Consider the following 115,343-nt stretch of genomic DNA (forward strand, 5'->3'; position numbering starts at 1 on the left):
CCTATGGTACACCCCACGCGCCATACCACACTGCCCCGTTGGAATATAGGAACCGATTTGATCCGGAAAAGATCCAACTCCGAAGAAATGTACCCGATAGTCTTAAGGAACGGGCAAAAAAGGATCTGGCAGGTTATTATGCTCATATAGCGGCACTGGATGATATGATAGGCAAGGTGATAAAAAATCTAAAGGATTCCGGTCAATTTGATAATACCATCATAGTATTTACTGCAGATCATGGGGATCTACTGGGCTCCCATGGAGCCTATAAAAAGCAACAACCTTACGAGGAATCCGCAAAGGTGCCTATGCTGTACTATATTCCTGAAAAATTGAAAATCGCTGCAGGAGAACGGGAGGCTTTAATGAATTCCGAAGACATCATGCCCACCCTTTTAAGTCTCTGCGATATTTCCATCCCCAACACTGTGGAAGGATTGGACTATAGGCCTTATATGGAAGGGAAAGAGGAAATAGGACATGCTACCTTGCTCACCTGTGTACAACCCTTTGGGCAATGGAACAAGGTACAACATGGGGCAAGGGAGTACAGGGCCATAAAGACCCTACAGTATACCTATGCCCGCGATTTGAATGGCCCGTGGCTGCTGTTCGATAACATCAATGACCCATACCAATTGTTCAACCTTGTGGGCAATGAGGGCTATACCACCCTTCAGGACGAATTGGAAAAACAGCTATCCCAACGCTTGAAAGAAACCGGAGATGAATTTCTTCCGGGAATGGATTACATAAAAAAGTGGGGCTATCCGGTTGATGAAACTGGTACAGTGCCTTATACTAACTAGCTAATTTCTGGTGGTATGTCATAAACGGTTTAAATTTAAAAAATGCGTGTCACGGGACACGCATTTTTTAATTGAATAATAAAGTAGTACTATCAGATTGGAGTGCAGAAGAGTTGACCAAAATTAATATTCAATATTTATTATTTTACAAGTAAATTACTTGGCATTAACTATGACCTCAATTTGATATGTACGGTTGGCAACTTCAGCAATAGTTATATAATGTTAAATTTCCTATATGAAAATTATAAAGACGCTCTTTTCACTTTTAGCCCTTTTACTAATTCTAGGGTCTTGTAATTCCAAAAAGAAGGTTGAAACTAATATAATTCATGAAAGGCCCAACGTATTGTTTATCGCCGTAGATGACCTTAATGATTGGATTGGGGTTCTTGGAGGTCACCCCCAAGCCAAAACCCCCCATATGGATCGGTTGGCTCAGCGTGGCGTTCTTTTTAGTAATGCGCATTGCCAGGCTCCAGTTTGCAATCCCAGTAGGGCAAGTGTTATGACCTCCTTATATCCCAGTACCTCTGGTATTTACTTTTTAAATCCAGATATTACAGAATCTCCTGTGGCAAGTAAAAATATAGTGATGCCAAAACGGTTTCAGAAGGAGGGTTATAATGTTTTTGCTGCGGGTAAAATCTTCCACAATGGGAAAGGAATCAACGAAACCCATATTCCAAATTATGCAGGGCAATTTGGCGGGTTTGGGCCCATGCCCGAAAAAAAAATAAGTACATATCCGGGCCATCCATTGTGGGACTGGGGGGTCTATCCTGAAAGTGATGAACAAATGCCCGACTATCAAATTGCAAGTTGGGCCGAAAAAAGATTGGCGAAAAAACAAGAACAACCTTTTTGGATGGGCGTTGGTTTCTATCGTCCACACGTGCCTCAATTCGCACCGCAAAAATGGTTTGACTTGTATCCATTGGAATCTCTACAGCTACCTAGCACCAAGACGGAAGATCTGAATGATGTTTCTTCCTACGGTATCGATATCACCCGCTTAAATCATGTGTCGCCAACTTTTGAATGGGTGACCGGGAATAAGGAATGGAAAACTTTGGTACAGTCCTATCTGGCCTGTGTAAGTTTTGTGGATGATCAAGTTGGTCGGGTGATTACTGCACTGGACAATGGGGACTATGGCAAAAACACTTATGTGGTATTATTTAGTGATCATGGTTTCCACCTGGGCGAAAAGGAACGCTTCGCCAAACGGAGCCTATGGGAAGATGGGGCACGAGTACCATTGATAATTATTGGACCCGGTATTCCTAAGGGAAAAGTTATTAATAAGCCAGTTCAATTATTGGATATCTACCCTACGTTGCTTGAATTGACCAATCTTAAACCAGATTCTAAACACGAAGTAAATTCTTTGGTGCCATTATTAATGAATAGGGAAACTGAATGGTCACATTATGCCAGAACTTGTTTTGGACCTGGCAACTACACCATCATATCGGAACGTTATCGTTATATACAATATAATGATGGGTCTGAAGAATTTTATGACCATGAAAAGGACCCACAGGAATGGTACAACTCCATTAGCAATGTGGATTATGCCGATATAATTGCCCAGCACAGATTGCAGGTGCCTCAAGAGCGTTATAAAATTCTAGGGCAGGGATCTACCGGGCATGAATCTTATGAGGCTACCGAAAAAAAGAAAACTCGATTAGATTGAATGACGGATATAATAATTGAAAATATAATTTTTTCGATACTCAATTTATTTTACTGAGCATTATTTATGGTCAATGTTAAACATAAGAATGTGAAAATAGTTAGTAGGAAATACATTAAAATGAATTAATCACCAATTTTATCTCATGTTTACCAGGCTCCAACCTAACCGAACCAAAGGCCGATGCCACTTTCTTCCCGTTGTGCATTAGTTCTTTTCCAGCTGAAGTAGCAATTTCAAATTCGGCAACCATATTGGCAGGAATTTCAACGGTATACAATTGTAATCTAGGGCCTTTGGAGGTGTAGCGGGCCTTTATTGTTCCTTTAATAGTAGGCACTTCGATAGTACTATTCTTTAAATCCCCCAACTGCGGTTTAATGGTAGCAATGCCAAAACCTGGGGTTTTTGGCTGAATCCCCCATAGTCCGCGTGGAATGGCATTAGCCGGTACAGCTCCCCATGCATGGTTCCAATCCAAATTATTTTTATACTTTAAATCCCACGCTTCCAAGGTGATGGTAGATCCTATACGGATCATATTGTACCAACTTCTGTCACTTGTGTCCGTTAACAAATCCAGGGCATAATCTGCCGCGCCCGCATTGTATAGGCCGTCCATCAAATATTGGGAACCATATACACTACAGGCCATTCCCCTCGATTTTACAAATTCAACCACCGATCCAATATGTTCCTCGGGTACCATATTGAATGCCAAAGGCATCATATTGGCATGTAAGGATGCATGGTCTGTTCCAATTCCGTCTATGTAGATGCCCCTCTTAGGGTCGAACATTTTTTCATTGAAGGCCTTCTTCGCTTTTATTGCTCTCAATTTAAAATCCATGGCTTCATCGGTTTTACCCAAAGCCTTCGCGAATTCAGACATGATTTTCATGTTCTGGTAATAAAATGCATTGACAACGGTATTATAATCCTTAAAAACATAACCATCACGTTCGCCTTTGTTCGTAGGATCTCCACCCCAGCCTGCAGAGGGCCAGTCAACAATATCCCTAAAGGTTTCCTTTAGATCTTTTGAAAATCCAAGATTGGCCATCAATTCTGGAGTCATTTTGGTAGAGGTTATTAAGCCGTCTTCATTTGACAGCTCATATAGGGTTTTATACTTTAGTTGGTCGTAGTATTTTTGGATAAGCTCAGTATTGCCTGTGTACATATAGTCGGCATAAAACATAAGTGCTACGTGTTGCTGCCATTCGGTAGGCCATGTAGGGTGTTTCATAAAATATTCAATGGTCTGCCTAGCCATTGCATATTCGCGATCAGTTGTATAATGGCTCAATTGGTTTAAATAGGCGTCGGCTTCATAAGGAATCCGCTCACGGTCCCCATCTACGTATAACCCGTTAAAAGTTGTGGCTTTAATAGAGTATTTACACAAATCCCAAATTTGATTCAAAATATCATCTGTACTCGTGAAACTACTGCTGTCATCTTCCCAGTAACTGTGATACGCTAGTTGCGTGAAATTCTCAGCAGTCAAGGGCTCTTTGGCCCCGTCAACCTCGGCATATCGAAAAGGCAATAGAACCGGAAAACCTTCTGGTAGCGGAAGGGCTTTGCCAGGCAGGGTGTTTCTTTTGTCCGGTTTGATCTGAAGTTGATATTTGGTTTGATTGGGGGTAACTGGGACTTCAATTTCTTGGTACCTGATATGGCTCTTTTTAAAAGGTGTCCTATTGATACCTTTACCTTCTAACTGTTCCCCGATCCTGAAAGTAAGGGTATGAGCGGTTTTGGCATTGTAGGTAAAATCAATGGTTGCGAAGGCCGCTTTCCCAAAATCGACAAAATACGTATCACCTCTTTTTTCGAATAGGACCGGTTTTATTTTATCTATTTGAAAACTGTTAGGTGTTGTAATGGTTGTTTTGGGACTGCCCATAGTGAACGTCTGGGTATTGGAATATCGTGAAAGACGATTGTCCTGGTCCCAAATGCGCACTTTCCAGAAGTAGGTCTCCCCACTTTTCAACTGCGCCCCTCCATGTTCTATTTCTGTTGAGGTGTTGGATCTTATTTGCCCACTATTCCAGACATCACCTATATTATTATTTATTTTTTCTTCGGAAGAAGCTACCAATATTTGATAGGCCGATTGGGAAACTGCGCCATCCGGTACCACCCATCCATATTCCGGTTTGGAATCAATTATCCTAACCCCAGTGGTGTTTCTTATCCATTCAATAATTAAATTGGACGGTCCTTTGGAATAATCATCCGAAAGTTCAACAATAAGCTTGTCCGTTTTTCCCCGGAAAGATTTAAGCTTTTCAGCATAATTTGAATCTTTCGCTAGGTTATTGATTTCTTTTGGGTCATCTTTTAAGTTATATAGCTCTTCAAAAGACTTATCATTTACATAGCGGAAGTATTTCCAATATTTGGTACGTACACCCTCGCTAGGAGGAATGTTTTCAAACTCCCAAAGATGTTCGATCAAAACGGTATCCCGATCAAAGTTTTTCTTGGAATTATCAGCAATTGGCATCAGACTTTTACCTTGCCAAGTTTCGGGTTGTGCAATGCCGGCTAGGTCGAGAATAGTGGAGGGAACATCTATGTTCAATGCCAAGGCATCGCTGTCTTTTTGTTTTTTTAAGCGTGGGTCAAAAACAATCAAGGGTACCCGAACCGAATTATCATATAATAACCATTTTCCGGCAAGCTGACGCTCACCCAAGAAATAACCATTATCTCCCATCAAAATGATGACCGTATTTTTATCAATTCCCTTTTTCTTCAGCTCTTCCCTGATTGTGGCTATTTCACGGTCAATACCCGAAATCATTCGGTAATAGCCTTTTACACTGTGCTGGTATTTTTCTGGAGTGTCATAACGCCAGGTCCAGCGCAATCTGTTAAAGCCATCCCGTACAAATTTTGGCTGTGCTTCAAAGTATTTTTCTTCCCCCAGGTCGGGTTCTGGAATATCTATGTTCTGAAGCAACCCATCAGACTCCTGTTGCCAGAAGTATTGGTCTTTAGCAGAGTCTTGGGCATGGGGCGCACTAAAGCTCAACGAGAGGCAAAATGGAGTATTGATATTGGCATCCGCAATAAAATCTATAGCCTGTTGACCCGTATATCGGGTGAGGTGTACCGTATCTTTGTCTAGGGTCTTATAATAATATCCCCTCCTATCATTATATCCATTCCGATCATAGGACTCATAAGTATCAAACTGTTTTTCTAGATCATCATACCGAACACCGTATTTACCATAAAAGCCGGTATAGTAACCGTTTTTTTTCAAGATGGATGGATAGGAGTCGGCCATATAGGAATCTCGAATATTTCCCGTCTGGAAATTGAAGTTATGGGTGCGTTCGTATAGCCCGGTCAATATGCTCGCCCTACTAGCCGCACAGATTGGAGTGGTAACCATGGCATTTTTAAAATAGGTGCCTTCTTGGGCCAATTTGTCCATTTCTGGGGTGGAAATGAGTTTGTTGCCAGCATAACCCAAGGCATCAAAACGTTGGTCATCCGTTAAAATAAAGATGATGTTGGGTTTTGTAATTTGCTGTTCTTGTGTTGTTTTTTGTGCTTTTAGAGGAATGGCGCAAACAATAAAGAGTAATACAACAATAATTTTTATTTTCATCTATTGGTGATTTTTGTTTTTAATTGGCAGATGTAATTTGCCTATCATTAGTGGTCCATAAATTAAGAATTGTCAACATCAATTTCAAAATTAAGTTGTTTTCCATGGGACTGGAAGTTATACTTTTATTTATAAAAACAAAGTATTATTGGGATTGAAATAGACTTGATCAAATTTAAGCTTTATATGATCATAACCTGTCCTGTGCTGTCCTGTCATTAAATATACTTTTATTATATACTTGGAGTGGGGGAGTTGACATGCTTTGGGCAATAAAAAAAGGGATGAAAATTTTAATTTTCATCCCTTTTCCTATAGGAAATTTTTCAAGTTATAACAGAAGCCAAGAATTAAAGGTTGGGCTCTAATCTTCTTGAAAAGAAGCTATTGATATCATTATAAATTCTTCAACCTTATATTTCTATATTCAACCTTCATAGGGGGGCCAACATGTACCTGAACCCCCAAATACCCTGCGGATGTCTTGTTAACGTTGTCATCATCGATTACCTCGCTCATTAGAACGCCATTGATGTAATGCTGTAATTTGTTTCCTTTAATGATAAGGTGGGCTTCGTTCCAATCTTCACTCTTGATCTTTGTTTTTAATTCATCCGAGTCTCCAAGTGATTCCAAAATCTCCCTACTCTGCCAGGCATTCTTTGCTACATTGGCTCTTAAGTATCCTGGAGTATCAGGATTTGCCTGAGACGTTATTCTGGCCTTTTCACCTCTATAGGCCAAAGTAGTACGCTTTTTCTCTTCATAGTTCTGCCCGGTATACCTTATTTTTCCATCAATATCGGCTTGATAACCGCGTAACGCAAAAGGAATGGTATCTACTTTTTCACTGCGATAGTTTATACCACTGTTACCGGCTTCCGCAATACGGAATTCGAGTTTCAGTTCAAAATCTGCAGGTTGTCCTCCTTGATAAATAATAAAGGTATTGTTCTTCAATAAAGTAGTGGGGGTTACCTCACCCACAAGATTTCCGTTCTCCACCCTCCAATAGTTGGGGTCTCCTTCCCAGTTATCAAGTGTCTTGCCATCAAAGATTTGTACGAATCCGTCCTTTTCCGTTGTGGTCTCTGTCACTTCCTGGTTTGGTTTATCTTCTTTTTTTTCCTTGCAGGATTGTAAACCAATAATTGCTATCAGTACTAATAATAAGGGCTTAAACGTTCTTTTCAAATTCATTGTTTATTGTTTAATAGGTTCGTTGTAATAAATGTATAGGCCATCCTTTCCGGCCACTATAATATCTTTGTTTCCATTTTTTTTCAAATCAGTAACACTAAAAAAGACTCCGGTTCCTTTTCCCTGACCATATGGACCATAATCAATAACTTGCTTACTGAAACTCTCCCCGTTCCACCTGAAATAATAGAGTCCAAGATCATCGTAACCCCCGGGATCTTTTCCATTATGGGCACGGTAACGCTTACCTGTTACGAGTTCGTTTTCCCCGTCCTGATCAATATCGGTCCATTCCATACTATGGTATTGGGAATTATAGGGGTCAATGGCGTGTTTTATCCATTGGGATTTCTGTTTCTTGGTAGCAATTTTTTGTTCATACCAAAATAAACCGTAATCATGGCCTTGACCAACAATAAGATCTGAAAGTCCATCCTTATTTACATCGGTTACAATTATTGGTACGCATGCCGTGCCCAATTCAAAATCCTGATGAAGTTTCCATTTACCCGCATAGGGATCGTTAGGGGCTTCGAGCCAACCCTTTGGTGTAATAATGTCGTCCAATCCGTCACCATTTATATCACCAAAGCCCAACCCATGTCCTTGTGCACCAGAAATGGCGTGCTTAATGAACTTTCCTGCACCTTTTTTGTTTTTATCCAATTGCAATCTATAAATCACCAAAGAATCATTGGGAGTATTGGGGATTATTTCGATAGTGCCATCGCCATCCAAATCCCAAGAACGGGTGCTTTCAATGTTTCCTGCTTCAGCTATTAAATGTTCCTGCCATTCACCGCCATCACCAGGATTTTGCTTCCATATCAATTGTTTTCCAAACCAGCCGCCGGTAATAAAATCCATATTTCCATCCCCGTTAACGTCTAAAGGAATGGTGGAAAAATCATCATAATATTCGCCGTATCGTTTTGCTGAACCTATATAGTAACGGGTTTGAAATTCTGGTCCCTTATACCAATATGCCCCGGAGACCAGGTCGAGTACGTTGTCGTTGTCTACATCGAACACCCCTACCGTTTCATAGCTTTCGGAAGCAATCTGTTGTTTGGTGAACTTTAAAGGTTTCGATTGTGCAATTATAAAAGAACCCATCAATAAAAAGACAGCGTTTATAAAAAGCGCTGCACCGCCTATGTTAATTACACTTAACATAAACGGTGCAGGTTTTTTTAACCTGAATAGGTCAATTCCTTTAATTGTTTTCGCCATTCTTAATTATTGGCTTCCTTTTCTGAATAAATAGGATTTTCTGGATTTCCTCCAGCTACCAAATAGGCCAATAGGTCTTTCACTTCTTCTTCATTTAGTCTATTGATGGTTCCCGGGGGCATCCAAGAAATGCTGGACAGCTTAGTGTCCACCACTTGATCCTTAGGGATCTCACGGGTTTGATCGGGTGCATAGGGGTTTTGCGAGACAATATAATTTTGCTCGGTCTCGTTCATCAATCGTCCAGCGATTGATTTTCCGTCCTTCAGGGTGTACACCGTGGTATTATATTGGTCCGAAATTACATCGTTCGGTTCAATAATGGCCTTGAGTATATCCTGGGGTGAAAAACGGGTCCCCAATTGCGTAAGGTCCGGCCCAATATTCTCTCCTTCACCTCGCATGGAATGACATGTGATGCAAGTTGTAGCTGCAAACATGCTTTTACCGTACTCGAAATCCCTGCCTTTAAAGCCATCGGCCAATAATGGTTCTATTTCCTCCACTTTCCAATTGTGACGTGGACCTTTGGGCTGTACGGTGGAAACGGCCAAATCGGTGCCTGAGCTTGACAACAGTTCGGCGCCCGACATTTTATCGTAAAACTCAAATTTATCCTTGGGTACATGGGTCAGCGCTTTTTTCCTGGCCTTGTCTATGAAACCGATATAGCTTCTTCCTGCCTTGAAGGAAAAGGCCTTGTTGAACCACTTGAAATACTTTTTACGCAGTTCAGGAGTCCATCCCTTATCAACATCCTCCAGTACCATCCCGTAATAGGTATGCTGGGCGGGAGGCATATTTTTCAAAGTAAGGGCTATATCCATTCCATATTGTGGATTTCTTAAAATAAGATCCGAAGCCTCTGTGGCCGTATTGGCCATGACATCCGAATTTTCCCCTGCTTTCGACTCTAATAGTGCCAATGTTTTGCTTGCCACGGTTGGGTCATCCAAGTAAGCAAGTGTTTTGCTCAGCATTTGGTTCAAGACATCTGTAGTTGCCGGATATTGCGGCGAAAGGTAATCGATGACCTTGTTCTTAACGGATTTCCCCGGTACCCCAAATCGGGACAAAGTTAGCTCAAATGCGCGTAACTGGTCCACTTGTTGTTGGGGTGTAAGCTTGGAGTAATCTACTTCCAAAAGGGCATTTAGCATCTGGTTTTGCTGTGATTTTTTGCCATGTCTGGCAAGGGCTATAATTCCCTGTGCCATGGTAACCGGATCCTTTTCGGAAAGCACTTTGCCCTGCCATTCCTTGACTGGCTGATGCTCCACCGCAATACGTGCCGCATATTGGATAAACCGGTCCGTGTTGTTCAGATACGGCCATGCAAAGTCGATTGCGCCGCTCTTTGGACCTGTATGATATTCTTCCAATTGTCTTCTAATCTTGTTCTCTTCGGTAAGTTCGGATGCCTTGTTGGCAGCTGTTACAGCTTCGTTTCCGGTATAGTGTACCCGGTAAAGATCGGAATCCAATCTACGCCCTCCGGTCATGAAATACATGGCGCCATCAGGACCTATAACCCCATCCGTCAAAGGAAGTGGGATCCCGGATAAAAATTCCTCCCTCTCCCCGTTATAGGAAGATCCATTGGCCTTTAGGTGAATGGCATAAATGATACCAAAACTCCAATCGAAGGCATAAATGCTCTTTTGATATTTTTCTGGAAATTTCGCCCCTCTTCCGTAAACTACATTGGTAGGAGATCCCTGTCCAATATTTACGATGGCAGGAAGGTTGTCTGGATATGCCGGTGACCATTTTCCATTGCCCGTTCTCCAACCAAATTCGCTACCACTGGTAACATGGCAGATACGGGTAGGACGGTACCAAGACATACCCAAATCATATTCCATATCGGAATCGTATACAAACATGTCCCCTTCATCGTTAAAATCCAGATCAAATGGATTTCGAAAACCGGCACTTATCAATTCCCAGGTTTTTCCTTCTGGATCAATTTTAGCAATCCAACCCCCAGGGGCTCCGCGGTCATTGGCATGACCACGGGGATCTTTGATCTGAGGAAACAAGTTGTCGTCTTGCCAAACCATGGGCAAACGATAAGCATCCATTTCTGGAAGATCGGTATGATTTCCTGCTATAACGTAAAGAGACTCACCGTCAGGACTTAAAACAATACTATGTGGGCCGTGCTCACCTGCACCGTTCAATGCTTTTAACTGGGTAATCTTATCATATTGGTCATCGTTATCCGTATCCTGCAAACGATAGAGCCCACTGCTCTTCTCGAATTCATTATTACCGCGATGGTTCACCATTACATATAGACTATTAAAAGCGTAGAGCAATCCCTGGGCATAACCCATTTGAATTATGGAGTCGGCCACGGCCTCCCCTGTCTGTATCCTGAGTTTTTCAATCTTAGGCGTCAATACGTCAGAACCTATGGCAGGAAGCTCCAGGCGATATAAGGCACCGTGTTGATCTGCAGTAATCAGTCGGTCTTTGTGGTCGAAGGCCATGGCAACCCATGAGCCCTGATCGTTATCGGCCGGACTGTACAGGTGTTCCGCCTCAAAGCCGGGCTGTAATTTAAGCTTTGCCAATTTTGGAGGAAGCTCCTGGCCACTTGCGGTTTCCATTTTCTCGGTATTCTCACAGGAAACGGACAAAAGCATTGAAAAAATAAGTACGGCAATTAGTCTGGTCATTATCTTTTAGTTTTTAATTATGTGTCTAATATAATTATTAATTAATTGGTGATTTCATTAAAATTTAGGAATAATCAAAGTGAATTACCAAAGATATAGGAGCCGTTGGATTTAACTGTCCTGTGCTGTACTGCATTTTCCTGATAATTTTTTTTGATCTGATAATTTTCATATTTGTAGGTTATATTTAATACAGAATGGATTGAATTTTTATTGATAATGCTGGTGTTGTACAAAAAGGGGGGTGACCAGTCTTTTGATATATTGAACGGGGGCCTAATGGTATTTATCCCAAATGTTTTTATAACACCCAAAGATGAGTAAAAGGACATTATAACAATGGTTTTTGTGTTTGGAAAAGCATATTTAACTAGTGGGTTTTGAGCTTAAATGTTCGTTGCCTAGGTTGTTGTGCTGTTGGAAAATCGAGAGGGATGGCTTGCGTTACCTTACCCGATGCCGCCCATTCCGTTCCCCGCAAAAAGGAAACAATAAACCCAACATTTTCAAAAGAATCGGTATCGTGGCCCAAAGCGCTATGAAATATACGTCCCTTGCCATATTCAATGGTCATGAGCACAGGTTCTTGACGGTCCGTAGGGGCATTTTCACTTAAATCCTTACCCGTGGCCAATACCGTCATATTTTCGGCAGTGCCACGTAATTTGGCATAACATTCATCAACACCGGTCATCCACACCTTGGGCATACCCTTGGTTATTGGATGATCTATGTGTTGAACGGTAGCTGGAAAATGGTGTCGGTCTCCGTGGGCACCTGCAGTTCCCTCGCTTGTGTCTATCACCTTATTGCCCACGTTGTCATAATAAACATAAGGACCATCCTTTTCGGTCCTATCTCCCCACCCCCCTAAGCCAATCATTTGATTATAGGCCTCCCATTCAGGAAAAGAGTTGTTGGCGGCATGGATACTTACAAATCCGCCTCCATTTTGTATATAGGCTTTGAACGATTTTCGGGTTTCCATGGGCCATGGAGCTGCCTTCCATCCAAAGTTGGATATAACCACATCATATTTTTCAAAAGTAGGACTAAATGCCGGGTCTGTTTTAGGTTGTTCCAATATTTTACTTTTCCCAGTTTTTGCGAGGGGTAAATAATCCACTTCCCGTTCTGCCTTCTAAAGGTACTCGGTACGTTGGATATTAACCTCAAAAAGACCAGTTTCTTCAAGATATTGCTTCATCATAATGGTAGATCTGGGCCAAACAAGATGATTGTTTTGCCCGTCAACGATGAGAACTTTCATTTTACTTTGTGCAGTAATTGATAGTGATAAAATAAGTAGGAGGTAAGTGAGATTTAATTTCATGAATTTATTAATAAATTAAGGTTATTAGACAATGTTTGCTCAACGATCCTTAGAGTTTTCAATAATGTACAACAATATTATATAATATCGTTTGCGGTGTTCGAAGTAACACTGTTGCCTTCCCTCAATAAGAACTATTTGTTATTACGATATCATCAATAATTGGATCCACTTCAACAAGGCTGGGCTTGTTGAGATTTTTCTTTACATATTACTGGCGAGAACTCGGCTGTTTATAATGGGTAAATAAATCATAGAATGGCTCTTTCCTGACCTCATTGAACGGATTGTAATCAGGATTAACCGATGGCCAGTACCTTTCGTCGATATTGATTTTTAGCCAGTTCATTAACTTTTTGAACAAGGCCTCTCGCAAATCCGTTTTTTCGGAAGCCATATCATTTTTTTCAAAGGGGTCTTCCTTAATATTGTACAGGTGAAATCGTCCATACCAATCGAATATTAATTTATAATCTCCGTCCCGAATTGCAGAATGTGGTGTTAGGGCATATGGCTCGTAAGGACTATTGTAAATTACATTAAAAGGGTAGTGCCAATAGTGAGTTTCCTTGCTATACGCCTTCTTACTGTTTTCGGGGTCTGAAAGTAGGGGCAGGACACTTTCCCCATCAAGCTTGTTGGTCTTGGCAATAGTTTTTGCATCATAACCCGTAGCTTCCAAAATTGTGGGATAAATATCGGTGCAATCTACGGGTACGTCTACCCATTGCCCTTCTTTGATCTTTCCTTTCCATCGAAAGACAAGGGGTACGCGGATTCCACCTTCGGTTACGCAGGCCTTTCCTCCTAAAAAAGGGCTATTGTCCGTGCCTTCTCCATTTGGGGTGATTTTAGAATCGATCCCTCCGTTATCAGACATGAATACCACTAGAGTATTTTCGTCCAGGCCGGTTTCTTGAAGTTTTTTTAGAATTTCTCCTACTGATCTATCCAAACTTTTTATCATGGAACCGTAGACCGGATCTTTATGTCCGTTCCATCCTTTGGCAGGCTTGTTCTCAAAATAAGCAACTTCATTTTCTTTTCCCTGATAGGGGGAGTGGATAGCAAAATGTGAAAAATAAAGGAAAAAAGGCTGCTCTTTAAGTTTTGATCTTTTGTCTATGTAATTTAGGGCCTGTACCGTCAAGTCGTCCGTTAGGTAATCCTCATTGGTCTCCTGACCGGAATCGCCTATTTCCGAATATTCCTGTGGCATTTTTGGAAAGCGGGTCTTTTCTTTATTATCCCAGCTTTTTTTCCAATCATAATATACCGAGCCACCAGCGTCGAACCAGGCCAAGGGTTCAAACCCTTGGTCCGCAGGCTGGTATCCCTGGGCGCCGAAACCACCTATGTGCCATTTGCCAATAAAGGCAGAGTGATAGTCCTTTAATGCCTCGGCTATTGAAAGTTCGTCCTTACCTTTATCATAAGAATTTCCGGTAGGTACTGCGGAATTGGAGGTGCCATTGTTCAATGCCTGCTCTATCAAAATATTATCTTTATGTTCCAATACATCATGGACATAATATCCGTCAGGGACCGGTGAATTTTGATTGTAATAGGTTTCACGCGGGGGCATGGCGGTTGTAAAACCAAGTCTACCTGAATATTTTCCCGTCATGATACTTGCCCGGGTCGGAGAACATAACTGGTTGGCATAGGCCTGCGAGAAGGCAGTGCCTTCATGGACCAATCGGTCAATATTTGGCGTTTCGTAGAACATTTCAGAAGCCTCGACCCCAGTAAACTTATGCGCGTAAGCCTGACAGTCCATAATGCCGTAATCATCAGCTAATATTAAAATTATGTTAGGACGATTGGGTGGGGTCTGAGATTTGACTTTTCCTTCATTATTAAATTTGCATCCAAGGAATAAAAAAACCAAGAGAATTAGAATACCTTTTTTAATGATTGACATTTATAGCTTATGGAGTTAAATGGTTTTTAAATAACAATGAAATGAATTCAAGATTTTTTGGTTACAGTACCATTGAGTGTATCTTCAATACCTGGGTGGTGACCAAATTCTTCTTTTCTTGATTCGTCGAAATTTGGATTCATTATGGGCATGGCGGCATCGACATTCTTACGCCAGTTTTGTAGTAGACTAAATAGTTCGTTCGCTTTTTCAGTTTGGAATGACGCTATATTTTTCAATTCGCCAATGTCAGTTTTCAGATTATAAAGTTCTAAATGGTCATCGTCTAAAAAATGAATTAACTTATAATTACCTTTGCGAATGGCACTTGCAGGAACCCCATGATGATAGACAGGGTAATGCCAAAAAATGGCGCGTTCGGTATCGGGTTGTTCACCCAATAACTCAGGAACAATACTTTTACCATCAATCATTTGAGTCTCAGAAAATGTACCCTTGGCCATATCTACAAAGGTGGGAAAGAGATCGATACTGCTTATTATAGATTCAGAGATAGTGCCAGGCTTTGTTTTACCCGGCCATTTTACAATAAATGGTTCTCGAATACCACCTTCAAATAAGGTACCCTTTTCAGCACGCAAAGGCTTGTTCGATGATGCAATATATTGCAAACTATCACTTTTATAATAATGCAATTTATCTTTTGCCAATAAAGGTTTTTTGTCGTAACGACTGACCAATCCACCATTGTCTGAGAAGAAAACAATGATGGTGTCATCCTCTAAATTTAGTTTTTTCAAATTTGTCATAATACGACCTACACTGGAATCAATATTCTCAATCATAGCCGCATAAACGGCGTTGGATGGATAGTTTGAAGCCTTAGGCTTTTTAACATATTTATCGATTAATTCATTCTGTGCGTCTAATTGAACATGAACATCATAATGAGCTAAGAAAAGAAAGAACGGTTTTTTTTGGTTTTTTTCAATAAAATCAAGACCCAAATCGGTTATTGCCTCTGATAGCGACTTGTCTTTTGGAAAATCTGTTTTAGGATACATTTCATCATTAAAATTGAAAAAGCTGCCTCCTCGTTGAACTACACTTGTGTCGTATCCTTGATTCTTAGGATAATGTTTTTCGGTATGGCCCAAATGCCATTTACCAAAATAACCCGTGGCGTAGCCTGATCTTTTCATAGCCTCTCCTATGGTCTCATATGACAAAGGAAGGAATTGCGTTTTGTTAGTGGGTACCTTTAATTTTTCGTAAGGTAGCCAATGGCCTGGTATAAAATCATTTATTCCTATGCGGGCAGGATACTGCCCAGTTTGAATACTGGCCCGTGTAGGCGAACACACCGGATTGGCCGCGTAGGCATTTGTAAACTGCATGCCTTGGCTGGCCAATGTTTCAATATTAGGTGCCTCGTTAAATTCATTCCCATAATTAGGTAAATCTGCCCAACCAAGATCATCTGCCAAAATGAATATGATATTCGGTTGTTTCGTTGGTTCAGTCGTTTCATTTTTGGAATCAGATTTACAACTTGTAAAAGTTGTAACGACCAGAAAAAATATTAAAAGGCGTCTCATACTATAAAATTGTTTTATTCTGAATAATAATAATTAGCCCTTCTGTTAGGGGCATTGTCGCCGGCTTCAAAAAGGTCCTGTATATTTTCTAATTTGGATGGGTTATCAACCCAATGAAAGTTTAAATTAAGCGTGCTATTCAGCATCCATAAACTTTTAGGTACTGCTAACATCAATTGATTTCCTTCATACTTATAAGGTATTTCGGAAATCGTTTTCCATCCTTTTTTTGGATGGAATTTCTTGAAGGTGGTTTGTCCATTCTCGATTATATCGTGGTTAATCAAATAATCGTAACCTTCCCAACCCGTTGTTTTGTTTTGATCAGAATCTATAAACAATAACATCCAATTTTTGTTTTCAGGACTTGAAATATCATCCTTAGTTTTTACATAAAAGTAAACCTGATTGTCATCTCTTGCCACTTTTGATATTAGTATATCATTTCTTCCATTGTTTTTTATATATGGGCCAGCACTACCTTGTTTTTGGCTACTTCTATGTGCAATATCTCCTACATTATCAGAATACGTCGGGGTTACCGTAAACCATTGGTCAAAGCTACCCGAGATATCTATGGTTTTTTTTAATCCTGATTTCATCGGCTTTTCAATTCCCTTAAACTTACGAACATTTGCCATTAGTTGATAGTAGTAATTGTCAGTATGGCCACCTTTCATGGGCTCAATATCACGGCTGTATTCTTGATTGTACTGATCAATAAAATAGACATCGCCTTCTTTGAGTTCTCTTCCTACCTTTCCTAAATGGGCACCCGGATAAAAACTCCATTTTTGAAGTTCCTTGCTGATATCCTTTCCCATTTGCATCCTTCCCGCCGACCACTCGTTCCATCCGGTTACAAAAACAAATTCTGGATCAACCTCAAGTGCCCTATCCCATTGTTCCTGAAAAAAGAGGCCTTTATCTGTATCGGGAGTTATATCAAATTTATTTGTTTCAGGTTGATGGAAATTACGAAAACTCCGACCGATATTTGATAGCGGGTGTTGTGCTACGGCCACGGGTATCATTTCTTTTTCTTTGGGATTTTCATGCCATGCAACAGCCTGTGGAAAATGGTCTACCCAAGGCCACTCATCCTTACCTTCTTGGTCGTACCAAGGTAACGATGTCCATGCCCAGCTTTGCTTTAGATTAAAAAAAGATTCAATTTCTTCTGAGAATTTCATATCATTTATCTTATTACGTTCTGGTATTTCGTGCTGGCCATATAGTAATAAGGGTTTTCCTTTCCATTGAAACCATAGATTTTGGTATAATCCCTTGGAGTAAAATTCCTCCCATAATTTGTTCACGGATATTTCACTTCCTAAAAAAGAAATATACGGAGTCACTTCCCCATCATTTCTCATTTTTGAGAATACTTCACAAATCTTTAAATACGTATCTGGAAAAGTCTTGTTGTTCGTTACATCTAAAATAATGACGTCTACCCCGGCGTCAGCCAATTGATAGGCATGTTTTCGAATGGCCCATTTTTCGTTGTTCAAATAATAGCCTATTTCCGGTTCGCCCCAGTAATGCGTTCCAGTGCCCCATTGTGGATTCTTCGGATTCTTTTCTACGATTTCCGTTACGTTGAAAGGACCGGAACTATTGGGGTCATTGTGTGTTAAGAAATAGAACATACCCACATATCGGTTATCTTTTGGAGGGCCGACTTCGGCATAGTCAGGAAGGCTTCTGCCTAAAGCATCTGAGGCCTGCCAGTTTTGATTAGGGATATTCTTTGACGACACTACTATTTTTTTACCGATTTTAGTTTTATGACGAATCTCGTCCCAACTGTCGATCCCAATCATCGCTTTGTATTGGTCGTACACCTCAATTTCTTTGTCCGTACCAAAGGCTTGGTACACATACCAGACCGGTTTGATACCTGTCGGGTCTTCTTCGTCATCCGGAAATCTTCTTAGACCGATACGTAACCCTCCCTCGTTACGGTTGTCTTGCCAGTTGTGGTATTGAAAGCCATCTATACCGTCTAGATATTTTATTTTTTTCATGGCATAAGCCATACCGGCCGCTTGTTCCTTTAAATCTTGTTGGCTATAAGTAGGTGAGTTGGTACCGTTTTCGGAAAGATAAACAATGCGTTTAGTCTTCCCTTTGTACAATACTTCTGGTTGTTTTACCCAAGCGTCCAAAACCTCTGTATTCTTGAAGGTGATTAACTGGGTGTCAAAATCGAAGCTTACTTTATTGTCTAGCCAAGTCTTGGGTTCCCTCAAAGACTCTGGGTAGGGGTGATGGGCTATAGCCCATTCAAAATCTCCTTCTGCCCTTGAAAATTGTAGCAACTGTTCCAAAAGTTCTTTGGATAGATAGAATTTTGGATTGGAAGTCCAGTTCCAATAATGTGTAAGTGAGATAAATACCTTGGAATTAGGATTGTACTTTCTAGCGATGTTATGTGACATCCGCATCGATTTATGGTATAGATCCATAAAAACCAATGCCGTTTTGTCTCCGGCATTTGTCCACACCCATCCCGCATCGACTTCATTGTGGATGATCCAATGATGTATTCGACCGTATTTTTTATCTGGGCGACTATAGCGTTCTGCCAAGAAATCAAGAACTGCTGCGTAATATTGGACTCCTTCTGGAGAAGTGAGATTAGGCATGCTGTAAATTCCTGCTGGGTCACAATCAGGGTGCTGTAATATGCGCCCAATTTCAGGGTCTTTCGCTTTTGAGGCCTTGTCAACCAAAAGAATGGCTGAGACTTCTATATCACGCTCAACAGTTGTCAACAGGGTTTTGTCATATTTCGCTATTTGTTCTTTATCTACATAATAAGTCTTGCCCATATACTCAAAAGGTATGTTTTGGGGCGAAGGACCTGACCTAAAAAAATGAGTGACCCATATATTTACTGTGGCACTCGTAATTCCTAAATCATCGAGATCGGAAACTGGCGCATCCCGATTGGCATTGTAGCCGCCCAATCCTTTTTTGGTCGAAGGTTTTACAAATGGATAGTTGTATTTTGGAACAATGGAGTCGGCATAGCGAGCATGAGACACGGGAGTAAAGCTATTTCCATCTTTTTTAACAATCATCCATTTCGATAATACCCGGTCTTGTTTAAAACCATGGCGATTTACGAATCGATCTATTGTTACTTTAAAGTTATTTCCATCGAATTTCAACGGGGCCAAGAATTCAAATTTAGTAAGTTCAGTAGCATTCTCATATGGACTTACCTCTGAAATAAACAGATTTTCGTTCTCTCTAATTTTCCCCTCAACATTTACATGATTTTCGGTTACTAAGACCTGTGAAACTTCATTTTGAAATTCCTTATCCAAATAAGATATCAAGTTGGTCTCAAGAATAGCTTCTTCCTTTTTTTGTAATTCCTTCTTGGCTTTCAATTCGGCTTCACGGGCTGTTTGTGGTCGTAGAACCAAATTTTTTGTTTGAATTTTTAATGCGGGGGCGGCGCCAAAACTCAAACGGAGAAAATCTCCCTTCTTGCCCCAATTTGTAAGCTCTTCTGTCAAGTCTACCTTAAATTCTACCCAGCCTTCTGTAGAACCCACATCTCTTATAATCTTAGCTTTCACTCCCACTTTAATAGGGTAAAATTGTATCTCTATAAAATCTACTCCGGTCGGACAGAAATATTCGAATGCCAACCGATTATTTTCAACAGCCACTTCAGACTTTAATGGAGCTGTAAATACATATGGGTTTTTTCCAGTTGTTTCTATATCATAAACACCTTCATCTAAAACTTGAAGTTCAAGGTCATTATAGCCATTCTTCTCTAGTGCTAAAGACACTTTTGAATTCTGGGCAAAGACAACAAAGGGAATAGCAAAAAAAAGCCAAATGTATTTTTTCATTATAAAACATGTATTATTTGTTTTTAAAACTACTCCTTACTTTTTTTTAAACCATCCTGTTCTATCCTGTCAGACAGGATAGAACAGGATGGTTTCTTTTAAAAAGCCGAATACATTTATCTATCATTTGAAATAATACAAATTAGAAAAACTTTAATAATGAAACCACTATTAATTGTTGCCGCTTTACTTTGTTTTTCATTTTCATTTGGTCAGAAACGTCCAAATATTATAGTAATTTATACCGATGACCAGGGCTACGCAGATATTGGTGCATATGGTCAGGTAGATGATATTAAGACTCCGAATATTGACCTTTTGGCTAAAAATGGGGTTCGCTTGACTTCAGGTTATGTTACAGCTCCGCAATGTATTCCCTCTAGGGCTGGTTTGTTGACTGGAAGGTATCAGCAACGTTTCGGGCTAGATCACAACGGTTTGATTCCTTTACCATTAGAAGAGGTCTTGATTTCACAACGTATGCGATCTGCGGGGTACGTGACGGGAATGACAGGTAAATGGCACTTGGATCCCAATCATCAATCTGTAAAATGGATAGCAGAAAACTTACCAGAAATAAAAGATAAGAAAGACTATGTACCCACTGATATTCCCTTTGCAAAAAAGATTCCATATATGAGTTCCAATAGAGGTTTTGATTTGACATTTCAGGGCTATATAAATGATTATTGGGCAACGTATTCACTGGATGGAAAAGATTTTGAAGCACAATGGATAAAACAAGAAGGATATAGATTGGAAATACAAACGGAAGCAACCGTGGAATTTATTGAAAAAAACAGTAGTAAACCGTTCTTTTTTTATCTCTCTTATTTTGCGCCCCACGTACCATTGGAAGCTACCAAAAAGTATTTAGATCGATTCCCGGGGGACATGCCAGAGCGTAGGCGACACTGTTTAGCAATGATGTCTGCTATTGATGATGGAGTTGGAAAAATAAAAGAAACTTTACAAAAAAATGGTATTGAGGATAACACAATAATCTTTTTTATTAGCGATAATGGAGCCCCTTTAAAAATAACTATGGAAGATTTACCCATAACCTTTCAAGGCGGTGCTTGGGATGGATCTTTAAATACACCCTGGGTAGGTGAAAAGGGTATGCTTTCCGAGGGAGGTATCCGAGTGCCTTTTATCATGAATTGGCCAGCTGGTTTACCTAAGGGAAAGGTGTATGATAATCCGGTCATTTCATTGGATGTTGCAGCTACTTGCATAGCATTAGCAGGATTACCTTCTATTCCGGCGCTGGATGGCACCAACCTAATTCCATTTCTGAACGACGAAAAAAAGGGAGAACCACATGAAGCTATTTTTTGGCGTTTTTGGGGTCAACATGCTATACGAATGGGCGATTTCAAATTTCTAAAAACAGGTGATGTGGAGTATTTGTTCAACGTTTCAACACCAGAACACGAAAACAAAAACCTTATTGAAGTATATCCCAAAAAAGCAGAAACCATGAAAAAACGTTTATTAACTTGGTTAGGGGAGCTTAAAAATCCTTCAACTCAATTTGGTGAAATTGGCAATGAGAATAGGTGGTACGACTATTATTTTAAAAATAACTAAGAAAATGAATAAATCAAATCTAAACTCAAAACCAGTGTAAACTAAATCCTCCAAAAATCCTTATCTCCAAGTTAATGGGAATTTAGTGATTATTGTTGGAATTTTTATAAAATATAAGTTAATGAAATACTTTACAATTAATTCTTTTTTGTCGAAAGGCACCTTGTTAACAAAAAATATTTGAACACATTGAGTCTAACAATAAAATCCATGATGGAAGATTATTTGGCTTGTCGTGCCGAGTATCCTGATATGTCCAAAACTTGGACCAAAGCCTTTAATTTCCCAAGTACTGATTCAATATGAAATCCAGAAATAGTTTAAAATACAACTGGCCTTTTTACAAAGTGATAATAATAATCTCTTTAGTTCTTTCAGGTTGTAACCCCGAACCTAAGGTCTTTTTTGCCAATGAAGATTGGGCGGCTCCCGGAGGAAATCAAGGCCAAACAAAGTATTCGACTCTGGACCAAATTAATAAACATAATGTAGGGGGGCTCGAGGAAGCATGGACTTTCAATTCCGGAAATATGAAAGGTAACATACAAGTTAATCCACTTGTTGTTTCAGGGGTAATCTATGTAATCAGCCCTACCCAAGATCTTATAGCCATTGAAGGCACTAGCGGAGAAGAAATATGGCGTTTCAATCCAGCAAGGAGTGGTGAAACTTTCGGTGGTGTAAACAGGGGACTCTCTTATTTTAAATCGAATGAATCCCAATGGATATTCTATACCTCCGGACCTTTCTTGAATGCTGTGGATGTTGCAACAGGTAAGGCCGTAAGTACGTTTGGCGATAAAGGCCGCATAAATATCAATGAAGGTTTAATTAAAGAGGCCGCCAAAATGGGTATATCATCGCCTGGGGCCCCTATGATATATAGAGACAAAATTATAGTGGGCGCCATGAGTTGGAGCTCTCCTGCAAATATCAGTGCATTCAATGTGTTTACAGGAAAAAGAGAATGGATCTTCCACACCATACCAAGGCCTGAAAAGTATGGTTATGATACTTGGGGCGACAAGAATTTTTGGAAAGAAGGAGCGGGAGTAAATGTATGGGGCGGAATTAGTGTTGACGAAAGTAATGGCTTGGTGTTTTTTGCAACAGGACAGCCCAAAGATGATTTTTACCGACCAGACAACAAGGGAAAACAATTATTTGGAAATTGTATTGTTGCATTAAATGCCGATACAGGAGAACTCAATTGGCACTACCAAGCCATTCACCACGACCTGTGGGACTTAGATCTGCCCTGTGCTCCCATTCTAACAACCCTTTTGGATAATGGCAAAAAAGTTCCTGGTGTCGTGCAGTTAAGTAAAACTGGAAATGTATTTCTTTTTAACCGGGTAACCGGAAAATTGTTATCCGATGTAGAGGAGCGTGCTGTTCCCCAGAGTCCTCTTTATGCTCAAAAGGCCTTTCCAACCCAGCCCTTTGTGAAATGGCCAGAGCCTATTTCCAAACAGGTGGTAACCGCTGATGAATTGACCAACATTAGCTCAGAAGCAAGATCCTACGCTTCCAAGACGTTTAATAGTGCGGATGCCGGTTGGTTTGTTCCACCATCAGAAAAAGGAATTATATATTATGGGATTCATGGTGGTGCAGAATGGGGAGGTGGGTCCTATAATCCCAAATCCAACACCCTCTTCGTAAATTCAAACGAGTTGGCGTGGCATATTACCATGCAAAATATTAATTCAGACGAAAAAGATAGCACACACAAACACCCGGGAAGAAATTTTTATCTGGAGAGAGGATGTGTTAGTTGCCATGGCACAGACCTAGAAGGTGAAGGGAGTATCCCTTCGTTAGAGAATCTGGACAGGAAATATAGCCAACAGGAAATATCTCAAATTATATCCAAGGGCAAAGGAGCCATGCCTTCTTTTTCTCAAATTCCGGAAGATGAATTACAGTTAATTTCAGCATACTTAATAGATCTCGAAATAGATATGGACGAATCAAAGATAAATGATACTATAAAAGCCCCTTATTACAAAGCCATTGCCTATACCAAATTTTTAGACGAAAAGGGATATCCGGCAACTGCCCCTCCTTGGGGAACTTTAAATGCACTTGATTTAATCACAGGTAAAATTAAATGGAAAGTGCCGTTGGGAGAATACCCGGAACTTACCGAAAAGGGAATTCCAATAACTGGAACCGAAAATTTTGGAGGTAGCATCGCTACTGCCGGGGGGGTTATATTTATTGGCGCGACAAGAGACAGGAAGTTTAGGGCATTTGATCAGGACACTGGGAAAATTTTATGGGAGTATCAATTGCCATATGGAGGCTATTCCACTCCCAGTACCTTTATGGCTAAAGGAAAACAGTATGTCATTATTCCGGCCACAGGAGGTGGGAAGCTTGGCAAACCAACGGGGGATACCTATTTTGCTTTTGCACTGCCCTGACAAATAAATTTTTAATACAGATATAATTACAGTACTAAATGAAAAATTTCACTTTAAAGATTATCAAGACGCTTCTTTTAGTTTTGATTTCAGTAGGCACTATTACTGCCCAAAAGACAAACGGAAAGAAAAAAATTGTTCTTTTGGCGGGTGCAAAAAGCCACCCAGCTGACTTTCATGAATACATAAAAACAGTCCGCCTTATCAAGGTAATGCTCGATAACTCGAATGTTAAAAATTTAGAAACAGAAATTCACTACAATGGATGGCCTGAGAATGAAAGCACCTTAGAAGATGCAGATTTGATATTAAACGTTTCTGATGGATATGATGGTATAGAAGGGACTCCCTTTGCTCCTGTGACATTCCGTACGCCTGAAAGGATGAAACTTATAGAAAGGCTTATGAAAAGGGGATGTGGATTTATCACCATGCATTTCTCGACCTTTATCAGAGATAGGGAAGGCAAACAAGTACTTGATTGGGTGGGAGGCTATTTTGACTGGCAAGGCGATACCGGGGAGAAATATTGGTATTCCTCCATAAAGACTATTTCTGCGGCTATAAAAAGAGAATCTTTGGGCGAACATCCAATTACTAATGGCGTGGAACCATTTTCTTTAAAAGAAGAATTTTATTATAATATAAGGTTTAAAGAAAACGATAAACGGTTAAAGCCCATACTCACTATTTCGGAATTGGAGACTGAACAAGAGAATGGAAAAGTAGTAGCTTGGGCTGTAGAAAGGGAGGATGGTGGTCGTGGGTTTGGCACAACAATGGGGCATTATTATGACAATTGGGAAAACGAGAATTATAGAAAACTTCTCTTGAATGCGATCGTTTGGACTGCTGGAATGAAGGTTCCTAAAAACGGTGTAAAATCAAGATTTTATGATGATAAGGAAGTTACTCAAAATCTTTTTGGAAAATCTCTTAAAGCACTTATTTTTACTGGTAACCATCACCCAGGTCATCACTGGAAGGAAACAACCCCTGTTTTAAAAGAAATATTGGAGAAAGATTCCCAAATGAAAGTTGATATCTCCATTAATATTGAAGATTTAAATCAATATAACATCGAGGATTACGATGTTTTACTTCTGAATTATTGCAACTGGGAAGATCCAAAAGGTATTAGCAATCGATCTAAAGAGGCCTTGGTCAACTATATGAAAAAGGGTGGGGGATTGGTAAGCGTCCATTTTGCGAATGGGGCTTTCCATTATTCTTTGCCAAATGCCAGTGAATCGGATTGGCCAGAATACCGGCAAATTATACCGCGTGTCTGGAATCATGGAGTAAGTAGTCATGATAATTATGGTGAGTTTATCGTTAATATTGTAGATGCCAATAGTGTCATTACAAAAGGTCTTAAGCCATTTAAAACTGTTGATGAACTATACTTCAATCAGGCCGGGGACATTCCAATAACTCCATTGTTAACGGCAACATCAAAAATAACGGGCAAGGATGAACCTTTAGCATGGACACACCAATACCAAAAGGGAAGGGTTTTTCAAATTCTCTTAGGGCATAGTACTGAGTCACTAGAGATTCCAGAAGTTCAGAAAGTAATAAAAAGTGGGGCAGAATGGTCAGCAGGAAAATTAAACACTGAATAATGAACATATCAGATATTCACTAAGTCTCTATTTACAAATAGGTGTTGTTTTAACAAAATCAAGTAATAAATCTCAATCGTTTTCTGGATAATACTTATTGGTGAGTAAAAAAAGATTGACCTTGGATATCGGTAATATTCGGAGATAAATAATAACCTGAGCCCAATTGAGCTAATTATCTACCGTTCCTTTAAAAAAACAATATACTTTTTCGACTATTTTGTGCGACTGGATATATTCTTGATTATAAATATTAATAGATGGAGTTTTATCATCTATTATTAGATTACAATTGGAATATTTTTGATAACAAATTCTACTACCTGCTTATATTTTGAGAATCATGATATCTATTAATTTTTAGGTATACCTCAATATAAGTATTACTGTAAATTTTCAATAAATAATTTCAGCAACTTTATAATCAGGTCACCATAATAAATTGTTCAAATTTAATTATACAGGCCATCTTTGGCACTTATTGTTTCTAAGATCTCAAAAAAGGATACTTATTACAGGACACAGCAGGACGGAAACAGGGCAACACGGGTTTATTTTTGAGATAATAAAACTATGAAGATACTTAAGTTAAAAGGATTATGTAAATAATTTCAAGTATGTTAAACACCATTGCGACGAGATTAAAACGTAATAATTGTGCGACGATTAAATAGAATTATTTCTTGGCATTTTAATATAATTAATTCTGATAGTTGTGAAACTAAAAACATTTTTAACATTTTTAATTTTAACAGCAACAGGTTGCGCTACAGCTCAAACTGCTGAAAATTCAAATGCTTTAAACAGTTCTCGACCAGCAATGAAGGAACTACCAATGCCAACGAAATCAGGAAAGGTGTTTGCACCTGTTGTTGATATCATGCCGCACCTAAGAGGATTTCATGATTATAAAAAGGTACGTGAAGAAATGGTCTTTTTAAAAGAGTTAGGTTTTAAAAGAGTTTATTTTGTACTGGGTCAACCTGGTTATTCATCTTTCTCTGACCCAACTATATCGGTTATGTCACCTGATAAGGGTACGGGAAATCATATGCTAGAATCTATTTTAGCGCTTGGGGATCCGAACTTTGCATATTTATATGAAGCCCAAAGATTAGGTATGGAGGCTTGGGCAATCATAAAACCATATGAATCAGGAACAGGGTTTACAATTCCGCATGACGCCAATGCACCACTTAGCAGAAAGCAGATAGAAACTATTGGCGGGCAGCATATCAATTTTGATAATTTAATAGCGGATAATCCAGAGTTAAGAGTAAAAAGAAAACCCGAACAAGATGCTATTCTAAATAGGCTAAATGAGCCTATAAAAACATTGGAAGTTGCTTTTAGTTTGGATTCTTTCAGACAAAAGGCTTCTTCTAATACATATTTTGAATTTAAGGGATTGAAAGATTCGGAAATTCAAATCCCAGAAATTACGCTTTGGCATAGTCAAGATAATGGTAAATATGTAAAATATGAAGGCGATATTGAAGTAGAATCAAAATTTGAACATCGTCAAGTAGAAGATGCGAATGGTTTTTTAGTATCGGAAAAGCCAAAGCGTTTACTGGTATTAACGGTTAAAAATTTTAGTTTACCTGAAAAACATCCGTATTTGGCAATAACCTTTGATCAGCATAAAGGTTTATATACAATTCCCTATTCTATGATAAAAGCATTTACTCGTTCAGGGGAGATACCACTTACCACAGGTTTACATGTTAGAAGCCCCTTAAGTGAAGCGGAAGGTGCGACATCTCCGAAAAAAAGAGAATGGGGCTTGGAAAATCACACTGCTAAAGGTGAAAAAGCGGCCAAGTTGTTCAAGGATTGGGGCTTTGAATTTGAATTTCAAGGTGCCGGATTTTGGGGTGATGGTTGGGTTAATAGCCCTGTTTATGGAATTGCAAAAGGGAAACGAAAATATATGGGTGGAACCCCATGCGAAGCTTACCCTGAGGTACAAAAATATTGGATAGACCAGGTTGAGCGTGTTGTGAAAATGGGTTTTGATGGTATTGATTTTAGACTCCAAAACCATTCGGGAATGGTCTCCGATTACGTAAACTATGGATACAATGAGCCGATTATAAAACGTTATAAGGAAAAATATGGAGTTGATATTCTAAAGGCAGAAGCAGAGCCATTGAAAATTATGGAAATAAGAGGTGAATATTTCTTGTCGTTTCTTGAAAAGGCAGCAGATGTTCTGCATTCATCGGGTAAAAAAATGCAAGTAAGTTTGCGCCATGCACATGAGGCACCTTTATTGTCCGATGACTTTAATGAATTAGGCTTCTGGGCTATGCCCAAGATATTACTTGATTGGAAAAAGGCCATTGATTTGGCTGATGAGGTAACTATTAAACATTATTATCATGGTGATTACCGACCTTGGATGAGTGATAAAATTAAAACATATGCAAGTCATCAGGGAAAGCATGTATGGGTACATAATTACTTTACCCAAGGGGATGGGGTTAATTATGATTTTTTAAATACTATAGAAGAAGATGAAAGAATAAGTGGCGTCTTATTGTATGAAGTGAATAGAGGACTTTTATATACTGGTTTCCCTGAACAAAAGTGGGGACAAAATGTAGAGAATATTAATAAATTACATAATGTTTTACATAAATTAAACAAGAACTAGGTTAGAAAACTAGGAGATTATTGAATTGTGTCATTGCTAATCCCAATGGAGTTTGATAGAACGAAAATAACTTCCTGTTCATGGAAATGATAAAGTATACATAAACCGACCGATAGTGATATTAACTATGGTAACATATTTTTAGGTGCATTGTAGAAATACACACTTGAACATTAATATATCAATTATGAAAATATCAAAACTGATCATTAGTAATATAGTACTTTTAATCTATTTTCTTTCAGGAGTAGTCTTGGCACAAAGCAACGATTCATTTCTACTACCCCCAGAGGTGATTATGTTACCTGAGAAAACCGGTATTCATTCACCGGCTAAAAGAAAATTCACGGGTATTCCCAGCGTGGCGATAAGCCCCGAAGGGCGTTTGTGGTCCACCTGGTATACCGGCCCTACTCCCCATGAGGATTTAAATAATTATGTTGTACTATCTACCAGTGGTGATAATGGAAATACCTGGCAGGAGGTATTAGTGATAGACCCTGACGGCCCGGGAGAAGTCAGGGCATATGATCCTGAGATATGGATTGATCCCGATGGAAAACTTTGGGTATTTTGGGCACAGGCTGCTGCTCTTGGTAATGGAGCAACGGTTTTGATAGAAGAAGGGACGGCGGCCGGAGTATGGGCTATAAAAGCCGATAATCCAGAATTAGAGGACCCAAGTTGGGGTGCACCGGTCAGAATTACCGATGGTGTAATGATGTGCAAACCATTAAAGTTGTCGACAGGAGAATGGACATTGCCGGTTTCTATTTGGAAAAAGAAGCCAAATAATGCAAGAATGGTAGTCTCCACGGATAAAGGGGTTACCTGGAAGGTCTGGGGAGGTGCATCCGTACCCGATGATGTAAGGTCTTTTGATGAAAATATAATTATCGAAAGAAAGGACGGTTCGCTATGGATGCTTATACGTACAAAATATGGAATTGGCGAGAGTATTTCAAAAGATCGTGGTACTTCATGGTCCCCAGTTGCCCCATCGGCAATATCCCATCCGTCAGCCAGATTTTTTTTAACCAGATTAAAATCAGGGAACCTATTGCTTGTTAAACATGGCCCAATTGATGTGAAAATTGCACGCTCTCATTTAATGGCATTCATTTCAAAGGATGATGGAAAATCTTGGTCAAGCGGTTTGTTAATTGATCAGCGAAACGGTGTTTCCTATCCCGATGGACAGGAAACCGAAGATGGAAAAATATATATTGTTTACGACTACAATAGGACAACAAACCAGAATATTTTTATCACAAGTTTTACTGAAAAAGATATACTATCAAATGATTATGACAAAAGCATAATAAAAATTTATAACAATAGAAAGATAGTAAGTGAGGGTGGAAAAGATTAATAACTGTTTATTTCAATACATACTTATATGGCCTTACTCATATTGGGCATTACCGAATTCAGTTTTATTTTGTTTTCAGGAGCATTTTAGGGGCTTATAGAAAATAATATTCTTCCTGTTTTAGACTCTCTCATATATTTACCTAACTACACATTATATTACATATTTTTTGATTTATTCCAAACTGCAAAAACCGAGAAATTAGGTGTTAATTTTGTTATGTAAGCGCTATGGATGTAAGTCATGAAGATTTTAAATTGAATTTCTATCTATAAAATTAAATGGGTTTTTGATTTTCCCTTTTTCCTTGTTCAGAATCATGCGGGAAGCAGTTTCACCCATAACCTTAAAGTCTGTAGAAATAACGGTAATGCCCAATAATTCCTTTAATGGGGTGTCGTTATAGGATATGACCCCTATCTCAACGCCTAAAATAAACTCCTTGTCCCGGATTTGGTTTACCAAGCTTACCAAGTCGTTTTCTTCAATGGTAATAAATAGATCACCCTTCTTAAGGATGATATCATCAAAAATTTCATCCAAAACCTCGAAATCTATTTTGTGTTCTACACAAAATTTGCGAAAGCCGTGCAAAATTCTTCTGGGATAAGGATATACGGCACTTTCGGGATAGACCAAAATCAGTTTTCCATATCGCGAAATCTTTGCCAGTCCTTCCTTGAGGGCATTGTAGATATCATTCTCAAAATCCTGATAGATTTCAATGAAATCCCCTTCAATTTCAAGATTATTATTGTCCATCATTACTAATTTATTCTTTGGGATCATATTGATGGCCTTAATGCCTTCATCGGTAGAACTAATGTGTTTAAGATCGCCCGTCTTAAAATGCGGCATGATGACGTAATAATCATATACATTGATGTTCTTCTCTAGAATATTTAAAAAAAGTGAGTTGTCGCAATGATAAATATGCAGGTCTGTATGGGAATTACCTCCTATGGTATTTATAAAGGAATTGTAAATGCGCATTTTATAGGCGCTCAACTTATTTATTAGGAATAGTATATTGACCTTGGATATAAGTTTTGTTCTGGTTATGTAATAACCTTTGCCCCTTATGGAGGTAATTATCTTACGTTCCTTTAATATCTGGTAAGCCTTTTCAACAGTATCCCTGGAAAGCAAAAATTCCTCGCTCAAGCTATTGATGGAAGGTATTTTGTCATCGATCTTTAAATTTCCATTGGAAATATTATTGATGACAGAATCTACTAGCTGCCTATATTTAGGGATCCTGGAATTTTCATCTATTTTGAGGTATTTGAACATATCTAAGCTAATCTATAATAATGGTAATTTAAAATAATAAGTCTGCCGCTATTGTTTATTCTTCAATAATAAGCTATTTAATTTTAAATTTATTTATAAAATTAAGCACTTTTGGTTTCAGGAAGGTCGATAAAATTAAAAAAAAATCACTGCTTGCAGTACAGTACAGGATGCATACAGGAGAACTGTGCAATACTTTAGCAATCATAAAACTTTTGAAGCTATTAAATTATGAATCATTCCGTTAAGAATTTTAAATACGTTAATTATCTCTGGGAAGAGAGTAAGGCGGAGGCGCTGGGCGACGATCAGGTAGAACTGTTTCTTTATAGGTCCAATATTTTAGGGGCCGATCTTCGAATAACCAACTATGGTGGGGGCAATACCAGTTGTAAGACCGTTGAAAAGGATCCTTTGACCAATGAAGAGGTAGAGGTAATGTGGATCAAGGGTTCCGGTGGGGATATAGGTACCTTGAACAAAGCAGGTATCGCCGGACTATATACCGAACGATTGAGAAATTTGAAAAACGTGTATGGAGGTCTTGCGGATGAGGATCGAATGGTAGGTCTTTTTGACCATTGTATCTACGATCTGGAAAGTAAGGCTCCGTCCATAGATACTCCCTTGCACGGCCTGCTCCCTTTTAAACATATAGACCATTTGCATCCAGATGCCTTGATAGCGGTAGCTGCAGCAAAGGATAGCGAAAAGGTGACCAAGGAAATTTGGGGAGATGCCATGGGCTGGGTACCTTGGCAAAGGCCGGGTTTTGATCTAGGCCTGCAATTGGAAAAATGTTTGAACGACAATCCTGGTATAAGGGGGATCGTTTTGGGGAGCCACGGACTTTTCACCTGGGGGGATACCTCTTACGATTGTTATATGAACAGCCTGGAGGTTATAGAAATGGCTTCAGAGTATATAGCCAAAAAGATTAAGGAAAAAGGCAGCATTTTTGGAGGACAAAAAGTTAAAAGCCTGCCCCAAAAGGAACGCGCTGAAAAAGCCTCACTAATAATGCCATTGCTTAGGGGACTTTGTTCTTCGGAAAATAGGATGATTGGGCATTTCACGGACAGTGATGTGGTAATGGAATTTATAAATAGTAACGACCTTTCACGTCTTGCTCTTATGGGTACTTCCTGTCCAGATCATTTTCTTAGGACCAAAATACAGCCCTTGGTACTGGATCTTAGTGCCAATGAGGATCTTAGCGATTCGAAAGCCGTACTGAAAAAACTGGAACCGGCCTTTGAAGCTTATAGACAAGGGTACAAAGACTACTACGAGACTTGTAAAAAGGACAATAGCCCGGCCATGCGCGACCCTAATCCAGTGATTATAATATATCCAGGTATTGGGATGTTCAGTTTTGCAAAGAACAAGCAGACCACCAGGGTGGCAAGTGAGTTTTACATCAATGCCATCAATGTAATGAGGGGCGCCGAAGCTATTACCGAGTATACCTCTTTGCCGAGGCAGGAAGCTTTTGATATTGAATACTGGTTGTTGGAAGAGGCTAAATTGCAGCGTATGCCCAAAGAACAGCCCTTATCCAGAAAAGTAGCATTTGTTACCGGAGCAGGTGGCGGTATAGGCAAGGCCATTGCAGATAAATTGGCAAAGGAAGGAGCCAATGTGGTATTGACCGATATTGCTGAAGACCGACTAATAGAGGCTGTAGGAACCTATAAGCCAGATACAGCAAGTTATGCAGTTTGCGATGTCACCAAAAGTGAATCTGTTGCCGAGGCCTATAAAAAAGCATGTTTGGAGTTTGGTGGTGTAGATATGGTAGTGCATAGCGCAGGACTCGCAATTTCCAAGCCCTTGGAAGAGACCACCGAAAAGGATTGGGACATTTTACAGAATGTTCTGGTGAAAGGACAGTTTGAACTAGCCAAACAGGCAGTTGCCATATTGCGCAAGCAAGCTTTGGGTGGCGATTTCATAAGTATAGCCAGTAAGAACGGTCTTGTTTCCGGTCCAAACAATGTGGGCTACGGGACGGCCAAGGCAGCACAACAACACATGGCCCGCTTATTGGCCGCGGAATTGGGTGGAGATAAGATCCGTGTCAACACGGTGAATCCAGATGGGGTCATCGTGGGCAGTAAGATTTGGGAAGGCGATTGGGCCGAAGGTAGGGCCAAGGCCTACGGAATTACCGTGGACGAATTACCGGCACATTACGCAAAAAGAAATTTATTGAACGAGATTATTTATCCAGAGGATATTGCCAATGGTGTTTTTGCCTGTGTTGCGATCTTGGATAAGACTACGGGGAATATTATAAATGTGGATGGCGGTATGGCCAATGCATTTGTAAGATAGTTAGTGAGTGAGTTTGAGTTAGTTTTTTTTAGGACCTGTCAGGGTAGAGTACCAATTCCTGACAGGTCTAATTCTAATCGGGAATATAATGAGAATAGATAAAGAGAAAATACAGGAAAAGAACCAGAAGGATTTAAAATCGCACCAGGAAAAATTCGATTTCTTGTCGAATGTCCTGGTAAAGGATGGTTGTAATGTCCATGAAATTATTAATAAAATAGCGGAATTTCAAGTAGCAATTCCAAGTTGGGCCCTGGGCGCAGGTGGAACCAGATTTGGTAGGTTTTCTTTTCAGGGAGAGCCGTCCAGTTTGGAGCAAAAAATAGATGACGTGGGTATTTTACATGCCCTCACCCAAACAGCCGGTGCCATTTCCCTGCACATTCCCTGGGATATACCACAAGATTATGAAGCCATAAAACAGTTGGCGGCTTCCCACAATATCGCTTTTGATGCTGTAAACTCCAATACCTTTCAAGATCAAAAAAACGCAAAGGAAAGCTATAAGTTCGGCTCATTGAGCAATAGGGAAAAGGTGATAAGGGGTCAGGCGGTTCAGCACAATTTGGATGTTATTGATATTGGAAACAAATTGGGCTCCAAAAGTTTAACGGTCTGGTTGGCCGATGGGTCTAATTTTCCGGGACAGAACAATTTTCAAAACGCCTTGCAAAATACCCAGGACAGTCTTAAGGATATATATAGGGCATTACCGGAGGATTGGAAGTTGTTCATTGAATACAAGCCCTATGAGCCAAATTTTTACAGTACCGTAATTCAGGATTGGGGAACTTCATTTATGTTAGCCAACGAATGCGGGGATAAGGCTTATACCTTGGTTGATCTGGGCCATCATTTACCAAATACCAATATTGAGCAGATCGTTGCCACTTTGATGATGAAAGGCAAATTGGGCGGATTTCACTTTAATGACAGTAAATACGGGGACGATGATATTACCGTAGGTAGTATTAAACCATATGCACTTTTTTTAATTTTTAATGAATTGGTCTACGGGATGAACAATAATCCCCAAAATCCATACCCTGCATGGATGATCGATGCCAGCCATAATATCAAAGACCCCTTGGAGGATTTGATCCAATCTTTGGAAGCTATTCAGGAGGCATATGCCAAGGCGCTTTTGATAGATCAAGAACAATTGAGAACGGCACAAATGGAAAACGATGTTGTTCGCTGTCAGGAGATACTTCAGAACGCCTATCGTACAGATGTAAGACCTTTGTTGCAGGAAGCAAGACGTAGGAGCGGTGGGGCACTTTCTCCCATAAATGCCTATCGTTCACTTAAGGTGAGGGAAAATTTGATCAACGTAAGAGGTAAAAACAGCATAGCTTCCGGATTATAATACAATCAAATGAAAGAGAAAGTAACGGCAGTATTCGATATAGGGAAGACCAATAAAAAATTCTTTCTATTCGATAAGGATTTTCAGGAAGTGTATAGGGAATATACGCGTTTTGAGAATATTAATGATGAGGATGGTTACCCAACGGAGGATCTTGAGCGATTAAAAATATGGTTGAAGGAGGTTTTTGACAGGATATTGGATGCCCAAAAGTACGATATCACCTCAATCAATTTTTCAACCTATGGTGCCAGCTTAGTGCATTTGGATGAAAATGATGAGGTGGTAACACCGCTATATAATTATACCAAGAAGATTCCTCAGGAAATTATAGACTCATTTTATGAAAAATATGGCCCGAAATCGGTTTTTGCAGTAGCCACAGGTTCTCCAGTTTCCGGACTATTGAATTCGGGAATTCAACTTTACTGGCTGAAGTATACAAAACCAGAAATCTTTAAAAAAATTAAGTACTCTTTACATTTGCCCCAATACTTAAGTTTTATCTTCACCGGTATACCGGTAAGTGAACATACCAGCATTGGTTGCCACACGGCCTTATGGGATTATACCAAAAAGGATTATCACGATTGGGTCTATCAAGAAGGGATAAACAAAATATTGCCCAGGATCGTTTCTACAGAGACCAGTATCAATATGAACTATAACGGCAAACGAATTAAGATAGGTGTAGGGATACATGATAGCTCGGCCGCATTATTGCCTTATATACGCAGTGTCAGAAAGAAGTTCATATTGGTTTCTACAGGTACATGGAGTATAGCCATGAACCCATTTTCGGAAGAAGCACTGAAAGATTTGGATATAGATAAAAAATGTATCAATTATATGCGGATAAACGGAAAGGCAGTCAAAGCCTCAAGTTTGTTCCTTGGCAATGAATATAAGGAACAAGTTAAATTACTTTCCGAACATTTTCAGGTTTCCAACGTTTATCATAAAACGATTCGATTCGATCATGACATTTATTTAGAGATTATCAAGGATTTCGAATATATGTACCGATGGGTAAGTTTTAACGATGAAAGGATGCCAAAATCAACCAGAATTCCTTACGACCAATTTGAACATGCCTATCATCAATTAATGGTAGAGCTGGTCTTATTACAGGTTGAAAGTATTAAAACCGTAAGTGGGAAAGATAACATTGAGAAATTATATATAGATGGAGGTTTTTCGGATAATGACGTATACATTCAACTGATATCGCACTATCTAAGAAATATGAAACTAAGCACCACTCATTCCTCTTTGGGATCCGCACTTGGTGCAGCACTATGTATATCGGATGTAAGGTTGAACTCCAAATTCCTTAGAAAGAATTATGCCTTGAAGAAACATGTGCCATTCATTATTCAATAATTAGTAACATAATTAAATTCAAACTATGTTGAGCCTACTCAATTTTATGACCTTAAAAAATAAATCATAATTGAACATTAATCAGACACCATAACCTAAAATAACAACCAACCACTATGAGCCAATTCAATATCGAAGAAGAAATAGAAGATATAGCTGGAGGAGAATTTGAGCGCGTACCAGTACCCAAATCCAAACTGAAAAGCTGGAAGAGTTTTCTAGGAATGTACGCAGGGGAACATGCGGCGGGAACCGAATTTGTAATTGGGCCTTTGTTCCTGACAACAGGGGTAAGTGCCTTTGATCTTATTATAGGACTTCTGTTAGGGAATCTATTGGCCGTGCTCAGCTGGCGTTTCCTGACCGCCGAAATTGCCGTAAAATACAGATTAACCCTTTACTACCAATTGGAAAAGATCTGTGGAAAGAGTTTGGTTACGGGCTATAATTTGGCTAACGGGCTACTTTTCTGTTTTCTGGCAGGTTCCATGATTACTGTTTCGGCCACAGCCGTGGGGATTCCCTTTAATATGGAAATGCCAAAGCTTACGGATACCATGCCCAATGGCATGACTTGGGTCATTATTGTTTTGGTCATTGGGGCTTTAATATCCTTGATAGCCTCTAAAGGATATGAAACCGTGTCCAAAGCGGCAAATTGGATGTCCCCAGTGATAGTACTGGCATTTTTGGCCTGTGGGATTGTGGCCTTAAATCAGATGGGGGTAGGTAGCCTAGCGGAATTTTGGGATATATGGGGAGAAGGTTCTGATCCATTCCCAGGACAGATAAAATATACCTTCTGGCATGTTGTTATTTGGTCTTGGTTCGCCAATGCGGCCATGCACGTGGGAATGTCCGATCTATCGGTATTCCGTTTTGCGAAAAAGGCGAGTAGTGGCTGGACAACGGCGGCCGGAATGTATGTAGGACATTATATGGCATGGATTGCGGCAGCTTTGCTGTATGCCGTTTATTTAAAATCACCAGAGGCTCAGGGACTCCTTGCCAATGGCGAGGCACCCACCGTAGCACCTGGACCATTGGCCTACAATGCCATAGGTGTATTTGGAATAATTGCCGTGGTTTTGGCAGGGTGGACAACTGCTAATCCTACTATATATAGGGCAGGACTTGCTTTTCAGGCCATAGTACCCAAACTATCCACTTTTTGGGTTACCATAATTGCAGGGACATTGGCAACCATAGCAGGTCTTTTTCCGGCATTTGCAATGAAATTGTTGGCATTTGTTGCCTTGTACGGGTTTATCCTAGCGCCTTTCGGTGCCATTATCGTATTCGAACATTTTTTCCACAAACAGGCGGGCATCGTTAAGAATTATGCCGAAGTGGCAAATCTAAAATTTAATAAAGCCGTATTTTTTGCATGGGCAATAAGCTTTGGACTGTTCTATTTTATATCAATTCAGTTCGATGTATTTCTGTCCTTTGTTACCTTACCGGCTTGGTTACTTTGCGGTGTCCTGTTTTTAGTATTTAGCAAATGGATTCAAAAGAGTTGAATTAGCTTAATTTGTACACCCATAAACTTGACGACTTAGACTGGATATGTCGGATTGTAGAGCTTAGTGGTTATTTTCAGACTTAGAACAAAACAAAAAAAGGCTTTCAAGAAATTGAAAGCCTTTTTCTGTTCTCTACGCTTGCTGATTTAATACTTAATTTTAATTATTACTAAACTTTAGGCTACGTCATTATTTTTGCTTTTCACAGGTTTGGCCAACAATACCTGGGTTAGACGCGCTTCGCACTAATATTTTAAAGATGAAAAAAAATTAGCGTATTTTTCGGAAAAATTGGAATTTGGAGAAGTGGACCTGAACGGACAAATATTTGATATTTGCCTTCCCGATGGTCCTATACTAAGTAGTGGTATCGGAGTGGTTTATTCATCCTGTTCACTTGAGGATTATCACAATATTAAAAGAGTAACCAAAGCGTTTTAAGAAACATGGGGCTACCGGAAAAATTTATTAGCTGCGATTGGGGGACAACCAATTTTAGACTCCGTTTGGTGGATTCCCTTTCATTAAAGGTGCTTTCCGAAATCAGGACCGATATGGGGATTAAAAAGTGTTATCAACTATTTAGAGCACAAAGTGAACGGTCCCAAGAATCCTATTTTGCAGATTATTTGTTGGCACAGTTGGAAAGGTTGGATTTGTCCGGAACCGAAAACTACGATTTAGTGGCTTCGGGAATGCTGTCCTCTTCCATAGGGATGCAGGAATTGGAGTACTGCAAATTGCCCATTGCCTTTAGTGGGGAAGACCTAATAAGCAAAGGGCTTTCAGTCAATAATAAGTTGGACCTACTCTTAATTTCCGGGGCCAGAACAGATAGCGATGTAATGCGAGGGGAGGAAATCCAGGCCATTGGACTTTCGGATCACCTGCCCAAGAAAGAAAAGGGGGTTCTGGTGTTGCCCGGGACCCACAGTAAACATATCCATTTTGATTCCGGGAGATTTATAGATTTCACCACCTATATGACGGGTGAACTGTTTGAGGTTTTGGGGAAATACACAATTTTGTCGGCTTCATTGGAAGAAGTAGGGTGGAATCCTACGTTTAAGGATATTTTTGTTGAGGGTGTTAAAAAGGGAGTTGCCAACCAACAGATGGCCTCGCTTTTTTCCATTCGGGCAAATAGTTTGATACATAAAACCTCCGCTAAGGAAAACTATTATTATTTATCTGGATTGTTGATAGGGGCGGAGCTGGGCCATTTGAAAGAAAGGAGCGACACCGTATACCTAGCGGTTACCGGAAAACAGAACGAATTGTACCAATTGGCTTTGAAATCATTCCTGCCTTTGGAGCGTATCGTTTGTTTTGACCCACAGTTTATAGAAACGGCCCTACTGGTGGGTCAGCGAAAAATTTTAGAGCAACATGTTAAATAAAGAATCATTTTCTTGGGAACTGTACAATAGGGCCCCTATAGTTGGTATTGTAAGGGGGGTGCCCATGGATGTTATGCGTGATATTGCCAATGCATATCTCGAGACGGGTCTTCACACCATTGAAATAACCATGAATACTGCTGGGGCCACAGAGATGATTTCCAAACTAAGGAGCGAATTTCACGACCTCAATGTGGGTGCGGGTACAGTCTGTAATATGGAAGACTACGATAGGGCCGTAGCGGCAGGTGCCCAGTTTATTGTTACCCCAATTTTGGATGAAGCGGTTATCAGGAAATCAGTTGAGCAAAACATACCGATTTTTCCAGGGGCCTATTCTCCAACTGAAATTTACAGGGCGTGGAGCTTAGGGGCATCTGCAGTAAAGATATTTCCTGCTACCCAGCTTGGGGTCCAATTTATAAAGGACATCTCGGCCCCGCTTAACAACATAAAACTTTTGCCGACAGGCGGAGTTACTTTGGAGAATATCAGATCTCTTTTTGAGGCTGGTGCCGTGGGAGTAGGTATGGGTAGTTCGCTCTTCAACAAAAAGTTAATAGTAGAAAGAAATTTTGAAGGCCTAGCCAATCATTTTGCCAAAATAAAAGCAGAATTAAAGGGCTTTTGAGTTCAAATATATATATTTAACAAATTCAATTCTATTTTTATCATGAAACGATCTTCAAATTATTTAGTGATTATTATTCTATTGGTGATATCGGCCGGGTGTAAAGATCAACCCAAAAAAGCCAATTTGGCAAGCGGACAACAACAAATTCAGAAAGAAGGTTTAAAACTCTTGGTCGGTACTTTTGCCGAGGGCGACGACAAGGGAATATATCAACTCGACTTTAATACGGAAACAGGGGAACTTTCCAACCGTCAACATGTAGCCAAAGAGAACAAGCCAGGCTATTTATACCTATCAAAAGATGGGGAGAGGGTCTATTCTTCAAACGGAACAAAACCGGGGAGTGTATCAGCATTTCAATGGAACGAATATAAAACTGCCTTGGACAAAGTGTCCAACCTTTCCAGTATAGGGGATGGAGCATGTTATGTAGGGTTAAGCTCCGATGAAAACCTTCTTGCAGCGGCAAATTATAGTTCCGGCAGTATCGTTCTGTATCCCTTGGATGAAAAAGGGGGTATGATAGATGATCCACAGGGGATACAACATAACGGGAGTGGGCCACATCCAAACCAAAATTCGGCACACGCCCACTGTGTGCAATTTTCCCAAAACGGAAAGTTTTTATATGCGGTAGATTTGGGTATTGACCAGATTTTGATCTATCCAATAAATTCGGAAAATAAATTGGGGAAAGCGCAAGTGGCTCTTCAATTGGATCCTGGGGACGGACCAAGACACCTGGTATTCCACCCAACTGAAAACAAGGTGTTTATTATAAATGAACTGTCCAGCACCGTTGTGTCGGCTACTGTGGATGAAGAGAACGGCGTTTTTACAAAAATCGATAAAAAGAGTACCCTCCCAGATGATTACCAAGAACCAAATGCCTGTGCCGATATTCATATTAGTAAGGATGGCAAATTCCTATATGCTTCCAACAGGGGGCACAATAGTATAGCTGTTTATTCGGTATCCGAAAGCGGAGATCTAAAACTTCTCACTATAGAACCTGTGCAAGGGGATTGGCCTCGGAATTTCACCTTGTCGCCAGATGGAGAATTTTTATTGGTGGCCAATCAAAAATCGAATAACATAACTGTTTTTAAAGTCGATGGGCAAACAGGTCTCCTTGAGTTTACAGGAAATGAAATATCAATTTCGCAACCAGTTTGTTTAAAGTTCTAAACTGTCTAATTATATATTCAATAGTAAAGATGTTAGCATTGATGATTAATCAATTACTCAAATCTTAAGTTGTTTATTACGTACGTGCCCACAGCTTTACCTTGCATAACCCCTAGATCTATTGCAGGTCTATAATGAATACCGCCATATAATCTACTTATAGCCGCTTCTTGGGCCGCTGCATTGAAGGATTTAAAACTTCTTGGGGGAAGTCCATATGGCACTTCGGTGGCATCAACGAAGCTGTAATTGTCACCAAAAATATGGGTCAATACCGAAGCGGCGGAAGCTGAGGCCACACTGTGTCCGGAAGTGTGTTCTGGAAAAGCCGGTGTCTGTAAAATAGGATTCCAATTCTGATCTATATACTTGTTGATGTAGGTTTGCGGCCTAATAAGGTTACTCGTATACTTTTGGTCCCAACAGCTAATAAATGCATCAGCTATAGCAATACTCAACTTCGCTAAGGTGGTTGCGGCTTTTAATTGCGAAGCTTTTTTTTCTTCTAATATTTGGGCGGCTATATGCACCCAATGTCCGCCAGGGGAAATTTGCTGTTGAAAATACATTACATGGCCATTGGTGTGTGATATATTAGGGTTACAGTCCCAAAATTTGGCGATTTGAAATTGAGTGGAATCTAAACTCTGAACGGTTTTATAAACTTCTTTGGCTTCTTCGTAAAATTTAGAGTTCTCATCCGTGTCGAAGGTTGTAGGCGAACCCGGATCAAATTGCTTCGCGGAATCCAACACAAAAGGTCTCAGTGTACTCCAATGTGGTTCTATTGCGTCCATATAGTCGGGTGGGGTAGGGCGCCATAGCCCCGGGTCTTCAGAAACACTATAACGGGGAAGGGCAGTACGTTTTAGATAACCATCTTTTGAGGCCCAATGGAGTATTTCCTGAGCTAGCTTTTCTCCGTATGCAATGGAATTGTCATAGACTTCTTTATCGATGCCAATAGTACGAATATCCTGTAGAATTTTTTTTTCAATTTGACCAACCTTTTCAAGGTTAAAGACTAGTTTTTCCCCTACCTTAAAAAAAGCCACCGTGGAGACTAAAGGATAGTAATAGGATTTGTTGGTATCCGGGAGGGTTAGTTTTTCGCCTCCGTTCAATTGCTCGGTCAGTGAAATTTTTGTTGAATCAACAAAACGGATACCCTCATAGGCCGCGATATTGCTATATGCATATATGCGGCTTGCTACTGGAGGGGTAAATATATCTGATACGATTACATCGGTCAATTTTCGGTTATATTTGGGCAGGCTCCCTTCAAAATAGGCATCCAATTTTTCTTCGTCATGTTTAGATGAGCATGATAAAGACACGGTAATTATTAATAATAAAATTGGGATATATTTCATGGATAAATTCTTTAAAGTTGTAAACTGGACTTTTGTTGTTCCTGAGTTTTTATATGTGAAATAGGGCTTTTAAAAATTCCTTTGTTATGGTTTTGTAACTTTTTAATTCGCCTCAAATACCGTTTTTGTTATCCCGTACACATCAGTAAAATTAATGTTTTTGATATTTTTTGATACCGGGATACTGCGGCTACTTTGTGATAAGTATCCAGAACCGAAGTAAAATTCAATTTTATATTTGGTGTCGTTGATTAGTTCAATTTCTGCAAATTGCACGTCTTTCTCCGCTTTTATCCATGTTTTATGGTCAATGTTTTGTGATGCAAACAATTTTAATGGAGCATCATTGTTAGCGGCCAATACATTATAAGTGCCTTTTATGTTTTGTAGGAGGGCAAGGCCACTTCCGTCCAAGTCACTTAAAAATCCGCTTTCTTCCCACGGGATATTTCTGAAAGTTCCATCCCCATTGCCTTTTAGGAAGGCACCTAGAAAAGCATCGTACCTGCCTGTAGCTGCCTCCGTAGCGTATGAATTTCCTGTAAGCAATATATCTTGTTTTCCATCAAAATCCATATCCGAAATCGTAATTCCTTTAATAGGGGCAGTTTGAAGATCAATAGGTAGCGACTTTAGTTCAAATCTTCCGTTGCCTTTATTTTCTAAATAGCTATTTTCAAAGTTGTAGCTCTTAACAATATAAGCGGAGTCCAATTCTTCAGGCAAGAAGGCTTTGTTAAACGGAGTTTGAGCATATGATTCATAGGTTGTAAATCTGCTTCGCATAGCGTTAATTTGGCCTATAATCTCATCTCTGCTGTGAGCCAAATGGTTTTCGCCTTCTATAAAATAGCACATTACGGGATCAATCTGGCCGTTTTTGTCAAAGTCACTGGCATAAATACAAAGGGGCTCTTCCTGTGAAGCCTTGTATTTTGTATTGAGGCCCAAGTTGCCCAATATGTAATCTATATCCCCGTCTTGGTCAAAATCCCCACCGTGAATACTATTCCACCAGCCTTCGGTTTTTGATAATCCTGGAATTTGGTTTTGATGTACAAGCCTTCCCTGTTCATTGTGGAAAAAAGTTATCGGTATAAACTCACCCACGGCAATAAGGTCGGTCCATCCGTCATTGTCGTAATCTGTCCAGAGGGCGGCAGTTACCATGGTAAGAGAGTTCCAACCTTCAATATCTCTACCAATATCAACAAATCTAGGTTCAGCTGATTTTTTACCTGTGATATTTTCCAGTAAATGACTTTTGGCAGGCATAGGGTAGGCACCTGGGGTTACCCTACCGCCTACAAAGAGATCTAAATCACCGTCTTTGTCAAAATCATTGCCGGTAACGCAGGAGCCGCTAGAGGTAATTTTTGGAAGTGCATTAGACTTTGCAAAAGTCCCCAGTCCGTTATTTAGATATAATCGATCTTGAAAATTTTCGCTATCAGGGTCTGTAAATACCCCTCCACTAACCACATATAAATCCGGATAACCGTCATTGTTGGCATCGAAGAATAAGCTGCCCATGTCTTCATATTGTGGGTCGGACACCCATTTTTGCGACTCAAAGCTTCCATCGGGCATTTGCAAAAAGAGCTCACCGGGTTGGCCACTGGCCCCACCAATAAAAAAATCCTCCCTGCCATCTATATTGACATCAGAAATAGCAATCCCGGGCCCGTTTCGGGAGTGCATATGGGGAAGAATGGGCTGGAGCTTAAAATCTACCATATTATCTTCACGGTGTGCGAATGATGTCCCTAAACTATCGGTCAATTCAAGAAACATTTTAATTTTACCATTATCTTTTCCGGGGGAATCTTTGATTTCGGACTTTAATTGGTCTAATTCTATAAGCTGATTGGCCGAAATATCCCTTAATTCCTCATAGCCTCCATCGGGCCATTTGACCTGGAGTAGATCTATTTTTTGCGTTTTCCCCAACCCAAAATGGATGATGGGGTCAATACTGGATTCATAACCCCTACTTAGATAATGTTGATAATACTGGGTATTGCCCGCTGCGGTAATTTGTATTTGGGTGCCAATTCCTTCTGAATTATTAGGTTTTCCATTAAGTTTTATCCGGAAATAATGATTGTTTTTCCGCTTCTCACTTAAATTTTGATATACAAATGCTGGTTGGTTAATATTATTGACCAAAAGGTCCAAGTCCCCATCATTGTCCAGATCGGCATAGGCCGAACCATTGGAACAACTGGGCTCTTTGAAACCCCAAGCTTCCGAAACATTTTGGAAAGTTATATCCCCCTTATTTTGATAAGCGTAATTAATTAGCGCTGCTTTGGGAAGTTCCTGTATGGAGGATAATTTTTGTTTGATCTTTGTTTCCATATTTCCTACAGGACTTTCCGTAAGGCTTTGGTAATGAATGTAATCTAAATTGCCTAAATCCCGTAAGAAACCGTTGGTAACATAGAGGTCTTTAAATCCATCGTTATCGAAATCGGCGATTAGCGGACTCCAGCTCCAATCTGTACTGCTAATTCCTGCCAAAAATCCCACCTCGCTAAACTTGCCTCCGCCTTGATTGATCTGCAAGGTATTTCTACTATATTGGGGATTATAACCAGCGTCCAACATCATTTGAAAACGATCATATCCGGTTGAGGAAATAATTAACTTTTGTCGCTTGTTATCTTCAGGGCGCATATCGAGCACCAAAATATCCGGTTTGCCATTATTGTCAATATCTGCGACATCGTTCCCCATTCCTGCATAGGAGGTGTGTTTAATTTGTTCTTTAATTTCGTCTTTAAAGGTGCCGTCCTTTTGGTTGATGTAAAGGATATCGTTCCCTATAAAATCGTTCGAAATATAAATATCGGGCCATTCGTCCCCATTGATATCCGATACGGCGACTCCCAGCCCGTAACCCTCGATTAGAATTCCGGCATCCAAGGTTACATCGGTGAATTTGCCATTGCCATCGTTCCGGTACAGTCGATCATTACTAACCGATGTGCCGTCCAGTTTTCGTGGTTGGCTAACATTTACATTATATTTGTATGCTGCTTGGTTTACCAATAGGTACATGTCCAGATCATTATCCTTGTCATAATCAAAAAAAGCGGCCTGCATGCTTTGTCTTGCATCGTCCAATCCATATTCTTCAGCTCTTTCCGTGAAAGTATTATCGCCATTGTTTATATACAGCATATTGGTGTTTTTGGGTGCTTTGGCATTGCCCGAAACACAAATGTAGATATCTAAATGGCCATCTTGATTGACGTCGATCATAGTGGCTCCTGTGCCCCATCTGTCGTTAAGTAGGCCAGAGATTTCGGTGATGTCCTCGAACTGGAAATTGCCTTTATTACGATATAACCTTCCAGAAACCATATTGCCGCTAAAATAGACATCTAGAAGTCCGTCATTGTCTATGTCTCCCACGGCCACTCCAGCTCCAGTGTAGATATTCATATATTCAAAAACATTGATGCTATCGGTCTCGACAATTGTATTTTCAAAATCGATACCTGTTTTCGATGGGTCAATTAATTTAAAAATAGCTGATTTTTTTTGTTCGCAGCCCATAGCCAAAAACATGCCGATCAATAACGTCAAAAATTCAATATTTAGTCTCATGGCATGGATAGGATTTCTTTCTGATTTCCAGTCAAATCCGTAATTTTAACGGATACAGCTTCTTTAGGTATGCGGAGTGTCCGGCTGGATTGTGATAGATAACCTGAACCATACGGGAATTCTAGCTTTTGTCTCCGACCGCCTTTAAATTTGACCTCTGCTGATACTTCGTTTGCTTTTAAGCGATACAATATACTCTTTGTGGTTTGGGCAAAAGTCTGTATCTGTCCATCATTAATTCCTATTACCGACATTTCCGAATTATCGGTAGCCAGTCTGGCCATACCCTTGGCATCTCCCAAGACAGAAAATCCAGTTTCGGAAGCGTTTTCCGACCTAAAGTTACCCTTGCCATCCCCTATCAATAACCAACCAATAGAGGCATCATATCGACCAGAAAATACTTCACCACTGTAAAAATTACCTACAGCCAGCACGTCTAAATTATTGTCACCGTTGTAGTCGTAGACCAAAGTACCATATATAGGAGCTATTTGCGACGACCTGGGCAGTTGGGTAAGTTTAAATTGGCCACTGCCCAAATTTTCGAGATAGGCATTGGCAAAAGTTTCACTCTTGACCACGAGCGCATTTTTAATTTCTTCTTTTGTAAAGGACTCGTCAAAAGTAGCATTGGCATAGTCCGAATAGGTGCGAAAACGCCCGCGCATCGCATTGATTTGGTCTATTAGGTCTTTTCGGGAATGCGCTACATAGTTCTTGCCATTGATGTAATAGCACATTACGGGGTCTATCTGCCCATTTTTATCGTAATCCTTGGCGTAAATACACAGCGGTTCTTTGGCACTTGCATTGTAACGGCTGTTTAAACCAAGGTTGCCAAGAATATAATCGGTATCTCCGTCATTGTCAAAATCACCTAGGTTGATACTGTTCCACCATCCGTGAGTATTTTCTAGGCCGGTATACTCTGTAATCTCCGACAGTATGCCTTGATTATTCTTAAAAATACGAATGGGCATGAATTCCCCAATAACAATGAGGTCTTGCCATGTGTCATTGTTAAAATCGGTCCATACGGCTGAAGTGACCATGCCCAGACCTTCAAATATATTGTTAACGGCCTGTCTATCTTTTACAAACTTTATGTTATTTGGGGTGCTGGTATTCTTTAATAGCAGGCTGGGCGTTGGAAGTGGATATTCTCCCGGCTTTACCCTGCCGCCCACGAACAGATCAAAATCGCCATCCTTGTCGTAATCGGCGGCCGTGACTACCGAGCCACTCACGTAGCTTTCTGGCAAGCCAGGGACAGACGTAAAATTCCCTTTTCCATCATTTTGATACAACTGATCACGATAGTTGGCATCTCCAGCAGGTTTTGAAGATCCGCCACTGACGACATATAAATCTTGGTCCCCATCATTGTCAGCGTCAAAGAACAAGGCCCCCATGTCTTCATAGTTTGCATTATCCAAAAGAGAGGGAACAAATTGGCCATCAGGTTTCTGTAGCATTATGGAGGCAGACTGCCCCAATGCCCCACCAATAAATATATCTTCCAGACCATCTCCGTTAACATCGGATACGGCTAGGCCTGGGCCATTTCTAGAATGCATATGGGGCAATAACGGTTGTACCTTAAAGTCTACAAAATCATCCTCCTTGTGAATAAAATTCAGACCTAAATCATTCACTTTACCAAGAAGTTGATGGCTTTCTGATCTTTGATATTCAGAATCGGAGATATGGGCATCGGTATATTTCAAAGTTACTACCTGATTTGCCTTTAAGTTTTGAATTTTCTGAATTTTTCCATCTGGCCAAGTAACTTTTATACTATCTATTTTAGCTGCTTTTCCCAGTCCAAAATGCAAAGCCTGTTCCATTGTGGAGAGGTAGCCACGATATGGGGTGAAATATTGTTTTTGGAGATGTCCTTGGTAATAAACTTCAACTTCACTACCTAATCCTTGGCGGTTAGGGACTTGGCCTTCAAATTGGAATTTGATATAATTATTAGAATTGGTATTTTCCATTTGGTTTTTGTATAAACCGGCAGGATCATCAATGTTATTGATTACCAAATCCAGGTCGCCGTCATTATCCAGATCGGCATAGGCGGCGCCATTGGAATAAGTTGGTTTGGAGAAACCGGCTTCCTCGCTAATGTCCTTAAATTCTAGGTTGCCATTGTTCCTGTACATAAAGTTGTGCATTTTTATGCCAGGTAAGGCGTTAAGTTTTTCTATTCTTTTTTTACGGTTAGCCTCTGCGGTGCCCATGGTGAGTTCTTGATTGCCATAAACCATAAAATCCAAGTTAGTAATGTCTTGTCTATAACCGTTGGAAATGAAAATATCTTTATTGCCATCTTGATCAAAATCTGCCAAAAGTGGGCTCCAACTCCATTCGGTGGCCGAAATACCAGAGATTTGGCCTATTTCACTAAATGTGCCATTGCCATTGTTGAGTTGCAAGGTGTTCCGGATGTATTGGGGCAGATAGCCGTGGGAAAGGGAATTATGGAATTGATCAAAATTATTTCCTACCATGGTTAATTTCCACCTTTTACTGTCCGGGGGAAGCATGTCCAGTACCATCACGTCCATGAGTCCGTCATTATTGATATCTGCGATATCGTTGCCCATGCCGTTAAAGGTCAGGTGCTGCATATAATCTCCTATCTGGTTTTTAAAGGTACCGTCTTTTTGATTGATGTACAGTAGGTCTTCGGTAAGAAAATCGTTGGATACGTAAATATCCGGCCAACCATCGGTATTTAAGTCACATATCTGTAATCCAAGACCAAAGCCTTCAAATACTATTCCCGAACTTTCAGATACCTCGGTAAACGTGTTGTCTCCGTTGTTGCGATATAATTTGTCCATTGAGGGGGCGGTTCCGGATCTGTCTTTAGCACGGGCAGTATTCCTATTGTAATGTACAAGGGCATTGTTTAAGAGATACATATCTAGATCACCGTCACTGTCATAATCCAAGAATGCAGCCTGTACGGAATAATTGGTGTCGGCCAGTCCCCATTTTTCAGCTTCTTCTGTGAAAGACAATCTACCTTCCTTAAGACCATTGTTAATGAACAGAAGGTTTGATGTTTCTTTGATTGTTGCGGATCTTGGGCCTCCTTTTGCAACATAAATATCGGCATACCCATCCTGGTTAATGTCTACAATAGCAACTCCATTGGACCAACCTGTTGAACCTACATTAGCGGATAGGGTAACATCCTCGAATTTAAAATGGCCCAGATTTCGATAGAGACGGTTGCTGGTCATATTCCCTGTAAAATAAATGTCCTGGAGACCGTCAAGGTCAAAGTCGGCAATAGCGACACCGGCACCATTGTACATATACTCAAACTGCAAAATGTTCAGGCTGTCATTTTGGATTATTACATTTTTAAAATCAATGCCGGTATAGTCTGGTGCCATTTCATAAAACAAGGTATTTTTGGATTTTTCACACCCAATAAAGGGAATGCATAAAATCATGAAACAAAATGAGGTTATTAATGGATTTGATCGGTGCATGAAAAAAACGGCTTAACCATAAAATTAAAAAAATCCAATCTAATAATGATAGATTGGATTTTTTTTAATTATTAAAATGCTTCAATATATTTGTATTTTCACTAATGTCCTAGATCGTAAATTTATTAGTACCCCGAATTTTGTGTTAATACACCATCTGAACGATCAATTTCCGATAAAGGAAAGGGGAACACGTTATATTTGTCGTCCCATGCACTACCAAAAACATCAGCACCAATCCCCCATCTGGTAATATCGAACCAGCGATGAGGTTCCAAGGCTAGTTCCACCCTTTTTTCTTGTATCATTGCTTCTTTTAGGTCCGCACCGAGAGGTAAAGGAAGTAGATTTGCACGAACGCGCACATCATCAATTTGATCTTTGGCAATGCCGAGGTCACCTCCACCTTCAATTAAAGCTTCGGCGTACAATAATTTAAGTTCGGCAAATCGGAACCATCGCTCATTGTTAAAGTCCGCCTGTTCATTGGGGGAGTGGTTGCCGCCAACTGCATTGTGCTCACCACCATATTTCTTTAAGGACATTCCGTTGGATGACCAAGCGGGGTCATAGGGTAATGATTGAGTGGCGCCATTGGCCCAAACATAATAGGTGTCTCCATCCTTATAGTATGTAAACTCTGCACGCACATCTCCAGGTTCAAAGGCATCGACCAGATCCTGTGTAGGAATCCATTGTCCATTTTTTCCGCCGGGGGCGCCATTGCCAGGTTCCCAATAATTGCCTCGAGCAATGCCCTGGGAAGCTTTGAAATTTTCGGAATGGGTATCGTCAAAAACCCAAATATTATCATCGGAGAAAGGACCTCCAAATTGTATCTCAAAAATGGATTCCATATTATTTTCTTCGTCGTAATTAAAATTACTTGCAAATTCTGGCATTAGCATATAGGGTCCGGTTGTAACCACTTCCTCAAAGGCGGAAATGGCCGATGGCCAATCTTTCTTCCAGACATTTACCTTTCCTATGTATGATTTGGCGGCCCATGAAGTGGCCCTGCCAGTGTTGCCACTATCCCATTCTTCGGGCAGACCAGCTGCGGCCGTCGTGAGGTCACTTAAGATGGCTGTAAATAAAGCATCTTGAGTGGCATTGGGTTGTGCTAAATTGTTGATATCCTTTAGTACCTCGGTAACAAGTGGAGGGGTGCCGAAAAGTTTTAAGGCCTGAAAATGAAACCAAGCTCTTAAAAATTTTGCTTCTGCGTCCAATACTGTTTTGTCCTCTGCCGTTAAATCGTTGTCGCCTTCCAAATTGTCCAATACAAGATTTGCCCTTAATATGCCTTCATAAATCTGGGTATATATAGCAGCATAGGGAACATCACTTGATCTTATCTGTAAATTGTCAATGTCTTGGGAAATGCCATCGGCCTGAATATTATCGGCAGCTACGTCATCTGTTATTACCATGCTTATTTTCCAAAATTCACCTCTTTCCGACAGGGTTTCGGTACTTGTTCCCCAGAAGTCCTGGATAGAGGAATAGGAAGCAAAAATGGCTCCGTCAAAATCACTTCTAGTCTTATAGAATGTATCGGTAGTTATCCTGTCGAGAGGTTGCAAATCCAATTCATTTTTACAAGAGAAAACGCCCAGAATACATATCGTTAAAAAAAGTATATTGATCTTTTTCATAATCATCTTATTAAATAGAGTTTTTATCTTAAATTAATTAAATGTAACTGACCATCCTATTTGAATAATCCTAGGTAATGGAGAAGGTCCACCATCTTGGCCACTGGCCAGGGTAAAATCACCTTTCTGGAAGCTTTGGGCCCTTGTAACTTCTGGGTCATATCCAGAATATTTTGTAAATGTTGCTAGATTTTGCACCCCAAGATAAAAGCGCATTCTGGAAACAAAATTTCCGGTCCAGTTTATTAATTGATCTTGAGGCAAGGTGTAGCCGATTTGTATATTCTGAATTCTTAAATATCCGGAGTCTTCTATCCAACGATCTGAATATCGAGTATTGCCATTTGGGTCATCCCTTGTTAATCTGGGAATGGTATTACTCGTGCCTTCACCAGACCAACGATCCAATATTGAAGTGCTAAAATTATTAGAACCTGTCATGCCTTCCAAGTCAATTCTAGCTGAATTGTAAACTTGTTTGTCGCCAACTCCCCTTAGGTTCATAGAAAGATCAAAGCCTTTGTATTCGCCTTGTATATTGAAACCGTAGAAAAAACCTGGAAATGGATCTCCTAATATGGTCCTATCATCCGCATCCACTTTGCCATCGCCCGTAACGTCCACAAACCGAATATCCCCCGGTTCTAGTCCTGAAGAGAAGGCATCAGGCAAGGCAGCATCAACTTCAGCCTGATTTTGATAAATGCCATCTGTCTTGTAGCCGTAAAAATGGCCAAGACTTTCTCCTACAATAGTTCTATGTGTTTGGGCTCCTCCGATACCAGAAATAATTTGAGGTATTTGTCCCAAATCTGTTACTTCATTTTTAACAGTGGTTATATTTCCTCCTATGCTATAATTAAATTCTCCGATAGAATTATTATAGTTAATTGCGAACTCTATACCTGAATTCTTGATTTGCCCAATATTCGCATCAGCAGGCAAAAAGTAGCCTGAAACGTAAGGAACCGGTAAACCCAATAATACGTCGTCAGTAGTCTTGTTATAATAATCAAATGTGCTAGTAAGCTTGCCTTTTAAGAAACTTGCATCGACACCAATATCTAACTGTTTACTGGTTTCCCACTTTAAATCGGCATTTGCGAAGTTCACAGGTGCAGGTGCATTGGTTACAACTTGTCCGTCTCCTATAACGTAATATATGTTGGTGTTCAGGGCACTTAAATATGCAAAATTTAAACCTGTAAATTGATTTCCGGACTCACCATAGCCCGCGCGTATTTTCAGGTCGTCTACAAAATCTCCTTTAGGAAAAAAGTCTTCTTTAGAGATTCGCCACCCAAGTGATGCTGATGGAAATACATCATCTCTATTTGCTTCAGCAAATCTAGAAGTAGCATCCCTTCTAACATTGAAAGTGGCTAGATATTTTCCTTGATAATTATAGGTCAGCCTTCCTAGCCATCCCTGTAGTGTCCATAGATCCGCTTCGTTTGCCGAGGCCACGGAATTTCCACTGGAGGCAAAATTATTGTTCACCAAGTTTCTACCTTGAATCCTTACTTTGTCGAACTTAAATTTGGTCTGCTCGAATCCTACCAGTGCACTTATGTTATGGTCGCCGTCACCAAAGGTTGTGTCATAAGCCAATGTTGCGGCTGGTGTAATGGTTAACTCTACGGGTCGGGATTGAACCAATAATGATTGTCTTGTGGAAGTACCGTCAAAAGTGGTTTCCGCTTGGAAAAATTCACCTTTACCTACATTGTAATCGACTCCAACAGATGTGCGGAATTTCAAACCCTCAAATATTGTAAGTTCCCCATAGAAATTACCTAAAACTTTTCTAGTTTGAACCGTGGTTAAATTGACCCTTGGGTCATTCCTGAAAATATAATTATTACCTGTTCCATCTCCTCTGGTCTCTGGGTTTTCAAGGTTGTATCCATAAGGTCCGTCTCCGTAGATTTTATAATATGGGGCATTAAGTGAAGAGTTGTAACCAGCTAAAACGCCCCCTTCAGCCTGAGTAGTCCTATCTGTTGAGCTTATTAAAAGAGACTGCCCAAAACGTAGATGTTCTCCTGCTTTTATGTCAGAATTTGCTTTAAGCGAATATCTTTCAAAGTCTTGCCCTGCCTCATTGCCATCTTGGGATAAATATCCTCCCGAAATAAAATAATTGGCATTCTCAGTACCACCGCTTACTGTTAAGTTGTGATTTTGCATATGGCCTGTTCTAAATACTGCATCCTGCCAGTCTACAAAGGGTTGCCCGCTAAATTGTGATACATCCCTGCCCAACTGACCTTGAATGTCAATATATTGTTCAACATTAAGGACATCTATTTGGTCCCTTACAGAACTAGCCCCTATATAACCATCATAGTTAACCTTAGCCTCCCCAGACTTGCCTCTTTTGGTAGTAACAATAATCACCCCATTGGCAGCCCTCGCCCCATATATAGCTGCAGAAGCTGCATCTTTTAGTACATCTATAGATTCTATATCATTTGGATTGAGACCTGAAAGCGGATTGGAATCAGTTGTGGAATTAGTATTAACCGTAATGTTGGTTGTCTGCACTAATGGAACTCCGTCAATTACCCAAAGAGGGTCGTTTACACCCGGAGTACCAATACCTCGTATCCTCACATTTATAGGGGCTCCGGGATCTCCACTTCTATTGGAAATATTAACTCCGGAAATGGTTCCCGCCAAAACTTGGTCTGGACTGGTAATAGGTTTGGATACTATTTCAGCAGCTCCAATTGACCCTACAGCACCAGTAAGATCGGCTTTTCTTTGGGTGCCATATCCAACAACAACAACTTCACTTAAGGCCTGGGCATCCTCTTCCAAGGTTACATCAATGGTTGTTCTATTGTTAATATCAATTTCTTTTTTGGAATAGCCAACATAAGAAAATACAAGAGTTGTGGCACCCGAAGGCACTTCTATAACGTAATTTCCATCAAAGTCGGAAACACTACCTACGGTGGTGCCCTTAACAACAACACTGGCTCCAGGTAAAGGGCCATCTACATCAGAAATAGACCCGGTTATGGTCACTTGGGAATAAAATGATTGGGTCCCAAGAAATAATAAAAACATGACAATAAGGTGAAATACCCTAGAATCATTAAATTTTTTAATGGGTTTTTTCATCATGAAATTGTTTTAATGAGTTAGTTCAAAATTGAAAAGCTAGTGCCATAATTTTATTATTACCACACAAGCCGTTACAAGCTAATTTAAGAATAAATGTTAACAATGCGTTAATCTTTGTGAAATTATTACTTGGTATTTGGTTTAAAAAGTTAATTAATTGTGTTTTTGTTAAATGAGGACAATAAGTATTGAAGTTAAATTTGGATAAAGAAATTGTAAATGGGAAATTTTTTGTTCGCTACTTTTTGCATAAAAGCGAATAGGGAAATACTCGGGATGCATTTCTTTTTAGTAACTAAGAATATTGCCAATATTACTTTATAGGACCGTTTAGGCCAATTGCCTCTTGGGAAGGCTGTCAGCCTTATAGGTTAGCCATTTTTTTATTAGTTATCGCCAAATTGGCAATTATAGTTGCCGGCGTCTCCTATTTCATAAACACTTTCATTGAATGTAAATTTTACATTTAATGAAATTTTGTATATTAAGCTCCGCAATACAATTGACTATTCTAAGATTGAGTAGTACTTAGTTTAAAATAGGATTGGACGAGGTGTTGGTAGGAGATTTTTGGGGTGCACCATTCCCAAACTCCACCTTATATCCAACCACATCCAAAAATATAGATCCTCAGTCTAGGTGGTATGTTACCACCAAGAATTTCCGGGAAGGTGTAGACGATGTATGGCCGATTCCAGAGTCGGAAATCAATGTAAATCCCAAGTTGGGGAATTAACCCTATTGCTAAAATGGTTTTAAAGAGAAGAAATTTTATTCAAAAAGTAGGGTTGGCAATTCCAATAATTGCCAACCCTTTCTCCAATATATTCGCCCAAAGTGGAGTGTTGGACAAGGCTCTAAACAGTAATTCAAAAAAGGCCATTGCCTTTAATTTTGAAAGTTTAAATGACAGGGTTTGGATTGGAAAGGATTTTTGGAGTATTCCCATGGAAGATTGGGAAATAGGAAATAAAAGACTGGAGTTTAAAGGGACTATGCGGAATGCCCGCTTACATCTACTGACCTATGTACTTAAAAAGGACAAGGGGGATTTTCGCATTAAAAGTAGAATTGGGCTGTTAAAAAATAATAATGACAAAGGGAGTGTCGGTTTTTCCATCGGAATAAAGGATACTACGGATCCCAATAGTGTAAAGGCGGCCTGTTATTTTGGTGAAGGATTATCTACTGGTATTTCCCTGGAAGGCAAATTGTTTGTAGCCGACAAAGAAGCTCAGCTTCCCCAAAATTTTGATTTTAACGATTTTACTCTGGAATTTGAGGGGTCCCCAAAAAAGGGGGATTACGAATGTAATTTGATCGCTGTGGATAAGGATGATCGAAAAGCGGAATTAGCCTATCATCATGCTGGTGAAATTGAAGGTCTGGTGGCTTTGGAACAGAACATGAACGAAAGGGAAGGTAGTACCTTTTGGTCTCGGTCAATTGCCCTTGATGGTACAAAGGTGGAATATGTTCCCGATAACAGTTTTGGGCCTATCTTTTGGGCCATGTACATGCTTTCAAAGGGGAAACTTAAATTAACGGCACAACTCCCCCCAGTAGGTAACAAGGATTCACAAAAGGTGGAGCTTCAATTTTTTAAGAAGGGTAAATGGGTCAAGGAAGAAAAAGGCGAAATTGATCCCGTATCCTATAGTAAAATTTTTTCAATAGAAAATTGGGATTCGGCTCAAGATACACCTTATCGTTTGGTTTATTCCATAGACAAGGAAAAGCATTATTATAAAGGTGCTATAAGACAGGAACCGAATGACCGGCCACTGCGATTTGGTGGTTTAACCTGCCAGGAGTGGGCAGGATATCCATACCGTCCCTTGGTGGAGAATCTTGAAAAATCCAACCCGGATATGCTTTATTTCTCCGGAGATCAGTTATACGAGGGCAATGGAGGATACCCTATTAAAAGAGAGCCTGAGGATAGTGCCATTTTAAATTATTTGGGAAAATGGTATATGTTCGGTTGGGCTTTTGGAAATATTATGCGCGATCGGCCAACAATTTGCACGCCCGATGACCACGATGTTTATCAAGGTAATCTTTGGGGAGAAGGAGGGGAAGGCATTTCATTTGAGAAATGGAAAAAAGTAACCGATGCCCATGGAGGACTCGTCCAGACTCCAAAAATGGTCAATGTTGTTTACCGTACCCAATGTGGACACCTTCCAGATCCCTATGACCCATTGCCCTTAACATCAGGAATTACAAATTGGTTTACCCAAATGGTTTACGGTAAGGTTAGTTTCGCTATTGTAAGTGATAGATTATTTAAATCCGGTCCGGAGATGCTCCGGAGTGGGGAAGGTAGGATAGATCATCTTACCGCCCCGGCCAAACCGGAAGAACTTGATTCCAATGACCTGGATTTCTTTGGAAATCGTCAAATGGAGTTTTTGAATGGCTGGATCCAAGATTGGAAGGGAGCGGATATGAAGGTGCTGTTAAGTCAGACTTTATTTTCCAATGTAGGTACCCATCACGGTCCCAGAAAGCAATTCTTATTTGGCGATTTGGACTCGGGAGGTTGGCCCAAATCCAAACGGGATGAGGTAATACGGACCATAAGAAAAGCTTCTGTTTTTCATATAAACGGGGATCAACATTTGCCCTTTATGGTACAATATAGCGTAGATGAAGTACGGGATGGGGGCTGGACCTTCTGTACCCCGGCAATTTCAACGGGTTACCCAAGATGGGGACAACCAGATTCGGTCAATGTACCTTTTACGGATAGACCAGCACATGGCTTGCCCAATACGGGCTGTTATCGCGATGGATTTGGAAATATTAATTATATCTATGCCGTTGGGAATCCGACCGACGATTTTGACCTAGAGAAAAACAGATATTTAAAGGCTCAGAAAAAGGCATCCGGTTTTGGGATAGTTACTTTTGATACCGGAGCTAGGACCATAAAAATGGAAGCAATCCGGTTTTTGGCGGTCCTTGGGGTGGAATCCGAAGAAAACATTTACCCCGGTTGGCCATTGACCATTGGCCAAGATGATAACGACGGCCGAAGCGCCTTGGGCTACTTGCCGAAATTACAATTAAAAGAATCCAACCAAGTTGTAAAGATTATTAATGAGGAGACCAATGAAATAGTGAAATCCCTAAGGGTTAAGGGCAACGAATATATTCCTCCCGTTTACTCTTTGGCCAAGTACACTTTGGTGATAGGGGAAGGGCAAAATGAAAAGATCATTAAATCGGTCGATATAAGTACGGACCCCAAGGAGGTCATGGAGGTCTAGAATAAATACGAAACATGTGTTAAATGCCAGCCAAAAACAAAAGGGTAGTATCTTACAGGCTGCTAAAATCAAAATCAGTAAATTAATTAAATAGAATATGAAGATTATCAAAAAGAGTTTGTTCCAATCCGCACTGGTTGTTTTGCTTATGCTGGGATGTAAATCCAAGGCAGAAAAAGAGGTTGCTGTTGTGGAAAGTTCTAAAAAACCCAACATTGTATTTATTTATATGGATGATCTTGGCTATGGGGATATGAGCGCCTATGGTGCCACCGAGATCAGCACTCCAAATATGGATGCCCTGGCAAAGGGAGGAGTGCAGTTTACCAATGGCTATGCCACCTCTGCCACCTGTACCCCAAGTAGGTATGCCATATTAACCGGTAGGTATCCCTGGCGCAATAAGGACGCCAAAATATTACCGGGAACTGCTCCCTTGATTATTGATACGACCCAAATTACGGTTCCCAAAATGCTGCAGGAGAAAGGCTATGCCACCGGTATTGTGGGGAAATGGCACTTGGGACTTGGTAGTGGCATGGTAAACTGGAACCAATGGGTATCGCCTGGTCCCAATGAAGTGGGTTTCGATTATTCCTATATTCTGGCGGCAACACAGGATAGGGTGCCAACGGTTTATATTGCCGATGGTCACGTAGACGGATTGGATCCCAACGACCCTATAGAAGTTAGTTATAAGGAAAATTTTGAGGGCGAGCCAACAGGATTGGATAATCCGGAATTGACTACCATGAAATGGCATCATGGGCACAATAACAGTATAGTGAACGGAGTGCCGCGAATAGGATTTATGAAAGGTGGGGAGGCTGCCAAATGGAGCGATGTTGATATGGCGGACCATTTTCTGGCCAAGGCACAACAGTATGTAAAAGAGCATAAAAACAAACCTTTCTTTTTGTATTATGCCTTGCAACAGCCACATGTACCACGTACACCCCATCCGCGTTTTGTAGGGAAATCCGATATGGGTCCCAGGGGAGACGTTATTCTGGAAGCTGATTGGATGATAGGAGAGTTTATGAAAACCTTGGAAGAGGAGGGAATATTGGAGAACACATTGATCGTCTTCTCCAGTGATAACGGCCCGGTGGTGAATGATGGCTACTATGACGACGCCGTAGAGAAATTGGGCAACCATACCCCGGCAGGAATATTAAGGGGAGGTAAGTACAGCTTGTTCGAGGCAGGTACCAAAGTTCCCTTTATTACCTATTGGAAAGGCATCATTGCTCAAGGAAAATCCGATGCCATGGTCTGTCAAGTGGACTTGCTTACTTCAATGGCCGCTTTGGTGGGAAGTGATAAAACAGGTGAGGATAGTGAGAACCTTTTGGATGAATTTTTAGGCAAATCCAATAACGGGAGGGATCAATTGGTATTGGAAGCTACCTCAAGAACGGCCTTCAGAAAAGGAAATTGGGCTATGATTCCACCTTATAAGGGACCTGCGGTTATTAAGTCGGTCAATATAGAAATTGGAAATTCAGAAGAATATCAACTTTATGATTTAGAAAAAGACCCAAGTCAAAAGGAGAATTTGGCAAAATCCAATCCTGAAAAACTTCAGGAATTGGTTGCTGATTTTGAAAAAATTAGAGGTATTTCAGATAGTGGTATTCAAGACTTGGAACTCAAATAAGGTGTGCCAATTACCCATAGCAAGGAGGAAAGAATTGAATCTATAGATTTCCCTACCCGAATGTGGGCGATTGCTGTAGTGGTATTTAATAGGTATATGAGAAATGGAAAAGGGAAATACCTTTATTTGACTCTCACGGTTGGAAGAATCTATCTGTCCATAATGCCACGGCATGTCCGTATTTTGGATGGTATATTCAGAATAGGAAAAAGTTGGTTGTGATAAAATCTTAGAATAAAAGTCTATGTTTTGAAGACGGACCGAATGTATTTATTGTTAGAAAAATAACTATCAAACATATCCGTATTTTCAGGAACAGCACCTTCTATCTATACCAATCCTTCATAGTCGATATCATCAATCGCCTTTTTTATCTCTTCAAAATCTATTCTGCCTTGCCCCAATAAATAACCGTTCTCTTGGGCATGGAATTCACAGATATGCTTTTTACCCAACCAAAGGATTTCCTCATAAATATTGTAACCCATTTTGTTGGAATCGGCCACGTTATAATATACTTGTACGTTGGGCGAACCAACGGCATTTATGAATTCCAAATATTCTTGGGAGGGGATAAAATCCAATAAATAAAAAGATTCAATCCATATAATTGAAGGCTACAAACGTGGTACTTTATCAGTAAAAATTCTGAAATTGGGCAGGCAGTTTATGGTTTGACGTAATTTAGACTTCCTAGGACTCAAAATCAAGTTTGAGGATATTATCGTTTTGGCGACGAGAGTGACTAAAGTTGTATTGATGAGGTAGGGGGTGAAGGCACAAAAGCTTAAAATTGATTCTTAGGACCTTCATTATTCTTTCTGATTTCCAAATCGTAAATGGAATCCAAGTCTATGGGGTGTCTTCTTTTTGAAAAAAACATACCATGAAGAATTACTAAAATGGTGCCTCCTGCAAAGCACAGATTCAGTACGAGTATAATGCTTATGATCTGTGACATGATATTTGTTTTAAAGGTTATGCAAATGTCGAAAATAGGGGAAGCTATGTGTTATATAATTATTGTAATCAGTTATATAATTAGTCTAAAATGGACGGTCTCTATATCGACAACCATTTTTGTTCAATTTAAACAAAAGCCTTTTTATGGGAATGGCTATTGCTTCATTCTAATTTTAATGGAAGATAGTGAGTATATGTAATCCTCTAAATGGGAATTGTATAGTTGGTAGGATTTTCTGCACAATTGGTTAAAAGCAACTGTTCATTAAATAGCAATTGATTTATTTTGGAACTTGGCTATTGATGATCTTTATAAACAGGGCACATTATTCCGGAACGATCCAAGTATTGGTAGAATTGTGCTTTCCTACAACTACAATTTTATAGAATTTGGAAGGATATTTGCCTAAATCAATTGTGGGGGTGTTATTATATGCCTTCATCTTTTTGACCAATTTATAAGGGTCGTTCATGCCATTTCTAAATCCGTTCTCAGTACTCAGATAAACTTTCAATTTCTCTTTGCCGGCATAACACCTCCAATAAAGGGTAAGTTCTTTACCTTGGGCCGTTGCCTTCAAATCGCTTACAGAAATCTTTCCTGAAATAGATACCCCATCTATTTCAAATGCTCGATGGCGCTTAGGTGAAATTTCCAAACTTCTGAGCATTGCTGGCAAAATATCCACTATTCCTGGAGTTCCTTCAGTAAAATAATTGTTTACATCACGGGCATTGGTTACGATCCAAGTTAACGTTCCCGTTCTGATTGTCCGCCATGTCCCTTGCCAGTTTCCTTGTCCCTGCCATGGTCTGTTGTGATAAATTTTCGCCAATCCTCGCCATAGTTATTTTGTCTAAACTCCATGGCATTGAAAAGTCTTCCTATTTGTTGGTCCATAATGGTTATGGTATTATGAAATTGCTCGCTATCACCATATCGGTGTCCCAAGTCATCTGTATATTCAAGATATACCCATGAGAGATCTGGACTTTAAGCTTTGATGTATCTAGCGGCTTCATTTACAACTTTTTCATCAATTTTATGTATGTACTGTTGGTTTTCGTCATGTGGGAAGTTTTGGGTGTCCAACTCGAAGCCATCAAAATGATAATTTAATATTAGGTGATCGGTTTGGGGAAGGCCCTCCCCAACTAATTTTGTTCTATTGTCTCGCCAAGTCGAGAAAATGGACGTTTTTATTTCGCGCCTATGTTCCTTGGCATATCTAAAAATAGTCCAGTAATTATAATTGGGGTCTTTAATACTGTTGACCCACACATTGTGCTTGTTGGCCCAGGTGCCGGTCAATAAGCTATTGTATCCTACCGCGGAGGTGGTAGATGCTCCGAATAGCCATCTTTAATAAATACCCCCAACGTAGGCACGTGTATATCCTCCTCGCTCCGCAATTGCATCCAAGTTGGGTGTGGCCAATTGTTCTATTACGTCAGCAGAAATCCCGTCTACAATAACGAACACTATTTTACTGCTTGGCTTTTGCCCGAGCAGGGTAGTGAAATAAGTAAAACTGAAAAATAATAGGAAATGAATTTTCAAAATGAAGACTGATTATTACAATAAGGTTCAGGTATAAATTTACTTTTACTTTTGTTGAAGTAAGAACCCATTATTCAAAAATATTTAAAAATTTCCGAGTGATTGAATCAATATTAAGACTATTATATTAGAGTAGTTTGTAGGTTTATTACGTTTATTTACAAGGGGTTGGCTTCCTGTTAAATAGAAAAGGCGAAAATTTATAGTCTATTGGATATCTTTGAAGGTACTGCAATTATAAGGTGAAGCTTGTTGGTCTTAATTTGCTTAATAAGAAGCCCATTTGGTATCCAAAGGAAATAATATTTTGGAAAAATATTGTCTATGGTTGTTTTAAACTCTCAAAATTGGTGTAATTTTGACGGACTATTTTCTGTAATTACAGTAATGGGGTATTAGCTCAGTTGGTTTAGAGCGCTGCCTTGACAGGGCAGAGGTCACTGGTTCGAATCCAGTATGTCCCACAAAAACGCCTCGATCTTGTATCCTATAAGATGTCGAGTATTCTTTCCAAAGCCATTCCTCTAGAGCCCTTTATCAGGATAGTGGCGTGTTCCAGAGTACTGTTCTTAAGAGTTTCCTTGAGCTGGTCAAAGGATTTGTACTTGTTCAGATAACCTTTTGTTTTATAAAAGTTTTCCCCAATTAAATACACTTGGTCAAAATTCATATTGGTGACCAGATCGGATATTTCCTGATGTTCTTTTTCAGCAGTTTTTCCTAGTTCGAACATATCTCCCAAGAAAACAATTTTATGGTCGGCCTTTAATTGCTGAAAGCTCTCTAATGCAGCCGTCATACTAGTAGGATTGGCATTATAGGCGTCCAGAATAATATGATGGCCATTTTTATTAATTATTTGTGATCGATTGTTTTGGGGCGCATAATTTTCTATTCCTTCTTTTATTTTATCAAGGTCTACGTTAAAGTATTGTCCCATTAAAATTGCTGCACAGCAATTTGTGAAGTTATAGCGGCCCACCAGTTGGGTTGAAATAATGGTATTGCCAACGGCTATTTTAACAAATGGATCGGCACTAACAAGTTTTATTCTAAAGAATTGATTGTCTTCTTGACTATATCCATATTTTTCAACTACCGAGCCTAATTTGTTTTTTTGAATTGGATCATCTGCATTGAAAAAAATGGACTTACCATGGGTTGTTAGATGGTCGTAAAGTTCACTTTTGGCTTTTATAACCCCTTCTTCACTGCCAAAACCTTCCAAATGTGCTTTTCCAAAATTGGTGATATATCCGTAATCAGGCATTGCCAATTGGCATAAAAAATTTATTTCCTTGGGATGGTTAGCGCCCATTTCTACAATGGCCATTTCAGTATCGGGGGTAATTGAAAGTAAGGTTAATGGAACACCTATGTGATTGTTGAGATTGCCTTTTGTGGCAATGGTTTTATATTTTTTGGAAAGAACGGCGGTAATTAGTTCCTTGGTGGTTGTTTTGCCATTGCTCCCAGTAAGAGCAACAACTTTGGCCTTGCAATAATTTCTGTGAAATTTGGCTAAGTTTTGGAGGGTGGTTAGAACATCCTTCACGAGTATGGTCTTGGAGTTTACGGCAAATTCCCGCTCATCTACAACAGCATAGGAAGCACCTTTTTTTATGGCTTCCGCAGCATAGGAGTTTCCGTTGAAATTATCTCCCTTTAGAGCGAAAAAGATACAATCAGGGCTTATTTTTCTAGTGTCGGTACAAACCTGTGGAAACTCTAAAAAGAGTTGGTGCAGCTGTTCTATTGTCATAAATCTAAGATATAAAAAAAGCCCTTTTTACAAAGGGCTTCTTATATATTTATTTGAAGGTTTGAGCCTACTTGGCTTTCTTACCTCTAGGGGTTTTGTTTTTTGTTTTGGATTTTGAACCTACCCTAGACATAGCACATCTAAAACCAATATAGTCTGTTGCCATGTATTGTGGTAAATATCTTCTTTGTGCAGGGTCTAACCAATAGGCCCTATCTCTCCATGAACCCCCTTTGAAAACCCTAACTTCGTCATTTATTAATGAGGTTCTGTTATTGGATTTGTCATAAGCTCTTATGATATTTCCTGTGGAATCTACCTGTACCTTACTCACTGGGGAGTCGTACATTTTCTTTTTATTCTGTTCGTCCTCGTCCTCATCACTAAACCTGTCATAAAATCTTGTAGAACCTGGCTCGCCATCTCTATATCCACGGTTATCACTGGAAGAGAAATTGGTTCTCAAAAAGGTTTCTTGTTCATCTACGGGCACCATTTTTATTTCCCCTGGTAAATTCACCGCTACAATTTTCCCGTTTGGCAAGGTGTCATAAATAATGGAATCTCGAATCACATTTACTTTTCCGTCTTTTCCAATGGCTGTTTTCATATAAACATTACCACGGTAATAGTTAAAGTCACTTACCTCGTCATCTACGATAGGTCTGTATACATCGGCTACCCATTCGGCTACGTTTCCGGCCATATCATATAATCCAAAATCATTGGGTTTGTATGACTTAACTTCAGCAGTGATATCGGCACCATCATCAGACCATCCAGCAATTCCGCCGTAATCTCCTTTTCCTTGCTTAAAGTTGGCCAATTGGTCTCCTCTCCCTACTCTTTGACCATTTCTGGTATAGTCACCTTCCCATGGATATTTTTTTCTACCTCTATAGTTGTTGTATTCCCTGCTTCCAATTTGTGCTTGGGCTGCGTATTCCCATTCTGTTTCTGTAGGTAATCTATATTCAGGTAAAATTATTCCCGAACTTCTTTTTGCAAATGCGGAAACTGAATCTTTTTTCATTTTCCCTTGTAAGGAATCTATTTGGCCGTTATATACGGATTCGGGTCTATTTAAATAGGCCTCTGTACTAAAGCCTCCTTCTGCTTCGCCATTAATTACTTTGTATTTGGCCTCTTTTGAAAGATAACCTTCTCTTTCCAGCATTACCTCATTAACACGGTCTGTCCTCCATTCTGCAAATTGGGTCGCCTGGATCCAGCTGACACCAACCACGGGATATTCCGCATAGGCTGGGTGACGCAGGTAATTATTGGTCATAGTTTCATTAAACCCTAATCTGTTCCTCCATACCAAGGTATCAGGCAAGGCACCAGTGTATATATGTGCATATTTAGGGTTTTCCGGAGGATAAACACTCTTTAGATAATCTAAATATTCCAAATACATAACATTTGTTACCTCGGTCTCATCCATATAGAAAGACTGTACGTGCTGTGAGGTGGGGGTGTTGTTCCATTCATGCATCACGTCATCTTGAACCTGACCTCTTGTAAAGGTCCCGCCTTCTACAAAGGTTAAGCCAGGAGCAGTTTCCTGCTCTTTAAAGTCTGAATTGTACTGAAATCCACCTTCCTTGGCGTTAATATTCCAGCCGGTAGCTCTTGAAACATTCTTAGAGGAGGATGAGTTTTTACAACTTGAAAAACCACCAGCTACAATAGCGCAAGAGAGTACAACTTTGATGAATTGTTTTTTCATAATTAGGACTTGAGTTCAAAAGACAAACTACCTATTAAAGGAGTTTGCGATTCATATTTTATTAATATTTTGTGTCGCTTTCGGCATATAAAACGATGATTAAGGCATAATATTTTGTTAATTGAAAAAATTAATCAAATTATTTAACATGCAAATAGCATCGCTTAACATGAATAACGACTTAAAATTTATTATAGTATGGACATTTGATAATTCTTTATAAAATATTGTTTATGCTTTATTTCAATTGTAACCCTTGACCTATTTTTTGTAAGTAAAACGATAAATTAATTTTAAATAACACACCATTCAGATAAGATATTTTTAAAATGGTCGTTAATAAATGTATATGAACTAAAATTGTCTTGATAATTCAATTAAATTTAAGAGTTTTACGACTAATTTTATTAGCTTGTTAAAAATGAAAAAACTTTCAATATTATTCCTATTTGTTATTTTAGGTAAAGTGTCGGCGCAGGAAGATAGAGTAATTACTACTGCAGTGCCTTTTTTGACCATAGCCGCAGATGCTAGAGCATCCGGTATGGGCGATATGGGCGTAGCAACTTCTACAGATGCTTTCTCGCAACAATGGAATCCCGCGAAATTTGCTTTCGCCGAACGAAAAATGGGAATAGGTTTAAGTTATACCCCCTATTTGGAAAGTATAATTACCGACATTGCTTTGTTAAGTGCCAATTTTCATAATAAAATCAATGACCGAAGTGCTTTTGCATTGAGTATTCGATATTTTACTTTAGGAGAAATAGAACTTAGGCAATTTGCAGGAGATCAGGCAAGATTGGCCAAACCCAATGAAGTTGCTTTTGATGGTTCCTATTCATTAAAGCTTAGTGAAACCTTTTCCATGGCCGTTTCAGGGCGCTATATCAGCTCCAATCTTAAATTACCGGATAATGGTAGCGAGGATTCCAAAGCAGCGAGTTCGTTCGCAGTGGATGTTTCCGGGTTTTATCGCTCACGGGAAATAGCTTACAATAGATTTGATGGCCGATGGAGAGCAGGGTTTAATATTTCGAACCTTGGAAGTAAATTGAAATATGACGATGCCGGACAGGAGAATTTTTTACCTACGAATTTGAAAGCAGGTATTGGGTTTGACTTTATTTTAGATCAAGATAATGTGTTGGGGTTTACTACGGAGTTTAATAAACTGTTGGTGCCTACACCACAAGACTATAATAACGATGGTGTAATAAATGGAACTGATAATGACGAATACCAGCAAACTACTTTTTTTGAAGGGGTCTTTAAATCTTTCGGTGATGCACCTGATGGATTTAGTGAGGAGTTAAAAGAACTTACATGGGCACTTGGGGCGGAATACACCTATCAAAATGCGTTTATGTTGAGGACAGGATATTTTAATGAAAGTGATTTAAAAGGGTCAAGAAAATTCTTCACCTTGGGTGCTGGATTTAGATTTAAATCGGCTCAAGTTGATCTATCCTATCTGTTCTCTTCCTCTAAGGTGAGAAATCCACTGGAGAATACGTTGAGATTTTCCCTTACATTTAATTTAGGGGAGGAATTTTTGAACTATTAAATTGATATATCTATTATAGCTTATAAACAAAACCTGCCCAACAGCAGGTTTTGTTTATTTTTACCCAATGCTAAAGTGTTGATTAAATATGAATATAAGAAGAATATCGTTTGATCTTATGGTCTATGGATCTGTCAAGGAACTGGAACAGCAAGATCAGGAATTAATGAAAGAGGCGGTGGAAGCTAGAAAAAGGGCTTATTCCCCTTATTCAAAATTTAATGTTGGAGCAGCTGTTTTATTGGAAAACGGTGAAATTGTTACAGGTAATAATCAAGAAAACGCATCCTATCCGTCCGGATTATGCGCGGAAAGAGTAGCAATATTTTATGCCTCTGCAAAATACCCTGGAATTGCTATTGAGACCATTGCCATAAGCGCTACCTCCGAAAATTTTGTGGTTGATAAACCTGCTGCTCCATGTGGGAATTGCAGGCAGTCTATTTCAGAATATGAAATAAAACAACTTAGGCCAATATCGATAATCATGTCCGGGGAAACCGGTGAAGTATTAAAATGTAGCTCTGTAGCTGACATTCTTCCTTTGGCTTTCAACAGCACCTTTCTTGGTTAGATATGGAATTTGTGGCATTTTGGATTTAAATTTTAAGCATTTCTCAACTATTCCCAATTTTGTTGTATATAATTGCTTTATGCGAAGCTTTTGATTTAATTTTTTTTCCTATTGATTTATATATGTATTTTTGTTCTCCATTTTTATCTTAAACTTGTTTTTGATAAATGCCAAATACTACATAAATTATCAATTAATGGAAAAAATAACCAAAGAGGTCTACCTTAAATGGTATGAGGACATGCTGTTCTGGAGAAAGTTTGAAGATAAACTTGCTGCAGTATACATTCAACAAAAAGTACGTGGATTTTTACATCTTTACAATGGACAGGAAGCTGTTCTTGCTGGGGCATTGCACGCAATGGATCTTACCAAGGATAGGATGATCACCGCCTACAGGAATCATGTTCAGCCAATAGGGATGGGTGTTGATCCCAAAAAAGTTATGGCAGAACTCTATGGTAAAGTTACCGGAACTTCCCAAGGTATGGGAGGGTCAATGCATATTTTTTCCAAAGAACATAGGTTTTATGGAGGCCATGGCATTGTAGGAGGTCAAATTCCACTAGGTGCAGGATTGGCTTTTGCCGATAAATATTTTAAGAGAGATGCTGTAACCTTATGTTATATGGGAGATGGTGCCGTTAGACAAGGTTCTCTTCACGAAAGTTTTAACTTGGCAATGCTTTGGCAATTGCCGGTTGTTTTTGTTTGTGAAAACAATGGATACGCAATGGGGACATCTGTAGCTAGAACTTCACATTCAACCGAAATTTGGAAATTGGGATTGGGATATGAAATGCCTTGTGGACCTGTAGACGGAATGGATCCGGTAACAGTGGCCAAGGAGATGAGCAAGGCTATTGAGCGTGCTAGATCTGGAGGTGGCCCAACTTTTCTTGAAATGAAGACTTACAGGTATAGAGGTCATTCCATGTCTGATGCTCAGCATTATAGAACCAAGGCAGAAGTTGAGGAATACAAGAAGATTGATCCAATATCCCAAGTATTGACTGTTATAAAAGACAATAAATATGCTTCGGATGCCCAAATAAAGGAAATTGATGCCAGGGTAAAAAAGATGGTTATAGAGTGCGAAAAATTTGCAGACGAATCGGATTATCCGCCTGTAAATCAATTATATGACATGGTATACGATCAAAAAGACTATCCATTTGTACAACATAAAATATAACTAAATGGCAGAGGTAATAAATATGCCGAGACTTAGCGATACCATGGAAGAAGGGACCGTTGCTAAGTGGCTGAAACAAGTAGGGGACAAGATAGAAGAAGGTGATATATTGGCGGAAATTGAAACCGATAAGGCTACCATGGAGTTCGAATCTTTTAATGAAGGAACTTTATTGTATATTGGAATTAAGGAGGGTGATACAGCACCAGTAGATTCACTTTTAGCCATTATTGGTGAAAAAGGAGAGGATATTTCTGGATTGTTGAACAGTTCATCTTCAGAGGCCAAGGAGGAAAAGCAAGAGGAAGCTGCGCCTGCGAAAGTTGAGAAGGAATCTCCGAAGGCAAATGGCGGATCTGCCAAAATCCCTGAGGGGGTAGAGATTGTTAAGATGCCTCGCCTTAGTGATACTATGGAGGAGGGCACAGTGGCTACCTGGTTGAAGAAAGTTGGGGACGAAGTTGAAGAAGGGGACATTCTGGCCGAAATTGAGACCGATAAGGCTACAATGGAGTTTGAATCGTTTTATTCCGGTATCTTATTATATGTTGGAATTAATGAAGGGGAAACCGCACCGGTAGATTCTGTACTAGCCGTAATAGGTCCTAAAGGTACGGATGTTGATGCGGTATTGAGTGCCGGATCTGGTTCTGGTGCTGTGGCTGGAACAGAAAGTGCTCCCGAAGAGACCAAAAAGGCTGAAAGTCCTTCTAGCAACGGTCAGGAATCTACTGCTATCTCTGCCAATGATGGTCAGAGAATCTTTGCATCACCATTGGCAAAGAAAATTGCACAGGATAAAGGGATTGATTTAGCAGAAGTTAAAGGCAGTGGTGACCAAGGTAGGATCATAAAGAAAGATGTTGAGGAATATCAGCCAAAACAAAAATCAGCTGAAAAGGCCGGTCCCGTACAGGAGAAGGCGGCATCTACGCAAACTGCTGTTGCGGCGCCCATTAATTTGCCTGTAGGGCAAGAGGGAACCGAAGATGTAAAGAATTCGCAAATGCGCAAGGTAATTGCCAAGCGTTTGGGAGAATCCAAGTTTTCCGCTCCACATTATTATTTGACCATTGAGGTAGATATGGATTATGCCAAGACTTCAAGAGAACAAATTAATGGCTTGCCAGACACCAAGGTTTCTTTTAACGATATGGTGGTAAAGGCTTGTGCTATGGCGTTAAAAAAGCACCCACAAGTAAATACCTCGTGGAACAATGAGACGACCAGATATAATCATCACATACACATCGGAGTGGCGGTTGCCGTTGAAGAAGGCCTTTTAGTGCCAGTACTTAAATTCGCAGACCAAATGACACTAACTCAAATTGGTGCTTCGGTTAAGGATTTGGCAGGTAAGGCAAGGAATAAGAAAATTAGTCCAGCCGAAATGGAAGGCAGTACTTTTACCGTTTCCAATTTGGGGATGTTCGGAATTTCTGAATTCACTTCCATCATTAACCAGCCTAATTCTGCAATATTATCTGTAGGAGCAATTGTCCAAAAGCCAGTTGTTAAAAATGGGCAGATCGTAGTTGGAAATACAATGAAGGTAACATTGGCCTGTGATCATAGAACAGTGGATGGAGCCACAGGGGCCCAGTTCTTGCAAACACTAAGAGCGTACTTGGAGAATCCGGTTACCATGTTGGCATAGGTCCATGGCTTTTATTTTGATTTGGATTTTATGTTAAATAATTTCCATGCAATGAGATAATATAAGTAACAGGAAGACATGGTCTTTAAATAATTATATAAAAAGCATCCTGATTTTCAGGATGCTTTTTATCTTTAAAACTATATCATTTTTATTGATTATTTGGGTCCTCTTGGCCATTTGTGGTACATTCCCGTTCATTTAGAAATAAAGATGAAATTTTTTAATGTGGTTATCTATTAAAAATTATTATATGAAAAACATAATTTGTCTGGCAATCCTTTCTATTGTAATTGGGTGTGGTGGATCTAAAGTTGACCAGACCGTTAGGTTGACGAATCCGTCCAGCGCTTCTGGGACAATTGCCAGTGAAGCTGCCCTTAAAACCGCTCGAAAGAAAGGAGTATTAAATTTTTCCACAGATGAAAGAGTTGGTGGGGTAATAACTTATTTGGCCTCCGATGAATTAAATGGAAGGGAAGCGGGTAGCGAAGGAATAGAAATGGCAGCCAAATATATTGAAGGAATTTTCAGGAATAATGGAGTTAAAACCTATTTTGAAAGTTATAGGGACACATTGACCAATTTTGAAAAGCCAGCTTATAATGTGGTTGGTTATATTGAGGGTACAGACAAAAATTTAAAAAATGAATTTATTATAATTGGTGCCCACTATGATCATATAGGTGCGGCTGAACCCGTTGCCGGTGATCATATTGCCAACGGCGCCAATGATAATGCTTCAGGAACCACTGCGGTCTTGGAGTTTGCCCGCTATTTTGGGAGGTTTGGAAAGAATAAGCGAAGTATAATTTTCGCCCTGTTCAGTGCTGAGGAAAAGGGGCTCTTAGGGTCTAAGCACTTGGCTAAAAAGCTCAAGGAACAAAATTTAAACCTATATGCCATGCTTAATTTCGAAATGGTAGGAGTTCCTTTGGTGGGAAAAGATTATTTCATGTATGTAACAGGGTATGAGGAATCTAATTTAGCAGATATATCCAACGCCTATGCCAAAGAGAAATTGGTTGGATTTCTTCCAACGGCAAAAGAATTCAATTTGTTTCAAAGATCGGATAATTATCCCTTTCATACGGAGTTTGGGGTGCCTTCCCAAACCTTTTGTACCTTCGATTTTACCAATTTCGACCACTACCATAAGGTTGGTGATGAGGTTTCTATAATGGATTTTGATCATCTTGCCTTACTGGTAAATAAGACTATTCCAGTTTTAAAAGATATAATTAATGCCCCTATCAGGGAGATAGAATATAAATAATGGCAAATATTGTAATTACGGGAAGTAGTAGGGGGATTGGTTTTCAATTGGCACAGCTATTTGCCAATGACGGACATAAGGTATTGGCCCTTTCAAGAAATAATGCACCCATAGCGGCATTGGGACATGGGAATATTTCCAGTTTTTCGTTTGATTTGGCTAATAAGGAGGATTATGGCCAGTTGGATGATTTCCTGAAAAATAACTGGAATCAGGTAGATGTCTTGGTAAACAATGCAGGTAAACTATTGAACAAGCCTTTTTTGGAAACCTCCATGGAAGAATTTGAAGAGGTGTATAAAGTCAATGTTTTTGGAGTGGCGAGCATTACTAAAAGAATTATCCCCTTAATGCCCAAGACAGGGCATGTGGTTACCATAAGTTCTATGGGTGGGGTTCAGGGCAGTGTAAAATTTCCGGGATTATCTGCCTACAGTTCCAGTAAGGGGGCCGTAATTACGATGACCGAATTATGGGCCGAAGAATTTAAGGAATCAGGACCGTCATTTAATGTGTTGGCCCTAGGGGCAGTGCAAACGGAAATGTTGGAGGAAGCTTTTCCAGGATACCAGGCGCCAACCACCGCTTTGGAAATGGCAAATTATATCAAGGATTTTGCACTTACGGGAAATAAACTTTACAATGGTAAATTGTTACAGGTGTCGAATTCCACTCCTTAATCAACTTTAAACATGAAAGAATACAAGTGTATTATATTTGATTGTGATGGGGTGCTGGTAGATAGTGAGGTGCTAGGCAACCAGGTGTTTGTGGATATGGCTAATGAATACGGTGCTGATATAGATATTTCCTACGCCATGCATCATTTCAAAGGTGGTTTTTTAATGGACAGCATCCGACAGGTGGAAGATATTATTCAAAAATCATTGCCATTGGATTTCGAAAGTGAATACCGTCAGAGGTCTTACGAAATCTTTTCAACCCATCTTAAATCAGTTGAGGGGATTGAAAAAGTCTTGGAAAAATTGACTATTCCTTTTTGTGTAGCCTCAAGTGGACCACAGGAAAAAATTAAAAGGAATTTGCACACTGCCGGTCTATTGTCCTTTTTCCTTGGCAATATCTACAGTTGTTATGATATTGGAAAATGGAAGCCAGATCCGGCAATTTATTTACATGCTTCAACAACCATGGGTTTTTTGCCAAATGAATGCCTGGTAATAGAGGATTCCTATAAGGGAGCACAGGCAGCCACCTCTGGTGGGTTTGATGTCTATGGGTATGCCCTACACAATGAAGACCCTAATTTTGAAAAGGAAGTGACCAAAACGTTTGAAAAAATGGACGATTTAATTTCCTTATTGAAATTATAGTCTACTGCCTTTTATTTTTTCAGTTGAGCTTTTAACGGTTTGTTCCCAGAAATGAGACTGGCTATTATTTTTGTTTGTGGGAACTGCTCCAGAATAATCTTGATGAAAACGGTAATTGGGATTGCCATAATCAATCCAGGTACTCCCCAAATATATCCCCAAAGCATTAACATTACCAATACGGTAATAATATTTATGGAAAAGGATTTGCCCATAAATACTGGCTCCAATATTGAGCCGAACAAAACCTGCACCCCGGTAATGGAAACCACAAAGAATAAGAGTGTGCTTGAAGGTTCCAGTTCTACAAAAGCAAATAGTGCTAGAAGTACTACCGAAATAATGGAACCTACCATTTGAACAAAATTTATGGCAAAAGCGAATAATCCCCAGAAAATAGGAAAGCTCACGTCAAAAAATACGCAGGCCAGCCCAATTCCGATTCCCGTAAAAAGGCTTACCAAGAATTTTACCTTAATAAATGTTATAATATCCTTTTCAACCTTAACAAACGTTTTTACCGAGGTATGCTTTTGTTTAAGAATGGTATTGTTCATTAATTTCTGCACGTTAATTGATTCTGCCAGCCAAAGCACCACAAAAAACACCGTCATCAAGATCATGGTAAGGGTATTGCCAATGAAATCCAATGTTGTACCAAAGTTCTTCATCATGCTTTCTTTGGGGATAAAATTGTTGATGATGTTTTCTTCTTTGGAATAAGGAATACCCAGATAATCTTCCATTCCTATTAATAAGGCTTCCAGTTTGGTCTCCGCTTTTTCAAAAAAGGCGTTGTTGGTAGATAGTATTTCCTTGCTGGTAAGTTGAATTAGTTCTCCGCCAATTTTTAGGGCTCCTATGAAAATCAGTAGAACAATAAAAATACTGATAGGTTTGGATACATTTTTTTTATTGAGCCATCGCATAATGGGTAGGAACAATAGAGTAATGAACATAGAAAAAATAAGGGGAATGAAGATAAACGAAAGAAGTTTTAGTAAATAAAACACTAAGGGCACTACAATAATAAGGAGTAGCTTATTGGTGGTTCTTAAATCGTTCATATGTAATGTAATAATTATTTTGTGCTATGATTGTTGGGAATGCAAATTTAGTAGAAAGAAGTTGTCTTTGGTAGTTAATAATAATGTAAATATTGCCAATAAACCTATTTTGCATCAAAGGTTAACTTAATTGTGGATAAAATACTTGTGTTAATTCAATTAAGATCTTTAAATTTCTAATTTTGTTACTATGCAGGACACTTTAAAAAAGTATCTTCCTGAAAGGGCCGTAGGTTTAAGTATGGAACTTATAAAGGAAAACGGCGTACACCTAAAGATTGTAAATCAGAGGGTTACCAGGCATGGGGATTATAGAAGGATGCCCAATGGGTCTCATCAGATTACCGTGAACGCCACCCTCAATAGATATCGATTTTTAATTACATTGGTCCATGAAATAGCACATTTGGTTGCTTTTGAGAAATATGGAAGAAAAATTAAACCACATGGATTGGAGTGGAAAAGGACATTTCAGTATTTAATGCTGCCCTTTTTAAGGCCGGAGGTCTTCCCCAACAATCTTTTGCCAATGTTGGCCAAGCATTTTAGAAACCCAAAAGCGAGCAGTGATACGGACGCTGGACTATCTTTGGCCTTAAAACAATTCGATATTCAGGATAAGGAAAAATCCTATATTTTTGAATTGCCTCATGGGAGCGTTTTTAGAATATACAATGGGAAACTATTTCAAAAGAAAAATAAAAGGGTAAAGCGGTACGAATGTATCGAAGTAACTACCGGCAGGGTGTATCTTTTTCAGCCCAATGCCGAGGTAGAATTAATAAAAGATTAGAATAGAGGACTATGAATAAAAATTATTACGCCGTTTTAATGGCTGGGGGAGTGGGTTCCAGATTTTGGCCAATAAGTACAACGGAATATCCCAAGCAGTTCCATGATATGTTGGGGACAGGGGATACCTTGATCCAAAAGACTTTTAAAAGGCTTTCCAAGTTTGTTCCGGTTGAAAACATTTTGATATTGACCAATGAGAGATATAACGGACTGGTTATGGAGCAATTGCGGGGTATTCGCCAAGAACAAGTGGTGCTGGAGCCGGCTATGCGTAATACGGCCCCCTGTATTCTATATGCCGCCTTAAAAATTCAGAAAATGAATCCTGAGGCTGTAATGATTGTTGCTCCCAGCGATCATTGGATAGAGGATGAGGAGGCATTTGCCAAGGATGTTGTTGCCTGTTTTGATAAGTGCGGGGAAGAAAATGTCCTTTGTACCCTGGGCATTAAACCAACTTTTCCCAATACAGGCTTTGGCTATATAGAATTTGACAAGGCAATTGATACTCCTTTAAAAAGTGTGCGTCAATTTAGGGAAAAACCGGATTATGAAACCGCTAAGGATTTTATAAAACAAGGAAATTTTTTGTGGAATGCCGGTATTTTTATGTGGAGTGTAAACACTATAGTGCATGCTTTTAAAAAATTTCAACCTGAGCAATATTCATTATTTCATAGTGGAATGGAATATTACAACACAAACAAGGAAATGGCTTTTATAAGTGAAAATTACCCCAAGGCTGATAATGTTTCCATTGACTATGCCATTTTGGAACCCTCCAAAAATATTTTTGTCCTTCCGGCAACATTCGATTGGAACGACTTGGGCACCTGGGGTTCCCTGTACGATAAATTGGACAAGGACGATAATAACAATGCTTTGGTGAACTGCCAAGTTTTGGCCGAGGATGCCCAAGGAAATATGATTCGCTCCCCTAAGGGGAAAATTGTGGTCATTGATGGCCTAAAAGACTATATTGTAGTAGATAAGGAGGAGGTTTTGCTGATATACCCAAAATCTAAGGAACAGGATATAAAGAAAATATTAGCAAAAGTGAAGGATAAATTTGGTGCTCATTTAGCATAGTTATGGAGGAAAATTTAAATAAGGATAAGGATCAGGCAGGGGTCGAAGGTAACGGTGAAGACATTAAGAAGGATTTTAAAGGGCTTCTGGGAAGCACGAAAAAATTTCTCAGTGATTTGCTCGATATTCGTCAAAATACCGACCAGGAAGCTACCAAAGAATCTATAATAGCGGATATTCCTTTTAAAGGGCATACATCGTGGATTTTAATTTGTTCCATTTTTATTGCCTCTGTAGGTCTTAACGCCAATTCCACGGCGGTTGTCATTGGGGCCATGTTAATTTCACCTTTAATGGGTCCTATATTAGGTATGGGGCTTTCCTTAGCTATCAATGATATAGATACATTAAGGCGGTCTTTAAAGAATTTTGCCGTAATGGTTGGCTTAAGTGTTCTTACCGCTTTTTTATTCTTTTATTTATTCCCCTTAAGGGATGAGTCATCCGAGCTTCTAGCTCGTACCGAACCGGATATTAGGGATGTTCTCATTGCATTTTTTGGGGGGCTGGCATTGGTTATTGCCCGCGCAAAAAGGGGTACTATCGCCAGTGTTATTTTTGGTGTAGCCATTGCTACAGCTTTGATGCCACCTTTGTGTACGGTTGGTTTTGGGTTGGCCATTGGTAATTTCGGATATGCTACAGGTGCCATGTATCTTTTTACCATAAATACTATTTTTATTGGTTTGGCCACTTTCTTGGTGATAAAATTATTGCGTTTTCCAATGGTGCGCTATGCCAATTCGCAGCGAAGAAGGTTTATAGCAAGGATGGCATCGATAGTTGCAATTTTGGTAATGATTCCAGCCGGATTTACATTTTATGATGTATTTCAAGAGTCTATGTTTAAAAAAGAGGCCAAACAATTTGTAGCCAATAATATTGCACCCTATGAATTGCCAGGAGAGGGCAGGTATTTGGAGAATTTAACGGACATCCAATACAATCACGGAAATGATGGATTTATAGAATTGGTGTTTATGGGTAACGAAACCATCCCGGATAATGTTATCGCCACTTGGAATACCCAAAAAAACACTTTCAATAAGCTAAAAAATGTGGAATTGAAGATTGTGCAGGGATCCAAAAATTTGGAATTGGATCAAATGAAGTATGTCAGCGAATTATACGAATCCAAAAAAGCCGAACTTCTTAGTAAGGAACAACAAATTCAGGTTCTAAAGGAAGAGGTTGGCAAAATGAGCAAGATTGTTGAACACCAGATTCCATTTCAGGAAATAAGTGCGGAGGCCAAGACCAATTACGAAAATTTAACCAATATGGGGTTTTCCTATACCATTACCACAGATTTTAATAAGGTGGATACCATCCCTATTTTTAATGTACAATGGAAAAAAGGAATACCTGCCAAGCAAATAAAAACGGATGCCCAAAAATTAACGGATTGGTTGCGCTTAAGGTTAAAGAATTCAAAGATTCAAGTAAGGGAGGAACAAATTTAATTTCGCTCTTCAATATACATCTGACGTACCTTTTTGAATAATTCCGATGAATAAACGAAGTCGGTTACAGCCTCGTTTTCGGTTTTAAAAATCTCTTTGTTGCTGCCTTCCCATTCCTTAAGACCATTTCTAAGGAATATTATTTTCTCACCAATTTCCATAACAGAATTCATGTCATGGGTGTTGATCACAGTGGTAATATCGTATTCTTGAGTAATTTCATGAATAAGATTGTCGATTAGAATAGCCGTTTTAGGGTCTAGTCCCGAATTGGGTTCGTCGCAGAATAAATATTTTGGATTCATTACAATGGCCCTTGCAATGGCAACTCTCTTTTGCATTCCCCCGGATATTTCCGATGGAAATTTATGGTGGGCATCAATTAGGTTTACCCTTTTGAGAACAAAATCTACCCGATCCTGCATTTCAGATTTGGATTGTTTGGTAAACATGCCTAGAGGGAACATGACATTGCCTTCGACCGTCATGGAATCAAATAGGGCACTCCCCTGAAAAACCATCCCCATTTCCTGTCTTAAATTTCTTTGCTCACTAGGAGAAAGTTTGGCATAAATTTTACCATCGTAACTAATAGTGCCTTCGTCCGGCATAAAAAGCCCTAAAAGGCATTTCAGGAAAACTGTTTTTCCCGATCCGCTTTGCCCTATGATCAAATTGGTCTTGCCTTTTTCAAAGCTGGAACTGACCCCCTTTAAAATATGCGTATCTCCAAACGATTTATGTAAATTGTCTACTTCTATCATTAGCCCAAAAGTAATTGTGTTAAAATGTAATTTACTATAATAATTACAACACTTGTCCAAACAAACGAGGTGGTGCTGGCCTTGCCAACTTCCAAGGCACCGCCTTTCATATAATAGCCGTGAAAGGACGGTATCGTAGCAATAAGCAGGGCAAATACTATCGATTTTACAAAGGAATAGGTTACATGAAAGGGAATAAAGTCCAACTGTAGACCTTCCACGAAGTCGGCACTAGAACTAAAGCCTCCAAAAACACCTGCGGTCCATCCTCCAAATATCCCTACATACATGGCTATCGCAATTACAAATGGATAAAACAACATGGCTATTATTTTTGGAAAAACCAGATAGTTCAAAGAATTTACTCCCATGATCTCCAAAGCGTCAATTTGTTCTGTAACTCTCATGGTACCTATACTGGATGTTATATAAGACCCAACCTTTCCGGCCATAATAATAGAGGTAAACGTAGGGGCAAATTCAAGTATTACAGATTGCCTTGTGGCAAATCCAATCAGATTTCGGGGTATCAACGGGTTGGTAATGTTCAATGCCGTTTGTATGGCGACCACTCCCCCGATAAAAAATGAAATGAAAATAATTATACCCATGGAGCCATATACCAATTCATCAATTTCCTTTAAAATTAGAGTTCTCATTACGGACCATTTGGTAGGTTTTTTAAAAACCTCAATGATCATTATAAAATAGCTGCCGATAGATGAAAGGTAATTCATTCAGTATGTGATATTGCTTAGGAGTGTAAAAATAACAATATTAAGAATCATTTAACTTCCAATTAAAGTTTAAAGGTTTTATTTCTATATTTTTGTTTCTTAAAAATTAAAAAAAAATGCAAAATAAGAGTCTGCTTCTATTGTTTTTAATGCTTTTGATAGGATTTAATTCTGGGACAGTCAATGCCCAAAGAAAATCCAAAAAAGCTAAGGTTGAATCTTTGGATAAGGCCATAAATACGGTCACTCCAGATATAGCCACTACACCAAAATTAGTGGTCGGGATTGTAGTAGATCAAATGCGTTACGATTATTTGACTCGATTTTGGGATCAATATGGCGATGGTGGATTCAAGCGTTTGGTAAATGATGGATTTAATTGTAAAAACAATCATTTTAATTATGGGCCAACAGTGACCGGTGCCGGACATGCCTCGGTTTATACTGGGACGACCCCTTCTGTACATGGTATAATAGGCAATGATTGGTACGATAAATATGCGGATGAAAGTGTTTATTGTGCGGGTGACGGTAATTATAAACCCGTCGGAACTACTTCCGATGCTGGTAAAATGTCTCCACATAGAATGGAAACAACGACAATAACAGATCAGGTCAGGTTGCATACCCAAATGCGTGGAAAGGTAATAGCAGTTGCGATAAAAGATAGGGGTGCAGTTTTGCCAGGGGGCCATTCTGCGAATGCGGCCTATTGGTTTGATGGTGGGGATGCCGGTAACTGGATCACAAGTTCCTATTATATGAACGAGTTGCCGAAATGGGTGAGTGAATTTAATTCACAAAAAAGTGTAAGTCAATATAAAAAGCCTTGGACCACCTTGAAGGATATTAATACCTATAAGGAAAGTGGGGCTGACAATAATAATTACGAGGGTCTTTTTGTGGGCCATTCCTCTCCAACGTTTCCATATGATTTGGAGGGTTTGTGGGATAATAATGGTAAATACAGTCTTCTGAAAAGTACTCCTTATGGTAATAGTTTAACAACTGATTTTGCCTTGGAAGCAGTAGAGAAGGAAATGCTTGGTGCGGATAGTGATACCGACTTCTTGGCTATTAGTTTTTCCAGCACGGATTATGTGGGACATAAATGGGGGGTAAACTCAAAAGAGGTTGAGGATACTTATTTGCGTTTGGATCAAGATTTAAAACGTCTTTTAGACACCTTGGATAAAAAAGTGGGAGCAGGGGAGTATACCGTTTTTCTTACTTCGGACCATGCAGCCATTAACGTTCCGGCTTATTTAAGAGATCAGAAACTTCCTGCGGCAGCCTTGGTTTCCGATAATTTTAATACTAAACTTTCAGAATATTTGAAGTATACCTTTGGTACAACGGATATTTTGAAGAATACATCCAATAATCAATTGTTTCTAGATTATAAGGTTATTAAAGGTTTGGATATGGAGATGGATGAGGTTGAGGAATCCATAGCGCGGGAAATAATACAATACGATGGTATATATATGGTGTTTACCGCTAATCAGATGTGGCAAAATCAATATAGTCATGGTATACCCTACATTGTTCAAAACGGATACAATCAAAAGCGTTCCGGGGAGGTGTTAATGGTCTTCGATCCGGGCAGTGGTAAATACGGAAATACCGGGTCAACACATGGTTCGCCTTGGAATTATGATACTCATGCTCCCTTGTTGTTTTACGGGAAAGGGATTAAAAAAGGGAGTACTGTAAGTAGAACCGAAATTCCAGATATCGCTCCAACGATTGCAGCATTATTGGGGATGAATGCTCCTTCAGGAACTACGGGAGAGCCCATTGAGGAAGTGATCAAGTAATAGTATTCCTTTTTATGAAATTAAAAAAGCCAAACTTATCGATTAGTGGAAAAGTTTGGCTTTTATTTTTCTCCATCGAAGCTCACGAATAAACTTACCCTCTAATGGGCTAACCAGAAAATCCTCTTTTTCTTTCATTGCTAAAAAGTAGCCTTGAAGATTATCCCAAAATGCCTTTGGTTTTTTCTGTTTCAAAGCCATTTTTAGGGAAGCGATCAGGGTAATACGGAAACCATATCGCATGGTGTACATTGCCTTTCCTTGTAGCAATTTGGCTTTTTTGTTATATGCATTGCCCAGAGGTCGCAAATGTTTGGCGTGCAAGGAAGTGTCTGTATAAACATTATAGCCGTTATATTGGGCCAATAACTCGTCTACAGTGTCCCATCCCATGGCGGTTTTAAGTCCTCCAATGGTCTTAAAGCAACTTTTTTTATAGGCTTTAAATGCACCACGGACATGATTCTTATCCATGGGGTGATTTAATTTCCATTCCCCTTTTTTATCCTGTTCAAAGACAAATCCGCCTGCTATACCAATTTTGGGATCGTTGGAAAATATCTGGGCTATTCTTTCAAAATAAGTGTCTGGAAGAATAATGTCGGCATCCAATTTTACTAAAAAATCATAGTCCTCATCAAGTAGTTCCAACCCCTTATTAAAGGCATTGATAACCTTACTGCCTGGCATATGGGCAGTGGAGGATTTGGTGTTGACCTTGGTAACAAAGCTATATTCTGAAGTGAACCGATCTATTATGTGCTCGGTATTATCTGTTGAATTATCGTTGACTACTACAACTTTTTTCGGGGGCATGGTCTGTTTTACCACAGAATGCAATGTGTCCTTTAGGAATTGGTCTTCGTTATGTGCAGGGATAATAATGTAGTAGTTCACCTGTAAGATTATTTGTTTTCTAGTTGTCCGAGCTTTTGGAAGTCAGGATGGTAAAGTACTGAACCGACTTTTTATTATATATTTCAACTTCTATTGTTTTACATGTCTTTTATCTAGCCCATTACCTTCATTGGTATTCGCTTGAGGACTCATTTTTCTTTCGGCATAAACAATGTAATATCTTGGGGTGAAACTCCTTAAAAGAGGTCTAATGCCTATTTTTTTTACAGGATTGGTCCATTTTGCACGATCCTTTATTTCCCATCCGGCCTTTTCAAGTAACCAGTCGAATTGCCAGTCTTCAAATTCATGGTAGTGCCTGTCCCAAGGGTCTGTCTTACTTCTATATGCTGGTGAAAACCATAATTTTAAAGGGATGCTGGCTACCAATTTCTCTGATTTTATTTCGCTAAGAATATTCAATGGAGCCAATAAATGTTCAAAGATTTCGAAGGCAGTGGTGACTTCTGCCTTCGTGGTTTTGGCAGTAGTAAAATCAAGGTCCAAATCTTCGCCTTTTGTGTTTTCCACGTTGTATCCATTTTCTTTCATAATCTTGGAAAATGGATTTTCGACTCCAAGATCTAAAATGGATTCGTCCTTAGATATATGTTTTTGAAGGAAAGCAAGGGTATGTTTAAAACGTTTGTTCGGGAATGTTCTTTCGTACATCAGTTGTAATCTGGTTTGTTGTTTTGTAGGTTTCTTTTGTGGTTTAAGCATCAAAGGCCCTAAAACCAGAAACAAAGATATTTGAAAAAGGGTTTAGTGTTATATAAATTATACCCTATAGACTATTGCGTTTATGTTCATGCCTGCACCAACACTGGCAAATATAACAACATCTCCCTTTTTTATGGATTGATTCTCCATTTTTCCATTTTTTACCATATCGAACAGGGTGGGAATGGTAGCTACGGAGCTATTCCCTAATTTTTCGATACTCATTGGCATTATACCATCGGGCATTTCCATATTGTAAAGCTTGTAAAAACGTTTTACTATGGCTTCATCCATTTTCTCATTGGCTTGATGAATGAATATTTTTTTTAGCTCGGTGATGGGTACGCCACTTTTATCCAAACTGTCCTTCATGGCTTGGGGTACATGGGTCACAGCGAATTCATATATTTTTCGACCATACATTTTTATATAACGCCTGTCATCCTTGGCCGCTTTGGAATATGATTCACCAAAGAATAGAAAGAAGGCTTCTTCATTGGCATAGGTTGCGCTATTGTGTGACAATATTTGCCCGGTATCATCTTTGGCTTCCAAAATAGTTGCGCCGGCACCATCTGAGTAGATCATGGAGTCCCGATCATGTTTGTCCACAACCCTCGATAAGGTTTCTGCCCCAATGACAAGGCATTTTTTTGCTATACCACTTTTAATAAAGGCGTTGGCTTGGATCAACCCTTCGATCCAACCAGGACAACCAAATAGGAGGTCATATGCAACGCATTTCGGATTTTGAATTTGCAATTGATGTTTAACCCTTGTGGCTAAACTGGGTAATGTATCTCCCTGTGTTTTACCCTCTGAAACATCGCCAAAATTATGGGCAAAAATTATATAATCCAGTTCCTCTTTATCAATTTTCGCATCGGCTATAGCTTTTTCGGCTGCAAAAAATGCCAATTGGGAAGTGTCTAAATTATTCTCTGCATAGCGCCTTTCGCTAATACCTGTAATACCTTTGAATTTTTGAATTATTACTTCATTTTGATGTGTAAAGGGACTGCCATCTTCATTTAAAAAATCATGATTTTCAAAATCTGAATTCTTTGTTACAATGGATGGTAGGTAAGAACCAGTGCCAGTAATTCCAATGTTCATAATGATATGTGAATTTAATTGTATAAATATAAAACAATTGGTTAGCCTTAATAAGTATGCATATTATTTGATATGATGTTCAAGATTATTCCTGTTTTGTATTTACTATAAAAAAAGCCTTTCAAATTTAATTAAAAGGCTTTAAAAGGCTTGTTTTTGTTAGGATTTCTATGCTTCTGCGTAGGCCTCGATAGGCGCACAGGTGCATATTAAATTACGGTCTCCATATGTGTCGTCCACTCTCCTTACGCTTGGCCAAAATTTGTTTTCCATAATATATGGCAATGGGAAGGCCGCCTGTTGTCTGCTGTAAGGAAAATCCCATTGATCGCTGGTTAACATTTCTAAGGTGTGTGGTGAATTTTTAAGGGCATTGTTGCTATCATTAATGGACGCAGCATCTATTTCCTCGCGTATAGATAACATTGCGCTACAGAAACGATCTAATTCTGCCAAGCTTTCGCTCTCCGTAGGTTCTATCATAAGTGTTCCTGCAACCGGGAAGGATACGGTAGGTGCATGAAAACCATAGTCCATTAATCTTTTTGCAATATCGGTAACTTCTATGCCGTTTTCTTTAAAAGGTCTACAGTCTATAATCATCTCATGTGCCGCCCTTCCTTTTTCCCCGGTATATAGAACATCGAATTTTCCACTAAGTTTGTTTTTAATGTAGTTGGCATTTAGGATCGCTGTCTTTGTAGACTGTGTTAATCCGTATTCTCCCAACATTTTTATGTATCCGTAGGATATAAGACACACTAGTGAACTTCCCCATGGTGCTGCCGATATAGCTGATATTGCTTTGTCTCCACCTGTTTTGATTACGGGGTTTCCAGGTAAAAATGGCACCAATTGTTTTGCTACACAAATAGGTCCAACTCCAGGCCCACCGCCGCCGTGTGGGATGGCGAATGTTTTATGCAGGTTTAAGTGGCATACGTCGGCACCAATAGTGGCCGGGTTGGTCAACCCTACCTGTGCATTCATATTTGCCCCATCCATATATACCTGCCCACCGTTATCATGGATCAATTTTGTGATTTCCTTGATGGAAGATTCAAAAACTCCATGGGTGGAAGGGTATGTTACCATTAAAGCGGATAAATTGTCTTTGTGTAAAGCAGCTTTTTCCCCTAAATCGGTTACATCTATGTTGCCATTTTCATCCGTTTTGGTTACGACCACCTTCATTCCGGCCATAACGGCCGAGGCGGGATTGGTGCCATGGGCTGAGGCAGGGATAAGGCATATATTTCTGTGGCCTTCCCCGCGGGATTCATGATAAGCCCTAATCACCATAAGTCCGGCGAATTCTCCTTGTGCACCCGAATTTGGTTGTAAAGAAGTTCCGGCAAATCCGGTGATGGTATTAAGGTCATTTTCCAATTCCTTCAAAATAATTTGATACCCCTCGGCTTGTTCAATAGGTACAAAGGGATGGATATTTCCCCAGCGAGCAAGGCTTAATGGAAGCATTTCCGAGGCTGCATTCAATTTCATGGTACAGGATCCCAGGGAAATCATAGAATGATTCAATGCCAAATCTTTTCTTTCCAATTTTTTTATGTAGCGCATTAATTCGGTTTCCGAATGATAGGAGTTGAACACACTATTCTCTAAATACTTAGTTGTACGGGTTAGTTTGCTTTCAATGGCCGAATGTGGTAATAGACCTTTTATGGTAATGGAGTCTTTTCCAATGGCTTCAGCAAAAATATTTACAAGTTGTTGAAGATCTTTTAGGGATGTTGCCTCGTTTAAGGCAATGGAAATGGTGTCCGCATCAACGTAAAGGAGATTAACCTCATGCTTTTCTGCTATTGGCCTTACTTTGGAAGAATCCGCTTTTATGCACACGGTGTCAAAGTATGAAGTATTGGTTTGGTATAGTCCCAACTTTTCAAGACTATTGACTAGGGTGGTAGCGGAGGAATGAACTTTAGTTGCTATGTACTTGAGTCCTTTAGGGCCGTGGTACACTGCATACATCCCTGCCATTACAGCCAATAGCACTTGGGCGGTACATATATTGGATGTAGCCTTGTCCCTTTTAATGTGCTGCTCTCTTGTCTGCAATGCCATTCTTAAGGCAGTCTTGCCATCAGTGTCCTTGGTGACTCCGATAATTCTTCCTGGGATACTTCTTTTGTACTCTTCCCTTGTTGCAAAAAAGGCAGCATGGGGGCCTCCGTAACCTAGTGGAATCCCGAAACGTTGGGTGGTTCCTACTACCACGTCGGCGCCAAATTCACCTGGAGGTGTCAATATCGCCAAACTTAAAATATCTGCCGCTACTGCAACTTTAATGTTTTTTTCGGCCGCTTTGGCTACGAATGCCGCATAATCATGTACTTGACCATGTTTTCCCGGATATTGAAGTAGGGCCCCAAAATAATCATCGCTATATTCAAAGTTCTGGTGATTGCCAACTATCAAATCTATTCCCAGTGGTTTTGACCTAGTTTGTAATAGGGATAAAGTTTGGGGTAATATCTCCTCTGAAACGAAAAATTTTAAAATGTTGTTTTTCTCTTGATCTCTACTGCGGACATCGTAGAGCATGGCCATTGCCTCAGCGGCTGCAGTACTCTCATCCAATAGGGATGCGTTGGCCAATTCCATTCCAGTTAGCTCCGCAATTACGGTCTGGAAATTCAATAAGGCCTCCAATCGGCCTTGGGCAATTTCGGCCTGGTAGGGGGTATACGCAGTATACCATCCAGCATTTTCCAAAATATTTCTTTTTATCACCGAAGGAGTAATACTTTCGTGATATCCTAAGCCGATGTAGGATTTAAAAACTTTATTTTTCTCGGACAAATTTTGAATATGGGACAAATATTCGTGCTCGTTCATTGGAGCATCCAATACCAAAGGCTTTGCCAGACGGATATCGTCAGGAATGGTTTCCGAAATCAACTGGTCCACGGAGTTTACATTGATAGTTTTCAGCATTTGTGGTAGGTCTTCTTCTCTAATGCCGATATGGCGTAAGGCAAATACGTCTGTCCTCATAATTCAAGCTAATTTAATCTGAAATAAATGAGAGCAAAAATACTCATTATTTATGTTTATTTTGCAGCTTTGACCTTCAACTAGTTTAAAGTTTTTAACTAAAATAAGAGGTTATAAACACTTTGGTTATTTTTAATTTATGAACTGGCTTAAATACATATTTCATTTTTATTTGGATGCCAGTATACATGTTGCAATATCAGTTTTTGCATTTATTGAGATTACCTGTGTTTTTTTTGGATTGTCCAGGGACAATCACATCTCTTATTTGGCTTTCTTTGGAACAATAGCATGTTACAATTTTGTGAAATACGGGGTGGAGGCCAAAAAGTATTTGTTGGTAGCGAACCGGTATCATAAGAATATTCAAGTGTTCAGTTTTATTGCGGGTAGCTTGGCATTATATCATGCTTTTTATGTGTCTTTTGAAACTTGGATAGGAATTGCCGTATTGTCTATTTTAACTAGTCTATATGCCATTCCTTTATTGCCGAACACAAAAAACCTTAGGAATTTGGGAGGGCTCAAAATTTTTGTTGTGGCTTTGGTATGGGCAGGTACAACGGTTGTGCTGCCTGTCATTGCAGCAAATAAGACGATGAATTGGGATGTTGGTGTGGAGGGAGTGCAACGTTTTTTAATGGTCTTGATCCTGATGGTGCCCTTTGAAATTAGGGATTTGGAATATGATGAACCCGAACTTAAAACCTTGCCTCAAAGATATGGTTATGTAAACACAAAAATTTATGGATATTTTGGTGTGATAGTTTTCTTCTTTTTAACTTTTCTCAAAGATCAATTAACGTACCTGGAGGTCACAGGAAAAGGGATTATGTTTTTAACGTTGGGGATATTTATGTTCATTACGAAAAGAAAGCAGACTAAATATTTTTCCTCTTTTTGGGTAGAGGGCATACCAATTTTTTGGTGGGTTTGTATCTTGGTATTGGATGCTTTTTTAGGTCTTTGATTTTAACTTCTCCTTCATTTTTTCTTTTTCCTCAATAGGAAGAGTCCTAAGATTGGCTTCTGAACAAAGGGAGGAAAGTTTAGTATTCTTTTTAGAAAAAGTTTTACACGTTTTGCAAAACAACACGTGAAGTTTGATCTTGATTTTCTCCATAAAAGTGGCTTCCCTATACTGTATTTTCGTACAAATTATTCCAATATCCTTACAGGTCTTCATATTTTAAACCAATTGTTATTTAGGCAATCCATAAGAACAGTTCTTGCTCTATGGATTATAACCCAAAGGTTAGACGGATTAATTTCTAGCTCCTTACATACCTCTTCCGTACTGAGTCCGTTTATGGTTTTGAGCGTAAAGGCCAATGCGTGTTTTTTTGGAAGTTTGCTGATACAGTCCTGAATAGCCATGCCTAACTCTTCGTTTTCCAGTTGGCTATTTTCCAAAATACTCATTGGGTCTGCTACTTGTTCCTCCAAAAAGTTACTATCAGCCTCACTATTCTGGTTATGCGTGATGCGGATCATAGATTTCGCTTTTTTGGAGTTGATTTTACGATAATGGTCAATCACCTTTCTTTTTAAAATAGAGATCAGCCAAGTTCGTTCAGCGGCCTCCCCTTTAAAATTTTTAGCAGATTTTAAACCAGCAAAAAAGGTCTCCTGTACCAAGTCTTTGGCTATTTCTGCATCGTTGACCCGGCTTACCGCATAGTTAAATAGGTAATCGGAATAACTATCGACCCATGTGTCCGGATTTAATTCTTGTTTTGTCATACCTGTTTGTCATTTCAAAAATAAGTGATTTTTCTCAAGTAGAATTCTTATTTTTGAATAAGTAAATAAGTTATGAAATCGATTTTTCTTTTTTTTGTGGTAATTGTACTGCAAATTGGTTGTTCACAGGAGAATGTGAGTAAAATGCCTATAACAGAATTTAAGCAGGAATTGCTTGATAATGCCATTTTGGTGGATGTACGGACTCCTGAAGAATTTGGGGAAGGGCATTTGGAGAATGCCAAAAATATAAATTGGTATGATCAAAATTTTGCGGAAAACTTTAGCGCAGTAGATAAGGACAACACAATATATGTGTACTGTAAGAAGGGTGGTCGTAGTGCCAAGGCCCAAGAAAAACTAAAATCCCTGGGTTTTAACCGTGTGGTGAATTTGGAAGGTGGCTATGATGCGTTTAAGAATAAAAAGTAAAGTAATGTTCTGAGTTTTACTCCTAATTACATTGATTACTCTGCCTTTTTGTATGTCGGATGTTGATGTTGCTTTTACACAATAACTTATGGTAAGGTATAGGTCAAAAATTGGTTGGATTCTTGTTGTTGTAATAGGTCTTATGCTTGTTAGTCCTATTTACTTAATGATTGAGTATCCAGTGGGAGTTGGAACTATAGTTTTATTATTGACCTTTCTTTTTATCGTCTATATTTTTTTGTTTACTTATTATGAGGTTGATGATAGCCTATTGAGAATTAAAAGCGGATTTTTGATCAACCGTTCCATTCAAATAAGTGCCATTACAAAAATTGAGGCTACCAACAATCCCATAAGTGCCCCTGCCACTTCCTTGGATAGATTGGAGATATTTTACAATACCTATGAAAGTGTCATAATCTCTCCTAAAGAGAAACGGGGATTTATAGCCCATTTAATGCAGTTAAATCCCAATATTCAGGATAGAACCGGTCTGTAAATGGCTTTGCCTTTTTAAAGAACTAAACTTAACCCATGGCCAAATGGAGATTTTCATATCTATAGAAGCTTAGGTATGTCTGGTTGTTTCTTTAAAGGGTAGTCTCAGACAACAAACCGGCCCGTTTCAACAAGGCCTCGATCTTGGGTTCGCTTCCCCTAAAACGTTTGTACAATTCCATTGGCTTTTCAGTTCCACCTTTAGATAGTACATTGTCCTTGAATTTGGTAGCCACTTCCTTATTGAAAATTCCTTTTTCCTTAAAGTATGCAAAGGCATCGGCATCCAAGACTTCGGCCCATTTGTAACTGTAGTAGCCTGATGAGTATCCTCCCTGAAATATATGGGAAAATGAAGTGCTCATACAAGTTTCTGAGCTTTCTGGATATAGATCGGTTTCCTTAAAAGCAAGTTGTTCCTGAGCCTTAACATCCGTGATTCCGGATGGGTCGGTTCCGTGCCAGGACATGTCCAATAAACCAAAACTTATCTGTCTAAGGGTGGCCATTCCTTCTTGGAAGGTTGCCGAATCTTTTATTTTTTGTACTAAATCCATCGGTATTACATCGCCTGATTGGTAATGGGTTGCAAATAATTCCAGTGCTTCTTTTTCAAAGCACCAGTTTTCCATTATCTGACTGGGCAATTCTACAAAATCCCAATATACCGAAGTGCCTGAGAGTCCTGGATAGACCGTATTCGCCAACATGCCATGTAATCCGTGCCCAAACTCATGGAATAAAGTAGTTACTTCATTGAATGTGAGTAAGGAGGGTTTGCTTGCGGTAGGTTTGGTGAAATTGCAGACATTGGAAATATGCGGACGCACATTAATTCCATTTTGTACGTACTGCGGTTTGTAAGAAGTCATCCAAGCTCCTCCACGTTTTCCCGGTCTCGGGTGGAAATCGGCATAAAATAGGGATACCAGATTTTTGTCTTGATCGTAAATGCGATAAGTTTTTACATCTGGGTGATACTTGTCTATATCAAAAACTTCTTCAAATTGCAGGCCGAATAGTTTTTCAGCTACCTTAAATACCCCTGCGATTACATTTTCCAGTTTAAAATATGGCTTTAGCTTTTCGTCGTCCAGGTCGAACAGTTTTTGTTTTAATTTTTCGGAATAGTAGGCACCGTCCCATTTCTGTAAACGGTCTATGTTATCCAATTTTTTGGCAAATTCTTCCAACTGGGCAAATTCCCTTACTGCCGCAGGTTTAGCTTTTTCCAACAATTCGCTAAGGAACTTGTGGACCTTTTCAGGAGTTTCTGCCATGCGTTCCTCCAATACGTAATGGGCATGTGTTTTATAGCCCAATAGATTGGCTCGTTCGTGCCGGAGGTTGGCAATTTTGATTATATTTTCCTGATTGTCCAATTCATCCTCATGAAAACCTTTGCTTCCAAAAGCAATGGACAATTCTTTTCGTAATTTTCTGGTCTTGGCATATTTCATAAAAGGAATATAGCTAGGGTAGTCCAAGGTAATCAACCACCCTTCTTTGTCCTTTGATTTCGCCAATTGCGCAGCAGCTTCTTTCTCTCCTTCGGGCAAACCGTCCAAATCGGCCTCAGAGGTTAGGTGCATTTCGTATTTATTGGTCTCCGCTAAAACATTTTCCCCGAATTGAAGCTTTAGTTTGGATAGTTCGGCATCAATTTCGCGTAGACGTTTCTTTTTGTCATCCGGTAAATTGGCACCGTTTCTGCTGAAACTTTTATATTTTTTATCGAGCAAGGTATCTTCCTCGGTGGTTAATTTTAGATTATTCCTTTGGTCGTATACTGCTTTTACCCGCTTAAATAAATCCTCGTTCAAGGTAATGTCATTGCTGAATTCGGACAATAGGGGAGATACCTCTTGGGCTATTTTCTGTATTTCCGGATTGGTTTCCGCAGAATTCAAATTAAAAAAAACACTGGAAACCCTATCCAGTTGCTGTCCTGCAAAATCCAGGGCGGCAATAGTGTTCTCAAAAGTTGGGGTGTCCGTTGCATTTGCAATACCGTCAATTTCTACCCTAGCCATATCTATGGCCTTTAAAAAAGCCGGTTTAAAATGTTCATTTTTAATCTTTGAGAAAGGTGCTGTATCGAAAGGGCTTAATAAGGGATTCATAAAAGGGTAGGGCGTTTTTGTAATTGGTATTCTAATTCTTCTTTATATAATTGACTACTGACTAATTTTTTCTTTTTTTCATTTCCTCGGCTCCGTCTATTACCTTTTGTTTTAGTCCTTCCTTATAAAAGATAATTTTGTCAAGAACACATTTGTCAGAACTTCCTATAATCTGGGCTGCCAGAATACCGGCATTTTTTGCGCCATTCAACGCCACTGTAGCCACAGGCACTCCGCCTGGCATTTGAAGAATGGATAGGATGGAGTCCCAACCATCAATGGAATTACTGCTTTTCACAGGAACACCTATTACAGGTAAAGGGGACATGGAAGCGACCATTCCTGGCAAATGGGCCGCACCACCGGCGCCGGCTATAATTACTGAATATCCGTTTTTATGCGCATTCTTACTAAAATCGAACAATTTCTCCGGAGTGCGGTGTGCCGATACAATATCAACATCTACCTCAATATCAAAACCTTTTAATATATCAATGGCTTCTTGCATTACAGGGAGGTCGCTGGTACTTCCCATAACTATAGCTACTTTACTCATATCGTTGAAAATTTCTTATTCGCTAATTACTTTTATAGTATTCTTCACTTGTTCGGCTATTCTCCTAGCCTCACTAATATCGTTGTTTACGATGGTTACATGACCCATTTTCCGGAAGGGACGGGTCTGCTTTTTTCCATAAATATGAGGGGTAACTCCGTTGAGTTTCAGTATCTCCTCCATATTTTTATAGACTACATTTCCAGTGTGTCCTTCCGCACCAACCAAATTCACCATAATCCCAGCAACTTTACTGGCCGTGTTTCCCAAGGGAAGGTCCAAAATAGCGCGTATATGTTGTTCAAATTGGTTGGTATAGCTGGCTTCAATACTGTAATGGCCACTGTTGTGGGGCCTTGGGGCTACTTCGTTTACCAGAATTTCATCCTCTTGGGTCTGGAACATTTCCACGGCCAAAAGTCCAACATGCTTTATTTTATGGGATAGTTGCAGCGCTATTTCCTGGGCTCTTTCCGCTACCTTGGCGTCTATTCTGGCAGGGCAAAGTACATACTCTACCTGATTGGCTTCAGGGTGAAATTCCATTTCCACTACGGGATAGGTTTTTACTTCCCCACTAGGGCTACGGGCCACAATAACGGCAAGTTCATTTTTAAAATTTATCATTTCCTCGGTGATGCATTCTCCAGCGGGTAGATCATTTAAGTCCTCCAATTTACGCACTACCTTTACACCTTGTCCGTCATAACCAAATTGGGTAGCTTTCCAAATAAACGGAAATTTAAGACCACCATTGGCAATACTATCCTCAATCTCACTTTTATACGCAAATCGCTGAAAATCTGCTGTGGGAATATTGTTGTCTATATAAAACAGTTTTTGTTTTGCCTTGTTTTGTATGATGCGCAAGGCACGGGTCGGGGGATATACCTTTAAACCTTCATCCTCTAATTTTTCCAAAGCATCCAGATTTACGTTCTCGATTTCTATGGTCAACAGATCTACTTTTTTGCCAAAGTGGTAAACCGCATCAAAATCCATTAGGTCGCCCTTATAAAATTCATTGCAGGCAATTTTGGAAGGGGCTTCATCCGACGGGTCCAATACCTTGGTATAGATGTCAAATTTTCTCGTTTCGTACAAAAGCATTTTACCTAATTGACCGCCTCCTAGTATTCCTAGCTTAAAATCCGAAGAAAAATAGTTCATGGGAAATGATTCACTTGTATTAAAGTAGATTGTATATTAGGAACAAAAATACATCTAAATCTTAGAAACTAAGCTTAGACCATTAAAAAAGAGAAATCAAAGTGCTATATTTGGCATCTTGAATTTATTATAAAAACATTAGCCTTGATTAAGCTACACGACAAATATTTTAAGCCTTTTATAAGTGAAGGTGAAATTATGGCTGCAATTAAAAAGATTGCGGATCAGGTTGCTGTGGATTACAAAAAGCAAACCCCCATTTTTGTGGGAGTCCTCAACGGGGCCTTTATGTTTGTTTCGGACTTTTTAAAAGCATATCCACACCCTTGTGAGGTTTCCTTTGTGCGTTTAAGCTCTTATCAAGGGCTTACTTCTACCGGAATAGTGGAATCTCTCTTGGATGTGCCGGAAAATATAGAAGGGCGCAGTGTTATTATCTTGGAAGATATCATTGATACCGGTAGGACCGTTAAAAAATTAATCGACTTATTTTCCAACACCAAGGTGAAGGAATTTAAAATTGCCACCTTGTTCTATAAATCGGAAGTGTATAACGGGGAGTATGATATAGACTATTATGGTATCAAAATTGAAGATAGATTTATAGTGGGCTATGGGTTGGATTATAATGAATTGGGAAGAAATTTAAGAGAAGTATATCAACTAAACCAAAAGCACATGATAAACCTAGTTTTGTTTGGAAAACCTGGTGCAGGAAAGGGCACGCAGGCTTCATTTTTAAAGGAAAAATATAATTTAAAGCATATTTCTACCGGAGATGTCTTTCGTTATAACATTAAGAATGGTACCGAACTGGGCAAATTGGCAAAATCATATATAGACAAGGGAGAATTGGTACCGGATGAGGTTACCATTAAGATGTTGCAGGATGAGGTGGAAAAAAATCCAGATGCCAGTGGATTTATCTTTGACGGATTTCCAAGGACAACGGCACAGGCCAAAGCATTGGATGATTTCTTAGTGACCAAGGAAATGATGATCGACGCTACCATTGCTTTGGAGGCCAACGATGAAGTATTGATTCAAAGATTATTGGAGCGTGGTAAAGTTAGCGGAAGGACAGATGATCAGGACGAAAAAATGATTCGTAACCGGTTTGATGAATACAACGAAAAAACAGCGCCTTTAAAGGATTACTATGATGATCAGGGGAAATTCCATAGTGTAAACGGAATAGGTTCCATTGAGGATATAACTAGCCGCTTGGCAAAGGTAATTGAAGAGTTACAGGCAATTTAAGATCGACCTCCAAGGGAATGTTTACTTCCTTGAATAATCTGCACCACTGGCGATTTTTGGGTTTAATTTGTTGAACTATATGCATGGGTCGATCAGGTTATGATGGACCTCGGATAAATAAGCTAAAAAAATGACTGAAGGAAATTTTGTGGATTATGTAAAAGTGCACTTGGAATCCGGTAAAGGAGGAAAAGGTTCTGTGCATTTACATAGGGAAAAGTTTATAACAAAAGGTGGGCCAGACGGCGGTGACGGCGGTCGTGGTGGCCACATTATTGTCCGTGGCAATAAAAATTTATGGACCCTTTTGGGTTTCAAATTTACACGAACTTTTAGAGCTGGACATGGGGAACATGGCAGTAAGAACCGTAGTAGCGGTGCCGATGGTCAGGATGTATATTTGGAGGTACCATTGGGGACTGTCATCAAAGACGCTGAAACCCAAGAAGTATTAATGGAGATTACCGAAGATCAGGAAGAAAAAATTCTTTTGGAAGGAGGCATGGGAGGTCGTGGTAACTGGCATTTTAGGACGGCGACCAATCAGACACCCAGATACGCGCAACCTGGTGTTAGTGGACAGGAATTAGACCTAATTTTAGAGTTAAAAGTATTGGCCGATGTTGGTTTGGTAGGTTTTCCAAATGCGGGAAAATCTACTCTTTTATCTGTACTTACTTCTGCCCAACCCAAAATAGCGGATTATGAGTTTACTACTCTAAAGCCGAATTTGGGAATTGTTGAATACAGGGATTTTAAAAGTTTTGTTATTGCTGATATTCCCGGAATTATTGAAGGTGCAGCCGAAGGTAAGGGCCTAGGGCATTATTTCTTAAGGCATATAGAACGTAATTCCACTTTACTATTCCTTATTCCAGCCGATAGTAAGGATATTTCTAAGGAATACGAAATTTTGTTGGATGAGCTTCGTAGGTATAATCCGGAGTTGTTGGACAAGGATCGATTGATCGCCATTTCTAAAACAGATATGTTGGACGATGAGCTTATTGCAGAAATGAGGCTCGAGCTGGACCAAGATTTTAAAGATATTCCCTATATGTTCATTTCTTCTGTGGCCCAGATTGGATTGGTAGAGCTTAAGGACAGATTGTGGGCAATGTTGAATAAATAATTTTATTTATTGGTCGGCATAGATCACTTAGGTCCATTTTGAAATTGCCCTGCGTTTTAACGAATACTTGCCCTCATAAAAAACGACAATAATAATTTTCACTATTTTAGAGTCTATTTAAGAATTTCCAATCACAATTTCTTAAACAGGCTCTTATAAAAATTGGAATAATGAAAAGTATAATCCCATTCTTGTTGTTGATTTTTTTAGTTTCTTGCAGTGCTATAAGAGTGAATTATGACTACGATAGGGATACTGATTTTTCTAAATATACCACCTATAACTATTATCCGGACATGGATACTGGTTTAAGCGAATTGGATACCAAACGATTAATAAGGGCTATAGATTCCACTTTGCGAGGTAAAGGATTTTTGTTGTCTGAAGAGCCAGAATTTTTAATAGGAATTTTGAGTAGATCCTTTCAGGCTCCAAGAAATAATACCGTTGGGGTAGGAATAGGCGGTACTGGAAGAAATGTAGGTGGGGGGATGTCCATAGGAATTCCGGTTGGAGCTACAAATGTTGAGCGGGAAATTCAATTTGATTTCGTGGATAGTCAAAAGGATGAATTATTTTGGCAGGCCATTGCGGTAAGTACGTTGAGAGAAAATAGTTCTCCTATTGAAAGGGAGGAGAACTTAAGGGCCTTGGTAGTCAGAACTTTTGAAAAATACCCGCCGAAAAGTAGAAAATGAGATGAACATACTCCTGAATTTGGATAAGAAATCTTTCTAACATTATAAATAAGAAGCGGGACCAATTATTGGTCCCGCTTCTTATTTTGAACAATGTAAAATATATTATGGTCTAAGTATTTCTTTATATCTGTCCTTGTAAGCGTATAGCATTACAATATTTAGAATAAGCAAGACTAAAGTTAGGCCAATAGAGCCTGGTTCCAAAAATGCATTGAACAATAAGGCATTTACTGAAACGGTCATCAGGATAATCATCATCAACGCGCCAAATTTGTTAGTCAATAAGGCAATGCCAGAAAGAATTTCAACAATAGCTACTACATACAGGGTATTAGTACTCATTAAAGCTGAAAAATAATTCATGGCAGCTTCGGACATTTGTCCGGCGGGCATAAAATGTAAGAATTTATTCGCCCCGAAGACGATAAGGAAAAGTCCGAAAACAAAGCGTAAGGCAATAAAGAAGGTAGAGTTCATAATTCGTTGATTTTACGTTAGTTATTTATGAATTTATGAAAAAAAGCAATACCTTTTTATTAATATTTTGTTTTTTTGCTATTCCACCAATATTCTTACCCCCTCGCTATGGCTGCTAAATTCAGGTGCATACATACTTTGTATCGTAGAAATACCATTACTGAAATCACCTGCATTGTTAACACTTAGGTCATATTCAAATACAAAAATCCCCTTAGGTAAATAGTCGAAAAAGAAATTTGTACTGGCGTCTTTGGTGCTTTCATAGTAGCCCAGGCCGTCTTGCCATTTATAGCCGGACAGCACATTGATGGGTTCTAGTCCAGCAGCTCTCATATCTTTCATATGTACAAATTCCATCGGTCTATCGACCCTTAATTCAATTCTTACTCGAACCAAATCGCCCACATTTAAATGTGTTTCATTATTAATTTCGGATATTAGCTCACCAGTGTCCGTATTCTTTTTTAGGAACACTTTCTTTTTTAATATCAAAGGTGTTTCTGCAGGCGTAATTTTATCCAAATCTTCAAAATATTGCCAGTACAAAGCTCCCCAAGCGATGCCATCCCCCTTTTTATTAAGTTGTACCTCGGCCATTTTTGGACTTATTTCGTTTTTGTCCCAAGAGGTTTTAAAATATCCTGTTCCAGCCTCCACTTTTACATTTTCCAGTTTGGAAGGTTCAATTTTTTCTCCACCAACCATTACGTCTACGGCATCAGTTAAGGATAGCCAATCACCACCTTGTAATAGTAGTGCATATACGGCATCTGTGGTAGCCTTTGTGGTTTTCCATTGATTGGTCTGTTTGTTCTTTAATAACCATATCTTTAGGTTATCTACAGTTTTAATATCATTTTTAATTTCAGAAAAAGCTTCTATCAGTAGTGATTGTGTCTCTATAGGAGCTTGGTGCCAATACCAGGAGTTGGTGTTTTCTTTCCAATACATGCCCAATTCCTCACTGCTAATACTATTTTCTTCCAAGGACTTGATTATTTTATTGGCCGTGGCAGTATTGTCATTCCTGTAAAGAAATAGGGCAATAAGTCCCTTAGAATATAAATCCCGCTTAACCCAATATTTTTGTGCCTGAGTTTTGTAGTAATCCACAATTTCATCAACCTTTTTAGAGGTTTTAATGTCTTTAAAAAAACTGCGCATATATAGGTAATGCAGCTGGGTCGGGCTTAAATGATCATCGTTCAGGCTCCTGGCATATTTTTTCATTTGTTCGTATTCCTTCACAAATTCCTCATCCAAATAGTTAACTGCTCTGGCTGTCATTTCCTGTTCTTTAGGGGTACGAATTATATTGGACCCTAATTTTCCTTCACTTGCTTTGCCCGATGTTAGTTTATTCAGATGACCTAAACCGGTGATGATGTGTTGTGTTATAAATCGGTTTTCCGGACCACCATTAAACCATGCCCAGGCGCCGGACGACATTTGATTCTGTTCCAGTTTATTAAAGGCATTGGCCTGGTCGTTCTTCAGTTTATTAAGATTGAAAAGCAGCGCTATACGTTTCTTTTGTTCTGATTCAGATTGGGCATCCCGCAACCACGGGGTTTCCTGAATTAAAATCGATTTTAATTCCTGATTCTTTTCAAGATTGCTCAATAACGCATCCGTATTGGCCCATTGATTAAAGACCTCTTGTATTCTTGGATTGGAATTGGCAATGTGTCCTCCCAAGGTGTTGGCATAGTATCTGGAGAATATTTGCTCATTACAATCATAAGGATATTCCATTAAATAAGGTAGGGCCTGCACCGCATACCATGCCGGATTGGAGGTTATCTCCAGAGTAAGCTGATGATGTCTTAGGGTGGTTGAATTAGTGTTCTCTAGTTTGTCCAAAGTAAACGACTTAGTCTCATTACCGCGGACCCACATTGGCAGGGTTTCGGTAACCAGCATGCGGTTCGTGAGTACTGGGAGTACGTTTTGTTCCCCATCGCTAAAATCGCCCGCTTTCGCCATTACTTTATATTGGACTGCTTCAATTCCTTCCGGAATTTTTAAACGCCAGGACACTTGGCTATTTCCCTTGGCATCTACGGTAAATGTATTTTCGATTTCAGATGTATTCGACGAGGCGTCAGTTATCAATAATTCTTTGGTGACTTCTTTTCCGGTAATGACATCCATCAATTCCAGCCTAGCTATTCCCTCTAGCGATTTTTCCGTAAGATTCGCAATTTTTGTGCTGATAACTATTTCATCACCCTCACGTAAAAAACGGGGTGCATTAGGGGTGACCATCAATTCTTTTTGTGTAACGGTTTCCAATGTAGTGGTGGCACTTTCCAAGGTCTTGGTATGTGCCAACAGTTGTAACTTCCATTTGGTCAAAGCCTCGGGCGTAGTGAAACTGAAGGACACATTGCCATCTTGATCTGTCAATAGTTGGGGGAAGAAAAAAGCAGTCTCTTGAAGGTTTTTTCGAATCTGAATATCGTCAAATTCATCTTTTTTGTCCTTTATGGCCTGTGGAACCTGCTGGCCGTCCACATTGTTTTCTGGAGATGGGGCTCCAATACCGGCCACTACTGTTTCTTCCAATGCTTCGCTGTCTGATAGTTCCATTATGGCACCTGGCGCACTGCTCTTCATCATCATTCTTTCCCCGCGAGCATAGCCGTATCCAAAATGGAAGCCGAACCAATTAAAGGAGTCGTAGTACTGAGGGTCATAGGTAAAGCCGTCCCCAAAATTTAAATAGGTGTTAAAAGAGGTAATCCCATAACTATTATAGGCGTTCAAATACCTGTTGGAGTAATATTGCCCTCTATACTTGGGGGAAAAATTCCAATGATGCCCAGTAAAGGCATCCAATGAGGCATCGTACATACTGGCCAACAGCTCCGCCGTTACCTTGTCTCCTTTGGGACCTTTAATCTTAAATGACCAAGTTTCTTCAGTACCGGGAAGTAATTTATCTCTAAAAGTAAGTGTTTCTATTTTTAGGTCGGAACTGGGATATGGGATGGCGATTGATATACTTCCCGTTTGAAAGGAATTATATGCCGAGTAGCTATAATTAATGGCAAATCCTCCCAAGTCATCTGCAGTAACGGGAATTTCAATGGATTTGGAATTATTGTCCAATTGAATTATATGGGTTGCTACAACTTTACGGTCCTTTTCAATGAATACGGAAATGGAAATATCTTCGGCACTGGAAAGCAATTTAAGCTGTACTTTATCCCCTATGGTATAGGTGTTTTTGTCTGTCTTGATTTGGAAAAGCTGATTGTCCGCTAACTTCTTATCATTATCACTATAGAAGGTAGTTTGTGTTATATCCTTTACCAATTGACCAAACCTATCTTTTGTTTCCAGTTCTATGACGTATTTTCCGGGCAACCACTTTTTAACGTTGCCCAATCCAATTTCCTTGGATTTGTCGGTGTCAAAACTAGACTCCCACACCAATTCTCCCTTTTCCCAAAAGGCGGGATTATCTTCCTTGCCAAAAGCTTCATGAGGATAAAGTTCCTTGAATTTGGACTTTCCAAAGCCATCGTAATCAGGTGCTGCCCAAGGTCTTGGTCTTAACACCTTGCCGGGGGCTTGTAATTTATACATTTTCAGGGTACCCTGCGCTGGAACAAACTGCCCGTTCAAGTTGTTGGTTGCAATGGTGATCACTGGATTCTTGAGGTCCTTATTTAGCGGATCGGCAATATGGATATCTGCGGTAAGCGCATGATAGCCAATGTTGATCATTGTGGTTGTACTGTGGGTCTCCCCATTGAGGTCCGTTACATCTGCTGTGACCTCATAATTAAAGGTGGGTAAATTTTCTTTGTCAATACTTAGATCCGGCAGTGCCTTAAAACTGAAGGTGTATTTTCCATTGGCATCCGTAAGTGTTTCTCCATGGGCAATTTCTTGAGGGGTGCCATCAAAATAGGGTAGGTGCCAATAATACCATTGTGGAAAATATACTACCCTGCGTACGGTGTAGCTCACCTTGGCGTCGGAAATAAGGCTACCTGAGTAGGCCGTAGCCTTGCCGTGGACGGAAATACTGTCATTAACCTTGTAAGTCTCCTCAATGGGCTCCAAGGAGGTTTCAAATTTGGGCCGCTTGTATTCCTCAACGGAGAAATAAGTACTACCGTCAATAAGTACTTCTTCAGAATCTATTTTTAGAGTATAATTACCAGTGAGTCCACTGTTGGGCAGCATAAATTCGCCTGAAAAGGAACCATATTCATTGGTCTTAAATTCTTGTTTGGCAACTTCTTGAAGATTAACATCAAGAAGGCTTGCGGTTATTATGGTGTTCGTAAGCACAGAGGAGGCCTCATTTTTTTTCTTCAAGGCAATGCCCTTAAAATATAGGGGTTGTCCAGGCCTATAGATGCTTCTATCCGTAAATAAAAAACAGGAATATGAGGTGTCGCTACTTTCGTTGGGATATTTTGCATTTACATAAAAGTCTTCAAAGTAGGCTTCTTCATCTTTGGCGTTAACCTGGATATCTACATTGTTCCAGCGCTCGTTGGAAAGAGGGAGGACAACCATTCCTTTTTCATCGGTAATAAAAGTCTTGGTCAGTACAGGTCTTTCGTAGTTTTGATGATAGGAAAATTTTAAGGTAGCCGATGAAATTGGTTTTCCGTTGTTTCGATCTATTACCTGGAAGTGATGATCCGTATTGGTTTTGCCTTCCACTAACGCCAAATTGGAGACTTGAATGTGACTGTAGGAGAAAGTTGTTTGTGCATTGTTATTTGGGATACCTAAAATAATATAGGACCCATTCGCCAATTCAGGTAATAGGATTTCAATTTTATGGGATTGATAATCATTTTCATCAATGAGTTTGGCATCCCATTTTTTTACTTCCTTTAATTTTTGAATAAACGCTAATTTCTTATCCTCGGGATATAGCTCGTTAAGCTGCTTTATTTCCTTTTGGGATATCTTACGAGCTGATAAAACCAATGCGTTCAGGTTTTTATAGTCTACCAGTATACGCGAAGGCTTGTTCACTGGAATATATTGTTCCGCTGTCAATTGAATGTCTTTGGAAAGAATCTCCGATTTTAATGCTTTGCATTTTTCTGCACCCCTACTATTTGGAAATTGGCTCATAACCGATTCGCAAACTGCCAAGGCTTCTTTTTGCCTCCAACGGTGTTCGTCTTTGATATTAGGCCGGTAGCTATTGCCCCATTGGTGGTACAGCATGGCAATTTCATATTGATAGAGGGCCGAGTTTTTGTTGCTCTTTAAGGCTTCGACGGTATTTTGCAAAACTTCCAGATACTGTTGGTCCTTATTTTGGAATACGGCATGTTCCCTTATGTATTTAAGTCGCTCTATATCTACATCCACGTAAGCCTCGCCTGAAGGGTCCTGTGAGTGGAAATCCAGGAGTTGCTGATATACTACTATTGCCTTGGCTTGCAGGGAAGTTTCATCATTAAGGCTGATTTTCTGCTCAACAAATTGTTTCGCTTCACATAGTATTTCGGGCATGTCCAATTCAAATTTATCAGCTGGCCTTGTAATACTATTTTCACCTGACTTATAAAAATCCAATGCCGAATGTGCTAAAAGGTCAAATAGGGAAGGGCGATAGATTTCCGATCCTTTTTGTTCTTCCAGGATTTCCTTGTACGAATCCACTTTAAGCTTTTGTAATTCTGACGGATTTTGCAATGAAGCATCAAAATGTATATTGATTTCATGGAAAATAGTGGTCAGATCCCAAGTTCTGAAATCAACACTGTCAACTTTCTCCTTTGTTTCTGTACGGTCGTAGAATTGATATCTATTTTGCTGAAAATATTGCCAATATAAATTCGCCAAATAACTTTCCAGAATATTGGTGGTAGGGAATTGGCTTTGGGCTATTTCCAATTTAAAGTCCTGCATTATTTTTAATTGGGCCTCCTCCTCCAAGGTTAAGGCGTATTTGGAGGTGTATAAAAGTGATTTTATGATTTGAACGGAATTCTGCTCTGTTTTGGCCTTTTTGGAAATTAAGGCTACAATATTCAGGGCGGATTTTGTCAATGCTTCCTTTTCAAATTTTTGTACCCTTTCCCATAAGGCTGTATAAGAATCGGAGGTAGATTGGGAATGCCCCATTTGTGAGAATAGAATTATGGTGAATATTGTTGCTATCTTTTTCATCGTATTTATTTAAAGAACAAAACTGGGCTATATTTCAAGGGGTCGCAAGCGTAAATGAGTGAACTGTCCTTTTAAGTGAGCAAACCGACCTTGAAGAGCATAGATGCAAAAAGAATACCAACGTTGCTTCCGTAGTGTAGAGATTTTTTTACACAATCCATAGTAGCGCTAATAAGCATTGTACCTTCAATGTCTGTTGATATAGGGGAAGAAACATGGAATTTTGTTCCAGAGCCTGAAAGTTAAAGCGACTTTAGCAATCCGCCGTCTATGGGGATGTTGGTCCCCGTTATAAAGGAGGCGTACTCTGATGCTAAAAAAGTCACCAAATGGCCATATTCCTTTGGATCGCCAAATCGGCCTAGAGGAACATGGGAGAGCATTTGTTTTTCCACTTCAGTAACAGGAACGCGCAGGGATATAGCCTTGGCGCCGTTAAGTTGCTTTAGTCTTTCCGTATTAAAATATCCTGTTAAGGTACTGTTTACGGTAATATTGTATTTACCAACATCGGAAGCCAATGTCTTGGACCAGGTAACCACTGCTGCCCTGATGCTATTGGAAAGAGCCAAATAGGATAAAGGTTCCTTTACCGAAATAGAGGCTACGTTAATAATTCGTCCATATTTCTGGGCAACCATTCCTTTTAGAGCCTGTTCCGTTGTGAATACGGTAGTCTTAAAAAGCAGGTCGAACGCCTGTTGATAGTCATCCGTCTTTTTATCCAAGGCGCCCCCAGCTGAAGGTCCCTGAGTATTGTTTACCAAGATATCTACCGTGTTTGTTTTAAAGAAAGTGGCAATACTTTTCTTGTATCCCGCAAAATCGGAATAATCTACTTGCAAATACTGGTGTTGCTGCCCGTTATCGGTTGGTAAATCGGCTATCAGGGATTTTAATTTGTCCTCACTTCGGGCCATTACCGTTACACTGGCGCCACTGGCGGCCAATTGTTGGGCAATAGCTCTTCCGATTCCTTTGCTGCTACCCCCGATCAATGCTTTTTTATTTTTCAGTGATATGTTCATCTTGTTTATGTTTTTTTAATCCTCTCCCTTTGGGATAGGCTATTTATCTGTATTCCTCCCTTGTTGGGCTAAAAACATCCATTAGTTTACAGGGTGTTAAGGCGCGTCCACTGTGGGAGACATTTGGTGGAATTATTACCAAGTCTCCTGGTTCATAGGTGTTGGTAATACCGCCCAGGGTAAACTCAAATTTCCCCTGCAAAACCTGCATTACCTGCTCATTAATATGGGCATGTTCGGGAACTTTGGCCCCTTTTTCCACTTCCCAAAAGGCTAAACTCATATTTTGTGTATGGATAAGTTTTCCGTGGTAGCCAGGCATTATTTCTTTGGTGTCAATTTCGGCTAGTTTTATTTTCATTTTTTGGATTCTTTGGCACTAAATTAAAAAATATTAAGGGTTTAAATATGCTTTTCGGCCTTATTCGTGAGGGCTGTATTTCAAAAGCCGCAGGCGTGTTGAAATCGGATAATCGAACGAACCCCGCCTTTTTGGCGGGGTTACTGGTTTAATGTCTCGACCCTTAGATAGGCTCCTTTATGGGTCCAGGGCAAATTGGGTTTAATGATATTTATTTTCCTTAAAAAATGAAACCGTAATATAACTTTTTTTGATAGCCTTGAACAATGATTATCTTTACCCCTTAAATTGATTTTTACATGCATATTCATTTTATTGCCATCGGAGGCAGTGCAATGCACAATTTGGCTTTGGCATTACATCATAAAGGGTATATCATTTCTGGTAGTGATGACGTAATTTTTGAACCTTCCAAAACTAGGTTGGAAGATAAGGGACTTCTACCGGAATCCTTTGGCTGGTTCCCGGAAAAGTTGCATTCCAATTTGGATGCAGTAATTTTAGGTATGCATGCCAAGGCAGATAATCCTGAGCTTTTAAGGGCTCAGGAATTGGGGTTAAAAATATATTCCTATCCCGAATTTTTATACGAACAATCCAAAAATAAAACAAGGGTGGTCATTGGTGGAAGTCATGGTAAGACTACCATCACCTCCATGATACTTCATGTTTTAAATTATCACGACAAACCAGTGGATTTCATGGTGGGTGCTCAACTGGACGGGTTTGATCGAATGGTACATCTTACAGAGGAAAACGATTTTATTGTTTTGGAAGGGGACGAATATCTATCATCGCCTATAGATAGGAGGCCAAAATTTCATTTGTACAGGCCTAATATTGCCCTTTTGAGCGGTATAGCTTGGGATCATATTAATGTATTTCCTACCTATGACAACTATGTGGAGCAATTCCGGATTTTTGTGGATAGCATTGTAAAAGGAGGTAGTATTACCTATAATGAGGAAGACCCGGAAGTGGATAAGGTGGTAAAGGCATCTGAGAATGCCATAAGAAAATTACCATATAACACTCCTGAATATACTGTTGAAAACGGACAAACCATTTTGGAAACGCCAGAGGGACCCATGCCTATTGAAGTTTTCGGAAAGCATAACCTAAGCAATTTGGCAGGAGCAAAATGGATATGCCAAAATATGGGAGTGGATGAGGATGACTTCTATGAAGCTATTGCCTCCTTTAAAGGGGCCTCCAAAAGATTGGAGAAAATAGCCGAGGGTAAGACCTGTGTGGCTTACAAGGATTTTGCCCATTCACCAAGCAAGGTTATGGCCACCACAAAGGCCGTAAAAGAACAATATCCGGACAGAAAATTAATTGCTTGTTTGGAATTACACACCTATAGCAGTTTTAATCCCGAGTTTTTAAAGGAGTATAAAGGTGCCCTTGAGGCTGCGGATATAGCATCAGTTTTCTATTTGCCGGAATCGGTTAAGATTAAGAAGCTTAAGGAGGTTACCCCCGAACAAATATCGGAAGCCTTTGTTCGGGACGATTTGCAAATTTTTACTGATGCCAAAGTTTTTAAAAACTTTGTTTTTGGTCAGGAATATGATAATTCCGTATTGCTTTTAATGAGTTCAGGGAATTATGGAGGATTAAATTTAGGAGAGGTTAAGGCCTTGGTGGAAGGATATTAAACGTAATATTCATTTGAAATTATTCTAAGTAAAGCTGTCCATGGTTTTAGGCAATGAGATTTTAATTTCAAATAAAGAACCCTTGCAAAAAGCAATATTAATGTAACTTTATGGTTGATTAATCTTTTTTTAAATGAATAAAGGCCCTATTGGTATTTTTGATTCGGGTATTGGAGGCACCTCCATATGGCGGGAAATCAATAAGATTCTTCCGCATGAATCAACAATTTATTTGGCCGATAGTAAGAATGCCCCTTATGGCGAAAAGTCAAAGGAACAAATACTTCAGCTTAGCATTAAAAATGTTGAATTACTTCTGAAAAAAGGTTGTAAGCTAATAGTTGTTGCCTGTAACACTGCTACCACTAATGCCATTAAAGAGCTTAGGGCAACTTATAAGATACCAATGATCGGAATAGAACCGGCTATTAAACCTGCTGCTTTGAATTCCAAGACCAAAACCGTTGGAGTTTTGGCCACCAAGGGAACATTAACAAGTGCTTTGTTCAATAATACTTCGGAAATCCATGCCAATGGCATAAAGGTGCTTGACCAAGTTGGTACAGGCTTGGTGGAGCTAATAGAAAAAGGTGAGGTTAATACTGCCCAAACCAGGGTGCTATTGAAAAGCTATTTGGAACCTATGTTAATTCAGGGGATGGATCAATTGGTTCTAGGCTGCACACATTATCCATATTTAATTCCCTTGATAAAGGATATATTACCAAATAATATTAAGATTATTGATTCTGGGGAGGGGGTTGCCAGACAAACCAAAAACGTATTACAGCAATTTAATTTATTAAACAGCTTGCAATATGACGATATGGAACATCAATTTTTTACAAATGGGAATGTTTCGGTCTTAAAGACCTTTTTAATGAATGATAAGGTTCCATATAGTGCGCAATATTTGGATTTTTAGCCAATTCCCAATTGCTGCTTATTGGTCCTTTTCCTTTTTCATATAGGTTAAATATGTAAAGTCATATTTATGGCGTTCATCCTTGGGGTGGTGCTCCTTATTTGTCAATTGCCATTTAGATTCGTCAAAATCAGGGAAAAAGGTGTCCGCTTCAAAAGACCCATGGACTCTGGTAAGTTCTATTTGATTGGCGTGCTCCAATCCAAGATTGTAGATTTCACCACCTCCAATAATAAAGGATAAGGAATCGTCCTTTACCAGGTGTAGGGCATCCTCCATGGAATGTACTACAATACAATCCGCATGATTTACCGAATAGTCCTTATCCCTGGTTATTATAATATGGGTTCTGTTGGGTAGAGGTTTCGGGAAGCTCTCGAATGTTTTCCGTCCCATGATTATTTTATACCCTGAGGTAAGGCTTTTAAATCGTTTAAAATCATCAGGTAAATGCCATAGTAGGTCGTTGTCTTTTCCCAATGCGTTATTCTCAGCAGCAGCAGCTATGATAGATAGGATATTCACTATTCTTTTTTTTTATTAATGTTGGATAAGGGAAATTCGGTTTCAATCTCCTTCTGCAATTCGGCTATTTTTTGTTTCTGTTTCTGGACTAATTTTTCCCTTTGTGAGCGTTCCCATTCCAAGCCCATGAATTTTGTGGTGACAAATACGTTAAAAAAGTGAATAGCGAATAAAAAGGCCCAAAAGGTAATGGCCCATACAAACCAGTTGTATTCCACCCCATACTTAAGTATTTTATTGATGATGATCAGAAATACACTACCGATCAAAAACACAACAAAATGGCTATAAAGTCGCTTTTTTTGTTTTATTCTGGTTTGGGCATGTTCCAAAAGTTCATGCTGTTCTAATTCTATAAGTGATTTTTTTTTATTCTTGGTGAACATCCTAATTCCTATCTTTAGGCAAAGATACCATAAATACAAATTTCACATCTTTGGATATGCAAAAGATTATTAAGCAATTCCCAGTTTTAAGTCAATATACCTATGTAAATACAGCCACCTCAGGTTTGCTTTATGACGGCCTTTTGGACTGGCGCCAAGAGCATGACCTTGATTTCCTTATTGGAGGGAGTAAAATGAAAATGAAAGGCAATGTGCTTATTTCTGAAACCAGAAATGCCGTTGGAAAATTCTTTGGCTGCAAGCCTGATAATGTAGCATTGGTGCCCAATTTTTCAATTGGACTCAATTTGTTATTGGAAGGAATGGGAGATAAAAGGAATGTATTGTTATTGGAAGGGGATTATCCTTCCGTAAATTGGCCTTTTGAAAATAGGGAGTGCAATACCTTCTATTTAAAGGTTACCCATGATTTGGAGGAAAATATTTATAGCCGGATAAAATCCAAGAACATCAATGTCTTGGCTCTTAGTCTGGTGCAATGGTTAAATGGAATTAAGCTCGATTTGGAATTCTTAAAGAGTTTAAAACGGGAGTTCCCCGATCTCATGATTATTGCTGACGGCACACAATTTTTAGGTACCGATGTTTTCAATTTTGAGGATTCCGGTATAGATGTATTAGGTGCCAGTTCCTATAAATGGCTTCTTGGCGGTTATGGAAACGGGTTTATGTTATTTGCAGATGAAACGCCCGCTAAATTTACTTGCCGGTCTATTGGGTTTAACGCTGCCGATGGGGATTTGAGTGGAAAAGAAAATGTGTCCTTCACTAAACAATTTGAGCCTGGACATTTGGATACATTCAATTTCGGGAGTTTAAATTATTCCCTAGGGTTTCTATCCGGCATTGGTATGGAGACAATTTCGGACCAAATTAAAAGACTTTCCTTAAAAGCAAAAATTGAGTTCGGAAATTTAGGGCTATTGGAAGAATCCGTTGTAAAGAGAAAAGAACATAGTTCTATTTTTAATATTTCGGCAAATAAGGATCTATATGCCAAATTAACGGAGAAGGATGTGGTCTGTGCACAGCGTGGAAATGGCGTTCGCTTAAGTTTTCATTTCTACAATACAGAAAATGAGATAGATAAGATTGTGGGAATCTTAAAAGAAAAATAATAAATGTTAATTTCTTCGGAATTTACCCTGTTAAATTGTTAATGATTGTCAATTGTTAAACTTATTTTAAGAAAATGATAAAAATGACTTTGGTCATTGGTAATGAGGGATTTAATGATGTAATTTTGCGCTTTAATCTAAAATTTTGAGGTTATGGGAATTACAAAACAATATTTAAAGAGTAAGCCAGTATGCAAGGTAACATTTTCAGTTCCTGCAGAAGATGCCAAGAAGGTTGCGGTAGTAGGAGATTTTAATAATTGGAGCCCAAAAGGTAGTGCACTTAAGAAATTGAAAAATGGAACCTTCAAGGGAACTTTCGATTTGCCTAAAGAACAAACGTTTGAATTCAAGTATATAGTCGATGGTAATTTCGTTAACGAAGCTGAGGCTGATCGTTACCAATGGAATGAATTCGCTGGTGCTGAGAATTCAGTTTTGGAATTGTAATTAATTCTATCTGATACCATTGAGGTTTCTTCCTCAGTGGTGTCAGATTAATTCGAATATTTGTTTGGTACTGTTCTATTTCATATTTAATTTCTAACAGTAACCCCTTTCCAAAATGCGATTTCCCCCTTAATCGCTTTCGCCAGGTCACTTATTTCCTGATAATACCGAGGCGCATCTTTGTTCTTTATACAATCCACCATTATATTATAATAGGGGGAAGTACATTTCCATGGGCATATTGTATGGTTTGTACTGGGAGAAAAAATACTCTTTTTTATACTTTCCGCTGGGAAATAATAGTAAATTTCCATTACGATGGTATATTCCTTACCGCAATTATTTTATTGTTCCAGAAGGCCTTAATTCCTTTACCTTTTAGTGTTGATAGTATTGATTTTCCATTTAGGAGTAAATGGTAATCCTATTATTTTACCAGAATATAATTCTTAAAATACTTGTTGGAATCCGCAAAGGCATTCGAAATTTTTAAACCGGCCCCTCTTGCCAAATTTGTAATTTCCCTATCATCATATTTCTGTGAAATTTCGGTATGGATTGTCTCCCATGCTTCAAAATTTACTACTAATTCTATGGATTTTATATGCACTTCTTGTGCTTCTTTGGATACTAAATAACTTTTCGCGGTACCAGTTTGTGGGTCATAGGTTTCCCAATGCAAAAATTTATCCAAGTCAAAATTCCCTTGCAATTCGGAATTTATTCTTTTTAATATATTTTTATTGAAGGTCTCCGTAATTCCAGCTGGATCGTTATAGGCATCCAAGATGGTTTGTGGGTTTTTTTTCTGATCGCAACCGAGTAAGATCATATCATCAACATCCATGGAATTTTCTAATTCCGAGAGGAATTGAAGAGCTTGATCATGTAATAAATTTCCAATATTGGATCCTAGGAATAGAATTATATTTCTGGAATTGCCTTCCTTTCTAATGGTTTTTAAGGTTTCAATATAAGTGCCCTGTTTTGTCTCAACGTTTATTGTAGGGAATTCCATGGAAAGGGATGTTTCCAGTTGATCCAAGGCGTTTTGGCTAATATCGATAGGGATATATTTAAAATCTATTCCGGTACCTGACAATTGCTCCAATAATATTTTGGTTTTTATGCCATCACCGGCTCCAAGTTCCAATAAATTTATTCTATTGGTATTTTTGGTGAACAGCTCTGTTATATGAGCTTTATTCAAATCCAATATATTGTATTCGGAATTGGTTAAATAATACTCCGGCATAGCCATAATTTGCTGAAAAATCTTATCGCCATTATGATCGTAGAAATATTTTGAGGATAAATGCTTTGGAATAGCGGTCAGGCCATTATATACATCCTTTCCAAATTTAGTATCAAGTTTTGTTATTGTTTGCTGTTCCATAAATTGTTGCTATTTGGCCAATCTAATACCGGTAAATTGCCATCTTAGATTGGTAGGAAAGAAATTGCGATAAGTGTGTCTGGCATGTTTTGATGGTGTAGCAATAGAACTCCCGCGAAGAACCTTCTGATTTACCATAAATTTACCGTTGTATTCGCCAAGGGCGCCTGCCGCCTTTTTATAATTTGGATAGGGTAAATAACCGCTTTCCGTCCACTCCCATCTTTTACCCCAATTAAAATTCTGGGACGCTATTTCCCATTCAAATTCCGTTGGTAAACGACAGTTTTTCCATTGAGCATAAGCGTAGGCCTCAAAATAGGATATATGGGTAACAGGTGCCGCCCAATCCACGTTTTGCAGTCCGTTTAAGGTGTAATTATGCCACTCACCATCTATTAGGTGCCAGTAGAGCGGAGCGTTGATTTGATTCTGTTTAACCCAATCCCATCCTTCTGCATGCCATAGGTTAAATTTTTTATAACCATTGTCTTCCATAAAAGCAAGGTATTCCAAATTGGTCACCAGCTTATTGGAAATGTTAAATGGTTGGAGATAAACCTTATGGACGCCAAGTTCATTATCATAACAGAAATCACCTGAATTATGCCCAATGCTATAAATACCCTCTGCAATCTGCAACCATTCTTGTTTATAATTATCTGGGATATGTTCCTTATAGGTAGCGGAAAAAATTGGCAAAAGTGGATTGTTGCCAAGTATATATTTAATATCTGTTAGTAATAATTCCTGATGTTGTTTTTCGTGGTGTATGCCTATTTCGACCAATTCTTCAATCTCTCTAGTAAGTCCTTTATCTAAAAAAACCTTCATGTTTTCTGTAACATGTTCCCTGTACTCGTAGACTTTGGCTACGGAAGGCCTGGAAAGATTACCACGATCGGCGCGAATTACGCGTTTGCCTACTGTTTCGTAATAACTATTAAAAACAAATGAAAAGTTGGAATCGAAACATTTGTAGTATGCAAAGTGTTTCTTTAAGATAAATTCCTCAAAAAACCATGTAGTATGGCCCAAATGCCATTTTGGAGGGGAAACATCAATTATGGGCTGTACCACATAATCCTCAATTTCCAGAGGTTGGCATATGGCTTCAGTATGCCTTCTTGTTTCTAAAAAGAAATTAGTTATCTGACCTGTAAGGACCATATCTATATTTATTCCTAAATTTAAGAAATATACTCCAATGACGATCAATTCAAAAAAACAGGGAATTGACCCGTTCCAATTGGGAACAGTGTTTTGGGAAATCCTATGGATTAGTCTAAGAATAAAGTTATCCTTACAATTCTGATATTAAAAAAATCCTAAATGGCAACTGCTCCCTTGATATGTGGGTGTGGGTCGTAATCCAGTAAACTAAAATCTTCAAAGGTAAAGTCGAAAATATCCTTTACATCAGGGTTTAAAACCATTTTTGGCAGGGGTCTGGGTGTGCGACTCAATTGCAAGGCAACTTGTTCAAAATGATTGTTGTAAATATGTGCGTCGCCAAAAGTGTGGATAAATTCACCCGGTTCTAATCCGCAAACCTGGGCAATCATAAGTGTAAATAAGGCGTATGACGCAATATTGAAAGGAACACCTAAAAATATATCCGCACTTCTTTGGTATAATTGACAGGATAATTTTCCATCGGCAACATAAAATTGAAAAAAGGCATGACATGGGGGCAAAGCCGCTTTTCCCTTGGCCACATTTTCAGAAAAAGACAATGTAGTGTCTGGCAGTACGCTGGGGTTCCAAGCAGAAACCAGCATGCGGCGACTATTGGGATTGGTTTTAAGGGTGCTTACTATTTCCTTTATCTGATCGATCTCGTCACCATTCCAATTACGCCACTGATAACCATAAACAGGACCTAAATTACCATTCTCATCGGCCCACTCATTCCATATCCGTACACCATTTTCCTGTAAATAAGTAATATTGGTATCGCCCTTTAGAAACCAAAGGAGTTCATGGACAATTGATTTTAAATGAAGTTTTTTTGTGGTTACCATGGGAAAGCCCTCCGCAAGGTCGAAGCGCATTTGATATCCAAACACACTTTTGGTACCAGTCCCGGTTCTATCTCCTTTTTGGACACCATTTTCCAAAACATGTTCTAGTAATTCGTGGTATTGTTTCATATGCCTCTTCCTTGTTGATCTCCTAAATGGAGCGAGAATAGTTTAGGTTTTTAGTCAAAAATTTGTGGAGCGAAATTAGGTAAATCCAAGCTGTTACGGATCAACTGTAGTCTGAAGTTATTAAATTTTATTAACGGAAATTATTGCGAAGACTTCTATGAACAACAATTTTTTGGAATAGATTTTTTATTATTTATCCCAAAATCATTCCCGCAATAGTAGCGGAAAGTAAAGAGGCGATGGATCCTCCCAGTACCGCTTTCATCCCAAATTCGGACAAGGTTTTTCTCTGTCCTGGAGCTAGGGAACCTATGCCTCCGATCTGAATGCCAATAGATGCAAAATTGGCAAATCCACAAAGCATATAAGTTGCCATAATAACCGATTTGTTGAATGAGAAATGTGTACTGCTGGCTATATTTTTTAGTTCCGCAAGTTGTATGTAGCCAATGAATTCACTGGCAGCCAATTTTATACCCAAAAGTTGGCCCATCAACATAATATCCACGGAATCCACTCCAATAAGCCACATTAAAGGGGCAAATATTGTTCCGAGAATAGCTTCCAAAGAAAACTTCTCGTAAGGTGAATTGGATGCAATCCACGAATTTAGATCGGTAATGTCACCGGTCCAGTTTAAAATACCATTTATCATAGCAATAAAGGCAACAAATACTAAAAGCATTGCGCCAACATTTACAGCCAGTTTTAGGCCTTCCGTGGTACCATTGGAAATGGAGTCAAGGATATTGGAACCAATTTTTTCATTGGAAACATGGACTTCCGTGTTTATTTCTTCGGTTTGTGGATATAAAATTTTGGAGATAACAATGGCTCCAGGTGCTGCCATAACCGATGCGGCCAATAAGTGTTTGGCGAACTGCAGCCTAAGGATGGGGTCGTCTCCACCTAAAAAGCCAATGTATGCAGCTAAAACGGCCCCAGCTACAGTGGCCATGCCGCCGATCATAACCAAAAGTATTTCGGACCTAGTCATTTTTTCCAAATAGGCCTTAATCAATAAGGGGGCTTCCGTTTGTCCCAAAAAAATGTTACCGGTAACGCTTAAACTCTCCGGACCCGAAATTCCGAGGGTTTTGGATAATAACCAAGCCAAGGCCTGCACTACTTTTTGGATTATGCCCAAATAGAATAGAACAGAGGTCAGTGCTGAAAAGAAGATAATGGTGGGCAGTACCTGAAACGCAAAAATAAATCCAAAGGTGTCCATGTCCACTACTAACCCTTCAAAAAGGAATTTACTGCCCGCTCTGGTAAAATCTAAAATACTGACAAAAATTTTCCCTCCAAACTCGAAAACTTTGGACACAAAGCTGAGGTCAAATCTATACCCAAAAGCATTAAAACCTATTTTTTCGCCAATGAGAATGCAAATGGCCAATACAAGTTGGATAAAAATCCCAATACCTGCCGTTTTCCAATTGATAGCTTTTTTGTTGTTACTGAAAAGGTATGCAATAAAAACCAACGATAACATTCCTAAAATACCTCTCCAGATACTTTGAAAAGTTGCGCCTTGATTTGGAATGATCTCGGAGGTGCTCTGAAGGGTGATGGGATTGCCTATTTCTTGGCCGATGGATGGAAAAGCTATAAGACAGCACATAAATAAAACCCAAAGCTTATTTCTCATCCAATAATTATTAAGGGTAATTTATTTGCGTTTGGAGATTTCGTCCCTGAGTTTTGCCGCCTTTTCATAATCTTCACTGGCAACGGCCTTGTCCAGTTCTGCATACAACTCCTCTGTACTAAGTTCTTTGTACCCTTCTGAAGCCCCTGGATTTATTTCTACGGTTTCACCTTCTTGAAGAATTTCATCGACTATAATGCTATCGTCAGAATCTTCTTTGTCTTTTTCCTTTGAAGAAAATTTCAGGAATATACCGGCCTTGTCCAAAATGGTCTTATAGGTAAAAATAGGAGCATTGAACCTTAATGCCAAGGCTATGGCATCACTCGTCCTGGCATCTATGATTTCTTCTATTTTATCACGTTCGCAAATAATACTGGAATAGAAAACCCCGTCGACCAATTTATGGATGATGACTTGTTTAATGACAACGTCAAATCGGTCAGCAAAATTTTTGAAAAGATCATGTGTCAGAGGTCTTGGCGGCTTTATTTCCTTCTCCAGCGCAATGGCTATGGATTGGGCCTCAAAGGCACCAATGACGATAGGTAGTTTACGGTCGCCATCAACTTCATTCAATATAAGGGCATATGCGCCATTTTGCGTTTGGCTATATGATATCCCTTTTATTTTTAATCTAACTAAGCTCATAGAAATTTATCAACTAAAAAAAGGCTGTTCAAAATACAGGAAGGACCAAGTAAATTTGAGCAGCCCTTTAAGGGGCACAATTTAACAAAAATTAAGCGTTTTGTGCCTTAAATTCCTTTAATTTTTCGATTAGCTTAGGAACAACTTCAAAAGCATCACCTACAATACCATAGTCGGCGGCTTTAAAAAATGGGGCTTCTGGGTCCGTATTAATGACTACTTTTACTTTGGAAGAGCTGACACCTGCCAAATGTTGAATTGCTCCAGAAATACCTATGGCAATGTATAAATTGCTGGCTACCGGTTTTCCGGTTTGACCAACATGCTCTCCATGAGGTCTCCATCCCAGGTCAGATACAGGTTTGGAACATGCGGTTGCCGCTCCCAGTACTTCGGCCAATTCTTCGATCATGCCCCAATTTTCCGGACCTTTTAGTCCACGACCACCAGAAACTACAATGTCGGCATCCGCAATAGTTGCCTTGCCAACTACCTTGTCTATTTCTATAGATTTGGTGGTAAACACATCCTCTCCTAGGCTAGGATCAAAATTCTCAACGGTGGCGGTTGTCTTGTTTTCTGAACTTCCAAAAGCATTATTGGAAACACCAATAATTTTAATTTCGGAACTAATCTCGGTAAAAGCGAAACCCTTGTT

83 protein-coding genes and 1 tRNA gene (1 of these 84 running past the window's edge) are annotated in these 115,343 nt (G+C 39.4%); 38 read left to right on the top strand and 46 right to left on the bottom strand.

The genetic code is table 11. The features are described from left to right. On the top strand, positions 1-812 hold an 812-nt coding region (locus MWU78_RS02575), incomplete at its 5' end, for a sulfatase-like hydrolase/transferase (protein WP_246994698.1). Positions 813-1,050: 238 nt separating this feature from the next. Continuing rightward, positions 1,051-2,514, top strand: a complete 1,464-nt coding sequence (locus MWU78_RS02580; protein ID WP_246994700.1) for a sulfatase — start codon at positions 1,051-1,053, stop codon at positions 2,512-2,514. 115 nt (positions 2,515-2,629) lie between these two features. Here the strand turns inward: MWU78_RS02580 and MWU78_RS02585 are convergent, their stop codons facing one another. The 9 genes from MWU78_RS02585 to MWU78_RS02625 all read right to left on the bottom strand — a co-directional run bounded on the left by MWU78_RS02585 (position 2,630) and on the right by MWU78_RS02625 (position 19,959). Beyond that, positions 2,630-6,148, bottom strand: a complete 3,519-nt coding sequence (locus MWU78_RS02585) for a sulfatase-like hydrolase/transferase (RefSeq protein WP_246994701.1) — start codon at positions 6,146-6,148, stop codon at positions 2,630-2,632. A 396-nt stretch (positions 6,149-6,544) separates the two neighbouring features. Then, a complete protein-coding gene (locus MWU78_RS02590; RefSeq protein ID WP_246994703.1) occupies positions 6,545-7,348 on the bottom strand; it encodes a DUF1080 domain-containing protein in 804 nt (267 codons plus the stop codon). A gap of 3 nt (positions 7,349-7,351) precedes the next feature. Then, positions 7,352-8,581: a VCBS repeat-containing protein gene (locus MWU78_RS02595; RefSeq protein WP_246994705.1), complete on the bottom strand. Its 1,230-nt coding sequence runs from the start codon at positions 8,579-8,581 to the stop codon at positions 7,352-7,354. A 2-nt stretch (positions 8,582-8,583) separates the two neighbouring features. Then, on the bottom strand, positions 8,584-11,265 hold the full coding sequence (locus MWU78_RS02600; RefSeq protein WP_246994707.1) for a c-type cytochrome: 2,682 nt from the start codon (positions 11,263-11,265) through the stop codon (positions 8,584-8,586). Positions 11,266-11,635: 370 nt separating this feature from the next. Continuing rightward, the gene (locus MWU78_RS02605; RefSeq protein WP_246994709.1) at positions 11,636-12,349 is read right to left on the bottom strand and encodes a ThuA domain-containing protein; all 714 of its coding nucleotides are present in this window, start codon (positions 12,347-12,349) and stop codon (positions 11,636-11,638) included. A gap of 57 nt (positions 12,350-12,406) precedes the next feature. Beyond that, a complete protein-coding gene (locus tag MWU78_RS02610) occupies positions 12,407-12,598 on the bottom strand; it encodes a hypothetical protein (RefSeq protein ID WP_246994710.1) in 192 nt (63 codons plus the stop codon). Positions 12,599-12,809: 211 nt separating this feature from the next. Beyond that, the gene (locus MWU78_RS02615; protein ID WP_281503787.1) at positions 12,810-14,522 is read right to left on the bottom strand and encodes a sulfatase; all 1,713 of its coding nucleotides are present in this window, start codon (positions 14,520-14,522) and stop codon (positions 12,810-12,812) included. A gap of 47 nt (positions 14,523-14,569) precedes the next feature. Next, positions 14,570-16,081, bottom strand: a complete 1,512-nt coding sequence (locus tag MWU78_RS02620) for a sulfatase (protein ID WP_246994715.1) — start codon at positions 16,079-16,081, stop codon at positions 14,570-14,572. A 14-nt stretch (positions 16,082-16,095) separates the two neighbouring features. After that, positions 16,096-19,959: a DUF5722 domain-containing protein gene (locus MWU78_RS02625; protein WP_246994717.1), complete on the bottom strand. Its 3,864-nt coding sequence runs from the start codon at positions 19,957-19,959 to the stop codon at positions 16,096-16,098. A gap of 159 nt (positions 19,960-20,118) precedes the next feature. Here MWU78_RS02625 and MWU78_RS02630 point away from each other — a divergent pair, with 159 nt between their 5' ends. The 5 genes from MWU78_RS02630 to MWU78_RS02650 all read left to right on the top strand — a co-directional run bounded on the left by MWU78_RS02630 (position 20,119) and on the right by MWU78_RS02650 (position 29,637). Further along, positions 20,119-21,552 (top strand): sulfatase-like hydrolase/transferase, encoded by a 1,434-nt coding sequence (locus MWU78_RS02630; RefSeq protein WP_246994719.1) that lies wholly within the window; start codon positions 20,119-20,121, stop codon positions 21,550-21,552. 302 nt (positions 21,553-21,854) lie between these two features. Next, on the top strand, positions 21,855-23,981 hold the full coding sequence (locus tag MWU78_RS02635) for a PQQ-binding-like beta-propeller repeat protein (protein ID WP_246994721.1): 2,127 nt from the start codon (positions 21,855-21,857) through the stop codon (positions 23,979-23,981). A gap of 38 nt (positions 23,982-24,019) precedes the next feature. Continuing rightward, the gene (locus MWU78_RS02640; protein ID WP_246994723.1) at positions 24,020-25,606 is read left to right on the top strand and encodes a ThuA domain-containing protein; all 1,587 of its coding nucleotides are present in this window, start codon (positions 24,020-24,022) and stop codon (positions 25,604-25,606) included. A 715-nt stretch (positions 25,607-26,321) separates the two neighbouring features. Continuing rightward, positions 26,322-28,265 (top strand): hypothetical protein, encoded by a 1,944-nt coding sequence (locus MWU78_RS02645; RefSeq protein WP_246994725.1) that lies wholly within the window; start codon positions 26,322-26,324, stop codon positions 28,263-28,265. Positions 28,266-28,452: 187 nt separating this feature from the next. Continuing rightward, positions 28,453-29,637 carry a sialidase family protein gene (locus tag MWU78_RS02650; protein ID WP_246994727.1) on the top strand — a complete coding sequence of 395 codons (1,185 nt, stop codon included), beginning with the start codon at positions 28,453-28,455 and terminating at the stop codon, positions 29,635-29,637. A gap of 252 nt (positions 29,638-29,889) precedes the next feature. On the opposite strand, the gene MWU78_RS02655 is transcribed toward MWU78_RS02650, so the two are convergent. Beyond that, a complete protein-coding gene (locus MWU78_RS02655) occupies positions 29,890-30,930 on the bottom strand; it encodes a GntR family transcriptional regulator (RefSeq protein WP_246994729.1) in 1,041 nt (346 codons plus the stop codon). A 231-nt stretch (positions 30,931-31,161) separates the two neighbouring features. On the opposite strand from MWU78_RS02655, the gene MWU78_RS02660 reads away from it, so the two are divergent. From MWU78_RS02660 to MWU78_RS02690, 7 genes are all read left to right on the top strand, one after another. Continuing rightward, entirely contained in the window at positions 31,162-33,267 is a 2,106-nt protein-coding gene (locus tag MWU78_RS02660; protein ID WP_246994732.1) for a bifunctional aldolase/short-chain dehydrogenase, read from the top strand. Positions 33,268-33,355: 88 nt separating this feature from the next. Further along, positions 33,356-34,636 (top strand): sugar isomerase, encoded by a 1,281-nt coding sequence (locus MWU78_RS02665; RefSeq protein ID WP_246994734.1) that lies wholly within the window; start codon positions 33,356-33,358, stop codon positions 34,634-34,636. Between the two features lie 9 nt (positions 34,637-34,645). Beyond that, entirely contained in the window at positions 34,646-36,019 is a 1,374-nt protein-coding gene (locus MWU78_RS02670) for an FGGY family carbohydrate kinase (RefSeq protein ID WP_246994736.1), read from the top strand. 116 nt (positions 36,020-36,135) lie between these two features. Next, positions 36,136-37,542: a hypothetical protein gene (locus MWU78_RS02675; protein ID WP_246994738.1), complete on the top strand. Its 1,407-nt coding sequence runs from the start codon at positions 36,136-36,138 to the stop codon at positions 37,540-37,542. 449 nt (positions 37,543-37,991) lie between these two features. After that, positions 37,992-38,945 carry a 2-dehydro-3-deoxygalactonokinase gene (locus tag MWU78_RS02680; RefSeq protein ID WP_246994741.1) on the top strand — a complete coding sequence of 318 codons (954 nt, stop codon included), beginning with the start codon at positions 37,992-37,994 and terminating at the stop codon, positions 38,943-38,945. Continuing rightward, complete coding sequence (locus MWU78_RS02685; protein ID WP_246994743.1) at positions 38,935-39,576, top strand: bifunctional 4-hydroxy-2-oxoglutarate aldolase/2-dehydro-3-deoxy-phosphogluconate aldolase; 642 nt, start codon at positions 38,935-38,937, stop codon at positions 39,574-39,576. The genes MWU78_RS02680 and MWU78_RS02685 overlap by 11 nt, the downstream gene beginning before the upstream one ends. A gap of 42 nt (positions 39,577-39,618) precedes the next feature. After that, positions 39,619-40,767, top strand: a complete 1,149-nt coding sequence (locus tag MWU78_RS02690; RefSeq protein ID WP_246994745.1) for a lactonase family protein — start codon at positions 39,619-39,621, stop codon at positions 40,765-40,767. Positions 40,768-40,820: 53 nt separating this feature from the next. Here MWU78_RS02690 and MWU78_RS02695 read toward each other — a convergent pair whose 3' ends face one another. The 5 genes from MWU78_RS02695 to MWU78_RS02715 all read right to left on the bottom strand — a co-directional run bounded on the left by MWU78_RS02695 (position 40,821) and on the right by MWU78_RS02715 (position 54,057). Then, positions 40,821-42,140, bottom strand: coding sequence for a vanadium-dependent haloperoxidase (locus tag MWU78_RS02695; RefSeq protein WP_246994747.1), 1,320 nt, complete (start codon positions 42,138-42,140; stop codon positions 40,821-40,823). A gap of 102 nt (positions 42,141-42,242) precedes the next feature. Beyond that, entirely contained in the window at positions 42,243-45,755 is a 3,513-nt protein-coding gene (locus MWU78_RS02700) for a VCBS repeat-containing protein (protein WP_246994749.1), read from the bottom strand. Continuing rightward, complete coding sequence (locus MWU78_RS02705) at positions 45,752-49,228, bottom strand: VCBS repeat-containing protein (RefSeq protein ID WP_246994751.1); 3,477 nt, start codon at positions 49,226-49,228, stop codon at positions 45,752-45,754. Before MWU78_RS02705 ends, MWU78_RS02700 begins: the two co-directional genes overlap by 4 nt. A 164-nt stretch (positions 49,229-49,392) precedes the next feature. Next, positions 49,393-50,925, bottom strand: a complete 1,533-nt coding sequence (locus MWU78_RS02710; protein WP_246994753.1) for a RagB/SusD family nutrient uptake outer membrane protein — start codon at positions 50,923-50,925, stop codon at positions 49,393-49,395. A gap of 33 nt (positions 50,926-50,958) precedes the next feature. Beyond that, entirely contained in the window at positions 50,959-54,057 is a 3,099-nt protein-coding gene (locus tag MWU78_RS02715) for a TonB-dependent receptor (protein WP_246994755.1), read from the bottom strand. A 749-nt stretch (positions 54,058-54,806) separates the two neighbouring features. On the opposite strand from MWU78_RS02715, the gene MWU78_RS02720 reads away from it, so the two are divergent. Both MWU78_RS02720 and MWU78_RS02725 read left to right on the top strand, forming a co-directional pair. Beyond that, positions 54,807-57,332 (top strand): alkaline phosphatase D family protein, encoded by a 2,526-nt coding sequence (locus tag MWU78_RS02720; RefSeq protein ID WP_246994757.1) that lies wholly within the window; start codon positions 54,807-54,809, stop codon positions 57,330-57,332. A 148-nt stretch (positions 57,333-57,480) separates the two neighbouring features. Continuing rightward, on the top strand, positions 57,481-58,992 hold the full coding sequence (locus tag MWU78_RS02725; RefSeq protein ID WP_246995284.1) for an arylsulfatase: 1,512 nt from the start codon (positions 57,481-57,483) through the stop codon (positions 58,990-58,992). A 329-nt stretch (positions 58,993-59,321) separates the two neighbouring features. Here MWU78_RS02725 and MWU78_RS02730 read toward each other — a convergent pair whose 3' ends face one another. The 5 genes from MWU78_RS02730 to MWU78_RS02750 form a co-directional block, all read right to left on the bottom strand. Further along, positions 59,322-59,576 (bottom strand): TIM barrel protein, encoded by a 255-nt coding sequence (locus MWU78_RS02730; RefSeq protein WP_246994759.1) that lies wholly within the window; start codon positions 59,574-59,576, stop codon positions 59,322-59,324. A 203-nt stretch (positions 59,577-59,779) separates the two neighbouring features. Further along, positions 59,780-59,953, bottom strand: coding sequence for a hypothetical protein (locus MWU78_RS02735; protein ID WP_246994761.1), 174 nt, complete (start codon positions 59,951-59,953; stop codon positions 59,780-59,782). Positions 59,954-60,281: 328 nt separating this feature from the next. Then, complete coding sequence (locus MWU78_RS02740; protein ID WP_246994762.1) at positions 60,282-60,791, bottom strand: hypothetical protein; 510 nt, start codon at positions 60,789-60,791, stop codon at positions 60,282-60,284. Between the two features lie 158 nt (positions 60,792-60,949). Next, entirely contained in the window at positions 60,950-61,267 is a 318-nt protein-coding gene (locus MWU78_RS02745; RefSeq protein WP_246994764.1) for a hypothetical protein, read from the bottom strand. Positions 61,268-61,318: 51 nt separating this feature from the next. Then, entirely contained in the window at positions 61,319-61,516 is a 198-nt protein-coding gene (locus tag MWU78_RS02750) for a hypothetical protein (RefSeq protein WP_246994766.1), read from the bottom strand. A 389-nt stretch (positions 61,517-61,905) separates the two neighbouring features. Between MWU78_RS02750 and MWU78_RS02755 the strand changes: the two genes are divergently transcribed. Beyond that, a tRNA-Val gene (locus tag MWU78_RS02755) sits at positions 61,906-61,980 on the top strand. A gap of 23 nt (positions 61,981-62,003) precedes the next feature. On the opposite strand, the gene murF is transcribed toward MWU78_RS02755, so the two are convergent. Further along, a complete protein-coding gene (gene murF / locus MWU78_RS02760) occupies positions 62,004-63,278 on the bottom strand; it encodes a UDP-N-acetylmuramoyl-tripeptide--D-alanyl-D-alanine ligase (RefSeq protein ID WP_246994768.1) in 1,275 nt (424 codons plus the stop codon). A 67-nt stretch (positions 63,279-63,345) separates the two neighbouring features. Then, on the bottom strand, positions 63,346-65,010 hold the full coding sequence (gene gldJ / locus MWU78_RS02765) for a gliding motility lipoprotein GldJ (protein ID WP_246994770.1): 1,665 nt from the start codon (positions 65,008-65,010) through the stop codon (positions 63,346-63,348). 421 nt (positions 65,011-65,431) lie between these two features. Here gldJ and porV point away from each other — a divergent pair, with 421 nt between their 5' ends. The 7 genes from porV to MWU78_RS02800 all read left to right on the top strand — a co-directional run bounded on the left by porV (position 65,432) and on the right by MWU78_RS02800 (position 72,613). After that, complete coding sequence (gene porV, locus MWU78_RS02770) at positions 65,432-66,577, top strand: type IX secretion system outer membrane channel protein PorV (RefSeq protein WP_246994772.1); 1,146 nt, start codon at positions 65,432-65,434, stop codon at positions 66,575-66,577. Between the two features lie 88 nt (positions 66,578-66,665). Beyond that, entirely contained in the window at positions 66,666-67,151 is a 486-nt protein-coding gene (gene cdd / locus MWU78_RS02775; RefSeq protein ID WP_246994774.1) for a cytidine deaminase, read from the top strand. Positions 67,152-67,347: 196 nt separating this feature from the next. Next, a complete protein-coding gene (gene pdhA / locus MWU78_RS02780; RefSeq protein WP_246994776.1) occupies positions 67,348-68,346 on the top strand; it encodes a pyruvate dehydrogenase (acetyl-transferring) E1 component subunit alpha in 999 nt (332 codons plus the stop codon). Between the two features lie 4 nt (positions 68,347-68,350). Continuing rightward, a complete protein-coding gene (locus MWU78_RS02785) occupies positions 68,351-70,003 on the top strand; it encodes a pyruvate dehydrogenase complex dihydrolipoamide acetyltransferase (protein WP_246994778.1) in 1,653 nt (550 codons plus the stop codon). A 253-nt stretch (positions 70,004-70,256) separates the two neighbouring features. After that, positions 70,257-71,279, top strand: a complete 1,023-nt coding sequence (locus MWU78_RS02790) for a M20/M25/M40 family metallo-hydrolase (RefSeq protein WP_246994780.1) — start codon at positions 70,257-70,259, stop codon at positions 71,277-71,279. After that, entirely contained in the window at positions 71,279-71,959 is a 681-nt protein-coding gene (locus tag MWU78_RS02795) for an SDR family oxidoreductase (RefSeq protein ID WP_246994782.1), read from the top strand. The genes MWU78_RS02790 and MWU78_RS02795 overlap by 1 nt, the downstream gene beginning before the upstream one ends. Before the next feature lie 12 nt (positions 71,960-71,971). Beyond that, complete coding sequence (locus MWU78_RS02800) at positions 71,972-72,613, top strand: HAD family hydrolase (protein WP_246994784.1); 642 nt, start codon at positions 71,972-71,974, stop codon at positions 72,611-72,613. A gap of 11 nt (positions 72,614-72,624) precedes the next feature. Here the strand turns inward: MWU78_RS02800 and MWU78_RS02805 are convergent, their stop codons facing one another. Next, positions 72,625-73,680: an AI-2E family transporter gene (locus MWU78_RS02805; RefSeq protein ID WP_246994786.1), complete on the bottom strand. Its 1,056-nt coding sequence runs from the start codon at positions 73,678-73,680 to the stop codon at positions 72,625-72,627. 190 nt (positions 73,681-73,870) lie between these two features. Here MWU78_RS02805 and MWU78_RS02810 point away from each other — a divergent pair, with 190 nt between their 5' ends. The 3 genes from MWU78_RS02810 to MWU78_RS02820 are packed head-to-tail and all read left to right on the top strand — an operon-like array spanning position 73,871 to position 77,027. Continuing rightward, on the top strand, positions 73,871-74,473 hold the full coding sequence (locus tag MWU78_RS02810) for a SprT-like domain-containing protein (RefSeq protein ID WP_246994788.1): 603 nt from the start codon (positions 73,871-73,873) through the stop codon (positions 74,471-74,473). A gap of 11 nt (positions 74,474-74,484) precedes the next feature. Beyond that, a complete protein-coding gene (locus tag MWU78_RS02815; RefSeq protein ID WP_246994790.1) occupies positions 74,485-75,564 on the top strand; it encodes a mannose-1-phosphate guanylyltransferase in 1,080 nt (359 codons plus the stop codon). A 2-nt stretch (positions 75,565-75,566) separates the two neighbouring features. After that, positions 75,567-77,027: a DUF389 domain-containing protein gene (locus MWU78_RS02820; RefSeq protein ID WP_246994792.1), complete on the top strand. Its 1,461-nt coding sequence runs from the start codon at positions 75,567-75,569 to the stop codon at positions 77,025-77,027. On the opposite strand, the gene MWU78_RS02825 is transcribed toward MWU78_RS02820, so the two are convergent. Next, on the bottom strand, positions 77,024-77,791 hold the full coding sequence (locus tag MWU78_RS02825; RefSeq protein ID WP_246994794.1) for an ATP-binding cassette domain-containing protein: 768 nt from the start codon (positions 77,789-77,791) through the stop codon (positions 77,024-77,026). The genes MWU78_RS02820 and MWU78_RS02825 overlap by 4 nt on opposite strands. After that, positions 77,791-78,528, bottom strand: coding sequence for an ABC transporter permease (locus MWU78_RS02830; protein WP_246994796.1), 738 nt, complete (start codon positions 78,526-78,528; stop codon positions 77,791-77,793). The genes MWU78_RS02825 and MWU78_RS02830 overlap by 1 nt, the downstream gene beginning before the upstream one ends. Positions 78,529-78,644: 116 nt before the next feature. On the opposite strand from MWU78_RS02830, the gene pafA reads away from it, so the two are divergent. Next, the gene (pafA, locus tag MWU78_RS02835; RefSeq protein WP_246994797.1) at positions 78,645-80,348 is read left to right on the top strand and encodes an alkaline phosphatase PafA; all 1,704 of its coding nucleotides are present in this window, start codon (positions 78,645-78,647) and stop codon (positions 80,346-80,348) included. A 42-nt stretch (positions 80,349-80,390) separates the two neighbouring features. On the opposite strand, the gene MWU78_RS02840 is transcribed toward pafA, so the two are convergent. The 4 genes from MWU78_RS02840 to gcvP form a co-directional block, all read right to left on the bottom strand. Then, on the bottom strand, positions 80,391-81,245 hold the full coding sequence (locus MWU78_RS02840; protein WP_246994799.1) for a glycosyltransferase: 855 nt from the start codon (positions 81,243-81,245) through the stop codon (positions 80,391-80,393). A 90-nt stretch (positions 81,246-81,335) separates the two neighbouring features. After that, positions 81,336-81,917: a methyltransferase gene (locus MWU78_RS02845; RefSeq protein WP_246994801.1), complete on the bottom strand. Its 582-nt coding sequence runs from the start codon at positions 81,915-81,917 to the stop codon at positions 81,336-81,338. Between the two features lie 108 nt (positions 81,918-82,025). After that, positions 82,026-83,084 carry a ketoacyl-ACP synthase III gene (locus tag MWU78_RS02850; protein WP_246994803.1) on the bottom strand — a complete coding sequence of 353 codons (1,059 nt, stop codon included), beginning with the start codon at positions 83,082-83,084 and terminating at the stop codon, positions 82,026-82,028. A gap of 168 nt (positions 83,085-83,252) precedes the next feature. Then, a complete protein-coding gene (gene gcvP, locus MWU78_RS02855) occupies positions 83,253-86,102 on the bottom strand; it encodes an aminomethyl-transferring glycine dehydrogenase (protein WP_246994806.1) in 2,850 nt (949 codons plus the stop codon). Positions 86,103-86,241: 139 nt separating this feature from the next. Between gcvP and MWU78_RS02860 the strand changes: the two genes are divergently transcribed. Further along, positions 86,242-87,072 carry a hypothetical protein gene (locus tag MWU78_RS02860; RefSeq protein ID WP_246994807.1) on the top strand — a complete coding sequence of 277 codons (831 nt, stop codon included), beginning with the start codon at positions 86,242-86,244 and terminating at the stop codon, positions 87,070-87,072. Between the two features lie 212 nt (positions 87,073-87,284). Here MWU78_RS02860 and MWU78_RS02865 read toward each other — a convergent pair whose 3' ends face one another. After that, positions 87,285-87,845, bottom strand: coding sequence for a sigma-70 family RNA polymerase sigma factor (locus MWU78_RS02865; protein ID WP_246994809.1), 561 nt, complete (start codon positions 87,843-87,845; stop codon positions 87,285-87,287). Positions 87,846-87,917: 72 nt separating this feature from the next. On the opposite strand from MWU78_RS02865, the gene MWU78_RS02870 reads away from it, so the two are divergent. Together MWU78_RS02870 and MWU78_RS02875 are read left to right on the top strand one after the other, a co-directional pair. After that, entirely contained in the window at positions 87,918-88,277 is a 360-nt protein-coding gene (locus MWU78_RS02870) for a rhodanese-like domain-containing protein (protein WP_246994812.1), read from the top strand. Positions 88,278-88,443: 166 nt separating this feature from the next. Beyond that, entirely contained in the window at positions 88,444-88,776 is a 333-nt protein-coding gene (locus MWU78_RS02875; RefSeq protein WP_246994815.1) for a PH domain-containing protein, read from the top strand. A 91-nt stretch (positions 88,777-88,867) separates the two neighbouring features. Here MWU78_RS02875 and MWU78_RS02880 read toward each other — a convergent pair whose 3' ends face one another. From MWU78_RS02880 to MWU78_RS02890, 3 genes are all read right to left on the bottom strand, one after another. After that, positions 88,868-90,898: a M3 family metallopeptidase gene (locus MWU78_RS02880; protein WP_246994817.1), complete on the bottom strand. Its 2,031-nt coding sequence runs from the start codon at positions 90,896-90,898 to the stop codon at positions 88,868-88,870. Between the two features lie 61 nt (positions 90,899-90,959). Beyond that, positions 90,960-91,454 (bottom strand): 5-(carboxyamino)imidazole ribonucleotide mutase, encoded by a 495-nt coding sequence (gene purE, locus MWU78_RS02885; RefSeq protein WP_187582603.1) that lies wholly within the window; start codon positions 91,452-91,454, stop codon positions 90,960-90,962. Positions 91,455-91,469: 15 nt separating this feature from the next. After that, positions 91,470-92,624, bottom strand: coding sequence for a 5-(carboxyamino)imidazole ribonucleotide synthase (locus tag MWU78_RS02890; protein WP_246994819.1), 1,155 nt, complete (start codon positions 92,622-92,624; stop codon positions 91,470-91,472). A gap of 144 nt (positions 92,625-92,768) precedes the next feature. On the opposite strand from MWU78_RS02890, the gene MWU78_RS02895 reads away from it, so the two are divergent. From MWU78_RS02895 to MWU78_RS02905, 3 genes are all read left to right on the top strand, one after another. After that, positions 92,769-93,884, top strand: coding sequence for an adenylate kinase (locus tag MWU78_RS02895; RefSeq protein WP_246994822.1), 1,116 nt, complete (start codon positions 92,769-92,771; stop codon positions 93,882-93,884). Between the two features lie 130 nt (positions 93,885-94,014). Next, positions 94,015-95,016 carry a GTPase ObgE gene (gene obgE / locus MWU78_RS02900; protein WP_246994824.1) on the top strand — a complete coding sequence of 334 codons (1,002 nt, stop codon included), beginning with the start codon at positions 94,015-94,017 and terminating at the stop codon, positions 95,014-95,016. Between the two features lie 170 nt (positions 95,017-95,186). Beyond that, a complete protein-coding gene (locus tag MWU78_RS02905; protein WP_246994826.1) occupies positions 95,187-95,714 on the top strand; it encodes a DUF4136 domain-containing protein in 528 nt (175 codons plus the stop codon). Between the two features lie 105 nt (positions 95,715-95,819). Here MWU78_RS02905 and MWU78_RS02910 read toward each other — a convergent pair whose 3' ends face one another. The 4 genes from MWU78_RS02910 to MWU78_RS02925 form a co-directional block, all read right to left on the bottom strand. After that, on the bottom strand, positions 95,820-96,194 hold the full coding sequence (locus tag MWU78_RS02910) for a DoxX family membrane protein (RefSeq protein ID WP_246994828.1): 375 nt from the start codon (positions 96,192-96,194) through the stop codon (positions 95,820-95,822). 78 nt (positions 96,195-96,272) lie between these two features. Beyond that, positions 96,273-102,356: an MG2 domain-containing protein gene (locus MWU78_RS02915; protein ID WP_246994830.1), complete on the bottom strand. Its 6,084-nt coding sequence runs from the start codon at positions 102,354-102,356 to the stop codon at positions 96,273-96,275. A gap of 242 nt (positions 102,357-102,598) precedes the next feature. After that, positions 102,599-103,384, bottom strand: coding sequence for an SDR family oxidoreductase (locus MWU78_RS02920; protein ID WP_246994832.1), 786 nt, complete (start codon positions 103,382-103,384; stop codon positions 102,599-102,601). Positions 103,385-103,427: 43 nt separating this feature from the next. Next, the gene (locus MWU78_RS02925) at positions 103,428-103,745 is read right to left on the bottom strand and encodes a cupin domain-containing protein (RefSeq protein WP_246994835.1); all 318 of its coding nucleotides are present in this window, start codon (positions 103,743-103,745) and stop codon (positions 103,428-103,430) included. A 299-nt stretch (positions 103,746-104,044) separates the two neighbouring features. Here MWU78_RS02925 and MWU78_RS02930 point away from each other — a divergent pair, with 299 nt between their 5' ends. Together MWU78_RS02930 and murI are read left to right on the top strand one after the other, a co-directional pair. Next, positions 104,045-105,406 carry a Mur ligase family protein gene (locus MWU78_RS02930; RefSeq protein WP_246994837.1) on the top strand — a complete coding sequence of 454 codons (1,362 nt, stop codon included), beginning with the start codon at positions 104,045-104,047 and terminating at the stop codon, positions 105,404-105,406. A 133-nt stretch (positions 105,407-105,539) separates the two neighbouring features. Continuing rightward, on the top strand, positions 105,540-106,331 hold the full coding sequence (murI, locus tag MWU78_RS02935) for a glutamate racemase (RefSeq protein WP_246994840.1): 792 nt from the start codon (positions 105,540-105,542) through the stop codon (positions 106,329-106,331). 18 nt (positions 106,332-106,349) lie between these two features. Here the strand turns inward: murI and MWU78_RS02940 are convergent, their stop codons facing one another. Together MWU78_RS02940 and MWU78_RS02945 are read right to left on the bottom strand one after the other, a co-directional pair. Next, on the bottom strand, positions 106,350-106,850 hold the full coding sequence (locus tag MWU78_RS02940) for a dihydrofolate reductase (protein ID WP_246995286.1): 501 nt from the start codon (positions 106,848-106,850) through the stop codon (positions 106,350-106,352). A gap of 5 nt (positions 106,851-106,855) precedes the next feature. Next, positions 106,856-107,242 (bottom strand): 2TM domain-containing protein, encoded by a 387-nt coding sequence (locus MWU78_RS02945; RefSeq protein WP_246994842.1) that lies wholly within the window; start codon positions 107,240-107,242, stop codon positions 106,856-106,858. 56 nt (positions 107,243-107,298) lie between these two features. Between MWU78_RS02945 and MWU78_RS02950 the strand changes: the two genes are divergently transcribed. Continuing rightward, on the top strand, positions 107,299-108,381 hold the full coding sequence (locus MWU78_RS02950; RefSeq protein WP_246994844.1) for an aminotransferase class V-fold PLP-dependent enzyme: 1,083 nt from the start codon (positions 107,299-107,301) through the stop codon (positions 108,379-108,381). A gap of 153 nt (positions 108,382-108,534) precedes the next feature. Further along, positions 108,535-108,831, top strand: coding sequence for an isoamylase early set domain-containing protein (locus tag MWU78_RS02955; protein ID WP_103440768.1), 297 nt, complete (start codon positions 108,535-108,537; stop codon positions 108,829-108,831). 86 nt (positions 108,832-108,917) lie between these two features. Here MWU78_RS02955 and MWU78_RS02960 read toward each other — a convergent pair whose 3' ends face one another. From MWU78_RS02960 to MWU78_RS02990, 7 genes are all read right to left on the bottom strand, one after another. Next, positions 108,918-109,145, bottom strand: coding sequence for a DUF427 domain-containing protein (locus MWU78_RS02960; RefSeq protein WP_246994846.1), 228 nt, complete (start codon positions 109,143-109,145; stop codon positions 108,918-108,920). A 113-nt stretch (positions 109,146-109,258) separates the two neighbouring features. After that, complete coding sequence (locus MWU78_RS02965; protein WP_246994848.1) at positions 109,259-110,227, bottom strand: L-histidine N(alpha)-methyltransferase; 969 nt, start codon at positions 110,225-110,227, stop codon at positions 109,259-109,261. Positions 110,228-110,236: 9 nt separating this feature from the next. Next, positions 110,237-111,397: an ergothioneine biosynthesis protein EgtB gene (gene egtB, locus MWU78_RS02970; RefSeq protein ID WP_246994850.1), complete on the bottom strand. Its 1,161-nt coding sequence runs from the start codon at positions 111,395-111,397 to the stop codon at positions 110,237-110,239. Between the two features lie 158 nt (positions 111,398-111,555). Beyond that, positions 111,556-112,380, bottom strand: a complete 825-nt coding sequence (locus MWU78_RS02975; protein WP_246994852.1) for a thymidylate synthase — start codon at positions 112,378-112,380, stop codon at positions 111,556-111,558. 193 nt (positions 112,381-112,573) lie between these two features. Beyond that, positions 112,574-114,007 carry a nucleoside transporter C-terminal domain-containing protein gene (locus tag MWU78_RS02980; RefSeq protein WP_246995288.1) on the bottom strand — a complete coding sequence of 478 codons (1,434 nt, stop codon included), beginning with the start codon at positions 114,005-114,007 and terminating at the stop codon, positions 112,574-112,576. Between the two features lie 48 nt (positions 114,008-114,055). Then, a complete protein-coding gene (locus MWU78_RS02985) occupies positions 114,056-114,685 on the bottom strand; it encodes a bifunctional nuclease family protein (RefSeq protein WP_246994854.1) in 630 nt (209 codons plus the stop codon). Positions 114,686-114,776: 91 nt separating this feature from the next. Further along, positions 114,777-115,343, bottom strand: partial view of an electron transfer flavoprotein subunit alpha/FixB family protein gene (locus MWU78_RS02990; protein ID WP_246994856.1) — the 3' portion only. 402 nt of this gene lie beyond the right edge of the window; the window shows 567 of its 969 coding nt (coding positions 403-969); its start codon lies off the right edge, out of view — the gene reads right to left on this strand; it ends in the stop codon at positions 114,777-114,779.

It is taken from the genome of Arenibacter sp. F26102, from assembly GCF_023015865.1.
GTDB lineage: Bacteria > Bacteroidota > Bacteroidia > Flavobacteriales > Flavobacteriaceae > Arenibacter.

What these genes read in the sequence shown, in the direction of transcription:
- MWU78_RS02580 (WP_246994700.1), top strand. Translation starts at nt 1,051, where the DNA reads ATGAAAATTATAAAGACGCTCTTTTCACTTTTAGCCCTTTTACTAATT.
- MWU78_RS02585 (WP_246994701.1), bottom strand. Translation starts at nt 6,148, where the DNA reads ATGAAAATAAAAATTATTGTTGTATTACTCTTTATTGTTTGCGCCATT.
- MWU78_RS02590 (WP_246994703.1), bottom strand. Translation starts at nt 7,348, where the DNA reads ATGAATTTGAAAAGAACGTTTAAGCCCTTATTATTAGTACTGATAGCA.
- MWU78_RS02595 (WP_246994705.1), bottom strand. Translation starts at nt 8,581, where the DNA reads ATGGCGAAAACAATTAAAGGAATTGACCTATTCAGGTTAAAAAAACCT.
- MWU78_RS02600 (WP_246994707.1), bottom strand. Translation starts at nt 11,265, where the DNA reads ATGACCAGACTAATTGCCGTACTTATTTTTTCAATGCTTTTGTCCGTT.
- MWU78_RS02610 (WP_246994710.1), bottom strand. Translation starts at nt 12,598, where the DNA reads ATGAAATTAAATCTCACTTACCTCCTACTTATTTTATCACTATCAATT.
- MWU78_RS02615 (WP_281503787.1), bottom strand. Translation starts at nt 14,522, where the DNA reads ATGTCAATCATTAAAAAAGGTATTCTAATTCTCTTGGTTTTTTTATTC.
- MWU78_RS02620 (WP_246994715.1), bottom strand. Translation starts at nt 16,081, where the DNA reads ATGAGACGCCTTTTAATATTTTTTCTGGTCGTTACAACTTTTACAAGT.
- MWU78_RS02625 (WP_246994717.1), bottom strand. Translation starts at nt 19,959, where the DNA reads ATGAAAAAATACATTTGGCTTTTTTTTGCTATTCCCTTTGTTGTCTTT.
- MWU78_RS02630 (WP_246994719.1), top strand. Translation starts at nt 20,119, where the DNA reads ATGAAACCACTATTAATTGTTGCCGCTTTACTTTGTTTTTCATTTTCA.
- MWU78_RS02635 (WP_246994721.1), top strand. Translation starts at nt 21,855, where the DNA reads ATGAAATCCAGAAATAGTTTAAAATACAACTGGCCTTTTTACAAAGTG.
- MWU78_RS02640 (WP_246994723.1), top strand. Translation starts at nt 24,020, where the DNA reads ATGAAAAATTTCACTTTAAAGATTATCAAGACGCTTCTTTTAGTTTTG.
- MWU78_RS02650 (WP_246994727.1), top strand. Translation starts at nt 28,453, where the DNA reads ATGAAAATATCAAAACTGATCATTAGTAATATAGTACTTTTAATCTAT.
- MWU78_RS02655 (WP_246994729.1), bottom strand. Translation starts at nt 30,930, where the DNA reads ATGTTCAAATACCTCAAAATAGATGAAAATTCCAGGATCCCTAAATAT.
- MWU78_RS02660 (WP_246994732.1), top strand. Translation starts at nt 31,162, where the DNA reads ATGAATCATTCCGTTAAGAATTTTAAATACGTTAATTATCTCTGGGAA.
- MWU78_RS02665 (WP_246994734.1), top strand. Translation starts at nt 33,356, where the DNA reads ATGAGAATAGATAAAGAGAAAATACAGGAAAAGAACCAGAAGGATTTA.
- MWU78_RS02670 (WP_246994736.1), top strand. Translation starts at nt 34,646, where the DNA reads ATGAAAGAGAAAGTAACGGCAGTATTCGATATAGGGAAGACCAATAAA.
- MWU78_RS02675 (WP_246994738.1), top strand. Translation starts at nt 36,136, where the DNA reads ATGAGCCAATTCAATATCGAAGAAGAAATAGAAGATATAGCTGGAGGA.
- MWU78_RS02680 (WP_246994741.1), top strand. Translation starts at nt 37,992, where the DNA reads ATGGGGCTACCGGAAAAATTTATTAGCTGCGATTGGGGGACAACCAAT.
- MWU78_RS02685 (WP_246994743.1), top strand. Translation starts at nt 38,935, where the DNA reads ATGTTAAATAAAGAATCATTTTCTTGGGAACTGTACAATAGGGCCCCT.
- MWU78_RS02690 (WP_246994745.1), top strand. Translation starts at nt 39,619, where the DNA reads ATGAAACGATCTTCAAATTATTTAGTGATTATTATTCTATTGGTGATA.
- MWU78_RS02695 (WP_246994747.1), bottom strand. Translation starts at nt 42,140, where the DNA reads ATGAAATATATCCCAATTTTATTATTAATAATTACCGTGTCTTTATCA.
- MWU78_RS02700 (WP_246994749.1), bottom strand. Translation starts at nt 45,755, where the DNA reads ATGAGACTAAATATTGAATTTTTGACGTTATTGATCGGCATGTTTTTG.
- MWU78_RS02705 (WP_246994751.1), bottom strand. Translation starts at nt 49,228, where the DNA reads ATGATTTTATGCATTCCCTTTATTGGGTGTGAAAAATCCAAAAATACC.
- MWU78_RS02710 (WP_246994753.1), bottom strand. Translation starts at nt 50,925, where the DNA reads ATGAAAAAGATCAATATACTTTTTTTAACGATATGTATTCTGGGCGTT.
- MWU78_RS02715 (WP_246994755.1), bottom strand. Translation starts at nt 54,057, where the DNA reads ATGATGAAAAAACCCATTAAAAAATTTAATGATTCTAGGGTATTTCAC.
- MWU78_RS02720 (WP_246994757.1), top strand. Translation starts at nt 54,807, where the DNA reads ATGGTTTTAAAGAGAAGAAATTTTATTCAAAAAGTAGGGTTGGCAATT.
- MWU78_RS02725 (WP_246995284.1), top strand. Translation starts at nt 57,481, where the DNA reads ATGCTGGGATGTAAATCCAAGGCAGAAAAAGAGGTTGCTGTTGTGGAA.
- MWU78_RS02735 (WP_246994761.1), bottom strand. Translation starts at nt 59,953, where the DNA reads ATGTCACAGATCATAAGCATTATACTCGTACTGAATCTGTGCTTTGCA.
- murF (WP_246994768.1), bottom strand. Translation starts at nt 63,278, where the DNA reads ATGACAATAGAACAGCTGCACCAACTCTTTTTAGAGTTTCCACAGGTT.
- gldJ (WP_246994770.1), bottom strand. Translation starts at nt 65,010, where the DNA reads ATGAAAAAACAATTCATCAAAGTTGTACTCTCTTGCGCTATTGTAGCT.
- porV (WP_246994772.1), top strand. Translation starts at nt 65,432, where the DNA reads ATGAAAAAACTTTCAATATTATTCCTATTTGTTATTTTAGGTAAAGTG.
- cdd (WP_246994774.1), top strand. Translation starts at nt 66,666, where the DNA reads ATGAATATAAGAAGAATATCGTTTGATCTTATGGTCTATGGATCTGTC.
- pdhA (WP_246994776.1), top strand. Translation starts at nt 67,348, where the DNA reads ATGGAAAAAATAACCAAAGAGGTCTACCTTAAATGGTATGAGGACATG.
- MWU78_RS02785 (WP_246994778.1), top strand. Translation starts at nt 68,351, where the DNA reads ATGGCAGAGGTAATAAATATGCCGAGACTTAGCGATACCATGGAAGAA.
- MWU78_RS02790 (WP_246994780.1), top strand. Translation starts at nt 70,257, where the DNA reads ATGAAAAACATAATTTGTCTGGCAATCCTTTCTATTGTAATTGGGTGT.
- MWU78_RS02795 (WP_246994782.1), top strand. Translation starts at nt 71,279, where the DNA reads ATGGCAAATATTGTAATTACGGGAAGTAGTAGGGGGATTGGTTTTCAA.
- MWU78_RS02800 (WP_246994784.1), top strand. Translation starts at nt 71,972, where the DNA reads ATGAAAGAATACAAGTGTATTATATTTGATTGTGATGGGGTGCTGGTA.
- MWU78_RS02805 (WP_246994786.1), bottom strand. Translation starts at nt 73,680, where the DNA reads ATGAACGATTTAAGAACCACCAATAAGCTACTCCTTATTATTGTAGTG.
- MWU78_RS02810 (WP_246994788.1), top strand. Translation starts at nt 73,871, where the DNA reads ATGCAGGACACTTTAAAAAAGTATCTTCCTGAAAGGGCCGTAGGTTTA.
- MWU78_RS02815 (WP_246994790.1), top strand. Translation starts at nt 74,485, where the DNA reads ATGAATAAAAATTATTACGCCGTTTTAATGGCTGGGGGAGTGGGTTCC.
- MWU78_RS02820 (WP_246994792.1), top strand. Translation starts at nt 75,567, where the DNA reads ATGGAGGAAAATTTAAATAAGGATAAGGATCAGGCAGGGGTCGAAGGT.
- MWU78_RS02825 (WP_246994794.1), bottom strand. Translation starts at nt 77,791, where the DNA reads ATGATAGAAGTAGACAATTTACATAAATCGTTTGGAGATACGCATATT.
- MWU78_RS02830 (WP_246994796.1), bottom strand. Translation starts at nt 78,528, where the DNA reads ATGAATTACCTTTCATCTATCGGCAGCTATTTTATAATGATCATTGAG.
- pafA (WP_246994797.1), top strand. Translation starts at nt 78,645, where the DNA reads ATGCAAAATAAGAGTCTGCTTCTATTGTTTTTAATGCTTTTGATAGGA.
- MWU78_RS02845 (WP_246994801.1), bottom strand. Translation starts at nt 81,917, where the DNA reads ATGTACGAAAGAACATTCCCGAACAAACGTTTTAAACATACCCTTGCT.
- MWU78_RS02850 (WP_246994803.1), bottom strand. Translation starts at nt 83,084, where the DNA reads ATGAACATTGGAATTACTGGCACTGGTTCTTACCTACCATCCATTGTA.
- gcvP (WP_246994806.1), bottom strand. Translation starts at nt 86,102, where the DNA reads ATGAGGACAGACGTATTTGCCTTACGCCATATCGGCATTAGAGAAGAA.
- MWU78_RS02860 (WP_246994807.1), top strand. Translation starts at nt 86,242, where the DNA reads ATGAACTGGCTTAAATACATATTTCATTTTTATTTGGATGCCAGTATA.
- MWU78_RS02865 (WP_246994809.1), bottom strand. Translation starts at nt 87,845, where the DNA reads ATGACAAAACAAGAATTAAATCCGGACACATGGGTCGATAGTTATTCC.
- MWU78_RS02870 (WP_246994812.1), top strand. Translation starts at nt 87,918, where the DNA reads ATGAAATCGATTTTTCTTTTTTTTGTGGTAATTGTACTGCAAATTGGT.
- MWU78_RS02875 (WP_246994815.1), top strand. Translation starts at nt 88,444, where the DNA reads ATGATTGAGTATCCAGTGGGAGTTGGAACTATAGTTTTATTATTGACC.
- MWU78_RS02880 (WP_246994817.1), bottom strand. Translation starts at nt 90,898, where the DNA reads ATGAATCCCTTATTAAGCCCTTTCGATACAGCACCTTTCTCAAAGATT.
- purE (WP_187582603.1), bottom strand. Translation starts at nt 91,454, where the DNA reads ATGAGTAAAGTAGCTATAGTTATGGGAAGTACCAGCGACCTCCCTGTA.
- MWU78_RS02890 (WP_246994819.1), bottom strand. Translation starts at nt 92,624, where the DNA reads ATGAACTATTTTTCTTCGGATTTTAAGCTAGGAATACTAGGAGGCGGT.
- obgE (WP_246994824.1), top strand. Translation starts at nt 94,015, where the DNA reads ATGACTGAAGGAAATTTTGTGGATTATGTAAAAGTGCACTTGGAATCC.
- MWU78_RS02905 (WP_246994826.1), top strand. Translation starts at nt 95,187, where the DNA reads ATGAAAAGTATAATCCCATTCTTGTTGTTGATTTTTTTAGTTTCTTGC.
- MWU78_RS02910 (WP_246994828.1), bottom strand. Translation starts at nt 96,194, where the DNA reads ATGAACTCTACCTTCTTTATTGCCTTACGCTTTGTTTTCGGACTTTTC.
- MWU78_RS02915 (WP_246994830.1), bottom strand. Translation starts at nt 102,356, where the DNA reads ATGAAAAAGATAGCAACAATATTCACCATAATTCTATTCTCACAAATG.
- MWU78_RS02920 (WP_246994832.1), bottom strand. Translation starts at nt 103,384, where the DNA reads ATGAACATATCACTGAAAAATAAAAAAGCATTGATCGGGGGTAGCAGC.
- MWU78_RS02925 (WP_246994835.1), bottom strand. Translation starts at nt 103,745, where the DNA reads ATGAAAATAAAACTAGCCGAAATTGACACCAAAGAAATAATGCCTGGC.
- MWU78_RS02930 (WP_246994837.1), top strand. Translation starts at nt 104,045, where the DNA reads ATGCATATTCATTTTATTGCCATCGGAGGCAGTGCAATGCACAATTTG.
- murI (WP_246994840.1), top strand. Translation starts at nt 105,540, where the DNA reads ATGAATAAAGGCCCTATTGGTATTTTTGATTCGGGTATTGGAGGCACC.
- MWU78_RS02945 (WP_246994842.1), bottom strand. Translation starts at nt 107,242, where the DNA reads ATGTTCACCAAGAATAAAAAAAAATCACTTATAGAATTAGAACAGCAT.
- MWU78_RS02950 (WP_246994844.1), top strand. Translation starts at nt 107,299, where the DNA reads ATGCAAAAGATTATTAAGCAATTCCCAGTTTTAAGTCAATATACCTAT.
- MWU78_RS02955 (WP_103440768.1), top strand. Translation starts at nt 108,535, where the DNA reads ATGGGAATTACAAAACAATATTTAAAGAGTAAGCCAGTATGCAAGGTA.
- MWU78_RS02960 (WP_246994846.1), bottom strand. Translation starts at nt 109,145, where the DNA reads ATGGAAATTTACTATTATTTCCCAGCGGAAAGTATAAAAAAGAGTATT.
- MWU78_RS02965 (WP_246994848.1), bottom strand. Translation starts at nt 110,227, where the DNA reads ATGGAACAGCAAACAATAACAAAACTTGATACTAAATTTGGAAAGGAT.
- egtB (WP_246994850.1), bottom strand. Translation starts at nt 111,397, where the DNA reads ATGGTCCTTACAGGTCAGATAACTAATTTCTTTTTAGAAACAAGAAGG.
- MWU78_RS02975 (WP_246994852.1), bottom strand. Translation starts at nt 112,380, where the DNA reads ATGAAACAATACCACGAATTACTAGAACATGTTTTGGAAAATGGTGTC.
- MWU78_RS02980 (WP_246995288.1), bottom strand. Translation starts at nt 114,007, where the DNA reads ATGTGCTGTCTTATAGCTTTTCCATCCATCGGCCAAGAAATAGGCAAT.
- MWU78_RS02985 (WP_246994854.1), bottom strand. Translation starts at nt 114,685, where the DNA reads ATGAGCTTAGTTAGATTAAAAATAAAAGGGATATCATATAGCCAAACG.